At 71.7% G+C, this 94,947-nt stretch carries 70 protein-coding genes and 3 pseudogenes; 44 read left to right on the top strand and 29 right to left on the bottom strand.

Translation table 11 applies throughout. From position 1 onward, the window contains the following. The first annotated feature begins 131 nt into the window (after positions 1-131). Both JL475_RS20175 and pgm read left to right on the top strand, forming a co-directional pair. The gene (locus tag JL475_RS20175) at positions 132-560 is read left to right on the top strand and encodes a hypothetical protein (protein WP_202279188.1); all 429 of its coding nucleotides are present in this window, start codon (positions 132-134) and stop codon (positions 558-560) included. 88 nt (positions 561-648) lie between these two features. After that, a complete protein-coding gene (gene pgm, locus JL475_RS20170) occupies positions 649-2,289 on the top strand; it encodes a phosphoglucomutase (alpha-D-glucose-1,6-bisphosphate-dependent) (RefSeq protein WP_202279187.1) in 1,641 nt (546 codons plus the stop codon). Between the two features lie 46 nt (positions 2,290-2,335). Here the strand turns inward: pgm and JL475_RS20165 are convergent, their stop codons facing one another. Further along, the gene (locus JL475_RS20165) at positions 2,336-2,860 is read right to left on the bottom strand and encodes a hypothetical protein (RefSeq protein WP_202279186.1); all 525 of its coding nucleotides are present in this window, start codon (positions 2,858-2,860) and stop codon (positions 2,336-2,338) included. A gap of 192 nt (positions 2,861-3,052) precedes the next feature. Between JL475_RS20165 and JL475_RS20160 the strand changes: the two genes are divergently transcribed. From JL475_RS20160 to JL475_RS20120, 9 genes and pseudogenes are all read left to right on the top strand, one after another. Continuing rightward, a complete protein-coding gene (locus tag JL475_RS20160; protein WP_202279185.1) occupies positions 3,053-3,220 on the top strand; it encodes a hypothetical protein in 168 nt (55 codons plus the stop codon). Positions 3,221-3,264: 44 nt separating this feature from the next. Continuing rightward, on the top strand, positions 3,265-3,699 hold the full coding sequence (locus tag JL475_RS20155; protein WP_202279184.1) for an AraC family ligand binding domain-containing protein: 435 nt from the start codon (positions 3,265-3,267) through the stop codon (positions 3,697-3,699). A gap of 72 nt (positions 3,700-3,771) precedes the next feature. Continuing rightward, positions 3,772-5,037, top strand: coding sequence for a glycosyltransferase family 4 protein (locus tag JL475_RS20150; RefSeq protein ID WP_202279183.1), 1,266 nt, complete (start codon positions 3,772-3,774; stop codon positions 5,035-5,037). Then, on the top strand, positions 5,034-5,858 hold the full coding sequence (locus JL475_RS20145; RefSeq protein ID WP_202279182.1) for a transferase: 825 nt from the start codon (positions 5,034-5,036) through the stop codon (positions 5,856-5,858). Before JL475_RS20150 ends, JL475_RS20145 begins: the two co-directional genes overlap by 4 nt. Before the next feature lie 341 nt (positions 5,859-6,199). Next, positions 6,200-6,472, top strand: a pseudogene (locus JL475_RS20140) (NAD(P)-dependent oxidoreductase); the annotation flags it as partial. A 23-nt stretch (positions 6,473-6,495) separates the two neighbouring features. Further along, a pseudogene (locus tag JL475_RS20135) lies at positions 6,496-7,272 on the top strand (hypothetical protein); the annotation flags it as partial. A 196-nt stretch (positions 7,273-7,468) separates the two neighbouring features. Next, positions 7,469-9,196, top strand: coding sequence for a cytochrome c oxidase subunit I (ctaD, locus tag JL475_RS20130; protein ID WP_202279181.1), 1,728 nt, complete (start codon positions 7,469-7,471; stop codon positions 9,194-9,196). 28 nt (positions 9,197-9,224) lie between these two features. Beyond that, the gene (locus JL475_RS20125; protein WP_202279180.1) at positions 9,225-9,566 is read left to right on the top strand and encodes a hypothetical protein; all 342 of its coding nucleotides are present in this window, start codon (positions 9,225-9,227) and stop codon (positions 9,564-9,566) included. Between the two features lie 208 nt (positions 9,567-9,774). Continuing rightward, entirely contained in the window at positions 9,775-10,602 is an 828-nt protein-coding gene (locus JL475_RS20120) for a L,D-transpeptidase family protein (protein ID WP_202279179.1), read from the top strand. 254 nt (positions 10,603-10,856) lie between these two features. Here the strand turns inward: JL475_RS20120 and JL475_RS20115 are convergent. After that, positions 10,857-11,245, bottom strand: a pseudogene (locus JL475_RS20115) (MASE1 domain-containing protein); the annotation flags it as partial. 73 nt (positions 11,246-11,318) lie between these two features. Here JL475_RS20115 and JL475_RS20110 point away from each other — a divergent pair. Then, entirely contained in the window at positions 11,319-11,669 is a 351-nt protein-coding gene (locus tag JL475_RS20110; protein ID WP_109381155.1) for a hypothetical protein, read from the top strand. Positions 11,670-11,989: 320 nt separating this feature from the next. Next, positions 11,990-13,978 carry a discoidin domain-containing protein gene (locus JL475_RS20105; RefSeq protein WP_202279192.1) on the top strand — a complete coding sequence of 663 codons (1,989 nt, stop codon included), beginning with the start codon at positions 11,990-11,992 and terminating at the stop codon, positions 13,976-13,978. Positions 13,979-14,005: 27 nt separating this feature from the next. Here the strand turns inward: JL475_RS20105 and JL475_RS20100 are convergent, their stop codons facing one another. Both JL475_RS20100 and JL475_RS20095 read right to left on the bottom strand, forming a co-directional pair. Beyond that, entirely contained in the window at positions 14,006-15,589 is a 1,584-nt protein-coding gene (locus JL475_RS20100; RefSeq protein ID WP_202279178.1) for a glycerol-3-phosphate dehydrogenase/oxidase, read from the bottom strand. Then, positions 15,586-16,185, bottom strand: a complete 600-nt coding sequence (locus JL475_RS20095) for a TetR/AcrR family transcriptional regulator (RefSeq protein WP_109381103.1) — start codon at positions 16,183-16,185, stop codon at positions 15,586-15,588. Before JL475_RS20095 ends, JL475_RS20100 begins: the two co-directional genes overlap by 4 nt. An 84-nt stretch (positions 16,186-16,269) precedes the next feature. Between JL475_RS20095 and JL475_RS20090 the strand changes: the two genes are divergently transcribed. Together JL475_RS20090 and JL475_RS20085 are read left to right on the top strand one after the other, a co-directional pair. Continuing rightward, complete coding sequence (locus JL475_RS20090) at positions 16,270-17,865, top strand: FAD-binding oxidoreductase (protein ID WP_202279177.1); 1,596 nt, start codon at positions 16,270-16,272, stop codon at positions 17,863-17,865. 68 nt (positions 17,866-17,933) lie between these two features. Then, positions 17,934-18,815, top strand: coding sequence for a YegS/Rv2252/BmrU family lipid kinase (locus JL475_RS20085; RefSeq protein ID WP_202279176.1), 882 nt, complete (start codon positions 17,934-17,936; stop codon positions 18,813-18,815). Between the two features lie 2 nt (positions 18,816-18,817). Here the strand turns inward: JL475_RS20085 and JL475_RS20080 are convergent, their stop codons facing one another. Further along, positions 18,818-19,258 carry a hypothetical protein gene (locus tag JL475_RS20080; RefSeq protein ID WP_202279175.1) on the bottom strand — a complete coding sequence of 147 codons (441 nt, stop codon included), beginning with the start codon at positions 19,256-19,258 and terminating at the stop codon, positions 18,818-18,820. A gap of 80 nt (positions 19,259-19,338) precedes the next feature. Between JL475_RS20080 and JL475_RS20075 the strand changes: the two genes are divergently transcribed. Then, a complete protein-coding gene (locus JL475_RS20075; RefSeq protein WP_202279174.1) occupies positions 19,339-20,058 on the top strand; it encodes a metalloregulator ArsR/SmtB family transcription factor in 720 nt (239 codons plus the stop codon). Positions 20,059-20,070: 12 nt separating this feature from the next. On the opposite strand, the gene JL475_RS20070 is transcribed toward JL475_RS20075, so the two are convergent. Then, positions 20,071-20,907 (bottom strand): alpha/beta fold hydrolase, encoded by an 837-nt coding sequence (locus tag JL475_RS20070; RefSeq protein ID WP_202279173.1) that lies wholly within the window; start codon positions 20,905-20,907, stop codon positions 20,071-20,073. Positions 20,908-21,128: 221 nt separating this feature from the next. Here JL475_RS20070 and JL475_RS20065 point away from each other — a divergent pair, with 221 nt between their 5' ends. From JL475_RS20065 to JL475_RS20040, 6 genes are all read left to right on the top strand, one after another. Continuing rightward, positions 21,129-21,449, top strand: coding sequence for a hypothetical protein (locus tag JL475_RS20065; protein ID WP_202279172.1), 321 nt, complete (start codon positions 21,129-21,131; stop codon positions 21,447-21,449). Positions 21,450-21,635: 186 nt separating this feature from the next. Further along, positions 21,636-22,052 (top strand): hypothetical protein, encoded by a 417-nt coding sequence (locus JL475_RS20060; protein WP_237407686.1) that lies wholly within the window; start codon positions 21,636-21,638, stop codon positions 22,050-22,052. A 98-nt stretch (positions 22,053-22,150) separates the two neighbouring features. Then, positions 22,151-22,708: a hypothetical protein gene (locus tag JL475_RS20055; protein ID WP_202279171.1), complete on the top strand. Its 558-nt coding sequence runs from the start codon at positions 22,151-22,153 to the stop codon at positions 22,706-22,708. Between the two features lie 550 nt (positions 22,709-23,258). Beyond that, a complete protein-coding gene (locus tag JL475_RS20050; RefSeq protein WP_202279170.1) occupies positions 23,259-24,500 on the top strand; it encodes a glycoside hydrolase family 16 protein in 1,242 nt (413 codons plus the stop codon). A 65-nt stretch (positions 24,501-24,565) separates the two neighbouring features. Next, complete coding sequence (locus tag JL475_RS20045; protein WP_202279169.1) at positions 24,566-25,027, top strand: hypothetical protein; 462 nt, start codon at positions 24,566-24,568, stop codon at positions 25,025-25,027. Between the two features lie 151 nt (positions 25,028-25,178). Then, entirely contained in the window at positions 25,179-25,757 is a 579-nt protein-coding gene (locus JL475_RS20040) for a tellurite resistance TerB family protein (RefSeq protein WP_202279168.1), read from the top strand. Positions 25,758-25,778: 21 nt separating this feature from the next. On the opposite strand, the gene JL475_RS20035 is transcribed toward JL475_RS20040, so the two are convergent. Continuing rightward, a complete protein-coding gene (locus tag JL475_RS20035; RefSeq protein WP_202279167.1) occupies positions 25,779-38,006 on the bottom strand; it encodes a non-ribosomal peptide synthetase/type I polyketide synthase in 12,228 nt (4,075 codons plus the stop codon). 265 nt (positions 38,007-38,271) lie between these two features. Here JL475_RS20035 and JL475_RS20030 point away from each other — a divergent pair, with 265 nt between their 5' ends. Continuing rightward, the gene (locus JL475_RS20030) at positions 38,272-38,994 is read left to right on the top strand and encodes an FAD binding domain-containing protein (RefSeq protein WP_202279166.1); all 723 of its coding nucleotides are present in this window, start codon (positions 38,272-38,274) and stop codon (positions 38,992-38,994) included. Positions 38,995-39,046: 52 nt separating this feature from the next. Here JL475_RS20030 and JL475_RS20025 read toward each other — a convergent pair whose 3' ends face one another. Then, entirely contained in the window at positions 39,047-40,525 is a 1,479-nt protein-coding gene (locus tag JL475_RS20025; RefSeq protein WP_202279165.1) for a glutamate--cysteine ligase, read from the bottom strand. Between the two features lie 613 nt (positions 40,526-41,138). Here JL475_RS20025 and JL475_RS20020 point away from each other — a divergent pair. Beyond that, complete coding sequence (locus JL475_RS20020) at positions 41,139-42,599, top strand: metallophosphoesterase (RefSeq protein WP_237407682.1); 1,461 nt, start codon at positions 41,139-41,141, stop codon at positions 42,597-42,599. Between the two features lie 322 nt (positions 42,600-42,921). On the opposite strand, the gene JL475_RS20015 is transcribed toward JL475_RS20020, so the two are convergent. Continuing rightward, positions 42,922-44,262 (bottom strand): MFS transporter, encoded by a 1,341-nt coding sequence (locus JL475_RS20015; RefSeq protein ID WP_202279164.1) that lies wholly within the window; start codon positions 44,260-44,262, stop codon positions 42,922-42,924. After that, positions 44,259-44,912, bottom strand: a complete 654-nt coding sequence (locus JL475_RS20010) for a transcriptional regulator (RefSeq protein WP_202279163.1) — start codon at positions 44,910-44,912, stop codon at positions 44,259-44,261. Before JL475_RS20010 ends, JL475_RS20015 begins: the two co-directional genes overlap by 4 nt. A 777-nt stretch (positions 44,913-45,689) precedes the next feature. Here JL475_RS20010 and JL475_RS20005 point away from each other — a divergent pair. Both JL475_RS20005 and JL475_RS20000 read left to right on the top strand, forming a co-directional pair. Then, the gene (locus tag JL475_RS20005) at positions 45,690-46,898 is read left to right on the top strand and encodes a S8 family peptidase (protein WP_202279162.1); all 1,209 of its coding nucleotides are present in this window, start codon (positions 45,690-45,692) and stop codon (positions 46,896-46,898) included. A 198-nt stretch (positions 46,899-47,096) separates the two neighbouring features. After that, on the top strand, positions 47,097-50,471 hold the full coding sequence (locus tag JL475_RS20000; protein ID WP_202279161.1) for a pyruvate carboxylase: 3,375 nt from the start codon (positions 47,097-47,099) through the stop codon (positions 50,469-50,471). Positions 50,472-50,609: 138 nt separating this feature from the next. Here JL475_RS20000 and JL475_RS19995 read toward each other — a convergent pair whose 3' ends face one another. Together JL475_RS19995 and JL475_RS19990 are read right to left on the bottom strand one after the other, a co-directional pair. Next, a complete protein-coding gene (locus JL475_RS19995) occupies positions 50,610-51,107 on the bottom strand; it encodes a carboxymuconolactone decarboxylase family protein (RefSeq protein ID WP_307825109.1) in 498 nt (165 codons plus the stop codon). Positions 51,108-51,176: 69 nt separating this feature from the next. Beyond that, positions 51,177-52,841 (bottom strand): CdaR family transcriptional regulator, encoded by a 1,665-nt coding sequence (locus JL475_RS19990; protein WP_202279159.1) that lies wholly within the window; start codon positions 52,839-52,841, stop codon positions 51,177-51,179. Positions 52,842-53,019: 178 nt separating this feature from the next. Between JL475_RS19990 and JL475_RS19985 the strand changes: the two genes are divergently transcribed. Continuing rightward, positions 53,020-54,288: an FAD-binding oxidoreductase gene (locus JL475_RS19985; protein WP_202279158.1), complete on the top strand. Its 1,269-nt coding sequence runs from the start codon at positions 53,020-53,022 to the stop codon at positions 54,286-54,288. 42 nt (positions 54,289-54,330) lie between these two features. Here the strand turns inward: JL475_RS19985 and JL475_RS19980 are convergent, their stop codons facing one another. Together JL475_RS19980 and JL475_RS19975 are read right to left on the bottom strand one after the other, a co-directional pair. Continuing rightward, a complete protein-coding gene (locus JL475_RS19980; protein WP_202279157.1) occupies positions 54,331-55,245 on the bottom strand; it encodes a YceI family protein in 915 nt (304 codons plus the stop codon). 599 nt (positions 55,246-55,844) lie between these two features. Continuing rightward, positions 55,845-57,341 carry a glucose/sorbosone family PQQ-dependent dehydrogenase gene (locus JL475_RS19975; protein WP_202279156.1) on the bottom strand — a complete coding sequence of 499 codons (1,497 nt, stop codon included), beginning with the start codon at positions 57,339-57,341 and terminating at the stop codon, positions 55,845-55,847. A 423-nt stretch (positions 57,342-57,764) separates the two neighbouring features. Here JL475_RS19975 and JL475_RS19970 point away from each other — a divergent pair, with 423 nt between their 5' ends. After that, positions 57,765-58,349 (top strand): TetR/AcrR family transcriptional regulator, encoded by a 585-nt coding sequence (locus JL475_RS19970; RefSeq protein WP_202279155.1) that lies wholly within the window; start codon positions 57,765-57,767, stop codon positions 58,347-58,349. 113 nt (positions 58,350-58,462) lie between these two features. Here the strand turns inward: JL475_RS19970 and JL475_RS19965 are convergent, their stop codons facing one another. From JL475_RS19965 to JL475_RS19955, 3 genes are read right to left on the bottom strand one after another with little or no spacing between them, the layout of a single operon-like run. Next, a complete protein-coding gene (locus JL475_RS19965; RefSeq protein WP_237407679.1) occupies positions 58,463-60,715 on the bottom strand; it encodes a cytochrome P450 in 2,253 nt (750 codons plus the stop codon). A 19-nt stretch (positions 60,716-60,734) separates the two neighbouring features. Next, positions 60,735-61,949: a serine hydrolase gene (locus tag JL475_RS19960; RefSeq protein ID WP_202279154.1), complete on the bottom strand. Its 1,215-nt coding sequence runs from the start codon at positions 61,947-61,949 to the stop codon at positions 60,735-60,737. 32 nt (positions 61,950-61,981) lie between these two features. Then, on the bottom strand, positions 61,982-62,794 hold the full coding sequence (locus JL475_RS19955) for an SDR family NAD(P)-dependent oxidoreductase (RefSeq protein WP_202279153.1): 813 nt from the start codon (positions 62,792-62,794) through the stop codon (positions 61,982-61,984). Positions 62,795-63,027: 233 nt separating this feature from the next. Here JL475_RS19955 and JL475_RS19950 point away from each other — a divergent pair, with 233 nt between their 5' ends. From JL475_RS19950 to JL475_RS19890, 13 genes are all read left to right on the top strand, one after another. Next, a complete protein-coding gene (locus tag JL475_RS19950; protein ID WP_202279152.1) occupies positions 63,028-64,224 on the top strand; it encodes a 4-hydroxybenzoate 3-monooxygenase in 1,197 nt (398 codons plus the stop codon). 5 nt (positions 64,225-64,229) lie between these two features. Then, on the top strand, positions 64,230-64,925 hold the full coding sequence (locus JL475_RS19945; RefSeq protein WP_237407695.1) for an HD domain-containing protein: 696 nt from the start codon (positions 64,230-64,232) through the stop codon (positions 64,923-64,925). A gap of 172 nt (positions 64,926-65,097) precedes the next feature. Continuing rightward, complete coding sequence (locus tag JL475_RS19940; RefSeq protein ID WP_202279150.1) at positions 65,098-65,883, top strand: IclR family transcriptional regulator; 786 nt, start codon at positions 65,098-65,100, stop codon at positions 65,881-65,883. A gap of 128 nt (positions 65,884-66,011) precedes the next feature. Beyond that, complete coding sequence (locus JL475_RS19935) at positions 66,012-67,271, top strand: cytochrome P450 (RefSeq protein ID WP_202279149.1); 1,260 nt, start codon at positions 66,012-66,014, stop codon at positions 67,269-67,271. Positions 67,272-67,274: 3 nt separating this feature from the next. Beyond that, on the top strand, positions 67,275-68,345 hold the full coding sequence (locus tag JL475_RS19930) for a PEP/pyruvate-binding domain-containing protein (RefSeq protein WP_202279148.1): 1,071 nt from the start codon (positions 67,275-67,277) through the stop codon (positions 68,343-68,345). A gap of 23 nt (positions 68,346-68,368) precedes the next feature. Then, positions 68,369-70,189 carry a PEP-utilizing enzyme gene (locus JL475_RS19925; RefSeq protein WP_202279147.1) on the top strand — a complete coding sequence of 607 codons (1,821 nt, stop codon included), beginning with the start codon at positions 68,369-68,371 and terminating at the stop codon, positions 70,187-70,189. A 6-nt stretch (positions 70,190-70,195) separates the two neighbouring features. Beyond that, on the top strand, positions 70,196-70,960 hold the full coding sequence (locus tag JL475_RS19920) for an SDR family NAD(P)-dependent oxidoreductase (RefSeq protein ID WP_202279146.1): 765 nt from the start codon (positions 70,196-70,198) through the stop codon (positions 70,958-70,960). Positions 70,961-70,981: 21 nt separating this feature from the next. Next, entirely contained in the window at positions 70,982-71,302 is a 321-nt protein-coding gene (locus JL475_RS19915; RefSeq protein WP_202279145.1) for a 2Fe-2S iron-sulfur cluster-binding protein, read from the top strand. Between the two features lie 6 nt (positions 71,303-71,308). After that, complete coding sequence (locus tag JL475_RS19910) at positions 71,309-72,577, top strand: NAD(P)/FAD-dependent oxidoreductase (RefSeq protein ID WP_202279144.1); 1,269 nt, start codon at positions 71,309-71,311, stop codon at positions 72,575-72,577. Between the two features lie 13 nt (positions 72,578-72,590). Further along, positions 72,591-73,262 (top strand): HD domain-containing protein, encoded by a 672-nt coding sequence (locus JL475_RS19905; protein WP_202279143.1) that lies wholly within the window; start codon positions 72,591-72,593, stop codon positions 73,260-73,262. After that, on the top strand, positions 73,259-74,761 hold the full coding sequence (locus tag JL475_RS19900) for an aldehyde dehydrogenase family protein (protein ID WP_202279142.1): 1,503 nt from the start codon (positions 73,259-73,261) through the stop codon (positions 74,759-74,761). Before JL475_RS19905 ends, JL475_RS19900 begins: the two co-directional genes overlap by 4 nt. A gap of 241 nt (positions 74,762-75,002) precedes the next feature. Further along, complete coding sequence (locus JL475_RS19895) at positions 75,003-75,614, top strand: DinB family protein (RefSeq protein WP_202279141.1); 612 nt, start codon at positions 75,003-75,005, stop codon at positions 75,612-75,614. A gap of 396 nt (positions 75,615-76,010) precedes the next feature. Beyond that, on the top strand, positions 76,011-79,286 hold the full coding sequence (locus JL475_RS19890; RefSeq protein WP_202279140.1) for a LamG-like jellyroll fold domain-containing protein: 3,276 nt from the start codon (positions 76,011-76,013) through the stop codon (positions 79,284-79,286). A 44-nt stretch (positions 79,287-79,330) separates the two neighbouring features. Here JL475_RS19890 and JL475_RS19885 read toward each other — a convergent pair whose 3' ends face one another. The 8 genes from JL475_RS19885 to JL475_RS19850 form a co-directional block, all read right to left on the bottom strand. Further along, a complete protein-coding gene (locus JL475_RS19885) occupies positions 79,331-80,365 on the bottom strand; it encodes an ABC transporter permease (RefSeq protein ID WP_202279139.1) in 1,035 nt (344 codons plus the stop codon). Next, the gene (locus tag JL475_RS19880; protein WP_202279138.1) at positions 80,362-81,324 is read right to left on the bottom strand and encodes an ABC transporter permease; all 963 of its coding nucleotides are present in this window, start codon (positions 81,322-81,324) and stop codon (positions 80,362-80,364) included. The genes JL475_RS19885 and JL475_RS19880 overlap by 4 nt, the downstream gene beginning before the upstream one ends. Further along, positions 81,317-82,888, bottom strand: coding sequence for a sugar ABC transporter ATP-binding protein (locus JL475_RS19875; protein ID WP_202279137.1), 1,572 nt, complete (start codon positions 82,886-82,888; stop codon positions 81,317-81,319). The genes JL475_RS19880 and JL475_RS19875 overlap by 8 nt, the downstream gene beginning before the upstream one ends. A 65-nt stretch (positions 82,889-82,953) precedes the next feature. Continuing rightward, complete coding sequence (locus tag JL475_RS19870; protein ID WP_202279136.1) at positions 82,954-84,051, bottom strand: ABC transporter substrate-binding protein; 1,098 nt, start codon at positions 84,049-84,051, stop codon at positions 82,954-82,956. 321 nt (positions 84,052-84,372) lie between these two features. After that, the gene (locus JL475_RS19865) at positions 84,373-85,404 is read right to left on the bottom strand and encodes a LacI family DNA-binding transcriptional regulator (protein WP_202279135.1); all 1,032 of its coding nucleotides are present in this window, start codon (positions 85,402-85,404) and stop codon (positions 84,373-84,375) included. A gap of 205 nt (positions 85,405-85,609) precedes the next feature. Then, positions 85,610-86,425, bottom strand: coding sequence for an ABC transporter ATP-binding protein (locus JL475_RS19860; RefSeq protein ID WP_202279134.1), 816 nt, complete (start codon positions 86,423-86,425; stop codon positions 85,610-85,612). Next, entirely contained in the window at positions 86,422-87,525 is a 1,104-nt protein-coding gene (locus JL475_RS19855) for an iron chelate uptake ABC transporter family permease subunit (RefSeq protein WP_202279133.1), read from the bottom strand. Before JL475_RS19855 ends, JL475_RS19860 begins: the two co-directional genes overlap by 4 nt. Next, the gene (locus tag JL475_RS19850) at positions 87,522-88,520 is read right to left on the bottom strand and encodes an iron ABC transporter permease (protein ID WP_307825108.1); all 999 of its coding nucleotides are present in this window, start codon (positions 88,518-88,520) and stop codon (positions 87,522-87,524) included. Before JL475_RS19850 ends, JL475_RS19855 begins: the two co-directional genes overlap by 4 nt. Before the next feature lie 83 nt (positions 88,521-88,603). Between JL475_RS19850 and JL475_RS19845 the strand changes: the two genes are divergently transcribed. Continuing rightward, positions 88,604-89,563, top strand: coding sequence for an ABC transporter substrate-binding protein (locus JL475_RS19845; protein WP_202279131.1), 960 nt, complete (start codon positions 88,604-88,606; stop codon positions 89,561-89,563). A 60-nt stretch (positions 89,564-89,623) separates the two neighbouring features. Here the strand turns inward: JL475_RS19845 and JL475_RS19840 are convergent, their stop codons facing one another. Beyond that, positions 89,624-90,439 carry an SAM-dependent methyltransferase gene (locus JL475_RS19840; protein ID WP_202279130.1) on the bottom strand — a complete coding sequence of 272 codons (816 nt, stop codon included), beginning with the start codon at positions 90,437-90,439 and terminating at the stop codon, positions 89,624-89,626. A gap of 122 nt (positions 90,440-90,561) precedes the next feature. Here JL475_RS19840 and JL475_RS19835 point away from each other — a divergent pair, with 122 nt between their 5' ends. Then, on the top strand, positions 90,562-91,449 hold the full coding sequence (locus tag JL475_RS19835; RefSeq protein ID WP_202279129.1) for an endonuclease/exonuclease/phosphatase family protein: 888 nt from the start codon (positions 90,562-90,564) through the stop codon (positions 91,447-91,449). A 77-nt stretch (positions 91,450-91,526) separates the two neighbouring features. On the opposite strand, the gene JL475_RS19830 is transcribed toward JL475_RS19835, so the two are convergent. From JL475_RS19830 to JL475_RS19820, 3 genes are all read right to left on the bottom strand, one after another. After that, positions 91,527-91,859 carry a putative quinol monooxygenase gene (locus JL475_RS19830; RefSeq protein ID WP_202279128.1) on the bottom strand — a complete coding sequence of 111 codons (333 nt, stop codon included), beginning with the start codon at positions 91,857-91,859 and terminating at the stop codon, positions 91,527-91,529. Positions 91,860-92,092: 233 nt separating this feature from the next. Further along, a complete protein-coding gene (locus JL475_RS19825) occupies positions 92,093-93,265 on the bottom strand; it encodes an anhydro-N-acetylmuramic acid kinase (protein ID WP_202279189.1) in 1,173 nt (390 codons plus the stop codon). A 37-nt stretch (positions 93,266-93,302) separates the two neighbouring features. Then, positions 93,303-94,691 carry an MFS transporter gene (locus JL475_RS19820; RefSeq protein ID WP_202279127.1) on the bottom strand — a complete coding sequence of 463 codons (1,389 nt, stop codon included), beginning with the start codon at positions 94,689-94,691 and terminating at the stop codon, positions 93,303-93,305. A gap of 50 nt (positions 94,692-94,741) precedes the next feature. Here JL475_RS19820 and JL475_RS40125 point away from each other — a divergent pair. Further along, on the top strand, positions 94,742-94,947 hold a 206-nt coding region (locus tag JL475_RS40125; RefSeq protein WP_237407677.1), incomplete at its 3' end, for a hypothetical protein.

Raw genomic sequence — 94,947 nt, 5'->3', positions numbered from 1 at the left:
CGGCACCCTGGTCAAGGTCCCCGCTGCCGGAGCCTCCCGGCGCTGCTCGGCCTGCGGCCTCACCACACCGCGCAGACCGGTCCGGGCGACCGGGCGGGTTTGCCGCGGGACTCAGCGGCAAGTCGGTTTCCATGAGTGAACAGAACAAGAGCCCGAATCAGAAGACCATCTCCACCCGGACCGCCGCGTCCAAGGCACAGAACGTCACGGAGAAGGCGACCGCCCCCGCCGAGCGGGCGGCCTCCGACGCCGCCGGCAAGGCCGGTGACGCGGCGTCAGCGGCCAAGTCGGGCGCGGAGCGGGCGGCCGAAGCGGCGAACGGCGCCGTGCAGAGCGCGGCCAGGGGAGTCGAGGCGGGCCGCAGGGCGGTCGTCGCCACCTCGGGTCAGGTCGCCGCCACCGCGGCGACCGCCTGGACGGTCCTGTCGAACCGCAAGCTCGTCGCCGCCGGTGTCGGCGCCGGCCTGACCGTACTGAGCGCCGCGTCCTACGCGGTGGGCCGCCGTGCGGGGCGCCACACCCAGGGTCCTCTCACGCGGATGACCGGCGGACGCATCTGACCCGGGGCGGTTCCACTCGCGCGGTGCGGCCCCGAAGGGGAAGGATGTGTCCGCAAGCGCACATTCAACCCTGCCAAGGAGTGGGCACATGCAGCACGAGAGAGCGGGCGGTCCGGCCGGCCCCGAGGATCTCGTCGACGTCGCTCGGCTGGTCACGGCGTACTTCGCCGTGCGTCCGGATCCGGAGGAGGCCGGGCAGCGCGTCGCGTTCGGGACGTCCGGGCACCGCGGCTCGTCCCTGGCGGGCGCGTTCAACGAGGACCACATCGCCGCGACCAGCCAGGCCATCTGCGAATACCGTGCGGGGCAGGGCACCGACGGCCCGCTCTTCCTGGGCGCCGACACCCACGCGCTCTCCGAGCCGGCCAGGGTCACCGCCCTGGAGGTGTTCGCGGCCAACGGCGTCACCGTGCTCATCGACAGCGCCGACGGATACACGCCCACCCCCGCGGTCTCGCACGCGATCCTCACCCACAACCGGGGCCGCACCGCGGGCCTCGCCGACGGCGTCGTCGTCACTCCCTCCCACAACCCGCCGGCCGACGGCGGTTTCAAGTACAACCCGCCCAGCGGCGGTCCCGCCGGCTCCGAGGCGACCACCTGGATCCAGGACCGGGCGAACGCCCTGATCCGCGGCGGTCTGAAGGACGTCCGGCGCATCCCTTACGCCCGTGCCCTGGCCGCCCCCGGCACCGGCCGCCACGACTTCCTGGGGGCGTACGTCGCCGATCTGCCCAGTGTGCTGGACCTGGACGCGATCCGGGCGGCCGGCGTCCGGATCGGCGCCGACCCGCTGGGCGGGGCGTCCGTCGCCTACTGGGGCCGCATCGCCGAACAGCACGGCCTGGACCTCACCGTGGTCAACCCGCTCACCGACCCCACATGGCGGTTCATGACCCTGGACTGGGACGGCAGGATCCGCATGGACTGCTCCTCGCCGCACGCCATGGCCTCCCTCATCGCGCAGCGGGACCGCTTCGACATCGCCACCGGCAACGACGCGGACGCCGATCGGCACGGCATCGTCACCCCGGACGCCGGCCTGATGAACCCCAACCACTACCTCGCCACCGCCATCCACTACCTCTACGCACACCGCGAGCAGTGGCCGTCCGGGGCCGCTGTGGGCAAGACGCTGGTGTCGTCCGCGATGATCGACCGCGTCGCCGCCGACCTGAAGCGCGAACTGGTCGAGGTGCCCGTCGGCTTCAAGTGGTTCGTCGACGGACTGGCGGGCGGCACCCTCGGCTTCGGCGGGGAGGAGTCCGCCGGCGCCTCCTTCCTGCGCCGCGACGGTTCGGTGTGGACCACCGACAAGGACGGCATCCTCCTCGCGCTGCTCGCCTCCGAGATCACGGCGGTCACCGGAAAGACCCCCTCCGAGCACTACGCCGCTCTCACCGCGCGCTTCGGCGAGCCCGCCTACGAGCGGATCGACGCCCCGGCGACCAGGGAGGAGAAGGCCCGTCTGGCGGAGCTCTCCCCGGCGCAGGTCACCGCCGACACCCTTGCCGGGGAGACGGTCACCGCGGTGCTCACCGAGGCCCCCGGGAACGGCGCGTCCATCGGAGGGATCAAGGTGACCACGGCCAACGCCTGGTTCGCGGCCCGCCCTTCGGGCACCGAGGACGTGTACAAGATCTACGCCGAGTCCTTCCAGGGCCCCGACCACCTCCGCCGGGTGCAGGAGGAGGCCAGGACGGTGGTCCTGTCGGCGCTGGGCGGCTGAGCGGTCCCGCGTGGCCGGTCCCTCGTGCCGAGGGGCCGGCCACGCGTCAGCCCGTTTGGACCGCCGACGTGGTCGGGGAAGGAGAGGCCAGTCCGGTCGGCGGCGACGTCGCCGTGGGCAGCTCCGCGGGGATGTCCTCCGACTGCTGCAGCACGGTGTCGCCGGGCCCCTGGCGCGGTGTGCCCGCCCCGGTGGACAGCAGGGACCAGGCGCCCAGGGCCACCGCGATCGCGGCGGCCGCGCCGATCACCCGGCAGACCCGGCGCACTCTGGCCCTGCCGTCCAGACTCCGCCACGAGGGCCCCTCCCACGGGTCCTCGGGGTGCCACAGGTCACCGACGAAGGCCGTGGTGTCGTCCGCCTGCCCCTCCGTGTCGCAGCGGGCGGCGGCGCCGGCCGGCTGCGGCTGCCTCCCCGCCGCCCGCTGCGACGCGGAGGGTTCGACGGGGGCGGAGGCGCGAATGGCACGCTCGTTGTCCGTGAGGAACCGCTGCCAGACCTCGTCCGGCAGGGACGGGGTGCCGTCCCCGCCCTCCGGCGTCTCGCCGTTCTCCGGTCGCTGCGCGGTCACGTCGGTTCGTTCCTCTCCGGTGCGGGAGCCCGCCGACGACACCACAGCCGACTCGCACCAGGACCCCTGCAGGATCATTGCACAGTGCAAAATCCGAAGAACAGGGGCCCGGCGGCCGACGTTTTCGCACTTTCCTTCCTCCTTTCGCCCCACCGGACGCACATGTCGCACCCATGACGCGAGCCGCCTCCGGTGGGCGAGCGAACGTATCTGCTCGAGGAGCCCGACACGCACCGGGCCCTGGAGGCACTGCGCGAGGACCTGGGCCGGCACACCGGCGGGCCGCCCGGCGACGACGCGGCGATGCGCCTGCTGCGCTACCGGCGTCACGGGTCCGGACACGTTAAATGTGCATGCTAGATTCCTATTTGAGAGGTCCCCTGCGCACAGGACGGTGACACCCGATGACGGCAGACGGCGACGACGCCACCGAGCACGACGGCGACCTCCCACTGCCGCGGACGCTGTGCGACACCGCGGCGCTGGCGGCGCTCGAGGACGCGTCGGCCGGCGCCCTGTGGCGGCTCGCGGAGCCGGGACGGCAGCTCGACGCCAATGTCGTACGCATCCCGCCCGGCCGACGGGTCGACACCCACCGCGAGCCCGATCTCGACGTCCTCCTGCTCGTCCTGGCGGGCGAGGGCTCGCTGGCCGCGCCCGACGGCACGCAGTCCCTGCGCGCGGGCACCCTGATCTGGCTGCCGCACGGCTCCACGCGGAGTCTCGCCGCCGGCGACGAGGGACTGACCTATCTGACCGTGCACCGGCGCCGCCCCGGCCTGCGGATCACCTCGCCCGGCGCCGCGAGTCCTTCGGACGGCCCTTCCCGGCAGCGGTGACGAGGCGAAACCGACACCAACAAAGTAATAACAACAGACAACTTCCGAGCGCTTCAGGCGGTCTAGTCCGCCATGAAGATCTCTTTCCTGATCCACAACGCCTACGGGATCGGAGGCACGATCACCACCACGTTCAACCTCGCGGAGGCACTGGCCGAGCGTCACGACGTGGAGATCGTCTCCGTGTTACGGCACCGGGAGCGCCCCCACCTCACCCCGCACCCCGCAGTGAGGCTGCGGGCCCTGGTGGATCTCAGGCGGGAACGGGACGATCCCCGGCACCGCAGACCGGCGAAGGTGTTCCCCTCAGCCGAGTACCGCTACCACCAGTACAGCGAGTTGACCGACCAGCGGATCGCCGAGTGCCTGGAGGGCATCGACGCCGACGTGGTCATCGGGACCCGGCCAGGACTCAACGTGCACCTCGCGCTCCAGGCCCCGCGGCACGTCGTACGCATCGGTCAGGAACACCTGACCCTCGACAACCACCCGCCGAAACTGCGCACCGCCCTGCGCCGCGCCTACCGGCGGCTCGACGTGCTCACCACCGTCACGGAGGCGGACGCCGACGCCTACCGGCGCAAGATGCGGCTGCCCGGGGTACGGGTGGAGGCCCTCCCGAACAGCGTCCCCGACCCCGGGCTGCCCGCCGCGGACGGCACCGCCAAGCTGGTGATCGCGGCCGGTCGGCTGACTCCCGTGAAGCGGTACGACCTGATCATCGAGGCGTTCGCCCGGGTCGCGGCCGAATACCCGGACTGGCAGCTGCGCATCTACGGAAAGGGCGTGGAACAGGCCGGGCTGCGGCGCCTGATCGAGTCGCTCGGCCTGTGGAACAACGTTTTCCTCATGGGCTCGGCGACCCCCATGGAGGCGGAATGGGTCAAGGGCTCGATCGGCGTGGCCGCGTCCGACTTCGAGTCGTTCGGCATGACGATCGTCGAGGCGATGCGGTGCGGACTGCCCGTCGTCAGCACCGACTGCCCCTATGGACCCGGTGAGATCATCAAGGACGGAGTCGACGGCAGACTGGTGCCGGTCGGGGACGCCACCGCTCTCGGCGCGGCCCTGCTGGACCTCGTCCGCGACGACGAACTGCGCCGCCGCATGGGCGGGGCGGCCCTCGACAACGCCCGCCGTTACGCACCCGGCCCCGTCGTGGCGCAGGCGGAACGCCTGGCCCGGGAAGCCGTGACGGCCCGAAGCGCAGGCCGGCGCCTCGCACCGGAGGACGGCCGCACACACCGCGCCCTGGCCGGTCGGGGCCACGCCGCCGCCGACCTCGCCCGTGCCGCCGCGTCCGACGCGCTGCGCACCCTTCGGAAGGGACACCGATGAGCACCCGGCGGGACACGGACGACCTGCGCGCCCACTGCACCGTCGACACCGACGGCCGGATCACCTTCCGCCTCCGGCTCCGATCGCCCGGCCGCCCTCGACTGGCACTGGTACCACGGCCGAAGAAGAACCGGCCGGAGCGGCCGGCGCACTTCCTCGACCTCGAACCCCACGGGGACGACGGAGACGTTCGGGCGGTGCTCGCACCGCGACCGGAACTCACGGAGGGCCGCTGGGACGCGTATCTGCTGAGGGAGCCGGACGCCGGACGGGAGCGGCTGCGCCCCGGCCTGCGGGACCTGCGCGCGCTCGTCGACGGAACACTCCGGGTCGGGCCGTCCCCGGTGGCGGTCCGGGTGCCCTACGCCACGAAGGACGGCTTCCTCGCGGTCCGGGCCTGGCTGCGCACCGCCCACGCGGAGGCCGGCCGGCTCGACCTCACCGACGGTGCGATGACGGTCCGCGCGCGTCTGTACGGCGCCGAACTCACCGACGACGCCGAGGTGGTGCTCCGGCTTCGGGGCGACAGGACCACCGTGCGCGGCTACCGGCCGCGGGCCGAGGGCGACGCGTTCGACTTCTCCGTGCCCTTCGCGGAGCTGGCGGCCGCGGCGGCCGGCAACCAGGTCTGGGACGCCTTCCTGCGGCCCGCCGCCGACGCCCCGTCGGTCCGGATCAGTCGGCTCCTCGACGACATGGCCGACCGCAAGACGGTGTGCGTCTACCCGGCGTCCGCGGTCGGCGGAGCCGTCCTGCGCCCCTACTACACCGTCGACAACGACCTCGCCGTCGAGGTGACCGCGACGGACCGACCGCGGTGACCGAGCGATCGTCATGACGGCCGGCACCGCGCCCCTGTGGCGGGCGCCGAACGGTTTTTGGCGGAGCGAGCCCTCGCGGACGGCGCCGTCGGCCTCCTGGTCGGCCGCGCTGGACGTGCCCACAGCGCTGATGGAGCGGCGGCCGCGGCCGGGCAGCGCCCTGTACGCGAGGGGCTCGGTCTGCTCCGACCACGAGTGCGGCGCCCGCCTCGCCGAGGAGCATCCGCTGGCGGAGGCCGCGACGTGGACGCCGAGCGCCCCGGACACCGGTCCCGGCGGACCGGCCCCACCGACAGGCCCGGGGACCGGGGCGCTCGGCTGCGCGCACCGGCGGCCACGGCCGCGGTGCCGTCGTCGACCAGGACGCACTCACCGACGCCGTGCCGGCCGGCCGCATCCGTGCCGTGCTCGACGTCACCGATCCCGAAGTCCTGCCGTCCGACCACCCGTTGTGGCACTGCGAGCACGTGCTGCTCACCCCCCACCTCGCCGGTTCCCAGGGCAACGAGCTGCGCCGCCTGGCCGATCTTGCGCTCTTGGAGATCGCGCGCTGGGCCGCCGGCGACGGCTTCCTCCACCCCGTACGCCGCGAAAGGGTGTCCTTCCTCGCATGAGCGTCCCCTTCGAACTGCCCCCGGAGGAGCGCGACCGCGTGCTCGCCCTGCCCGCGCCCGGACTGCTCGTCCAGGCGACCCGGGCCGACGGAGTCGTCCGGCTGCACCATCACGGCAGCCACCATGTGAGCCCGCACCAGGAGGAGTCGGCGGCCGAGGACGACCCCCACTACGGGCGCCAGGCCTACTCGACCCGCACCGGTCCGACCGCGATCGGGAACATCGCCGACAACCATCTGTCCGCGGTGGTCGGCGGCCGTCCCAGTGCCCGCCGCCGCGTCCACCCGCTGGGCGCCGGACACGGCGAGGGGTGGGGCTGGGCGGCCTCCTGGCACCAGCCGGTGTTCGGCGACGGCCCGCCGATGGTGCCGGGCCTGCGGATGGAGAGCGTCACGGTGGCCCACGGCCGCCACGAGCCGAGGGTGCACCGGGTGGTGGGGGCGCCGGTGGACTCCCGTGTCACCCACACCGGCTGGGCCACCGGCCCCGACGAGCCGCCGGTCTCGTCCCTGCACGGCCTGTACGGCTGGGACGGTCCCGCCCCGGTCCTGGTCCGCGCTCCCCAGGGCACGGCCTTCACCCGCTGGGCGCGGGTACCACGGCTGACCGGCCGGGCCGGCGGCACGTCCGTCCACGTCAGCCTGGCGAGCCTGACCGCCGCGGCGGACCCCGGGCCCTTGTCGGAGGCGGTCCGGGAGATCCGGGTGGACGGGGCAGCGATCGAGGTGGGGTGGGCCGACGGCGGAGCCCGCACCCGGATCACGTTCGACCCGGTGGAGGTCGGCCACCCACAGCAGTGACGCCCGCTGCGCCGAACGGCCCCGTCACCTGGCGGCTCGTCCCGGAGTCCTGGAGAGTCGTCCCGACCGGCGCGTGGGCCGCCGGCCGGTCGGCACACACCGCGACGCGCCGGGCCGGGTACGGGTCTTACAACTATGGCCGCGATTGCGGAATCCTGCCGGAGGGATTCTGGGCTTATGAGCAAGGAGCGGAACAGTGGCGGTGCACAGTGCGTCGGACTCACTCGAGTCGGACATTTACGAGGACGAACTACCGGTCCGGCGAAGGCGCCCCGGGAAAGTCGTCGTCGCATGGCTGACCACGACTGATCATAAGACCATCGGCACGCTATATCTCACGACAGCATTCGGATTCTTTATTTTCGGTGGCATCCTCGCGTTGGTCCTGCGCGCCGAACTCGCCCGGCCGGGGCTGCAGATCGTATCGAACGAGCAATACAACCAGGCGTTCACGATGCACGGCACGGTCATGCTGCTGATGTTCGCGACGCCGCTGTTCGTCGGATTCGCGAACTGGATCATGCCGCTGCAGATCGGCGCCCCCGACGTCGCCTTCCCGCGGCTGAACATGCTCGCCTACTGGCTCTTCCTGTTCGGCTCGCTGATCGCGATCAGCGGTTTCCTCACCCCGGACGGGGCCGCCAGCTTCGGCTGGACCGGCTACAGTCCGCTGTCGAACGCGGTCCGCTCGCCGGGCCTCGGCTCCGACCTGTGGATCATGGGTCTGGCCTTCCAGGGCTTCGGTACCATCCTGGGCTCGGTCAACTTCATCACCACGATCATCTGCATGCGCGCCCCCGGCATGACCATGTTCCGCATGCCGATCTTCACCTGGAACGTGCTGCTCACCGGTGTCCTGGTCCTGCTCGCCTTCCCGGTGCTGGCCGCCGCGCTCCTGACGCTCGAGTACGACCGGAAGTTCGGCGCAACGGTCTTCGAGGCGGCCAACGGCGGGCCGGTGCTGTGGCAGCACCTGTTCTGGTTCTTCGGTCACCCCGAGGTGTACATCATCGCGCTGCCGTTCTTCGGCATCGTCAGTGAGGTCATTCCGGTCTTCAGCCGCAAGCCGATCTTCGGCTATCTGGGCCTGATCGGCGCGACGATCGCGATCGCGGGTCTGTCGGTGACGGTGTGGGCGCACCACATGTTCGCCACCGGCGCGGTGCTGCTGCCGTTCTTCTCCTTCATGACCTTCCTGATCGCCATCCCCACCGGGGTGAAGTTCTTCAACTGGATCGGCACCATGTGGAAGGGGTCGCTGAGCTTCGAGACCCCGATGCTCTGGTCCGTCGGCTTCCTGGTCACCTTCCTGTTCGGTGGTCTGACCGGGGTCATCCTGGCCTCGCCGCCGCTGGACTTCCACGTCACCGACTCGTACTTCGTGGTGGCGCACTTCCACTACGTGGTGTTCGGCACCGTGGTCTTCGCGATGTTCGCCGGCTTCCACTTCTGGTGGCCGAAGTTCACCGGCAAGATGCTCGACGAGCGGCTCGGCAAGATCACCTTCTGGACGCTGTTCATCGGCTTCCACGGCACCTTCCTGGTCCAGCACTGGCTGGGCGCCGAGGGCATGCCGCGCCGCTATGTCGACTACCTGGCGGCCGACGGGTTCACCGGGCTGAACACGGTCTCCTCGATCGCCTCGTTCCTGCTCGGCCTGTCGCTGCTGCCGTTCTTCTACAACGTCTGGAAGACGGCCAAGTACGGCGAGAAGATCGAGGTCGACGACCCGTGGGGCTACGGCCGCTCCCTGGAGTGGGCCACCTCGTGCCCGCCGCCGCGGCACAACTTCCTCACCCTGCCCCGCGTCCGCAGTGAATCCCCGGCCTTCGACCTGCACCACCCGGCGGTCGCCGCGTACGACCGGGAGGTCAACCGTCCGGAGACCTCCGCCATCCAGCCCCCCGGGGACAGGCAGGAGTGATCTCACAGCCCAGCGTGTGGAGGAGCATGTGAACCCCATCCAGGACAGCGCCCGAGGCCTCAACCAACTCGAGGGGTACCTGCTGTGGGCGGCCGAGGTCGAGGACGCCCAGCGGCAGGCCGGCCGATTCACCGAGCAACTGCCGTGGTTGACGACCGCACAGCGCGAGGACGTGGAGCACCTCTACACCGCCGAGCGGATCGCGGCCTCCCGCGCCTCACTCGTCCGGATCTGCGACCGTGCGGCCGAGCTCCGGGGTGAGTACGAGGACCGCTACCGGCAGCTGCGGGTGCGCTGCGTGGCCGCCGCGGTGGTGGGCGCGGCCAGTGGCGTGGGCGCGGCGATCGTCGCGATCCTCACCGGGTCATGACCGACCGCAGCGACGCAGATGGGGGACGTTGCCCGGACTCGCGCGGGGTGCGAGGCGTTTTGACGAAGTCGAAGTCAGGCTGAGCCCCATGGCTTCATCGATCCCCATGGCTTCATCGATCGAAGGTCCGGAGCACGGGCGGCCCCGAGTTCCGTCCCGGGGCGGTCGACGGTCCGCCGGCCCCGTCCGGGTGCGCGGACGGCTGCCGATGTCGGCCGTCGCGCTCCTGGTGACGGCGGTCCTCACCGGCTGCGGAGCGATCAGCGGCAGCACGGCGCGGGAGTCCCCGACGGCCGCCGCGCCCACGGCCGCCACCTCCCCGGCCGCCACGCCCAAGGTCGGGCCACCGGTGGCCGGGCCGCCGGAGACCGGATCGCCGAAGCACGGAGCCCCCGGCGCCGGGAGCACCACACAGGGCAGGTCCGAGGCCGGCGCGGACACGGGGGCACCCGCCCCGCTCGGCGGTCTCGGCCCACGGACGCTGGCGCTGATCCCCGAGAAAACCCGCCAGGCCGTCGTCGTCACCGGCACGGGCAGGGACGCGAACCGCTCCGAGGCCGTGCTGTACCGGCGTACCGCCTCGGGGTGGAAGGCCGGCACCCCGTGGCCCGCCCGCAACGCCCTCAACGGCTGGACCGACGACCACCGGGTGGGCGACCTCCGCTCGCCGATCGGCGTGTTCACCCTCAGCGACGCGGGAGGCCTGCTGCCCGACCCGGGCACCCTGCTGCCGTACGACGAGTCATCGGGATTCGCCATCGGCGGCACGGGCTTCATGGGGGAGCCGCTCGCCGGCTCCTTCGACTACGTCATCGCGATCGACTACAACCGCGTCCCGGGCACCTCGCCGCTCGACCGGACACGGCCGCTCGGCGCCGACCGGGGCGGTGGCATCTGGCTGCACGTGGACCACCAAGGGCCCACCCAGGGCTGTGTGAGCCTGGAGGAACCGCACATGAGACAACTCCTGCGGGCGCTCGACCCCGCGCAACACCCGGTGATCGTCATGGGGGACGCCGGGTCACTGAGCAGGTGAACGCGAGCCGGGGAGTCGGTGCCGTACACGTCTCGGACTCGGCCGGATCTTCACCGCCTTCATCACCGGCGCCGTGACCGGCACCCTGCTGCCGCGGGGAGCGTGCCCCGCACCCCGCAGCCGGGCCACAGCCCGCTCGACCAGCCGGTGCCGCGCTCTCCCGTGCCGCGTCGCGTGGTCCACTCGCCCGTACTGCGTTCGTCCCGGTCCGGGTCGACCTCGGCCCGCTGTGTTCCGCCCTTGTCCGGGAGCGGCCGGTCAGGGGGGCTCTCGCCCGCGGTGAGGTGCTCCAGCACCTCGACCAGCTCCTGGCACGCGCGTTCCACGGAACGTCTGGTGTCGCGCTGCCCGGTGATCACCGCGGACAGGGGAGGAGCGAGGTCAGGGCCACCGCTCCGTTGAAGACCTGGAGATCGATCATCACCTCCTCGCGCGACAGGCCCTGGAAGGGCCCGGCACGATCGGTGGCCGCGACGGTGGCCATGACGGAGGCGAACAGCGCGCACAGCGAGCTGCCGATCAACTGGAACCGCAGCGCCGCCCAGACCGACAGGGGACAGATGAGGAACAGCATGCTGATGCCGATACGGGTGACCAGGGGCACCAGGCCGACTGTCACGACCACCACACCCGTGGCCTCCTTTTCCGCGGGGCCGGGTACGGACGGGTGGAACGCGAGTACCGGAGCGCGCCGGGAAAGACCCTAGGCTGTGTCCATGGAGCAGCGCGAGATCATGCAGCGGGGCGTCGGCATCCTCACCGAGGCCCTCGAGATGCGGCGGCAACTCCGAGAGAACCCGGACGCCGAGGTGATGAGGAGCGGGGCCGTCTCCAAGCTTCTCGAAGAGATGCTGCCGCACATCCAGTTGCCGGCCGACGCGAACGCCCGCGAGGTGGCTGAGATCGTCACCGAGAAGCTGGGGCCCGCCATCGTGCACATCACCTCCGCACTGACCTTCGCCTTCGTGCAGCTCGCCGAAGTGCACGACGCGGGTCGCACGGACGTGTCCTCCGCGGACGTCCTGCGCTCCATCTCGCTGCGCTACGAATCCGGGACCGAGCGGTAGCAGACGGGGGCGCCCGCCCCACCGGGCACGGGCGATGGGCGGCTGTGGCGTAACGGCGCCCGGGGAAAAGGGACCCCGGGCCCGCTCCACCGCCGTTCGTCCCGGCCTCTTGACGCGCTACGCGCCAGTAGCCATGCTCGGCTCATACTTTGTACCGGTCATGACAATCGGATGAGTCCGGGTCATCGGCCCGGGCCGTCCGGTGGGCCGGCCGTGCCGCTGACGGAGGGACGTGGGCCGTGATCACCGCTCGACGCCGGTACGGCGGTGGACGCCGCCAAGTCGCCCTCGCGGCGCTGCTTCTGCTCGTGCTCACCGTGATGTCCCTCGGCCCCACGCCCAGTTCCGCGGCCGACGGCGACTGGTGGGAGCCGACCACGCGGCCGGCGCCGGACTCCGGGATCGGCGTCACCGGTGAGCCGTTCACCGGTACCGACGCGCACGGAGAGGTCCGCGGGTTCGTCGACGCGCACAACCACATCATGTCCGACGAGGCCTTCGGCGGCCGGCTCATCTGCGGCAAGCCCTTCTCCGAGAAGGGGATCGCCGACGCGCTCAAGGACTGCCCCGAGCACTACCCCGACGGCTCGCTCGCGATCTTCGACTTCATCACCAACGGCGGTGACGGCAGACACGATCCCGTCGGCTGGCCCACCTTCGAGGACTGGCCGGCCCACGACTCGCTGACCCACCAGCAGAACTACTACGCCTGGATCGAGCGGGCCTGGCGCGGCGGGCAGCGGGTCCTGGTGAACGACCTGGTCACCAACGGCGTGATCTGCTCCGTGTACTTCTTCAAGGACCGCGGCTGCGACGAGATGACGTCGATCCGGCTGCAGGCGAAGCTGACCTACGACATGCAGGCCTACATCGACAGGATGTACGGCGGCGCGGGCAAGGGCTGGTTCCGGATCGTCACCGACAGCACCCAGGCCCGTCGGGTCGTCGAGCAGGGCAAGCTCGCGGTCGTCCTGGGCGTGGAGACCTCCGAGCCGTTCGGCTGCAAGCAGGTCCTGGACATCGCCCAGTGCGACAAGGCCGACATCGACGCCGGGCTGGACGAGTTGTACGACCTCGGCGTGCGCAGCATGTTCCTGTGCCACAAGTTCGACAACGCCCTGTGCGGGGTGCGCTTCGACGAGGGCGCGCTCGGCACCGCCATCAACGTCGGGCAGTTCCTGTCGACGGGCACCTTCTGGCGGACCGAGAAGTGCAGGGGCCCCCAGCACGACAACCCCGTCGGCCTGGCCGCCGCGCCCGGAGCCGAGGAGGAACTGCCCGCGGGCGTCGAGGTCCCCGCCTACGACGAGGACGCCCGGTGCAACGTACGAGGCCTCACGGACCTCGGCGAGTACGCGGTGCGCGGCATGATGAAACGCAACATGATGCTCGAGATCGACCACATGAGCGTCAAGGCCACCGGCAGGGTGCTCGACCTCTTCGAGGCCGAGTCGTACCCCGGCGTGCTCTCCTCGCACAGTTGGATGGACCTGAACTGGACCGAGCGCGTCTACGGCCTAGGCGGCTTCGTCGCCCAGTACATGCACGGCTCCGAGGACTTCGTCGAGGAGGCGCGGCGCACGGAGGCGGTGCGCGACGAGTACGGCGCGGGCTACGGCTACGGCACCGACATGAACGGCGTCGGCGGCTGGCCCGCTCCGCGCGGCGCCGACGCGCCCCACCCCGTCACGTATCCCTTCCGCAGCGTGGACGGCGGGTCCGTCATCGACCGGCAGACCACCGGCGAGCGCACCTGGGACCTGAACACCGACGGAGCCGCGCACCACGGACTCGTCCCCGACTGGATCGAGGACATCCGGCGCGTCGGCGGCCAGGACGTGGTGGACGACCTCTTCCGGGGCGCCGAGTCCTACCTCGGCACCTGGGGCGCCTCCGAGCAGCACCGGGCGGACGTCAGTCTCGCCAAGAACGCCCCGGCGACCGCCAGTTCGACCGAGTGGAACCCGTTCACCAGCTACGCTCCCAGCCGGGCGGTGGACGGCGACCGGGGCACCCGCTGGGCCAGCGACTGGAGCGACGACCAGTGGCTCCGGATCGACCTCGGTGCCACCCGGGAGGTCGGACGCGTCACGCTCGACTGGGAGCGTGCGTACGGGACTTCGTACCGCGTCGAGCTCTCCGCCGACGGCTCGCACTGGCGGACCGCCTGGTCCACGGTCTCGGGGGACGGCGGCCTCGACACGGCCCGCTTCGCCCCGGAACCGGCCCGCCACGTCCGCCTCCGGTTCCTGGACCGGGGGACCGACTGGGGCTACTCCCTGCGTGAGGTCGGCGTCCACAGGAGTTGACGGCGGTCCCCGCCCGGGACGGGGCGTTCAACAACTCCATTGCGGCAGAGCGCCGTCCAGGAGTTCGCGTACGGCGGGGAGCGCCGCCGCGCGGTCGGCGGGGACGAGACCGATACGGGTGCGGCGGTCGAGCAGATCGCTCTCGTCGAGCGCTCCCTCGTGCCGCAGGGCCCACAGCAGTTCGGCCCCGGTGACCGGGTGTCCGGGCAGCACGGGCTCGCCCAGCCGGGTGTCCCGCGCGCCGAGGGCGTGGACGGCCGGTGCCTCCGTCCCGTAGCGCCGCACCAGGCGACGGGGTGCGGGCAGGCCGGTGAGGACGTGCGGCGGCGCGGCGCCCACGAGCGGGAGGGACGCGGTGCGGGACGGGCCGGCCGGCAGTCGGCGGACGCGGACGGCGGTGTCGACGGCGTCCTCGGCCATGCGCCGGTACGTGGTGAGCTTGCCGCCGACGACGGTGACGACACCTTCGGACGAGGTCAGGACCGCGTGCCGTCGTGAGACGTCGGCGGTCCTCGTCGTCGTGCCGGCGCCGGCCGCCGTGGTGTCCAGCAGGGGGCGCAGTCCGGCGAAGGCCCCGACGACGTCGTCCCGGTGCAGCGGGACGTCCAGGACGGAGCACAGGACGTCCAGGAGGAAACCGATGTCCGTCTCGGGTGCCTCGGGGACCTCGGGGACGCCGCCGTCCACGGGTTCGTCGGTGAGCCCGACGTAGACCCGGCCGTCGTCCTGGGGCAGCACGAGGACGAAGCGGTTGTTCTCCCCGGGGATCGGGATGTGCAGGCCGGCCGGGAGCGAGCCGAGGCTGTCCGGGCGCAGCACGAGGTGGGTTCCGCGTGAGGGGCGGATCCGGATGCCGTCGACGAGACCGCCGGCCCAGACACCGGACGCGTTGATCACCGCGCGGGCGCGGATCTCGCCCTCCTCGCCGGTGAGTTCGTCGCGGACCCGGGCGCCGGACGCGGTCAGCTCCAGGGCCCGGAGCCGGGTGAGGACGCGCGTCCCGTGTGCGGCGGCGGTGCGGGCGAGGGCGGCCACCAGGCGGGCGTCGTCGGTGAGCCGGCCGTCCCACGACAGCAGGCCGCCCCGCAGCCCGTGGCCCCGTACGGCGGGGGCCAGGTGACGGGTCTCGGTCACCGAGATCCGGCGCGGCGCCGGCAGAGTCGCCCGCGCGGTGCGGGCGGCCAGCCGCAGGGCGTCCCCGGCCCGGAAACCGGCGCGGGCCAGGGCGGCCTGACCGCGGGAGACCAGGGGGGTGAGGGGCAGGACGAACGGCTGGGCGTGCACCAGATGGGGGGCGGTGCGCTGCATCAGCACCCCGCGTTCGACCGCGCTCTCGTGGGCGACGTCCAGTTGGGCGGAGGCGAGGTAGCGCAGCCCGCCGTGGATGAGTTTGCTGCTGAAGCGGGAGGTGCCGAAGGCCAGGTCGTGGGCGTCGAGGGCCACCACGCTCAGACCGCGGGCCGCGGCGTCCAGAGCGGTCCCGGCGCCGGTGGCGCCGAGACCGACGACCAGGACGTCGACGGCCGGGCCGCCCACGGTCTCGGTCAGTTCACGGTCCCGGCGCCCGGCGGACAGGGACGAGGCGGAGGCCGGTCCGGTGAGGGCGTTCATGGTGTGAGGGTCCTCTCCAGGATGTCGCGCAGTTCCGCGAGGAGCGCCTCGGAAGTGAGGTCGGGGTCGTCCTCGTCGGTCATGGTCCGCAGGGACAGGGTGAAGGACTGGACGATCAGGAGTACCGACCGCGCCTGCCGTTCGGGATGACCGGTGCGCACCGATCCGTCCGCGTGCCCCTCGCGCACGTTGTCGGCCAGCAGTTCCAGCAACGCCACCTGGCTCGCTCCGCGACGGTCCAGCACATAGGGCAAGAGCAGTTCGGGATCCACGTCGACGATCTTCCGGAAGAGCGGGTGCCCGCCGAAGGCGCGCACCCCCGCCACCAGTCCGTCGACCATGCGGTCCCGGCTGGTGACGTCCGGACGGCGCTCGGGGACGGCGCCGGTGGCCACGTCGATCCATTCCCGGGTCATGAGGTCCCCGACCAGCGAGCGCACATCGGGCCATCGTCGGTACAGCGTCATCCGGGAGACCCCGGCGCGGCGGGCCACGTCGGTCAGTGTGGTGCGGCGGACCCCGACGGCCAGAACGCAGTCGCGCACCGCGTCGAGCACGGCGTCGTTGTCCGAACGGTTGTGACGAATAGGCGTCATGTGTAACAGTGTAACGACTGGAGAGGCCGTCGGCGACGGCATCGCTCATATCGACGCTCGAACCGACCGGTGAGGACGACAGTCATGGACATGCTGTGGAGCGGCTGGGGCGACCCGGCCAGGGCGACGCCGCTGCCCGACACGGTGATCGGGCTGTTGCGCGATCTGCTCGGCGTCGAGCCGTGCGCGGCCGGACCGGTGACCCTCGAGGAAGTGGCCGTGCCCGAGCCCCGGTTGGCGTCCACCGCGCACCGCGCGCTGGTCGAGGCGCTGGGCGGTGAGGACCATGTGCGTACCGACCCGGAGACGCGGATCCGGCACACGCGCGGCAAGTCCACCCCCGACCTGCTGCGGATCCGGCACGGCGACGTCACCGACATCCCGGCGGCCGTCCTGTACCCCGCCGACCACGACGAGGTGCTCGCCGTCCTGCGCGTCTGCGCCGAACAGCGCCTGTCCGTGGTGCCGTTCGGCGGCGGCACCTCCGTGGTCGGCGGTCTCGCCCCCGGTCGGCGGGGCACCTTCGTCGCCCTGGACCTGCGGCGCATGGGCGCCCTGCTCGCCCTCGACCCGGTCTCCCGCACCGCCACCCTGCAACCCGGCCTGCGCGCCCCGCAGGCCGAGGCGCTGCTCGCCGAGCACGGCTTCACCCTCGGCCACTTCCCCCAGTCCTACGAGTGGGCGACCATCGGCGGCTTCGCCGCGACCCGCTCCAGCGGCCAGGCGTCCGCCGGGTACGGCCGCTTCGACGAGATGGTGCTCTCCCTCACCCTCGCCACCCCCGAAGGCACCCTCGACACCGGCCGGGCCCCGCGCTCGGCGGCCGGGCCCGACCTGCGCCAGCTCGTCCTGGGATCCGAGGGGGCCTTCGGCGTCATCACGTCGGTGACCGTCCGGATCCGTCCTCTCCCGCAGGCCCGTGTCCACGAGGGCTGGCGGTTCGACTCCTTCGAGGAGGGCACCGCCGCGCTGCGCCGCCTCGCCCAGGACGGGCCGCGCCCCACCGTGCTGCGGCTGTCCGACGAGACAGAGACGCTGATCGGCCTCGCCCAACCGGACGCGATCGGCTCCGGCACCCCGCAGTCCGCCGGATGCACGGCCGTCGCCGGCTACGAGGGCACGGAGGAGGACACCGCGTACCGCAGGGAGAAGGCCGCGGCCGTCCTGCGCGCGTGCGGTGGGACACCGCTGGGGGAGGAGCCCGGCCGCCGCTGGGCCCACGGCCGCTACTCGGCCCCCTACCTGCGCGACTCCCTGCTCGACGCCGGGGCCCTGGCCGAGACGCTGGAGACCGCGACGTTCTGGTCCCGGATCCCCGAGCTGTACACCGCGGTCCGCGACGCGCTCACCGCCACGCTCACCGAGGCCGGCACCCCGCCCCTGGTGATGTGCCACATCTCCCACGTCTACGAGAACGGCGCCTCCCTGTACTTCACCGTGGTGTCGGCACAGGGCGACGGCGACCCGGTGGCGCACTGGACGCGCGCCAAGCACGCCGCGAACGAGGCGATCCTCGCCGCCGGCGGCACGATCAGTCACCACCACGGTGTCGGCACCGACCACCGGGACTGGTACGTCCGCGAGGCCGGCCCGCTGGGCGCCGACGCCCTGCGCGCGGTGAAGCGGAGCCTGGACCCCGCCGGAGTGCTCAACCCCGGCGTCCTCCTGCCCGCCGACTGAACCGAAGCGCCGTCATCCGTCAGAGGACCATCCCGCTCCATCCCGTCGGCCCGCCCGGAGGCAACCCGATGCGACAGTTCACCGCCGTCGTCAACCCCACCGCGGGCGGATCCACCGGAGCGGCCGCGCTGCTCGCCCTCGCGCGACAGCTCCGGGAGGCCGGGGCCGAACTGCACACGGAGTACAGCCGCAGTCTGGCCCACGCGCAGGAGTTGGCCCGGGACGCCGGGCAGCGGGGGCGGGTGGTGCTGGCCGTCGGCGGGGACGGCATCGCCGGAGGCGTCGGCGGCGCCCTCAGCGGGACCGGTGCCACGCTCGGCCTGGTGCCGGCCGGCCGGGGCAACGACTTCGCACGGGCCCTGGAACTGCCCACCGAACCGTCGGCCCTGGCCCGGATACTGCTGGAGAGCGAACCGCGGCACGTCGACACCATCGAGGTCGAATCGGCCGTCCACGACCGCACCGTCGTCCTCGGCAGCGTGTACGCCGGAGTGGACGCGCTCGCCAACCGCCACGCCAACCGCAGCAGACTGCTGCGGGGCGCCGCCTCCTACTACGCCGGCGGACTGCGGGCGGCCGCCACCTGGCGGCCGGCCCGCTACCGGGTCACGATCGACGGCGAGGAGCACGCGCACACCGGCTACACCGTGGTGGCCGCCAACTCCGGCTACTACGGCTCCGGCCGGGTCATCGCGCCCGACGCCCGGGTGGACGACGGGCTGCTGGACATCGTGATGATCGAGGACGCGCCCCGGCGCCTGTTCTTCGCCCTGATGAACGACCTGAGGACGGGCGCCCACGTCCACCGGCCCCAGGTACGGGTGGAGCGGGGCCGGGAGATTCATGTCACCGCCGACCGTGAAGTCCCCTACGGTGCGGACGGCGAGGTCGACGCCCTTCTCCCCGTGACGCTCAGAGTCCTGCCCGGAGCGCTGCGCGTGCTGTGCTGACCTCAGGCCCGGGCGCCGTGGTAGCGCTGGGCGAGCCGGGCGAGCGCGACCGCGCCGAGAAGCAGGCCGAAGTCGCGCAGGGCGATGTCGTAGTAGCCGGGGATGGTGAGAAGGCTGACGATGATCCCGGCCAGCCAGCCGGCGACCAGCCAGCCCCCGAAGCGCGGCGCGAGCGCCACCACGACGCCGGCCACGATCTCGATGACGCCCACGGCGTACATGGCCGACTGAGCGCTGCCCGGGACGAGGCCGTTGATCCACGGCGCGAGGTAGGCGGGCCAGTCGACGAGCAGGTTGGCGAACTTGTCCAGACCGAACAGGATCGGGGCCACGGTGAAACCGGTGCGCAGGATCACGAAGGCCTGGTAGCCGGGGTCGGCGAGCGCGGCCCGCCGAGGTGCGGCCGAGGTGCTGCTGGAACTGGAGGTACTGGGGGCGGCCATGGCCCCTCCTTCTGTCGTCCTGTCGAGCTTCTATCGACAACTTCCATTATCGATAGAAGCTCCGTTTCCTTCTTTAGTCAATGCCTGTGGGTTTTACACTGGTGTTCGTGGACGACACGGACGAAGTACGGGACCAGCAGGACGATGCGCGTGACCAGGACGTCTCGGCCATCGCCGCCCTCGACGAGCCCACCCGCCGGAGGCTCTACGACTACGTGGTGCGCGAACCGGAACCGGTGGGCCGGGACGATGCCGCCGCGGCCCTGGGCCTGGCCCGGCAGACCGCCGCCTTCCACCTGGACCGGCTGGCCGACGAGTCCCTGCTCGACGTGGTCCGTGCGCGGCGCAGCGGACGCACCGGCCCGGGCGCGGGCAGACCGGCCAAGCTCTACCGCCGCTCGACGAAGCAGATCGCCGTCAGCCTCCCGGACCGGCGCTACGAACTCGCCGGGCAGCTCCTCGCCCGCGCCGTGGAGGAGTCCGACGCCACCGGCGAGCCGGTGCGTGACGTCCTGCACCGCACCGCACGGGAATGCGGCGCGCAGATGGGCGCCGACGGCCACGAAGAGGTCTTCCCCCTGTTGGAGCGGTACGGCTTCGAGCCGCGGTACGAGGGCGACGCCGTCGTCCTGGGCAACTGCCCCTTCCACGTGCTGGCCCGCACGCACACCCGGACGGTCTGCGGGATGAACCTCCACCTGCTGAGCGGTGTCCTCGACGGCCTCGGCGACACCGGCTTCGAAGCACGTCTGGCTCCGGAACCCGGCCGCTGCTGCGTCCGCCTGGAGCCCGCGGCCTGAAGGGCACTCACCTCACTTGGCGAGGAAGGACAGAAGCGCCCGGTTGACGTCCTCGGCGTGCGTCCACAGCAGGCCGTGCGGAGCGCCCTCGACCTCCACGTACTCCGCGTTCGGCAGCGCCTGATGGAACGGGCGCCCGGTCGAGTCGATGGGCAGGATGTTGTCCGCCGTTCCGTGCAGGATCAGGGCGGGCACGTCGATGGCGGGGATGTCCCCCCGGAAGTCGGTGAACCACGTCATCGGCGCGGCCGCCGCGGCGAAGGATCCACCCGACGCCGCCGTGTGCCAGCTGTTGCGGACGGATTCCGGGCTGATCCGGCTGCCGAGGTTCTCGTCGAGGTTGTAGAAGTCCTTGAAGAACGACGTGTAGTACGCGTACCGGTCGGCCCTCACCGCCGCGGAGATGCCCTCGAAGAACTCGCGGGGCGCCGCGCCGGCCGGGTTGTCGTCGGTCTTCAGCAGGCAGGGCTCCAGCGAGGCGAGGAAGGCCACCTTCGCGACGCGCTCCGTGCCGAACCTGCTGACATAGCGGGCCACTTCACCGGTGCCCATGGAGAACCCGACGAGCACGGTGTCCGAGACGTCGAGGGTCTCCAGGACCGTGTTCAGATCGGAGGCGAAGGTGTCGTAGTCGTATCCCGTCGTGGGCCGGCTCGACTGTCCGAATCCGCGTCGGTCGTAGGTGATCACGCGGTACCCCGCGTCGAGCAGCGCGGCGCACTGCTTCTCCCAGGAACGGCCGTCGAGTGGGTACCCATGGATGAGGATCACGACCTGTCCGGCCCCGTGGTCCTCGTAGTAGAGCTCGATGTCGGTGGAGTTCTCGCGTCCCACGGTGATGTAAGGCATTGCGGTTCTGTCTCTCCTCGGCTCGATGGCGGGCAACCCGGGTCGCACGACCGCGCCGGGGCGGAGCCGGGCGATGTCTCCAGGTTCCCGCGACATGCGCGAACCCGCATCCGGTCGACGGCGCGTGCGAGATCGCCGAGGAGGGCCTGCCGCAGCACCCTTCTTCGCGATCTTGGGCATGCGTGGGCGTTCGACGGCCCCCACAAGGAGTGATCCGCTCGATGAGCGCCACGACGAGGCCGTCCGCCCCGACTCCGACCGCTCCCGGCGGCCTGCCGCTGATCGGTCACGCCCACCGGCTCGCCCGGGCCCCCTTCCGCTCATCACCTCACCAGGAAGCGATCCGGAAGTACGGACCGGCCCGGATGGTCACGTGCACCGCGAGCCGCGACATCTGGACGGAACTCCAGATCGTCCTGGCCACCATCCCTCAGAACCGGCCCCGGATCGGCGTCACCTCCGCCGCACCGAGCGCCCAGGCGGTGGCCACCGTCGAGCCGGACAAGCCGATGACGGCATGCTCGTCCGAGGCTTCCGGCTGAAGCCGGACCGGTCGATCCGGCCGTGAACGGCGAAGAACGGCCAAGTGAGGCTAGAAAACAGCACCTTCAGTCACCGACGACGGGTTAATGTCGGTGTCAGGGAGCAGAATGATCAATGAAAGAGATCAACACCGGCGCCGTGCTGGGTAGACGGTCTCGAGTCCCGGCTCCGGAAAGGCCCCAGCGATGCTCTTCACCATCAACCAGATGCAGGACCGTCCGCGCGCCGGACGGGTGACCACCGGGCTCCGGGCGGCCCCCGCGAGTTCGGTCGCCCCGGCCGGTACCGGCGGCACCGACGCAATGCGCATCATCGCCGACCCGCGTACCCCCACCTTCGTCACGGTGTACGCGAACGGCCGCCGCAGATACAGCTACTGGCGCCCGCTCGACTCCGCCACCGGCCAGGGCGGTTGCTACGCGGCCCTGCCCACCTCGGACTGCGACGAGCTGCACGCGGCCGGGAAGATCGAGCTCGGGGACCCCGTCGAGGACCCGAACCGGACGACATACCGGGTCAGCGCGTCCCCCCGGCTCGCTCCCGCGCCGATACGCTCGGCGAGGGAGCGCCCCCGCGTGGTGCGAACCGCCCGCGTGGCCTGAACCGGCCGCCGGGGTGCGCTCCCGTGCCGCGCGAGATGTGCGAGGCGCGGCACGGGAAGGCCGAACGGCGACGTCGAAAGCCGGGCAGAGTTCCGGGGATGCGCGGGAACAGCATGAGCATGGAGGCGACGGCACACCGGGCGGGAACGACGCGGATGCGAGGGGCGGTCGCGCTCCGGGGGCTCGCCGCGCTGACGGCCGGCGCGCTGGCCGGCTGCGGCGGCCCGGGCGGCGTGGGCGCACAGTCCCCGGACGGCGACCGGGCGTCGGAGCCCCGCTCCGCCTCGGCGCAGCCGTCGGTGTCGGCCGCGGACGGGCACGACACGGGCGCCTGCTCGGACGGAAACTGCGAGATCGCGGTCTTCGAGCCGGTGACCATCCGCTTCGACGGGCCGGCCGGCGCAACGACCCTGTCCGTGACCGAGGTCGGCCCGGACAGGATCGAGTACGCACTGAAGTCCGGCAACGGCCGATCCAAGGGCGGAGCCGAAGGCCCCGGGCAGGTCTGCCTCATCGTGCTGCGTTCCAACGGCTCCAGCACCTCGTGCGGCGGCGAGGGCGACGGGCGGCCGCCCAGTGCCCAGCCCGACGCCGTCGTCATCCGGGCGGCGACGGGGGAGGACGGCACGGCTCTGCTCCACGTCGTGTCGGACTGACGGGCCATCAGGCGATGGAGGCCGAAACGACCGAAATGTAGCGCACCCCTTCGCCGTTCTGGAGCATGCGGGGGTGTGCGACAGCGGCGGGACACCGTCAGGCCTCCTCGCCGAAGTCGTCCGCGCGAGAGACGAATCGGGCGGCTCCGTCGGTGATTCGGCAGAGGAGGGCCCGAGTGAGGCCGGCCAGTACGCCTTCCGGCGGCGGCTCATGACGTCGGACGCAGTCCTTGTCCGGCATGGCTCACTGAGGCCGGATCGCTTTCGTACGGGAGACGTTCGCGGAATCTCGTGCCGAAGCGATCGCGTGGCAACTAGGCCTGAAGTGCGGCCTCTTGATGTTCGACGGCGGTGTGTGGTCGTTCTCTCGTGCAGGCGGTGCGCGGTTCCCGTCCGCACCGCATCGAGGCATGTCGGTGAATCGCTGGTCTGTACCAAAGTATTGACGCCCTCTTGGTTCACTCCTTAAATCAAGGGGCGACGCATTTATCCCCCCACAACCTCGGTCGGCGCACCCGTGTGTACGGGCCGCCGCACGGAAGGGAGAGCCATGTCCTCTCCGCGCACGCTCCGCAGATGGCTGACGGCCGCCCTGTCGGCGGCTCTGGTCGCCTCCGCCGCCGTCGGGACCGCCCGGGCGGAACCGGTGGACGGCACCACCGCCGCGGCCCCCGCGGCCGTGACGTTCTCGGACAACTTCGACGGGCCCGCCGGCGCGGCCGTCGACTCCTCGAAGTGGCACATCGAGACCGGCGACAACGTCAACAACCACGAGCGGCAGTACTACACGTCCGGCAACAAGAACGCCGCCCTGGACGGCCAGGGTCACCTGGTGATCACCGCCCGCAAGGAGAACCCGGCCAACTACCAGTGCTGGTACGGCACGTGCCAGTACACCTCGGCCCGACTGAACACCTCCGGAAAGTTCACCGCGCAGTACGGGCACGTCGAGGCCCGGATGAAGGTTCCACGCGGTCAGGGCATGTGGCCCGCCTTCTGGATGCTGGGCACGCCGGTCAACTGGCCGGACTCGGGCGAGATCGACATCATGGAGAACGTCGGCTTCGAGCCCTCCACCGTCCACGGCACCCTCCACGGTCCCGGTTACTCCGGCTCGGGCGGCATCGGCGCCGGCTACACACTGCCCGGCGGCCAGGCCTTCGCGGACGGCTTCCACACCTTCGCCGTCGACTGGGCCCCGGACTCGATCACCTGGTCCGTGGACGGCAACGTCTACCAGCGGCGCACCCCCGCCGACCTGGGCGGGAAGCAGTGGGTGTTCAACAAACCCTACTTCCTGATCCTCAATCTGGCGGTGGGCGGCTACTGGCCCGGGGACCCGGACGGCTCGACCGTCTTCCCGCAGCAACTCGTGGTCGACCATGTGTCGGTGACGTCGAGTGACGCGCCGACCGGCGGCGCGATCCGCGGCCTGGCGGGCAAGTGCGTCGACGTCGCCGGGGCGAACACGGCCAACGGCACCCCGGTGCAGCTCTACGACTGCAACGGCACCTCCGCCCAGCGGTGGTCGGTGGGCGGTGACGGCACGATCCGGGCGCTCGGCAAGTGCCTGGACGTCACTTTGGGCGGCACGGCGGACGGTACCCCCGTCCATCTGTGGGACTGCAACGGCACCGCGGCCCAGAGGTGGGTCGTCACCGGCGCCCGCGACATCGTCAACCCCCAGGCCGACAAGTGCCTGGACGTGACCGGCAACAACGCGGCCAACGCCACCCGGCTGCAGATCTGGACCTGCACGGGTGCCGCGAACCAGAAGTGGACGGTGGGCTGATTTCCGACCGGCTCCGGCGGGACCGTGACCCCGGTGGCGGTCCCACCGACCACTACGCTCGCCGGATGCGTACTCCCCGCTCAGCCTCGGGCTGGACCATGGCCGTCTTCGGAGCACTCGCCGCCGTTCTGGGTGCGGTGGGCCTGATCGCGCCGGCCGCGCAGTTGTCGCTGCTGGGCCTCGAGGCCCCGGGTGGGCGGGGCGGCGGCGACCTCACGCCGGCCTTCGTGACGGCGTCCTCGATGGCGGCGTTCAACATGGGCGTCTACTACATACTGGCGGCGCTCGCCGACTGGCGGACCTTCTTCCGGTGGACGGTGCCGTTCCGGCTGCTGACGTGCACGGTGTTCACGGTCGCCGTGCTCACCGGGCGGGCACCCGAGGCGTTCATCGGCGTCGCTGTGTGGGAGGGCCTCGGCGCGATCGCGACCGGTGCGGCGCTGCGGTACGAACGGCGCACCGCCGCAGCGGGCGGCCCCGACGAGAGCGCGGTGACCCCCGGGTCCGCGGACCGTGCCGAAGCCTGAACCAGAGGCGTCCGGCCACCATAAATGTTTTTACCTTTCTTTTGTTGTCGGGGAACACGGTCGCCACCGCGTCCGTTGACCGGTCGGACCGCGAGATCCGGGACCGACGACCGGTAGCGGAAAGACAGCAACAGAAACCGAGGTGGAACCAGTGGCGATGTGGGACCGTGTCAAGGACCAGGCCAGGGCGTTGCAGCAGTCCCAGGGCGCGCGGGCGGGAGGCGGGCAGTACGGGAACCCCGGACCGGCACCGGCCGGCGGCCCCACCCGCGGTTCGTCCTCCGGCGGCTCCAAGGCCCAGCTGATGGGCCTGCTGAAGTCCCAGCTCGCCTCGGCGAAGGCGGAGCTCAAGAGCGGCGCCTACCGGGACGCCAGCATGGCGATGTGCGCGCTGGTCGCGGCCGCCGACGGGCGGGTGGACCCGGCGGAGCGGCAGCGCGTGGAGGAGCTGATCGTCTCCAACGACGTCCTGCAGAACTTCCCGCCGGACCAGCTCCGCAAGCGGTTCAACGACCACGTGGACCAGCTCGTGGCCAACTTCGAGGTGGGCAGGGCGCGGGCGTTGCAGGACATCGCCAAGGCGGCGAAGAAGCCCGTCGAGGCACGCGCGGTCGTCCAGACCGGCATGGTCATCGCCGGTGCCGACGGCACCTTCGAGGCGTCCGAGCAGTACGCCATCCGTGAGGCCTGCGCGGCCCTGAACATCTCACCGACGGAATTCGGGGTCTGAGGGCCGCGCAGGCCTCTTCGGTCACACCGCCGGAGCGCCTCCGACGGTGTGACCGAGCAGGTGCAGCGGGGCGGCCGACACCCCGGCCCGTTCCACGGCCTCCCAGTAGGCCAGGGACACCTCGGCGTCCACCAGGCCGTGCACCAGCGGCAGTTCGTGACCGGCCGCGTGCAGCAGGGACTCGGCGCGGCAGGACGCCAGGGTGCCCTCGATCCAGGGTTGGGCGAGATAGCCGGCCGCCGCCACGGCCGGCAGGTCCTCGGCGACCTCCCGGTCGGTGCGGCCGACGTGCAGCAGCCCGCCGCCCAGCACCAGCACGTCGTCGTGTTCCCGCATCCGCACGAGGGCCCGCTCGGTGTCGAAGCAGTGCGGGAAGGAGTCGTCGACCACGACGGCCCCCGGCCGCAACCGGTCGACGTCGAGCACCGCGGTGGCGCCGCTCACCGCCGTCACCAGCAGGTCCGCACCGTGGACCGCGTCCGGCAGCACCCGCTCCGACTCCGCCACCTCGACGCCGCCCGCACCGACCAGCCCGCGTTCCCGCAACCGCCGTCCCAGCGCGGCCAGTCGCGGCCCGCTGCCCCGCACGTCGCACAGCAGCAGACGCCGGGGAGGCCGGGCGGCCAGGGACAGCAGCAGCTCCAGGGAGGAGGCGCCGATCGAACCCAGTCCGGCGAACGCCACGTCGAGATCCGAGAGATCCCGGCCCGTGGCCTCGAGCGCCGCGTGCACCGTCCTGACCACCGCCACCACCGTCGCCGCGTGCCCCGTCGTCACGGCCGCCGGATGACTCCCGGACCGCAGCACGTCGAAGCCGTATCCGGTCAGCGACGGGATCATCCCCGCCAGGGACACACAGCGCGCTCCCCGTGCGGCGGCGAGCGACACGGCACGGGCGGTGTGCCCCACCAGCCCGCTGCCCGCCGCGAGCTCGTCGGCGAAAAGCGGAACGCAGACGAAACCGGACCGGCCCAGCGGCGTACGGACCGTCTCCAGCAGACGCGGGGCGCCGTCGGGGAACAGCAGGTCGCGCAGCTCGGCCCGCGGCAGTGCCGACCCGGGCAGACCCGCCAGGCGCGCCAGATGGCCGGGGGCGGGCAAGTAGCCGACCAGAGCCGCGTCCATCGTGTCCCGCGTCCCGGGCCCATGATGGCCACCCGAACCGGAGGGGCGCGGCGCGGGCCGGTGTGTTCCGGGCTGGTCCGGCACTCCACCGCCACCCGAAGCGGCCCGGATGAGACGCCGGCGCACCGAGTCGGCGAAACGGTCGAGCGTGCCCGGTGCGAACACCGCCGCCGAGCCCCGGACCGTGACCCGCACCCCGTCCGCGTCGGGCCGTACCGCCATGAACACGTCCGTCGTGGCAGCGGGCGGCAGGAACGTACTGTCGCCCGACTCCCACGACAACCGCAGCGTCCCGCCGGCCGCGGGGGCCAGCGCGGAGAAGTCGAGGAAGGTGAAGAAGAACTGCGAGGTCAGGGGAAACCCGTCGGTGCTCCGGGGGACCACGTCCTCATGGGTGCGTGCCTCCTCCGCCTCCGCCGCGATGCGGCGCAGCGCACCGCCGAAGCCCCCTTCACAGAGGGGCCCGTCGGAGGCCGGCCGTACGGGTACGGCCGTGGCGAACGGGCCGAAGACCCGGTGTGCGTCGGGCAGCGTTCCGTCCCGGCCGCTCACCGCCAGCCCCACGATCAGGTCCGGCCGGCCGGTCAGCGCCGCCAGCTCCTGATAGTAGGCGGTCAGCAACGGCGCGTAGAGGGTGGTCCGCGCGCGTGCGGCGAGCGCGCGCAACGCCGCCGTCGGGGAGGCTCCGAGGGCGAACTCCGCGGAGCGGAACACGACGTCGCCGCGGTCCCCGGTTCGCTCCTCCTCGCCGTTGCCGCTGACGGTGGTCCGCAGCACCGGCGGCCGGTACGGGGCGCACACCCGGGCCCGGCGCCGCTCCCTGGCCCGCCCGGCGACACCGGCCTGGTGCCCGGCCTGCGTCAAGGACCGGACGTGGCCACGGAAGTCACCGCGCAGCGCCGGGAGGTGAGGGGTGGAGCCGCCGCCGGCCAGCCGGTCGTACACCTCGGTCAGTTCCTGCATCAGCAGCGCCGCACTGTATCCGTCACCGATGACATGATGCGCGTGCACCAGCAGGACGTGCTCCTGTGGGGCCAGGCTCAGCACCTGAAGCCGCACCAGCGGCCAGGCCCAGGGTTCGAGACGCCGTGCCGCCTCGGCCGCGGCCCGTTCGTCCACTTCGGCCGGGGTCGCGACCGTCGCGAAGGCGACCGGCAGACGCAGCGACGGCGGCAGTTCCTGCTGCACGGGCGGACGGGCACCGGCCGGGAAGACGGTGCGCAGCATGCCGTGACGTTCCACCAGCAGATCGACCGCGGCCTGGAAGACATCGGGGTCCAGCGGTCCGGACAGCCGAAGCCGCGCCAGCCAGGTACCGCCGCCCGGCGAGAGAGCCTCCGCGAGGAGGAAGCCGCGCTGACCGGGGGTGACGGGGAACGGGGCCGTGCGGTCGTCAGGGGCAGGGGCAGGGGAGGGGGAGGGGGAAGCAGAACGCGGCTTCACCGCGTCGGCGTCGACGGCGTCGACGGCCGCGGAGAGTGCCGCGAGGGTGCGGTGACGGTAGATCACGGTCGGCCGGGGCAGCGGCGCTTCGAGCTCCGCGAGCCGGGAGAACACCCTCAGGACGAGCAGCGAGTCACCGCCCAGGTCGAAGAAGTCGTCCTCCCGGCGTACCGAGGCCACCTGAAGCACGTCGGACCAGATCTCCGCCATGCGTCGTTCGGTCACTGTGGCCGGGGAAGTCCCGTCCCCGTCCGGCAACGCCGAACCGGCGGGGACAGCGTCCTGGACCGCCGTCGCGCCGGAGCCGGGGGCCGGGCCGACCAGTGCGAGGCGGTCGACCTTGCCGGTGCCGGTGAGGGGCAGCTCGTCGAGGCAGGTGACCCGGGTCGGAAGCATGTACGACGGCAGGAGACCGGCCAGACACCGGCGCACCTCCCGGGTGTCCGGCCGGTCCGCCGCGGACCGGGGGGTGACGAAGGCGAGCAACCGCCCCTCATGTGCGATCACCGCCGCCCGTGCGACGCCGGGACAGCCCTGGAGCGCCGCCTCGACCTCTCCCGGCTCCACCCGGTTCCCACGGATCTTCACCTGGTCGTCGATCCGGCCCAGGAACTCCACGGTGCCGTCGGCCGACCGGCGGACCCGGTCTCCGCTGCGGTACCAGCGCCGCCCCGCCCGCAGGGCGAACGCCCGCCCGGTCAGCTCCGGTTCACCCAGGTAACCGGGGGTCAGACCGGTGCCCGCGATGAGCAGTTCCCCCGGCTCGCCCGGCTCGCAGGGGGTGCCGTCGGCGCGGACCACCTCCAGGTCGGTGCCGGCCACGGGGCGTCCGATCGGCAGCTGCCGCACCTCGTCGCCGGGGCGGGAGTCGATGACGTGGCAGGTGGCGTTGATGGTCGACTCGGTGGGCCCGTACAGATTGGCGATGCGCGCGCCGTTCCCGAACAGGTCGAACCAGCGGCGCACGTGATCCACGGGCAGTGCTTCCCCGCCGACGTGGACCCACCGCAGCGCGGTCAGGTCCGGCAGACCCGCCCCGCTTCGCGCCCTCGCCTCGGCGGCGGACAGCAACTGCTCCCACAGCGTCGGCACGGAACTCCACACGGTCACCCGCGCCCGCTCCACGTGCGTGAGCAGCAGTTCGGGATCCCGCAGCAGGGCCCGCGGCACCGTCACCACGGTGCCGCCGACCAGGAGAGGGGCGAGCAACTGGCGCACCGAGGCGTCGAAGCAGGGCGACGCGGTCTGTGCGAGGCGGTCGTCGGCACCGTACCCGAAGGCGGCGACGGCCCAGTCGAGGTAGTTCTCCATCGCCCGGTGAGTGATCGGCACCGCCTTGGGCCGTCCCGTGGAACCGGAGGTGAAGATGACATACGCGATCGCCTCGGCACCGGGCGGCGCGGCAGGAGCGGCAGGGGCTTCCGGTGCGGTCACCGGAACGCCGCCGTCCACCGGTGCGTCCCCGAGGACGGGAACCGCCCGTACGGCCGTGAGAGCGTCGGCGGTCTGCCGGGTGGCGGCGTGGCACACCACGGTGGTGGCGCCCGTGCGGACCAGTTGGTCGGTCAGGCGCGCGACGGGATGCTCCGGGTCGAGCGGGACCCAGCCGGCCCCGGCGCGCAGGATGCCCACCACACCGACGACGGTGTCGGCACCCGGCTCGGTGAGCAGGCCCACCAGATCACCCGGGCGTACGCCGAGGGCGCGCAGGCGCGCGGCGAGCAGAGCGGAGGCGCGATCGAGCGCCCCGTAGCTGAGCGACGCACCCGCGGCGTCCACGGCGTCCGCGGTGCCCCCGGTGGCGTCCACGGCGTCCGCGTCGGGCCGGTCCCGGAACCGGTCGAGCAGCCGCGCGACCAGCGGGGACGGCACGGGGGACGGCACCGAGCGAACGGCGTCGGCATCCGGTGGCGGTGCCGGCGAGCCGGGCGACGGCGGTGTGCCCAGCACCGCGGTCAGTTCGGCGCGGAACTCCCGGTCCAGTCGTGCCACGGTGGCCCGCCGGAACAGCGGCTCCGGGAAGTTCCACGACCAGCGCAGGAGCGGGCCGTCCGCCCAGCACAGCAGACTCAGCCGGGTCGCGGCCGACCCGGTGCCGGCCGCCGTCGCCCGCACCTCCACCGGGCAGTCCGCGGCCGCGTTCACCGGGAAACGGGCGAAGCTGAAGCCCGCCGGACTCACCGTCCGGGGGCCGGCTCCGGCACCGGGCGCGGCCCCGGGAAGCAGCGCGGCCAGGTCCAGACTGCCCAGCCCCGCGTGCCGTTCACTCTGCAGCCAGATCCGGCGCAACCGCTCCGCCAGGGGCAGAACCCCCTCGTCGCCGACCGTCCGGCACAGCAGAGGAAGGGTGTCGGCGAGCGGGCCGACCAGCCGGTCCACACCCTCGAAGCGGTCCTCGCGACGGGCCCTGGCCACGTTCACGGCGACGTCCCGGCCCTTTGACCACCGGGCCAGGCAGCGCACATACGTGGCGAGCAGCAGGTGGAACAGGGAGATGTCCTGCGCGGCGGCCAACTTCTCCAGGCCGGCGGTGAGTTCCGCGTCGAGCTCGCCGTAGTGCTGCACGATCGGGCCGGACGGACCGGACACGGACGCGTCGGGATCACTGTCGTACGGCAGCCGCAGCGGTTCGCCACGTGCGGCGAGGCGCTCGGACCAGTAGCGCCGGTCGGCACGCCGCTCAGCGGAGTCGGACGGCGGCAGACTCGACGCGTACCGTGCGAAGTCCGGTGCCGTGAGCGTCTGTTGCGGACGGTCTTCGTGGCACAGAGCGGTGTACGTGTTCCACAGTTCCTCGGCGAGGAGGTTCAGGCTGTAGCCGTCCGCCGCCACGTGGTGCACCACCAGCAGCAGATGGGCGAGCGCCGGCTCCCGGCGGAGCAGTACGGCCCGGACCGGCGGCAGCGCCGCCAGGTCGAACGGCTGGTTGCACACGGCCGTTTCGGCAGCGTCCACCTCGTCGGCGGCGCAGTCGCGCACCTCGTACCAGTCCGACAGCGGCACCGGCGGCGCCGTGCGCTGTGTCGGCAGCCCGCCCGGTTCACGTACGTCGTCCACCCGCAGCCGCAGCATGCCGTGCCGTTCGGCCAGCGCCGCCAGCGCCCGGCCGAGCAGACCGGTGTCGAGCGGGCCGCGGACCGTCAGCCGCAGATGACCCCGTGCCGGGACGTCCGGGTGCAGCCTGCTGCTGGTGTGCAGCGCGAGTTGCACCGGCGTCAGGGCGAAGGACGGCTTGTTCCCGGCACCGGTCCTGTCACCCGGCCCGGGCTCGTTCGTGGTCGGTACGGAGGGCTCGCCGATGTGATCCTTCAGGTGGGCGGCGAGTTCACGCACCGTCCGGTGCTCGAAGAAGAGCGTGGTGGGCAGTTGCCGCCCCAGCCTCCGCTCCAGCCGCTTGACCAGGTCGACGGCGCCCAGCGAGTCCAGGCCGAGCCGCAGGAACGGCGTGTCGTCGTCGACGGCGGACGCCGGGACACCGAGCGACTGCGCCAGCAGTTCCCGCAGCACGACAGCGGTGTCCGCCGGCACCGCGGGCCGGCGTCCGCCGGCGTCGTCCGTGTCGCCGGACCTCTCGACGGCCGTGGGCCGCGCGGGACGCGGCGGCACGGCGGCAGGCCGTGGCGCCGGCGCCAGGTCGGCGAGGACCAGCTGAGCGGCGTCGGTGCCGCACGCCGTGCGCAACGCCGTGAGCGCGGGCGCGGTGGCCAGGGGCCGGCCTCCGCCGACCGCGCGGCTCCCGACGCCGTCGAGTGCTCCGAGGCCCGCGGCGACGGCGAGGCCCGTCTCGGCGAACGGGCCCAGGTTCACCGACAGCCAGGGCCGGCCCGCCAGGCGCTCTGCTCCGGCGAAGGAGTCGAGGAAGGCGTTGGCCGCCGCGTAGCCGCCCAGCGCGCCGGCCAGGCCGGGCAGCACCGACGAGACCGACGAGAACGCGACACACACCCCCGGAAGCTGCCCGTGCCGCTGCAACGCACCGGCCAGCAGGACCGTGCCCAGGGTCTTCGCCCCCAGCGCGTCCACCGTCTCCCGCACGTCCGTCCCGCGCAGGCTGCCGGGCCGTACCACGCCCGCCGCGTGGAACACGGCATCCAGCGGAGGCAGCCCGCGCACGAGCCGCTCCACGTCGTCGGGCGCCGTGAGGTCGGCCATGACATAGCGTGCGTCGGCACCGAGGTCGGTGAGCTCCTTCAGCAGACCCGAGGGCGGGTTCGGGGACCGTCCCGCCAGCACCAGGACCGGCCGGCCCCGGCCCGCCAGGTCCCGGGCCAGTGCGGACCCGATGCCTCCGGCACCCCCCGTGACGAGGTACGCACCGTCGACCGGCAGCCGGTCCTCGCAGACCGGCTTGCCCGCCGCTCCCGCCGCTCCCGCCGTTCCCGTCGCTCCCGCCGTTCCCGGAGCGACGGTGCGTACGAGGCGCCGTCCTCCCCTCCAGGCCACGGCTCCCGCCGCCTGCGGCGCCGTCAGCTCGGAGGCCAGAGCCCGCAGCCACCGCTCGCCGGCGGGGGAGTCGGGGGAGCCGGGGAGGCCGGGGGCGTCGTGGGACGAGAGGTCGACCCAGTTCGCGACCACCCCGGCCGACTCCTCCGGTACGGCGAGTGCCAGACCGCCCGGGACCGCCCGCCCCGGCACCGCGCGCTCCACGCCGTGCCCGGTGACGTGCGCGTCCTCGGTCACGACCAGCAGCCGGCGGGCTCCGGACCGGTCGAGCAGGGTGAGGGCGTCCTGGAACGCCGCGACGGCCTGCCGCAGGTCCCCTTCGAGGTCCTCCGCCGGGTCCGGCCGGTCCGGACCGCCGAGGAGGACCACCGTCTGCGGACGGACCTCACCGTCGTCGGCCGTGACGGCCCGCACGCCGACGGCGGCGAAGCCGTCCGTCAGGCGGCGCACCGCCACCGGGTCCGCTCCGGTCACCAGCACGGGGCCGGGAAGACCGTCGCCGGGCAGGGGCGCGGGCCGCCAGCCGACGCGGTGCAGCAGTCCGCGCGCATCGGGTTCGGGCCAGTACCTGCGCCGCCGGTACGGGTACGGCGGCAGCTGCACCCTGCGGTGGCCCGCGTCGAGAGCCCTACGGTCCAGCGGCACCCCGCGCACCCACAGCCGTGCCACCGTCTCCATCAACTCCCGCGCCCCGCCCGGCGCGGCCCCGGTGCCGGACGGCCGCACGGGGGCGGACACCACGAGGGCGCCGTCATGAGTGCCGTCACGGGCACCGTCGAGGTGCCTGCGGCGGGCGGCCGCCGCACGGATGGGACCCGCGAGGTTCTCCCCCGGGCCGAGTTCCACGAACGTGTCGTAGCCCTCGTCCAGCAGACGGTCCACGGCCCGGCCGAACAGGACCGGCCGCAGCGCGTGTTCGCGCAGGTGGTCCGGGTCCAGGCGCGGCTGCCACTCGGCGGTGAGCGTACTCATCACCGCGAGCGCGGGCACCGAGGGGTTCAGCAGCCTGCGCGCCGCATCGCTCACCCCGGGTGCGACCGGTGCCATCAGCGGCGAGTGGAAGGCGCGCGACACCCGCAGCGCACGGACCGTCGCGCCCTGTGCGGTGAGCAGCTCCGACGCCTGCCGCACCGCGCCGGGGGTGCCGGAGATCACCAGCCGGCCGGGACCGTTGTACGCCGCCACCGCGAGGTCGCCGGGGGAGGCCGCCACCAGGTCCTCCACCGCCCGTTCGTCGGCGCCCCGTACCGCAGCCATGGCACCCGGCGCGGTCGATCCGCCCATCAGCCGCCCTCGTTCCGCGGCGAACAGCACCGCCTCGGACAACGACAGCATGCCGCCGACGCAGGCGGCCGCCAGTTCACCGACGCTGTGCCCGACCACCGCGTCGGGCCGCACCCCCCAGGCCGTCAACTGCCGGGCGAGCGCGACGCCGTGCGCCACCAGCAGCGGCTGCGCCACCTCGGTCGCGGCCGGCGAGGAGGCGTCGACTCCGCCGTCGACGCACCAGGCCGTCAGCTCCCGCCCGTGTACGGCTCCCACCAGCGCCGAGGCCTCGTCGAGCGTCGTGCGGTACACGGGTGCCGTGTCGTACAACTCCCGCCCCTGCCCCGGTCGCAGGCCGCCCTGACCGGGCAGGACGAAGACGGTCCGGGGCCGGTGCGTCACCGTTCCGGCGACCGCGCCCGGCACGGGTGCCCCGTCGGCGGCGCGCACCGAGGCGAGCCGCTCACGCAGCTCGCCGTCGGCCACGACGGCGAGCCGGTGCGGCCGTTCGTCGCGTGCGGCGCCCGCGGTCAGACAGACGTCACCCTCCGTGAACTCCGGGTGGTCGCGCAACTGCTCCGAGACCCGCGCCGTCCACGCGTCGAGCCCGGCGGCGCTGCCCGCCGACAGGGTGAGCAGGTTCGGGCCGCGGGCGTCCCCGGCCGGCGGCAGGGCACGGGAGGGCGGCGCCTGCTCCAGTACGGCGTGCGCGTTGGTGCCGCCGAAGCCGAAGGCGTTGATCCCCGCCCTGCGCGGCCCGGACGACTCCCAGGCCGTCACCTCGGTGACCAGGGCGAACCCGGACCGCTCGACCGCGGGGGAGACCGGTGCATGATGCAGGGAGGCCGGCAGCCGCCCGTGCCCGAGGGCCAGGACCACCTTCACCAGGGAGGGCAGTGCCGCCGCGTTCAGCAGGTGCCCGACGTTGGTCTTCACCGAGCCGAGCAGCCGGGGCCGGCCGTCCGGGCGGGCCGGGAAGGCATGGGCGAGGGACCGCAGTTCGATCGGATCCCCCACGGCGGTACCCGTCCCGTGGGCCTCGACGTACGTGACCGACGCCGGGTCGACACCGCAGTACGCGTAGGCCCGGCCGATCACCTCGCGTTGCCGCAGCGGGTTGGGAGCCAGCAGACTCAGCGACGTACCGTCGTTGTTCACCGCGGTACCGCGTACGACGGCCAGGACCACGTCGTCGTCCCGCCGGGCCTCCTCGAGGCGCCGCAGGACGAGGACCGCGCCGCCCTCACCCGGTACGAACCCGTCGGCCGCGGTGCTGAAGGCACGACTGCGCCCGGTCGGTGACAGGGCCCTGGCCGCCTCCAGGGCCTGGTGCGCGGAGGGGGTGAGGTGCAGGTTGACCCCGCCGACGACCGCGACGTCGCACTCGCCGTCCGCGAGACTGCGCCGGGCCAGGTGCAGCGCCACCAGGCCCGAGGAGCACGCGGTGTCCACGGCCAGCGCCGGGCCGTCCAGGTCGAGGCAGTGTGCCACACGCGCGGCGACCAGGTTGGGGAGATTGCCGGTCAGGGCCGTCGCGTCCGCAGAAGCGCCCGCGGGGCCCGCCTCGGCGAGGAGTTGCCGGTAGCCGCTGTCGCCGACGGCGGCGAAGACCCCGGTCCGCAGGCCCCGCCGCCGGGACCCCGCGTAACCGGCGCGCTCCAGTGCCTCATGGGCGAGTTCGAGGAAGACACGCGCCTGCGGATCCAGCGTGCGCGCCTCCTCGTCACCGATGCCGAAGTGGCCGGCGTCGAAGGCGGCGGGGTCGTCGAGGAAGGCTCCCCAACGTGCCGGCTGCCCCGGTCCCGTGCGGCCGTCCGCTCTCCAGCGGCCCAAAGGCACCGCGGAGACGGCGTCTCGCCCGTCGATGAGCAGGTCCCAGAACTCCTCCGGCGTGTCGGCCCCGGGAAACCGGCAGGCCAGCCCCACCACGGCGGTCGCGGACGCTCCGTCCGCACGGCCCGCGGCGGACGCACCCTCCTGTCCGTACGCCGCCGAGGCGGCCTCCTCCTCCTGGGTGGCCGTGCCCTCCGCGGCATCCGTCCCGACGACGCCCATGAGGTGGTCGGTGAGCGTGGCGACCGTGTCGTTGCGCATCACCGCCGGTCCCAGAGCGACACCGAGGGACCGTTCCAGCCCGGCGAGCGCCTCCATGGCCCTGATCGAGGTACCGCCCAGCTCGGCGAACCGCTCCCGGTCCCCGAACGACGCTTGCGGCAGCCCCAGAACCCCGGCCCACGCCTCACGCACCGCACGCCGGACCTCCCCGCGGGAACGGGGAGCCGACCCCGGCCCCGCGGACGACGGCCGCGGCCGTTCCACCGGATCGCCGGGCACCGCAGCGGAACGCGCCGACGGCCGGTACGTCCCCGCCTCGAACCGGGAACGCATGAGCTGCCGCCGCACCTTTCCGCTCGTCGTCCGGGGGAAGGCGGACGGCGGCAGCGCGAGCACCCGTACGTCGTCGTGGCCCAGCGCGGCACGGACCCGACGCGCGACCCGGTCCAGCACCTCGGACGCGGTGCGCGGCGGTCGCGCCCAGGCGACGAACACCACCACGCGCTCCCCGCCGCTCACCGGGTCGGTCGAGCCGACCACCACCGTCGTACCGGCCGGCACCCCCGCCGTACCGGCCGCCACCTCCTCCAGGTCCGGGGCGTGGAACGTACGGCCGTTGACGAACAGGACGTCCTTGTGCCGGCCGCTGACGCACAGCCGGCCGTCCCGGAGGAAGCCCAGGTCGCCGGTGCGCAGCCAGCTGTCCGCGAAGGCCCGCTCCGTCGCGTCCGGCAGACCGTGGTAGCCGCGTGCGATCTGCGGACCGCTCACCTCGATGTGCCCCACCCGCCGGTCGCCCAGCACCCGGCCACCGCCGTCGGTGATACGCACCGAGCAGCCCGGCACCGGTACGCCGACATCCATCAACTCCACGGCGTCACCGCCGGGTTCCCGTTCCACCACGCGGCCCCGGCTGAGCGCGGCGCGCTCCACGGCCACCGGCACGGCCACCTCGCCCAGCGGAGGGAACGCCACGGCCAACGTCGCCTCGGCCAGCCCGTACACCGGCGTCGCCGCTCGCGGATCCAGCCCCGACGCCCGGGTCCTGGCGGTGAAGTCCCGCCACACCGTCGCCGATATCGGTTCGGCCCCCACCAGGACCAGCCGCACCGCGCTCAGGTCCAGCCCGGCGAACACCTCGGCGGGAACCCGGCGGAGGGTCAGGGCCAGTGCGAAGTTGGCCGCCGACAGGACCGTGGCGCGATGCGCGGCGGCCACGTCGAACCACAGCCGGGGATTCTTCGCGAACGACAGAGGACCGATCTTCACCTGCTTGGCCCGCGCGGCCAGCGGTGCCAGATGAGTGCCGATCAGACCCATGTCGTGGAAGTACGGCATCCAGCTGACCACCACGTCGTGTTCCGTGAGGGCGGAGGCCTCGGTCAGCTGCCGCAGGTTCGCCAGGACGGCCGTGTGGGTCAGCTCCACGCCCTTGGGCGTACCCGTGCTGCCCGACGAGAACTGCAGGAAGGCCAGTTCGTCCGGGGCCACTTCGGCGGGAGCGGCCAAGGGCGGGCACGCCCGCAGTGCGTCCAGCCGCAGGACCTCGGCGCCGTCGGGGAGTTCGGCGGCCATTGGCGCGCAGGCCGCGTCCACGACGACCGGGGGCCGGCCGAGGTGCTCCCACACCGGCCGGACCCGTCGTACGTCCGGCGCCAGCGGCACCGGTACCGCACCGGCCGCGAGCACGCCCCAGAACAGGGGCTGGAAGTCCGCACTGTCCTCCGCGAGCACCGGAAGGCAGGTGCCCGGTGCGACACCTGCCGCCCGCAGACCGCCCGCGACGCGCAGCGCCTGCTCCACCAGTTCCCGGAAGGTGACGGCCACCTCGCCGCCGTCCCCCCGGACATGGACGATCACCTGGCCGGGGGACCGGTGGGCGGCATCGAGCAGGACGTCCAGCAGCGTCGCGGCGTTCATCTGTCCGTTCGTTCTTCGGTGAGGCAAGCGGTGAGGCAAGCGGTGAGGCAAGCGGTGTGGTGAGGCATGCGTTGTGTGGGACGGTCCGGAACCGGGACAGGTTGCTTCTGCCGTGCTGTCTTTCGCGGGGCGTACCTCCGGTGCGCACGGTGCATGCGTGAGCCCTGTACGCGCCCCCGTGGCCGTACGGAGAATGCAGTGTCCGTGATCATGTGCGGAGTACCCGGTTCCTTCCGCCGAAGCAGAGGAAAGCAGGTCGACTGCCGTGCTGTTGCGTCTGCCCACATCCCTGTCCGAAGCACAGAACTGTATGGCCGAGGGAGCGGTGCCCATCGGCGGAGCCACCCTCGTGTGGGCACTCTGGCAGCGGGACGGCTTCCCCGAGCAGGCGATGTCCCTGCGCAGCCTCCCGGAGGCCAATGTGCTCGAGCGCGGGGCCCTGGGCGCGGCCGTTCTGCTGCACCGGATCGACGACCGGGTGCCGGAGGTCCTGCGCGGCGCGGCCGCCACCGTGGGCACCGGCGCCGTGCGCCGGACGGCCACGGTCGGCGGCAACATCGTGGGCAGCACCCTGCGCTGCCTGCTGCCGGCGGCGCTCGTCCTGGACGCGCGCGCCACCGTGCTGGACCGGGACGGAACCTACGAGACCGATCTGGCCGAGGTGGTGGCCAAGCGCCACCTGCTGCTCAGCCTGCGCTGGCGCGACCCCGTGACGAGCGGATACCACAAGGCGCCCGGCGAGGCGGGCGGAGCACCGCCGCTCGTCGTCGCCACCGCCGTGCACGCCGAGGGCGACGGACAGCGCCGTGTCCGCGTCGCCGTCCGTGACGGCTACGAGGTGGTCGGCGGGAGCGCGCAGTGCGCGGCCGGCCCGGACGAGACGCTGGACGCCCTGGCCCGCACGGATCTCGGCTCGCTCCCTCCGGCGGCCCGGGACGTGGTGCGCCGGGAGGTGTCCGGGGTCCTCGTCCGTGCCACCGGCGGCTGACGGCACCGACGGCTCACCGCTTCAGCCGGCCATGAGGGGTGCCGGGCCCGCGTCAGTCGACGGGCCAGGTGTGCACCGGGGCGTTGAGGTGCATGTAGTCGATGTACACCTGCGTCATCCGCCGCAGGGCCTCATGGCGGCCGTATCGGGCCGAGGCGTCGATGTGGTGGAACATCTCCTTCTGCCACACCGCCCCGTTGCGCCCGGTGACGCACCGCTGCTCGATGATGCCGAGCAGCGGCTCCCGCCAGACCTCGTCCATGCCGGAGAGCTCCAGCCCGCGGTGTGCCAGCGGCAGCAGCCGCCGCAGCACGAGTTCGGGCACCGGCACCTCGCCCATCCCGGGCCAGTACAGCCGTGCCTCGATGCCGTGCCGTGCCGCCGTGTGCAGGTTCTCCTCGGCGGCCGAGAACGACATCCGTGACCACACGGGCCGTTCCTCCTCCACCAGGGCACGGGTGAGCCCGTAGTAGAAGGCGCCGTTGGCCAGCGTGTCGGCCACGGTGGGGCCGGCCGGCAGCACCCGGTTCTCCACCCGGACGTGCGGCTTGTCGTGCGCGATGGCGTAGACCGGGCGGTTCCAGCGGTAGATGGTGCCGTTGTGCAGGGTCAGCTCGCCCAGTTCGGGGGTGTCGCCGCGGTCCAGCGTCTCGGCGGGGTCCTGCTCGTCGCACAGGGGGAGCAGCGCCGGGAAGTACCGCAGGTTCTCCTCGAAGAGGTCGAAGACGCTGTTGATCCACCGCTCCCCGAACCAGACCCGGGGACGCACCCCCTGCACCTTGATCTCCTGCGGGCGGGTGTCGGTGGCCTGCTCGAACAACGGGATACGGGTCTCGTGCCACAGCTCCTTGCCGAAGAGGAAGGGCGAGTTGGCCGCCAGGGCGATCTGGACCCCCGCGATCGACTGCGCCGCGTTCCAGTAGTCGGCGAACTGCTCCGGATACACCTGGAGGTGGAACTGGGTGCTGGTGCACGCGGCCTCGGGAGTGATCGTGTCCGCGTAGGTCCGCAGCCGGTCGACGCCGTCCACCTCGATGCGCAGGTCCTCGCCCCGGGCCGCGAAGATCTGGTCGTTGAGCAGTCGGTAGCGCGGGTTCTCCGACAGCGCCGGCTCACCCACGTCCTCCTGCCGCAGCGTCGGCAGAATACCGGTCATGATCAGATGGGTGCCGACCGACTTCGCGCGTCGCTCCGCGTGATTCAGCGCGGCGCGGATCTCGGACTCCCAGGAGTCCGGACCGCCCGCCGTCAGCTGTCGGGGCGGCACGTTGATCTCCAGGTTGAACCGGCCCAGCTCCGTGGACCAGGCGGGGTCCGCGATCACTTCGAGCGCGTCGATGTTGCGCATCACCGGCTCCGCCCGGTCGTCGACCAGGTTCAGCTCGATCTCCAGCCCCACCTGGGGCCGCTCGGCCTCGAACCGTTCCTCGCGCAGCATCTGCGCGAACGTGTCGAGGCACTCCTGCATCTTGATCCGGTACCGGCGGCGGTCCTCACGGGTGAACACCAACGCCGGGACGTCGCGTCCCATCGCTCTGCCTCCCGGCTTCCCGTCCTCGGACACCTCTCCACCCCAGCGTCGCACCACCGGGCGACTCCGACCAGACGGGACGGGACTCACCGTGAAACCCAGGTACCGGGTACCTGTACGGGGTACCCATGACGCCCGACCTCCGACTCCTCGCCCTCCGCGTCCCGGCGTGTCTGCCGTCCCCGGTCGCCGTGCGGCCCCGCGCTCGTCGCGGGGCAGCCGGGCAGCCGGGCAGCGGAACGGCAGGGTGGCGCAGATCTCTCCGGTGCGTACGGCCGTGGTGGACAGCAGGCCCGTGACGAGGACCTCGCGGTGGCCCGTCGGCGGAACTCCACCGTCACCTCGGTGCCGCCCCGGCGCGTGACGACTCCGCGGATGCGCGAGACGTTCATCATCCGAAGTCGCTGCCGACCCCGCACCTTCCTCGGCGCCGCGCTCCGCGCTTGATCGTGCTGCCGAGGATCCAGCACTGCCGAGGATCCGGCAGCACCATGCGTACGCCGTTCGCTCCGGTCGCCGTGCACTGGTCGAAGGCCTCGGTGAGCATCTCCGGTATGACCCTCGGCAAGGGGACGGGCCGACGTCCAGGGTTCTCGAACGGAGAAACGCGAACATGATGCACCGGATGGTCGTCCTCGCCCTGATGAGCGTGCTGGCCGTGGCGCTCTCGGCCGGGGCAGCTCCCGCAGGGACCGCACCTCATGGTGGAGGGCCGAAGCCGCCCCCTCAACCAGGGGCCGGGCCCAGTGGCGAGGCATGGGCATGGACCCAACTGACCAGTCGCGGCACCCAGATCCGCTACGTGACCACCGACACCACCCTCACGTGCCCCACCGTGCGGTACACCGTGGGCACGACCAGGGGTTCCTTCCCGATGCACCGGGTGAGCACCCCGGTGTTGCCGCAGTTCCTCACCACCGTGTGCGAGTTGGGCGTGCCCCTCGGAGCCTCCGACGCGGTGCTCCAGCAATCGACGGTCCGGGCGGCCGTGGTGCACCCCGCGAACCGCCGGCTCCCCTTGCCGAACTGGACCGACACCACACGCCCCGGCACCATCGGCGTCATCGGCGACACCGGCTGCCGGGTCACGACGGCGGGTCCCGAACAGGACTGCGCGAACCACCAAACCGGGTGGCCGTTCCCGCAGATCGCGACCAGCGCCGCCACGGCGACGCGACCGGACCTCGTGATCCATGTCGGCGACTACCTCTACCGTGAGGACCCGAGCCAGGCGAACGACACGGCGGCCAATCCGGGCTGCACGACGAGGGCGGACAGATTCAGCTGGCCGTGCGTCGTCGCCGACTTCTTCAGACCGGCGGAAACGCTGCTGGCCGCGGCGCCGGTCGCACTGACCCGAGGCAACCACGAGGACTGCAACCCCGCGCAGCAGGGCGGCGCGGGCGGCGCGTGGTTCCGCTACCTCGCCGACGACCTCCGCGCCGACGGATCGTGCAGTCCCCACACCGCGCCCGTGGAGATCCGCGCGGGCACTCTGAACCTCGTCTCCGTGGACTCCTCGTTCGCCGACCCGGCCGACGACGGAAGCACGACGCAGCGGGCGCTCTACGCCGCGCAGTTCGAAACCGTGAACCAGGCCGCACGGCAGCATCCCACCCACGATTACTTCGTGTTCACCCACAAACCGCTGTGGATGGTGAGATCGGCCGGTCCTCCGGCTCGATGGGTGACCCGTGTCCTCGACGAAGCCGTCGCCGACACGACCCTGGGCCGGCTGGAGGACAACATCCGCATGGTGCTGTCGGGCCATGTCCACCTCTACCAGATGATCGATTTCGACACCGCCCGCCCGCCCCAGGTGACCGTGGGCTTCTCGGGCGGAGCACCACTGGACCAGGGCCCGAACGACGCAGGCGTCGTCGGACAACCGGTCGGTACGCCGCCGCAGCCCGTCCACCAGTCGATCACCCAGGGAGGGGTCTTCGGGTACGGGGTCCTGCGCGACAACGGCGCGACCTGGGACCTCACCTCTCATGACACGACCGGTGCCGTCCGCGGTCGGACCTGCACGCTGAGCGCGAGCACCGCCAACAAGTCATTCACCTGCCACTGAAGGGCGCGTCAGAAGGCCAACGACCCTGTGGGAACGATGGCGGAGACGCCTCACGGCGTCTCCGCCATCGGATACGACTCGGCTCAAGCGCCCTGGTTCCCCGCACATCCGTCCACCATCCCGCTGTCGGCCCCGCCGCCAAGATGACCCCATCGGTGTATTTCGGTCGTGCACCGCCATGCGGACCGGGCCGGCGTGCATCGTGAAGACGCTGTCGCAGCACGTCCGGCGTATCCATGCGGTGGTGGTCCAAGGCAAGCCGCTCCACTTCCCGTGGGGGAGACGCAGGTGCAAGGCCTGCCCGACGCTCCACCCGTCTCGATCAGCAGTCCCTTCTTGTCGGAGGACGAGCGGGGGAACGGGATTTCCCGGACCGCGGCTCCCCGGCGCCGCGCTCACCCGCACGGTCCATCTGACGCCATTCCGGTCTCAGCCCGGCCAGGTTCGTGGTGAGGAAGTACACGACCCCTCCACCGAGCAGCACCGGCACGAGCCCGACCGAAGCCACCGCAGCCCCGGCGATCAGCCCGCCCAGTGGCATGCCGGCCCAGGCCAGTGACGTGGTGAGCGCTTTGACCCTGCCCAGCATCCGACGGGGGATCCGTTCGAAGAGCACGGCTCCCAGCACCGGGTTGAGGAAGCCGGCGCCGAAACCGCTGAGAGCGAACACGGCCAGTACCGCCCCCATCGGCGCGTCGTGGGCGAGGATCAGGAATCTCGGCGCCCCGGCGAGCAGGAACCCGGTGAAGAACACCAGCCGGCGCCGCAGCCGGTGCGCGTACGCCGCGGCGATCAGGCTGCCGGCGACCGCCGCGATCCCCTGCACGCTCCCCAACAGGCCGATCGCACCGGGCCCGTTGCCGGACTCGTCGGCCCAGACCGGCACGAGCACCGAGTTGAACGCCGCGTCCAGCAGGTTGGTGACGGCGACCATGAAAGCGATCGTCAGCAGCAACAGGTCACCGCGGAGGAACGTGAAGCCCGCCGCGAACCGTCGCCAGTAGCTCGGTTCCGGCGCACCGGCCTGCGACGGAGACGCGGTGGCGCGCCCCATGCCGCGAGGCAGCGACAGCCCGATGATCACCGAACCGAGGGCGAAGCAGCCGGCGTTGGCGGTCAGCGCTGTCAGGGGACCGAGCAGCGCCACCAGGGCGCCGCCGGCCGCCAGGCCGACGGTGGAGGCCAGGCGTTCGGTCACCCCTGACAGACCGGTGGCCCGTTCCAGCGGTACCCGGCCGCGCTCGGCCGCCTCCGGCACCATGACCTCCTTGGCCAGGTCACCGGGGCCCCGGGCCGCGCCGATCAGTGCGACCAGGGCCAGCAGAAGGGGGAAGGAGAGCAGGTCCAGGGCGTGGAGGAGGGGAACCGCGGCGGCCGCGGCCGCGCTCGCCAGGTCGGCGGTCCAGGAAACGGTCCGTGGGCCGATCCGGTCCACCAGGGGGCCGGTGAGCGCCTTGACCACCACGTAGGGGGTCATCTCGCAGAAGGCGACCAGCCCGGTCCGGGTGGCGCTGCCCGTCGTGACGAGGACGAACCAGGGCAGTGCCACGACGGAGATCCTGGTGCCGGTCTGCGAGACGGCGACGGCCGTCAGGACCCCTCCCAGGGGCCGTAAGGACCGTGTGCCGGATGGGCCGGCGGCGCCCGGGAAACCGTCGGTCATGACGGCTCCGTGCCTGTTGTCCCCGCGCCCGCCGTGTCTCCGGACGCGTCGAGTTCGGGCAGCAGGTACGTGATCACGGCGACCCGTTCGGCTCCCTCGGGGGCGTTTGCCGCCGACTCCGGCCCGTCCCGCCGGTAGCGGGTGATGACAGCCTTCAACTCCTGCTGCAGGGCACCGGTTTCCTCGGGCGTGAGCCGCAGGGCCCAGTCGCTCATGTCCAGGGTGTCGCGCCATGCGTGGGGCATCGTCTGGAGTTCGTTCAGCGTCTGCTGGGTCCGCAGGGAGTAGAGGGCGGCGACGGACTGCAGGTAGGTCAGCGTGGCCTCGGGCTCCCGCTCGGCCAGGTCCGTGGTGTTGAACCATGTCGTCCGGTGCACCGAACGCCACCAGCGCTCGCGCGCGTTGCCGCGTTCCGTGTCCTCCTCGACGAAGCCGGCCGCGCCGAGCCGGCGCAGGTGGTAGCTCGCCGTACCGGAGTTCACGCCCAGCCGCTCCGCGAGACGGGTCGCCGTCGACGGGCCGTACTTCCGCAGCAGCCCGACCACCTGCACGCGCACCGGATGGGCCAGAGCGCGGAGCCCCTTGGCATCCAGAACCACCGCGTCCGCTGCGACGTGCGAGCCCTCGGGGCTCGCGCTCGTGTCAGTCATGTCACTCAACCTAGACCGCGAACAGTTCTTCGCGAAGACATCTTCGCGAAGAACTGTTCGCGGTTTTCCGGAGCACCCTTCGAGGGGGCGTGTGGTGAGGCCTCTTATGCCTACTGGGCGTCGGGGGTCGGTTCCCACGAGGCCGAGCCGGTAGCCGGTCGGCACGGGCGCCCTGGCGGCGGTGGGCACGGCGAGGCCCTACTCGATCTCGGTGCGCCGAGTCGTCGGGGGCGGGCCGGTCCAGGCGGTTCGCCGTGCGGATCGCCTCGGTCGGCCCACGTAGGTCCTGGTCCTCGGTGCGGTCCGCCAAGTCACTGGTGGAATCGGACAGTTCGCTGGTCCGGGCGCGCCGGGCAGGGCGCTGCGGCGGTGGTCGGCGGGGTGCAGGGCGTCGGCGAGATGTCCTCGATCTGGCTCGTCAGGCCCAGTGACTCCATGGTGCGCACGTCGACTCGGACGACAGCCGCTCCGGGCGTTCCTTCGGTGGTGGTCGTGATTTCAGGCGTATGACGTCCGGCCCGGTGAGGGTTGGGTGAGGGGATGGTCACACATTTTGTGCAGTCGTTGATTGGCTGTTCAATCAATGCGCTCAGCTCGGCTCTTGAGCGGCGGTTGCCCCGGATATGGGCGGATCCTGTGGAGAAGTGCCGTGACATCAGGCCCGCCGTCGAACGCCAGTATTGAACTGGCCGTGACAAGTAGTCAGTCTTCTCGTCATCTTCGGTGCAACGCCGCGCCGGAGAGCAATCCCCCCACCTGGCGAGGAGACCCCTCTTCATGACGCACCAGATGCGCGTCGGCGCACTGAAGGTCACCGCTGCGACGTTCGCTGTGACGGCCGCGACCACGACAGCCCTGCTCATGGCGCCGTCCGCCCACGCCAACGCGCCTGTCCAAGGCACCGTCCACGGCCTGAACGCCGAAGGAGCCGTCGCCGGCAGTTACATCGTCCTGCTGGGAGAGCAGACTTCTTCCGCAGGCCAGAAGGACCTGGCCCGGCAATACGGCGGCACGCTCAGCCGGTCCTACACAGCGGCCGTCGACGGCTTCGCCGCGACCGGCCTGACCGAGTCCGAGGCCAGGAGCCTCGCGGCCGACCCCGCGGTCGGCGCCGTGGTGGCCAACCGCGTGCTCCACACCACCGCCACCCAGGACAACCCGCCCTCCTGGGGCCTTGACCGGGTCGACCAGGAGGACACCGCCGGCGACAGCAAGTACACCTACCCCGACAGCGCCGGAGAGGGCGTCACCGCCTACGTCATCGACACCGGTGTGCGCATCACGCACGAGGACTTCCAGGGCCGGGCCGTCCACGGCTTCGACGCCGTCGACAACGACAACACCGCGGACGACGGCAACGGCCACGGCACGCACGTCGCCGCCACCATCGCCGGCGCCGAGCACGGTGTGGCCAAGAAGGCCGACATCGTGGCCGTCAGAGTCCTGGACGACAACGGCTCCGGAACCACCGAGCAGGTCATCGCCGGCATCGACTGGGTCACGGAGAACCACCGAGGGCCCTCCGTGGCCAACATGAGCCTGGGTGGCAGCGCCGACCCCGCCCTGGACGCGGCGGTCAGCAAGGCCATCGCCTCCGGAGTCACCTTCGCCGTCGCGGCCGGCAACGAGTCCACCGACGCCGGACAGGGCTCACCTGCCCGCGTACCGGAGGCCCTCACCGTCGCCTCCAGCACCGAGGCCGACGCCCAGTCCGACTTCTCCAACCACGGCTCGGTCGTCGACCTCTACGCGCCGGGCTCCGACATCACCTCGGCCTGGAACGACAGTGACCAGGGCACCAGGACGATATCCGGCACCTCGATGGCCGCCCCCCACGTCACCGGCGCGGCCGCCGTGTACTTGACCGGCCACCCCGACGCCGCCCCCGCGGCCGTGGCGTCGGCGCTGACCGGCGCGGCCACCACTGACAAGATCAGCAATCCCGGCTCCGGCACACCGAACAAGCTGCTGAAGATCACGGAGTAGCACGCCCCCGGCGTGCGGCCACCGGCATCCGCGGGCGGCCCGAGGGGTCACGGAGGACACGATCCTCTGTGGCCCCTTCGCCGGTGCCCGTATGCTCCCCGCCGAACACCTTTTGGTGAGTGGCCCGGCTCACATGGCGTAGTGGGCGCGGCACCGACACCATGGTCTTCGTCACCCGGCAGGCTGAAGGGATCGAGAATGTTCCGCAAGGTGCTGGTAGCCAACCGTGGTGAGATCGCGATTCGGGCGTTTCGTGCGGGCTACGAGCTGGGCGCCCGAACCGTCGCGGTCTTTCCGCACGAGGACCGCAACTCGCTGCACCGGCTCAAGGCGGACGAGGCGTACGAGATCGGGCAGCCGGGGCATCCGGTGCGCGCCTACCTCTCCGTCGAGGAGATCGTCGGCGCGGCGCGCCGGGCGGGGGCCGACGCCGTCTACCCGGGGTACGGATTCCTGTCCGAGAATCCCGAGCTGGCTCTCGCCTGCGAGGACGCGGGCATCACGTTCGTCGGACCGGACGCACGGATCCTGGAACTGACCGGGAACAAGGCCCGCGCGGTGGCCGCGGCCCGTGAGGCGGGCGTGCCGGTGCTCGGGTCCTCGGCGCCCTCCACCGACGTGGACGAACTCGTCCGTGCCGCCGACGACATCGGCTTCCCCGTGTTCGTCAAGGCGGTCGCCGGCGGCGGCGGGCGCGGAATGCGCCGCGTGGAGGGCCCCGCCCAGCTGCGGGAGGCCGTCGAGGCCGCCTCCCGGGAGGCCGAGTCCGCGTTCGGCGACCCCACGGTCTTCCTGGAGAAGGCCGTCGTCGAACCCCGCCACATCGAGGTGCAGATCCTCGCCGACGGCGAGGGCAACGTCATTCACCTGTTCGAGCGCGACTGCTCGCTGCAGCGCCGCCACCAGAAGGTGATCGAACTCGCGCCCGCGCCGAACCTCGACCCGGAGCTGCGGGACCGGATCTGTGCCGACGCCGTGCGCTTCGCCCGCCGGATCGGCTACCGCAACGCCGGGACCGTGGAATTCCTCGTCGACCGCGACGGGAACCACGTCTTCATCGAGATGAACCCGCGCATCCAGGTCGAACACACCGTGACCGAAGAGGTCACCGACGTCGACCTCGTGCAGGCGCAACTGCGCATCGCCGCCGGTGAGACGCTGGCCGACCTCGGCCTCGCCCAGGAGAACATCACCCTGCGGGGCGCCGCGCTGCAGTGCCGCATCACCACCGAGGACCCGGCCAACGGCTTCCGCCCCGACACCGGGCGGATCAGCGCCTACCGCTCACCCGGCGGCTCCGGCATCCGCCTGGACGGCGGCACCACCCACGCCGGTACGGAGATCAGCGCCCACTTCGACTCGATGCTGGTGAAACTGACCTGCCGGGGCCGGGACTTCACCACCGCGGCCAACCGGGCCCGGCGTGCCGTGGCCGAGTTCCGCATCCGCGGCGTCGCCACGAACATCCCCTTCCTGCAGGCCGTGCTGGACGACCCGGTCTTCCAGGCCGGACAGGTCACCACGTCGTTCATCGAGCAGCGTCCGCACCTGCTCACCGCACGCCACTCCGCCGACCGCGGCACGAAGTTGCTGACCTACCTCGCCGACGTCACGGTCAACAAGCCGCACGGCGAGCGGCCCGAACTGATCGATCCGATGAGCAAGCTGCCCCGGCTGCTTCCCGGCGAGCCGGCGGCCGGGTCCCGGCAGCGGCTCGCCGAACTCGGTCCCGAGGGCTTCGCCCGCTGGCTGCGCGCGTCACCGACCGTCGGCGTCACCGACACCACCTTCCGCGACGCCCACCAGTCGCTGCTCGCCACCCGGGTCCGCACCAAGGACCTGCTCGCCGTCGCCCCGGTGGTGGCGCGCACCCTGCCCGAACTGCTCTCCCTGGAGTGCTGGGGCGGTGCCACCTACGACGTCGCCCTGCGTTTCCTCGCCGAGGACCCGTGGGAGCGCCTGGCCGCCCTGCGGGAAGCCGTACCGAACATCTGCCTGCAGATGCTGCTGCGCGGCCGCAACACCGTGGGCTACACGCCGTACCCGACCGAGGTGACCGACGCCTTCGTCCAGGAGGCAGCGGCCACCGGCATCGACGTCTTCCGCATCTTCGACGCGCTGAACGACGTCGCCCAGATGCGGCCCGCCATCGACGCCGTACGCGAGACCGGGACGGCGGTCGCGGAGGTCGCCCTGTGCTACACCGCCGACCTGTCCGACCCGTCCGAGCGGCTCTACACCCTGGACTACTACCTGCGCCTGGCCGAGCAGATCGTCGACGCGGGCGCGCACGTCCTGGCCGTCAAGGACATGGCCGGCCTGCTCCGGGCACCCGCCGCGGCGACCCTGGTGTCGGCCCTGCGCCGGGAGTTCGACCTGCCGGTCCACCTGCACACCCATGACACCTCCGGCGGTCAGCTCGCCACCTACCTCGCCGCGATCCAGGCCGGAGCGGACGCGGTCGACGGGGCGGTGGCGTCCATGGCGGGCACCACCTCGCAGCCGTCCCTGTCGGCGATCGTCGCGGCGACCGACCACTCGGAGCGGCCCACCGGCCTCGACCTCCAGGCCGTCGGCGACCTGGAGCCGTACTGGGAGAGCGTCCGCAAGGTCTACGCCCCCTTCGAGGCGGGCCTGGCCTCACCCACCGGCCGTGTCTACCACCACGAGATCCCCGGCGGGCAGCTCTCCAACCTGCGCACCCAGGCCATCGCCCTGGGCCTGGGCGACCGCTTCGAGGACATCGAGGCGATGTACGCCGCCGCCGACCGGATGCTCGGCCGCCTGGTGAAGGTCACCCCCTCCTCGAAGGTGGTCGGTGACCTGGCACTGCACCTGGTGGGCGCCGGGGTGTCCCCGCAGGACTTCGAGCAGGATCCGGACCGGTTCGACATCCCCGACTCCGTCATCGGCTTCCTGCGCGGCGAACTGGGCACCCCGCCCGGCGGTTGGCCGGAGCCCTTCCGGACCAAGGCCCTGCGGGGCCGCGCCGACGCCAAGCCCGTGCGGGAACTGACCGCCGACGACCGTGCCGGACTGGCGAAGGACCGTCGGGCCACGCTCAACCGGCTGCTGTTCGCCGGTCCGGCCCGCGAGTTCGAGACCCACCGCCAGACCTTCGGCGACACCAGCGTCCTGGACAGCAAGGACTTCTTCTACGGGCTGCGCCCCGGCAAGGAGTACACCGTCGACCTCGACCCCGGGGTGCGGCTGCTCATCGAGCTCCAGGCCGTGGGCGACGCCGACGAGCGCGGCATGCGCACGGTGATGTCCACCCTGAACGGTCAGCTGCGGCCGATCCAGGTCCGCGACCGGGCGGCGGCCTCCGACGTCCCGGCCACCGAGAAGGCCGACCGGACCGACCCCGGCCATGTCGCGGCGCCGTTCGCCGGAGTGGTGACCCTCGCGGTCGCCGAGGGCGACGAGGTGGACGCGGGGGCCACGGTGGCCACCATCGAGGCGATGAAGATGGAAGCCGCGATCACCGCCCCGAAGTCCGGCACGGTGAGCCGGCTGGCCATCAACCGCATCCAGCAGGTGGAGGGCGGCGACCTCCTCGTGGAACTCGCCTGACCCGACCGCAGGCCGTGGACGTCCCCGCTCGGCCGAGGAATTCGCTCAGCGGCGGCGGGAGCGGGGACGTCCGCCGCTCCGGAACCGGCCCCGCTCCCGCGAGGCCGGGGTGACGGCGCCGGCGGGTTCCCGGGGCGTTCAGTCGGTCGGTGGCGCGGTGCGGCTGCGCACCGGGTGCTTGCTCAGGACGGAGACCCGGTTGAAGGCGTTCATGGTGATCGCCACCCAGATCACGGCGGAGATCTCGTCCTCCGACAGCACGGAGCGCGCGAGCGCGTACGCGGTGCTCTGCGCGTCGGCGTCCGTGGGCAGGGTGGTGGCCTCGGCGAGTGCCAGCGCGGCGCGCTCGCGCGGATGGAACAGTTCGGTGTCGCGCCAGGCGGCCAGCACGCCCAGGCGCTGTGTGGTCTCGCCGGCGCGCAGCGCCCGCGTGGTGTGCAGGCTGAGGCAGAACGCGCAGGCGTTGAGCTGGGAGACCCGGATGTTGATCAGCTCGACGAGGACGCGGTCCAGACCGGCGTCGGCCGCGACCTCGCGCACCGCCTCGGCCGTGGCCGCCAGCGCGCGATAGGCGGCCGGGCTCTGCTTGTCGACGGACACCCGCTGGTCCGTGGTCTCCGCTGCCGCCTGGGTCACGTGAACTCCTTCATCGCGCGGTGGCTGAACCTCCGTTCCTATCATCCATGATTGTTGAAAAATGTAGTTTCATCGGCCGGCCGGACGCGGTCCCTCGCCCATCGCCGTGAGCTGCAGCCGCAGTGCCAGCCGCACCCGGGGCGAGGACAGGTCCACCGGGGCCACCTCGTCGAGCTTGCGCAGCCGGTAGCGCAGCGTGTTGGGATGGATCCGCAACAGCCGCGCGGCGCTCTGCGGGTCACCGAAGTGGTCCAGCCAGGCCGCGAGCGTCGTCCGATACGGCGTGCCGTGCTCCTCGTCGTGCGCACGCAGCGCGGCGAGCGGCCCGCCGAGCAGGCCCGTGTCGATCCCGACGGCCGCCGTGGCACGCTCCACGACGACGGTGTCCCAGGCGTCCTCCATCAGGACGATCCCCGTCCGGTCGGGGAGCGGGAGCCGGCCGGTGCCGATCAGCCGGTGGAGTTCGCCGGCCTCCGCGGTGGCACGGGGCAACTGGTCGGGGGAGCGGGCGGGGCAGCCCGCCGCGGCATACAGACCCGGGTCATGGGTGTGGACCTCACGCAGCACATGCCGAAGCCAGTCCAGGGTGCCCGCACCGGCATCGGCCATACCCCCGGCGGTGACGGGGCGCCTGCCCCGCGGCCGCTCGACGACCAGGCCGAACAGCAGCCCGTCGAGGTCGGTCAGCAGGGGCTGGTGCCAGCCGAAGCGGAGTGCGACCGATTCCCACAGATCCAGTTGCCTGCGTATGTCGGTCCCGTCGGGTGATCCGAAGGCCACCACCCGCCAGGGACCCGCCGGCAGCGCGTGCGCCGCGCCCGGACCAGGCGCCCCCGGACCGGGCGCGGCGCCCGAACCGTTGCCGGAGGCGGCCCCCTCGCGCAGGGTCACCCGCAGCTGACCCGTCGAGACCCGCCGTGCGATACCGGCCTCGGCCCGCAGCCGCAGCAGGTGCAGGGCGAGGACCGAGGCCACGTCGCTGAGCTCCCGGATGCGTTCCGGGGGGACCGGGGAGCGGACCACCGCCCAGATCGAGCCGAGCCACTCGCCGCCGGCCCGTACCGGGATGATCAGCCGGGGCAGGGTGCCGTCGGGGCCGGCCGGGGTCCAGATGGGGTCGCTGGAGCGGGCGAGCCTGCGGAAGACACCGCCGGCCCGGAAATGGGTGAGGGTCTCCGGGGGCACACGCCGACCCACGATGGTGGAGACGCGCGCCGGATCCGTCGTGTCCTGCCGCGCGGAGTAGGCGAGAACCCGGGACTGCGCGTCCTCCACCGTCACCGGCGCGTCGATGATCTCGGCCGCCGCGTCGGCCAGCGCGAACAGGTCGACGTGCGGCCCGGGACTGCCGAGGCGACTGGTGTCGGGCGCGGAGGCCCGGTCGATGACACCCCGCAGCAGCCAGACGACATGCGCCCACGACGTGTGCGGCTGCAGCTCGACCAGCGCGGGGCCCGCCAGCTCGCGGGCGGCACGGGCCACCTGAGGATCACCGGCGAAGGGGCTCTTGAGCACGACGCCCCCGGCCGCCGCCCGGGCGGCCCGTTCCAGCAGGGCGACGGCCCCGGTCCGGTCGGCCACGCCCACCCCCAGGACGAGCTCTCCCGGCTGCCCCACCGCATCCCCGGGCTCGGCCAGGGCGACGTCGTGCACTTCGGCGTTCCCGGCCGCCACGACGGTACGGAGAAACCCGGCACCCAGGGAATCCACCAGATCGGTGACCGTGATCATCATCGGCCCCCAGCGGCACGACGGCAGCAGCTCATGAACAGGGTCATGCCCCCATTGTGACCCGGAGGCATGGTTCCCGGCGCACCACGTGTGAGGCCCCCATTGGCCGTACAGCACAAAGACAACGGCACGGCCCGGGCTCACCATCGAAGACACCACCGCCTTGGAGAAGAGGTCTTGCATGAACCGCCCCGCCTCGCCCGCGCACTCCGGCCCCCGCTCCGTCGCCGTCGTCGGTGCCGGCATGGTCGGACTGTCCACCGCCTGGTTCCTTCAGGAGCGAGGCGTCGACGTCACCGTGTACGACCGCGACGGGGTGGCCGCCGGCTCCTCCTGGGGCAACGCCGGATGGCTGACCCCCGGCCTGGCGACGCCGCTGCCCGAGCCCGCGGTCCTCAGCTACGGCGTACGCGCGGTCCTCAGCCCGTCCTCCCCGGTCTACGTCCCGCCCAGCGCGAACCCCGCCCTGCTCAGGTTCCTCGCGGGATTCGCCCGGAACAGCACCGCGACACGGTGGCTGCGGGCGATGCGCGCGCTCGTCCCCATCAACAGCCTGTCGCTGTCCAGCTTCGACACGCTGGCCGAAGGCGGCGTCGAGGCGCGGACCCTCGACGCCAAGTCCTTCCTCGCGGCCTACCGCACGGCAGGGGAACGCCGGGTCCTGCTGGAGGAACTCGAACAGATCCACGCCGCCGGCCAGCGCATGGAGTTCGACGTCCTCGACGGCGACGAGGCCCGCGGGGTCGAGCCGTCCCTCTCGGACGAGATCGGCGCGGCGATCCGTCTGCACGGCCAGCGCTACATCGACCCCGGACACTTCGTGCACGCCCTGGGCGACGCGGTCCGCGCCCGGGGCGGCGAGATCCGGGAGCGGACGGAGGTCACCGACGTGCGGGACGCGGCCACCGGTGCCGTCGTCCGGACCGGTGACGGCCAGGACCGGCGCTTCGACGCGGTGGTCCTGGCCACCGGAGCCTGGCTCGGCCGCCACGCCAGGAAGTTCGGGGTCCGCTCCGTCGTGCAGGCCGGGCGGGGGTACAGCTTCAGCGTCCCGATCGAGCACGTGCCGGCCGGCCCCGTGTACTTCCCCGGCCAGCGCGTCGCCTGCACCCCGCTCGGCGACCGGCTGCGCGTCGCCGGAATGATGGAGTTCCGCAAGCCGGAAGCGCCCCTGGACGCGCGCCGGATCAACGCCATCGCCGAGGCGGCCCGCCCGCTGCTGCGCGGCGCCGACCTGGACGCCCGCAAGGACGAGTGGGTCGGCTCGCGTCCCTGCACGACCGACGGACTGCCCCTGATCGGGGCCACCCGCTCACCCCGGGTCTTCGCCGCAGGCGGACACGGCATGTGGGGCATCACCCTCGGCCCGGCCACCGGACAGCTGCTCGCCGAGACGATGGTCACCGGCGCACGCCCCGCGGAGCTCGCGCCGTTCGACCCGCTGCGCTGACCGGCCACCGACGGTGGGGCGGGGACACCCGCCCCACCGTTCCTAGTTGGGCGGGGTCGGTGTGTCGTGGGTCCGGTACATGGCCTGTACGTCGAGCGCCAGCTGGACCGTCGGCCCGACGACGGCGATGCCGCGGGCGAGCATGGAACGCCAGTTGAGGGTGAAGTCCTCGCGATGCAGTTCGGTCTTCGCGAGGGCGGCGCAGCGCAGTTCCTGCTCGTAGCCGCCGTTCACGGCGCCGAGGTACTCGGTGTCGAGGCCCACCGAGCGACTGGTGCCGTGCATCGTGAGGGTGCCGTGCACGGTCCACTTGGAGCCGCCGTGGTAGGCGAACCGCGTGCTGGTGAAGTCGATGTACGGGTAGTTCTCGACGTCGAGGAAGTCCGCCGACCGCAGGTGGTTGTCGCGGGTCTGGTTGCCAGTGGTGATGCTGGAGGCGTCGATGCGCACCGAGACCTGGGAGTCGCCCATGTTCTCCGCGACCCGGATGCCGCCCTCGAACCGGGTGAAGCGGCCGTGGACATGAGCCATGCCCACGTGCTTGGCGATGAACCGGATCGCGGTGTGCGGAGGGTCGAACACCCAGGTGCCGGCGGGCGGCAGCTCCAGCTGGCGTCCGGGCTGCAGCACGACGCGTGCGGGGGCGAGAGCCACCCCGGCGACTATGTCGACGGTCTCGCGGACGGGTGACAGGCCATCCGATGCCAGCATCACGCTGTACCTGCCGGGGGGCAGGACCGCCATGTAGTAGCCGTACGGGTCGGTGGTGCCGCGGGCCGCGACGCGGTGGCTGTCCAGCGCGGTCACCGTGACCTCGGCCGCGCCCAGCGGCTGCCCCAGGGCATCGACGGCCTCGCAGCCGAACGCCCCCGCGCCCGCCGGCAGGGGGACCGAGAGGCCCGACGCGGCGCCGGAGGCGCCCTGCGGGCGCAGGCGCCGCAGCAGTCCGAGGACCATGGTGTTCACCTTTCTTCACGCATGTTTCCGCTTGGCCCGTACGGCACACCGCGTTCGCGGCTGCCAAGAGCCAGGGGATCAGGACATCAGTACGAGGGGGGCGGCCTGTCATCGATCCTAAAGCCGTCGGAAGGGGAGAGTGACTGCTCCCGACGTCGGCGCGGGCGCCGTGCGGTGCCGGGTGAGCCGTCGAGGGCGTGGTGTTATCAAGGGTAATGTGGCGATTTGCAGGGATGCTTCTTTGCAGTGCCGCTCCGGCAAATGGTGGGAACGTGTCGGAGTGTCCATGCATCACTCGCGATTTCGGTGAACATTGCACACGATCCGCACACTCCACCGAGGTCGCCCGGAGCGATGAGTTCTCGCGCGTTCCGCGGTCCAAGTCCGCCACGAGGCGACACCGCGCGGGCCGGCGGTCCACGTCTGCGAATCGACCGGACAGCCCGAGTACGGAACCTGCGGAGCCGGCGCACAGGGGACCACCGGGCGCACGGCACGGCGAAGGTCCTCGCCCCGGGCCCGGTCTGTGAGGGGTGTGACCGGGCGGGGCGAGGACGGCTGCGTGCCGCAGGGCGTACCGGGCAGGCCGGGGCGCCGGTTCAGCCCCGCAGGCGGTACTCGATGATCGCGCCCGGGTTCTCCAGGGGGTCGGAGACCGGACTGCCCTGGGCGTCACGGACGGGGCCCGCGGAGTCGGTCGCGACGAAGAGGGACCTGCCGTCGGCGCTGAACTCCGTGTCACGGAAGCGGTTGTGCTCCATGAAGAGCTCGGTGACCTTGCCGACGCCCTGGCCTCCCGGCGTGAGGTCGACGCGGTAGACGGTGCCGTCCTTGAGGGTGGTCATCACCAGGGAGTTGTTCCAGCCCGGGATGCCCTTACCGGTGGCTTCGGCGGACTTCCTGGACGTCCCGTAGTGCTCGAAGCTGGAGGGCGCGATGGTGGGCCAGCACAGGGACCACTCCTCGCCCCGCGCGCACCTGGGGTTCTGGAAGTTGAAGTCCGAGCCCACGGTGCCGAAGGTGTGGACCGGCTGGACGAAGGGCTGCTTGAAGTCGGTCTCCTGTTGGACGGGGACCGTCTTGGGGATCTCGAAGTTGCTGAAGGTCAGCTCGTCGCACGGCGTCGGCCACGAGGCGGACCAGTTGGCGTAGACGTACGCCTTGTCGTCGCGGTAGCCCGCGACGTTCGGCCAGCCGTAGTTGCCGCCCTTCTTCAGGATGTTGATCTCGTCGTCGGTCTTCGGGCCCTGCTCGTTCGAGTAGAGCGTGCTGTCGGGGCCGAAGGCCAGGCCCTGCGCGTTGCGGTGCCCGTAGGTGTAGACGTGGCTGCGCACGCCGCCCAGGACCGGGTTGTCCGAGGGGACCGAGCCGTCGGTGTTCAGCCGCAGGGTCTTCCCCTGGTAGGCGATCCAGTCCCTGCCCTGGACTTCGTGGGCGGTGGGCAGCCGCATGGCGTAGCTGGGCTTGCAGGTGTTCCCGAACTGGTTCACCCCCTGGTCACCGATGGTGTAGTACAGCTTGCCGTCGGGACCCAGGCGCAGCCGCGCCGACTGGTGGTCGTTGCCGGCCGGCATGCCGGCGATGACGGCCTTCGGGCTGTGCAGCCGCTTCCGGACGGGGTCGTAGGTGTAGCGCTCGATCTTGGTGCGGGCCTGCACGACCGGGGTGGGGTCGATGTCGTTGGTGTAGGAGAGGTACGCGTACACCTTGCCCGTCCTGCGCCGTTCCTCGATGGCGAGGCCGAGCACACCGTCCTGCCCGCCCTCGCTGTGGACGGCCTGCGGCAGGCTGAGCAAGGTGGTCTTGGCGCCGGTCTTCGGGTCGACCCGGGTGACCTTCTTGCCGGTCTTCTCGGTGACCCACAGGGATCCGTCGGGAGCCCGCACGACCTCGTAGGGGTCTTTCAGCCCGGTGGCCACGACGCGCTTGGCGAACATGCCCGAGGCGGGCGGTGTGCTGGTGCGGGCGGGAGGGGAGACGGCGTCGGAGTCCGAGTTGCCCAAAGGGTCTCCACCGGTGACGGCGGCGCCGGTGAGGGAGGTGCCGAGGGCCAGGGCGAGTGCGGTCGCCACCGGCCCGCGCAGTATGTGGTGCATGTGGTTCCTTTCCAGTGAGGTTGCCCCTGTCCGAGCATCGCTTGGAGTAATCGATTCAGCACTCCGGGTGTCGCGACGTTCTGCCGTTCAGGTGACGGGGCGCCGTGGCCGGGAGGCGGGACATGTGCGAGAACCCGCCCGGTCGCCGTCCGGGCAGGCATGAAGAGCCGCTCCAACTCGACGAGTTGAGGGCCGGAGTGCCGGGGTGCCGCTGTACGCGGCGGCCGGCCCGGCGGTAAACCCAGGCTTCGGCGGTGCCCCAGGGGCGCGCCACCGGTGTTCACCCGATCGGAGTGCGAGGAGCACCCCCGCATCGTGGTTCGCCCGGATGGCTAGACTGCACCGGCAGTGCCGTACCGCCGCGCCGACCGCCCAGGAGTGTCCCGTGACCCGTCGCTTCTCCTCGTGAGCCAGGTACTCCGCATGGCAACGAACCGTACGGCCAAGAGCATCGCCACCCGTCAGCGATTCGTCGACGAGGCCCTGCGCCTCTTCAAGGAACAGGGCTACGAACGCACGTCCATGGCCCAGATCGCGGCCGCGGCCGGCAGCAGCCGGGCCAATCTGTACCTGTACTTCAACAGCAAGTCCCAGATCATCAGGGCCCGCATGGCCGAGATCGAGGCCGAGGTGGCCGAGCTCTACGCCGTACTGGACGGGATGCCGGGGTACACACCCGAGGCCATGCGGGAGTGGCTGGGCACCGCCCGTGAGATGTGGCTGCGCTACGCCACCGAGTTCGAGGCCGTCAACCAGGCCATGGCCATCGACCCGGACGTACTCGAGGAATGGCTGGGCCTGATCCGGCGCGTCTCGTCGGCCCACGCGTCGCTCCACCTGGACGGTGCGACGGAGGGCGAGCGGGCGGAGCGCGAAGTGCACATGGCCACGCTGATGATGAGCCTGGAACGCAACTTCTACTTCCTGTACATCCGCGGCCACAAGGAGCGGGAGGAGCTGATCCTCACCTCACTGGCACGGCAGTGGGCCCAGTTGTTCGACGACTGACCGGACGACTGACCGGACGACCGACCGGACGACCGACCGGACACAGGACTCCGTCGGGAAACCCGGCGAACGGGCTTCCCGACGGAGTGGGGGAGTGGGGGAACGGCCCGGCGTCAGCCGCCCAGCACCAGTCGCGGACAGTCGGCCGCGGCCCGGGACACACAGATCAGCATGGTCCTGTCGGCCTCCTGCTCCGACGGGGTGAGGATCGAGTCCCGGTGGTCGGCCCGGCCGGAGACGATGGGCGTCTCGCAGGTGCCGCACGTACCGGTCTTGCACGAGGAGACCACCGGGAGCCCGGCCTTCTGGGCGGCCTCCAGGATCGTCTCGTCCGCGCCGACCTCGACGACCGTCCCGGACTCGGCGAACTCCACCTGGAACGGCGTGTCCGGCATGGTCCGCACCACGGGCTTCGGGGCGAACCGCTCCAGGCGCAGCGAGTTCTTCGGCCAGTGGGCGGTGTTCTCCTCCACGGCCCGCAGCAGCGGCTCGGGGCCGCACGCGTAGACGAGCGTTCCCTCGCGCACCTCACCGAGCAGGCCGGGCAGGTCGATCAGCCCGAGCTCGTCCTGGGGGACCACCGTGACGCGGTCACCGTGGAGGGCCAGCTCGTCGCGGAAGGCCATCGACGCGTGCGTGCGCCCGCCGTAGACGAGGTCCCACTCGGCGCCGGCCCGCTCGGCCTCCCGGATCATGGGCAGGATCGGGGTGACGCCGATGCCGCCCGCGATGAACAGGTAGCGGGGCGAGGGCAGGAGCCGGAAGTTGTTGCGCGGCCAGGACACGGTGACCCGGGACCCGACCGGCAGCGCGTCGTGCACCGCCGCCGACCCGCCCCGGCCGGCCTGCTCCCGCAGCACGCCGATGCGGTAGGAGGTGCGGTCCTCGGGGTCGGAGGACAGCGAGTACTGACGTACCCACGGCTCACCGTCCCCGCCCGGCACATGGACGTCGACATGGGCCCCGGCCTTCCACGGCGGCAGCTCCCCGCCGTCCGGATGGCTCAGGGTCAGGGCGACGACTCCCTCCGACGCCTCGGTGCGCTCCGTCACCTCCAGGGTGAGTGTGCGCACGGTCCGCGTCCGGGAACGCTCGACGTCCGCGACATCCCAGCGCACCTGCAGCGAACGGCGCACCGGGAGCAGGGCCATGCGCAGGAAGTCGATTTCGTCCGTGTCGTCCGGGCGCAGCGACGGCAGCCGCTCGAAGAGCACCCGCAGCCCCGTGGCGCCCTGGACACGGGCCAGGGGGTTGCCCAGGCAGGTGTGCCGTCCGGCCGTGAAGGCCAGGTGATCGGTGGGATCGGGGCGGTGGATGTCGAACTCGAAGGGCCGCTCGACGTGCTCGGGATCGGTGTTGGCCGAGGCCAGCGCGACCCACACCATGTCACCGGCGGAGATGTGAACACCGGACAGTTCCACGTCCCGCGTCACCCGGCGCGAGGTGAACGTCGAGGACGGGCGCCGCCGCAGCGTCTCCTCGAAGACCCGGGGCCAGAGCTCCGGTTCGGCGAGCGCGTCCTCGAGCGCCTGCGGGTTCTGGGACAGGAAGAGCACCGCGTTGGTCATGGCCTGGGCCGTGGTGTCCGTGCCGGCCGCGGCGAACTCGGAGACGTGCAGGGCGATCTGGGGCGTGGGCAGCGCGTACGAGCCGTCCTTCGCCCGGGCCGACGCCATCACGGAGATGATGTCGTCGGCATCGGAGTCGCGCCGCTCCTCGACGATGGCACGCAGCTTCAGGTTGGCCTCGACGAAGCGGTCCCACACCTGAGAGCGCGCCGGCTCGGGCAGCGGCTCGTGCGCGGACGACAGGACGGCGAACAGGTCGTCGCGCAACTGCCGCAGCATCGCCTCGTGTTCGTAGCCGAGACCCAGCAGCGCCATGATGGTCTGGGTGGTCAGCTCCAGCGAGTACTCCTCGAGCAGGTTCGCGCAGCCGTTGTTCTCGAACCGGTCGATGATGCGGTGCGCCCTGGCCTCGATCTCGGGCTGCAGCCGGTCCATGCGCTCCTTGACGAAGCCCCGCTGCGCCACGGACCGCGTCTCGGTGTGCCCGGGCGGGTCCTGCCCCACGATCATCTTCGACACGAGATCCGGCGGGTAGACCTCCCGGTGCTTCGCCGGCACGTCCGCGGCCGAGTTGGCGGCCGAGGAGTAGGTCTGCCAGTCCGACAGGACGGCGAGGCAGTCCTCCCGCCGCGTGACGATCCACGCGTTCAGGTGCGGGTACCAGAACACCGGCGAGGTGTCCCGGACCGCGGCCAGATGACCGGCCGGGTCCCGGTAGTAGTCGTCCCCCATCGCGTCGAAACCGTGGGCGACGGGGCAGCGGCCCACGGGCCGGGCCTCTTCCTGCAGTGACGTCATGGCCTGGTCCTTTCGCGGGTCAGACGCTGGTTGCCGCGGAGGCGGCGATCGAGGAGAGCTTCTGGAAGCGGGCGACGTTGTCGCCCTCGTCCATCACCCCGGAGGAGAGGAAGCAGAAGGACATGCCCGAGACGGGGTCCACCCACAGCAGGGACGAACCGGCGCCGTAGGAGCCGAAGGTGCGCGGCGAGACGAACGGGCCGAAGAAACGGGCGTGCGTCCCCGTGCCGGCGAGGGCCATGCCCAGGCCCATGTTGCCCGGCGGGAGGTCCCACTTGCGGGCGGCGGCGACCATGCCGTAGAGGTCGTTGATCTGGTCGCCGGTCTGGTTGGTCGTGGCGAAGTCCAGCACCGACTCACCGATGAGCTGCTCCCCGGAGCCGGTGCGCCCCTTGTTCCGCAGCATCTCGGTGAACGCGAAGACGTCGTCGATGGTGGACACCGCGCCGACCCAGGGCATCTCCGCGTCCTCGCGGTCGATGACCCCGTCGAGGCACTCGATGTCCTCGGGCTTGAGCCAGGAGTCGTTGGCGACGATGACCTTCAGCGGAACACCCAGGTCACGCCATTCGGCGGGCATCCCGAACCTGGTGTGCGTCATGCCGATCGGGCCGAAGACCTTCTCCCGCATGAGCTCCCGGAACGAGTCGGCACCGTAGGCGCGGCGGGCCATCTCGCCCATCAGCGCGTGGTTGATGGCCGCCGAGTAGTTCAGGTTCGTGCCCGGTTCGTGCACGACGTCGACGCCGCCCAGTGCCTCGATGACATCGGCGAGTACGGCGAAACCCTCCGGGCCCAGCCCCGGGTTGGGCGTCGCGGGCATGCCGGCCCGATGCGTGAGCAGGTGGGCGAGGTTGATCCGGTCCTTGCGCGCCGCGCGGAACGGCTCGATGCCGAAGAACTCGGGAATGAGGTCGACGACGCGGGTCGACAGCATCAGCCTGCCCTCGCTGAGGGCCCGGAAGACCAGGGCGTTGGTGAAGCCCTTGGACATGGACAGGATGCGGTAGACGTCCTCGCGCCGGGTCGGGCGGCCGGTCCGGGCGTCGGCCAGTCCGTAGCTGCCGCGCAGGGCGACCTCGCCGTGGCGGGCCACGATGACGTTCGCCCCGTGGTAGGCGCCGCTCTCGATGTCCGCGCGGATGGTGTCGTCCAGGACCTCGAGGAAGCGGCGCTCGACGCCGGGTGTCTCGGTGAGGGCGACCGTGGGCTCCGGGGCTTCGGTGTGCTGCACTGGATCTTCTCCGTCCGGTTGTCGATGGGGGGTCAGAGCATGAGGGCGCCGCCGGAGGGCGACAGCGTCTGACCGGTGTAGTGGCCCGCCGCGTCGGAGGCGAGGAAGAGGACCGTCCGGCCGATCTCGTCGGGCTCGGCCAGACGCTTCAGCGGCTGGAGAGCCAGCAGGGCCTGGACGTGGTCGTCGCCGGACGCCGTGAGCATGGCCGTCCTGATGCCGGCCGGGGCCAGCGCGTTGACCCGGATGTCGAAGGGGGCGAGCTCCGCCGCCACCGCCTTGGTGAGGCCCACGACCGCTGCCTTGGACGCCGGGTAGTAGGCGGGCATCGGCAGGCCGATGAGCCCCGCGACGGAGGCGAAGTTGATGATCGAGCCGCTGCCGCTCTCCTTCATCAGCGGCACGGCGGCACGGATCGTGTAGAAGGTGCCGTTGAGGTTGATCGCGACGACGCGGTCGAAGTCCTCGTCGGAGATGCCGTCCAGGAACTCGGGGTGGTAGGGCTCGCCGCTCTTGAAGGACTCGGTCATCCTCTGGTTGATCCCGTCCACCCACGCCTGCTTGGCCTTGTTCGGCGTGGCGACACCGGCGGCGTTCACGAGGATGTGCAGGCGGCCGTGGTCCTCCCGGACCCGGTCGAAGACGCGGTTCACGGCGGCGGAGTCGGAGACGTCCGCGGCATGACCCCGGACCCGCTCCAGACCGGCGAACTCGCGGTCGAGGTCCTCCTGTCGCAGATCCATGCCGTAGACCGTGGCACCGGCTTCCGCCAGGGCCTTCACGGCGGCCAGGCCCATGCCCGAAGCCGCACCGGTGACGACCGCGATCCTGCCGTCGAGTTCCATAGTCGATCCCCTCGTCGTTGAGGTGTGACCTGCCGCTTCAGGGCAAGTCCTGCCTGCCTGCGGTGAAGTCCGGTCAACCTAACCAAGAATTTGACACCTGTCTAGGTTTGGTTTCCGTGGATGTCCGGGCGCCGGAATCCGGAAGCTCGCACCGGGGGAGGTGCTCCGGCTCGATTCCACTGGACGGAAGAGAGCCCTGGCCGGGCGGCTCGGGCGGACGCAGAATGTCGCCCATGTCCTCCTCGCGCATTCACAGCCGTACGCAGATCGGCATCGTCGGGGCCGGCCCCGCCGGCCTGATGCTCTCCCACCTGCTCGCCCGGGCCGGGATCGATTCCGTCGCGATCGATCTGCGCAGCCGCCGGGAGATCGAGGAGACCCACCGCGCCGGGATCCTCGAGCAGGACTCGGTCGACCTGCTGGTCGGCACCGGCGTCTCCGACCGGGTGCACCGCGACGGTTACCGCCACGACGGCATCGAGCTGGCGTTCGGCGGGGGCGGCCACCGCGTCGACTTCCAGGGGCTGGTCGGAGCCTCGACCCAGCTCTACCCCCAGACCGACGTCTTCATCGATCTCGCCGACGCCCGCGAGCGCGACGGCGGCGACGTCCGGTTCGGCGTCACCGACGTCGCGGTCGACGGCCTCACCTCCGACTCCCCGGTCATGCGGTTCACCGACGCCGACGGCACCCTCCACGAGGTGCGCGCCGACTTCCTCGTGGGCGCCGACGGATCACGCAGCCTGTGCCGCCGCGAGGTGCCGGAGGCACGGCGCACGCAGTACTTCCGCGAGTATCCCTTCGCCTGGTTCGGCATCCTGACCGAGGCGGCGCCCAGCGCGCCGGAGCTGATCTACAACCACTCGCCGCGGGGTTTCGCGCTGATCAGCCAGCGCACCGAGACCCTCCAGCGGATGTACTTCCAGTGCGACCCCGCGGAGGACGCCGCCACCTGGTCCGACGACCGGATCTGGGAGGAACTCCAGTCACGCGTCGGGGCCAACGGCCACACGCTCAAGGAGGGGCCCATCACCTCCAAAACCGTGCTGCCGTTCCGCAGCTTCGTCCAGGAGCCGATGCACCACGGTCGGCTGGTGCTCGCCGGCGACGCCGCGCACACCGTGCCGCCGACCGGCGCCAAGGGCCTCAACCTGGCCCTGGCCGACGTACGGGTACTGGCCGAGGAGCTCGAGCGGGCGGTCGCGAGCGGTGACACCGCCCCGCTGGCGACCTACAGCGAGCGGGCCCTCGGCCGGGTCTGGAAGGCCCAGCACTTCTCCTACTGGATGACCACGATGCTGCACACGCTGCCGGGGGCCGACCCGTTCGACGTCCGGCGCCAGGAGGGCGAACTGTCCGCGGTGACCGGCTCGACCGCGGGCTCGACCTACCTCGCCGAGGCCTACACCGGCTGGCCGGAAGGGCGGTGAACACGATGAACACGGCACTGCCCCGTCAGAGCCCGACCGCCAACCAGCTCGGCACGGACGTCACGGGCCACCTGCCCGACCGCACCGAAGTGCCCGGCACCGCGGGCTTCCGGCCCGAGGACGACGCCGTGTGGCGCCTGGCCGTCGACCACCTCCACGTGCGGAGCAACGACGGCCACACCGCCTACTCCTACGGCCTCGCCGCAGCCCTGTGCGACCTGCATCCCGAGGCCGACCGCGATGTCGTGCTGCCCGCGATCATCCTCCACGACACCGGCTGGTCGAGGGTGCCCGAGGACGAGGTGCTCGAGGCCATCCGCCCCGGCGGGGGCCGCCGCGACCTCGTTCTGCGCCATGAGAAGGAGGGCGCCGCGATCGCCGCGGACATCCTCGCCCGGCTCGGCCACGATCCCGCGCGGGCGGCCGAGATCGTCGAGATCATCGACGGTCACGACACCCGGCTCACCGCGCTCTCCCTCAACGACTCGCTGGTCAAGGACGCCGACAAGCTCTGGCGGCTCACCCCGCACGGCGTGGACACCGTCATGGACTGGTTCGGGCTGACCCGCGAGCAGGCGCACACGCTGATCGGCAGCCGGGTCCACGACCACCTGTTCACCGACGCCGCCCGCACCATGGCCCGCGCCCTCGCCGCGGTCGCGACGATCGACAGCACGCCCCAGCGGATCGCGCTCGGCTGAGACGGGCAGGCGCCTTCGGCCGGGCCGGGGCACACTTCTTCGGCCGACGGGCGGCGCCCCGCACGGGGCGCCGCCCGCACGAGCCGCGCCCCGTGCGGGCGGCACGTCCTACGCGCTCGACGGGCCGCCCACCGTGCGCGACGATGGCACCCCGACGATCTCTGGAGGCCCCGTGCGCGGTGACGGCCGCACAGTGACCTCGAAGGCGTTCGCGCTGCTCAGCGCCTTCGAGAGTGGGCCCAACGCGCAGTCCCTGAGCGACCTCGCCGAGCACGCCGACCTGCCCCTGCCCACCGCGCACCGCCTCGTGAAGGAGCTCGTCGAGTGGGGCGCGCTGGAACGTGACGAACAGGGCCGCTACACCGTGGGCCTGAGGCTGTGGGAGGTCGCCCAGAACGCCGGCCGCCACCTGCGCGACACCGCGAGGCCCTACCTCCAGGACCTGTTCTCCCTCACCCACGAGACCGCGCACATCGCGATCAGGGACGGCGACGAGGCCCTCTACATCGACCGGATCTACGGCTCCACCCGGGTCCCCCGCGCCTCCCGCGTCGGCGGACGTCTGCCACTGCACGCCACCGCGGTCGGCAAGGTGCTGCTGGCCTACGAGGAGGAGTGGGTGCGCGACGCGTACCTCTCCCACCGGCTCGAGGCGGCCACCCGGCACACCCATGTCAACCCCGGACGGCTGGCCGCGGAACTGCGCAGGGTCCGCGACGAGGGCTACGCGACCACCCAGGAGGAGGTGCGCGCCGGATCGTGCTCGATCGCCGTCCCGGTCCGCATCGAACCCCACCCGGCCGCCATCGGCCTGGTCATGCTGTCGAGCGACGGGACCACGATGACCCGCCACCTGCCGGCCCTGCGGGGGATCGCGCGCCGCATCGAGACGGCCGCCGTCCGCCCCCAGCCCAGCCTCGCCCGCATCCCGCGGCGGTCGGGCCGCGGACGCTCCTGACCCCGCACGAGCCGCCTCCCGGAGCGCGAACCACTTCCGTCCAACGGAAGTCACGCGTGGACCTTCCCAGGTGCCCGGGGTCACGATGAGGTCGTCGTCACACGGCGACGTGATGAACAGGAGGCGGGATGACGTCGACCCAGACCCCGGCCGGCACGGCTCCGGGCTGTCCGATCCATCACGGCTACGAGCCGTTCGCCCAGGACGACCCGTTCCCGTCGTACGCCGCCCTCCGCGCGGAGGAGCCAGTGATGTACGACGAGCGGATCGGCTGCTGGGTGGTGAGCCGCTACGACGACATCAAGGCCGTCTTCGAGGACTGGGAGACCTTCTCCTCCGAGAACGCCCAGGCGCCGGTGCGCGAGCGCGGTCCGCAGGCGAAGCAGATCATGGAGGAGGGCGGCTTCACCGCCTACTCCGGCCTCTCCGCCCGGGTCCCCCCGGAACACACCCGGATCCGCAAGGTAGCCGCCAAAGCGTTCACCCCGCGCCGGTTCAAGGTGCTCGAACCCGACATCCGCGCCAACGTCGTACGGTTGCTCGAAGCGATGCTGGCCCGCCCCGAGCGCCACGGCGACCTGGTCCGGGACCTGGCCTACGACGTACCGACGATCACGATCCTCACCCTGATCGGCGCCGACGTCTCGCAGATCGACACCTTCAAGCGCTGGTCGGACTCCCGCTCGGCCATGACGTGGGGAGACCTCTCCGACGAGGAGCAGGTGCCGCACGCCCGCAACCTCGTCGAGTACTGGGCGGAATGCCGCCGGCTGGTCGCCGAGGCCCACGAGACCGAGCGGGACAGCCTGGTCGGCGACATGGTCCGGATGCAGGCCGAGGGCGACCCGATCAGCGACCACGAGATCGCCTCGGTCTGCTACTCACTGCTCTTCGCCGGACACGAGACCACCACCACACTGATCTCCAACGCCCTGCGGGTGCTGCTCTCCCACCCCGACCAGTGGCGTCAGGTCGTCGAGGACCCCCGTCGCATCCCCGGCGCGGTCGACGAGGTGCTGCGCTACAGCCCCTCCATCGTCGGCTGGCGCCGAAAGGCCCTGCGCGACGCCGAGATCGGCGGTGTGGCGGTCCCGAAGGGCGCCGACATCCTGCTGCTGATGGGTTCGGCCAACCGCGACGCGTCCCGCTTCGAGGGCGGCGAGTCCTTCGACATCGGCCGGGCCAACGCCCGTGAGCACCTGTCCTTCGGGTTCGGCATCCACTACTGCCTCGGCAACATGCTGGCCAAGCTCCAGGCGAAGATCACCCTCGAGGAGACCGCCCGCCTCGCGCCCGGCCTCCGCCTCGCCGACGACTCCGACATCCACTTCGGTGACAACCTTTCCTTCCGCGCGCCCGCCGCGGTCAGGGTGACTTGGGAGGACTGACCCGTGAACGACTCCATCGTCTTCTTCGACAGCGGCCACGCGCCGGCACTCGAACTGCTCGGCGGCAAGTGCGCCTCGCTGGTCTCCATGACCACCGCCGGCATGCCCGTACCGCCCGGGTTCGCCGTGACCACGGCCGCCTTCGACCGCTTCGTCGACGGCAGCGGCCTGCGCGAGGAGATCCAGGCCGCCCTCGCCGAGATCGACCCCGACGACGTAGCGTGCGTCGACCGGGTGTCGGCGAGGATCCGGGCCGCGATCGAGTCCCGGGACGTCCCCGACGACATGCACGGCATGCTGCGGGGCGCCTACGACACCCTGATGTCGCGGTTCCCCGACGAGGTGCCGGTCGCGGTCCGTTCGTCCGCGACCGCCGAGGACCTCCCCGACGCCAGCTTCGCCGGCCAGCAGGACACCTACCTCTGGCTCACCGGCTACCCCGCCGTGAGTGAGCACGTACGACGGTGCTGGGCCTCGCTCTACACCAGCAGGGCGATCACCTACCGGCTGCGCAACAACATCCCCGAGCAGGACCTGTCGATGGCCGTCGCGGTGCAGAAGATGGTCAACGCCCGTTCCTCGGGCGTCGCGATGACCCTCGACCCCGCCAACGGCGACCGCTCCAAGATCGTGATCGACGCCTCGTGGGGGGTCGGCGAGATGGTGGTCTCCGGACAGGTCACACCCGACAACATCCTGCTCGACAAGGTCATGCTCACCGTGGTCGGCGAGCACCTCGGCGACAAGCACGCCGAACTCGTCCCCGACCCGCGGACCGGCTCGCTCGTCGAACGCGAGGTCGAGGCGGACCGCCGCGCGGTGCGCTGCCTGACCGACGACGAACTGCTCGCCGTCGCCACCCTGGCCAAGCGGGCCGAGAAGCACTACGGCTGCCCGCAGGACGTCGAGTGGGCACTCGACGCCGACCTGCCCGGCGGCGAGAACCTCCTGCTCCTGCAGTCCCGCCCGGAGACGGTGCACTCCGCCGCTCCGGCCGCCCCGTCCGCCCCCAGGGCCTCGGGCCCGGCCGGCTTCTCCATGACTGGTCTCACCTCCTCCCTCATTGGCCGCTGAGCCCGAACCGCAGAGGAACCCGCATGACCATCGAACAGACCATGAAGTCCTTCCCGAAGCCCTCGGAGATCGAGGTGCCCGCCGGCGCCGAGGGGTGGGAGAAGCTCTACCCCTACCACCTCGTCTTCGACAACGCCCCCGGCGGCGACGAGAAGTTCTGGTTCTGCGACAGCCAGCACTGGCCCACGGTGTTCAAGCCGTTCGAGACCATCGGCGGCGAGTTCGCGGTCAAGTGCCTCGGCCAGTACAACACCCGGCACCTGCTGATCCCGCCGGCGAACGGCATCGAGTTCAAGATCCATCTCGGCTATCTGTACATGAGCCCGGTACCGGTGCCGGAGAGCGAGATCGCCGCCCGAGTACCGGAGTTCGAACGCCGCGCCGGCCACTACTTCCAGAACTGGGACAGCCTGCTGGAGGCCTGGCACTCCAAGGTCCGCGCCACGATCGACGAGATGGAGGAACTCGAGTTCACCGCGCTGCCCGCCGCCGTGCCGTTCGACGACATCGTCTCCGGCAAGGCCATGGACGGCTCCCAGGTGCTGATGGAGAACTACGACCGCCTGATCGCCCTGCTCTACCGCAACTGGCAGTACCACTTCGAGTTCCTCAACCTCGGATACCTCGCCTACCTCGACTTCTTCGGCTACTGCAAGGAGGTGTTCCCGGGCATCCCCGACCAGGCCATCGCGAAGATGGTGCAGGGCGTCGACATGGAACTGTTCCGGCCCGACGACGAGTTGAAGAAGCTCGCCGTCAAGGCCGTGGAGATGAAGCTCCAGGCGGCGTTCGCCGACCCCGACGACGTCCAGGGCACCCTGCGGGCGGTCCGCGACGCGGGTGGCGAGGAGTGGCTCGCGGCGTACGAGGCCGCGCAGGACCCGTGGTTCAACTTCACCGTCGGCAACGGCTTCTACGGCCACGACAAGTACTGGATGGAGCACCAGGAGATCCCGCTCGGCTACATCAAGGACTACATCCGGCGCGTCGACGAGGGGCAGGACATCATGCGGCCCGTCGGCGAACTGATCGCCGAGAAGGAGCGGATCGTCGGAGAGTACCGCGACCTGCTCCAGGGCGACGCACAGGAGCAGTTCGACGCCAAGCGCGGTCTGGCCGCCACCGCCTACCCCTACGTCGAGAACCACAACTTCTACATCGAGCACTGGACCATGGGCGTCTTCTGGCGCAAGGTCCGCGAACTCGCCCGTGTGCTCACCGACGCCGGCTTCTGGGCCGACCCCGCCGACATGCTCTACCTCAACCGCAACGAGGTGCGCGACGCGATCTTCGACCTCGTCACCGGCTGGGCGGTCGGCGCCGAGCCGACCGGACCGCACTACTGGCCGGCCGAGATCGAGCGGCGCCGCGGCATCATCGACGCGCTCTCGACCCGCCGTCCGCAGCCGGCGCTCAACACCCCGCCCGCCCAGATCACCGAGCCCTTCACGATGATGCTCTACGGCATCACCACCGACCAGGTCCAGCAGTGGCTGGCCGGGGACGAGGGCGGCGACGACGGTGCCATCACCGGCATGGCCGCATCGCCGGGCGTGGTCGAGGGCGTGGCCCGCCTGATCACCTCCGCCGACCAGCTCGGCGAGGTCCAGGACGGCGAGATCCTCGTGGCCACGATCACCGCGCCGTCCTGGGGCCCGATCTTCGGCAAGATCAAGGCGACCGTCACCGACATCGGCGGCATGATGAGCCACGCCGCCATCGTCTGCCGCGAGTACGGCCTGCCCGCCGTGACCGGCACCGGCTCGGCCTCGACCACCATCCGCACCGGCCAGCGCATCCGTGTCGACGGCACCGCCGGCCGCGTCGAGATCCTGGAGAGCTGAGCCACCATGTCGCTCCCCAACCCCCCGGCGCCCGCCCGCACCGTCCTCGTGACCGGTGCCGCGGGCGGCCTGGGCCGGGCCTTCGCCCTCGGCTTCGCAGGCCGCGGCTACCGCGTCGCCGTCGCCGACCTCGACATCGACGGCGTCAAGGAGACGGCCCGGCAGGTCCAGAACGCCGGGGCCGACGCCTGGCACGGGCGCGTCGACGTCACGGACACCGACTCCACCGAGGAACTCGCCACGCGGGTCGCGGACTTCGGTGAGGGCCGGATCGACGTCCTCGTCAACAACGCGGCCGTGTACGGCACCGTCACCCGCTCGCCGCTCGAGGACATCGACCCCGCGGAATGGGACCTCGTGATGGCGGTCAACCTCAAGGGGCCGTGGCTGATGACCCGCGCCGTCAGCCCGTACCTGCCCGAAGGCGGCCGGGTCGTCAACCTCTCCTCGGCCACCGTCTACAGCGGCTCGGAGAACTGGGCGCACTACGTCGCCTCCAAGGGCGGCGTCATCGCGCTCACCCGGGTGATGGCCAAGGAACTCGGCCGCCGCTCGATCACGGTCAACGCGATCGCGCCGGGTTTCACCCTCACCGAGGCGAGCCGAGGCCTGCTCGAGGACGCCGAGTCCTACGGCGTCGACCGCGGCTCCCTGCGGCGGGCCAGCCGACCCGAGGACATCGTCGGCGCCGCGCTCTACCTCGCCGGCCCCGACAGCGACTTCGTCACCGGCCAGACCCTGGTCGTCGACGGCGGCCGTCAGTTCATCTGACCTCGAACCAGGAGGAAAGTCATGCCCCAGGTCACCTATACCGACCACACCGGCGCGTCCCGCACGGTGACGGCCAACGTCGGCGACTCGGTCATGGAGACCGCGGTCCGCAACGGCGTACCCGGCATCGTCGCCGAGTGCGGCGGCTCCCTGTCCTGCGCCACCTGCCACGTGTACGTCGACCAGGACGCCCTCGACTCGCTCCCGCCGATGGAGGAGATGGAGGACGAGATGCTCTGGGGCGCCGCCGAGGACCGACAGGACAACTCCCGCCTCTCCTGCCAGCTCAAGGTCACCGACGGCTGCGACCTGCACGTGACCACTCCGACCACCCAGGTGTGAACGATCATGGCTGACGGACTGCTGATCATCGGCTCCTCGCAGGCCGGTGTATCGCTCGCCACCTCCCTGCGCGCGCTCGGGTACGACGACCCGATCACCCTGCTCGGCGACGAGAACCACCGCCCCTACCAGCGGCCCGCCCTGTCGAAGGAATGGCTGCAGGGGGAGATCACCAACGAGTCGCTGATGTTCCGCACCCAGGAGTACTGGGTCGAACACCGCATCGACGTGGTGAAGAACGAACGCATCATCCGCATCGACAAGAACGACGACGGCTCGGGCGTCGCCCACTCCATGTCGGGCACCGACTTCCCCTTCGACCGGCTGGCGCTGGCCGTCGGCGCGCGGGCCCGGCGGCTGCTGCTCGACGGCGTCGACCTGCCCGGCGTCCTCTACCTCCGCAACGCCGACGACGCCCTCGAACTCAAGGCCCGGGTGCCCGACGTGCACGACGTGGTCGTGATCGGCGGCGGCTTCATCGGCATCGAGGCGGCCGCGTCCCTGACCAGGATGGGCCGCTCGGTCACCCTGATCGAGGCGGCGCCCCGGCTGGTCCCGCGGGCCGTCGGCGAGGAGACCTCGGCCTACCTCCTCGACCACCACCGGGCCGCCGGCATGGACATCGTGCTCGGTGCCTCGGTCCGCCGCATCGTGCCCCGCGGTGACCGGGTCGGCGGCGTCGAACTCGCCGACGGCCGGACGGTCCCCGCCGACCTAGTGCTGGTCGGCGTCGGCGTCATCCCCAACACCGAACTGGCCGAATCGATCGGCCTGGTGTGCGACAACGGTGTGCGGGTCGACGAGTCCGCCCTGGCCTCCGACGGGGTCACCGTCGCCGTCGGCGACTGCGCGAACCTGCCCAACCCCGTCCCCGGCGCCCCCGCCGGCGACCGGGTGCGCTTCGAGAGCGTCAACAACGCCGTCGAACAGGCCAAGGTGGCGGCCTACGCCATCACCGGCCGTCGCGAGGAGTACGCGGGCATCCCGTGGTTCTGGTCCAACCAGGGCGACATCAAACTCCAGATCGCGGGGCTGTCCACCGGGCACGACCGCACGCTGGTCCGCGCCGACCCGGAGCGGGGAAAACACTCGGTCCTCTACTACCGCGGTGATCGCATCCTGGCCGCCGACTGCGTCAACCACCCGCTGGACTTCATGGCGGTCCGCAACGCGCTGGCCAAGGGTCTGTCCATCCCCCACGACGCCGCCACAGACCCGTCCGTCCAGCTCAAGTCCGTGACCGTCGACCCGGCCGCCCTGGTCGCGGCCGACTGAGAAGGGGAACCCCATGCCCACCGCGCTGCCCACCGAGCGCCCCGTACCGGCGCCCGGACCGGTCGACACCTCACCCATCTCGTTGACCCCGGCCCCCGGTGACGATCTCGACCCCATATGGAAGGCGGTCGTACCCGAGACCCGCACGCGCGGCAACGACATCCACCTGCCGATCTCGCTGGCCTACGCCGAGCGGCTGTGCGACTCCTTCCCCCACGCCGACCGGCTGCTGGTGCGCGTGGCGATCCAGCTGCACGACACCGGGTGGGGGAGGGTCGACGAGGAACGCATCCTCTCCGAGGGCTTCTCCGGTGACTGGCGCAGGGCCGAGATCCGGTTCGAGCACGAGAGGCAGGGCTGCGCGATCGCCCGTGAGGTGCTGCCCCCTCTCGGCTACGACGACACGTTCGTCCGGCAGGTCTGCGACATCGTCGACGGGCACGACACCCGGAAGGAGGCGTACTCGCTGGAGGACGCTCTGGTCCGCGACGCCGACCGGCTGTGGCGCTTCGACCACGCCGGGATAGCGCTGGCGTCCGGCTGGTTCCGCATGGACCCCGCGGCCTACAGCGACCGGCTCGAGACGGAGATCATTCCCGAACTGCTCACCGCCCCGGCCGTCGCCATGGCCACCGCCACCCTCAACCGCTCGCGCGCCCTGCTCAAGACGGCCGTGATCCGATGAGCGCCACCGATGCCCGGCCGGCGACCGGACGGGTGGTGTCCACCCGGCCGGAGCCCCGCTGGACCCATGTGGACGATCTCTACGCCGACGGCGCCTGGACCCGCTCGACCGCCGCCGCCCGGCTGCCGCTGGTCGACCCGGCCACCGGCCAGGAGTGGGGATCGGTCCCGGACTGCTCGGCCGACGACGTCGACGCCGCGCTGTCCGCCGCCGACCGGGCCTTTCGCACCGGCCCGTGGCCGCGGACCACACCGTCGCAGCGGGCCGCACTGCTGCTGCGGATCGCCGACGAGGTCGAGGCCCGCGCCGCCGACACGGCGCTGACCAACACCCTGGAGAACGGCTCACCGATCAGCGAGACCCACGGCGCCGCCGCGAACGCGGCGGGCATCCTGCGGCACGTCGCCGGGCTGGCGTCCTGGCTCGAGGACGAGGACGTACGGCCGTTCCCGGCGGGGGGCGCCGAGACCGTCGTGCGCAGGGACCCGGTGGGCCCGTGCGTGCTGATCGCACCCTGGAACTTCCCGATCAACCTCATGGTGGTCAAGCTGGCGCCGGCCCTGCTCGCAGGCTGCACGGTCGTCATGAAACCCGCGCCCGGCACATCGCTGTCGATCCGGTTCGTGGTCGAGGCGTGCGAGGCCGCCGGCGTCCCGCCCGGGGTGGTCAACCTGGTCACCGGCGGCGGTGAGGTCGGCGACCGGTTGGTGCGCCACCCGCTCACGGCCAAGGTCGCCTTCACCGGGTCGACCCCGGTCGGCCGCCGGATCGCGGCCGCGTGCGGCGAACTGCTGCGACCGGTCACCCTCGAACTCGGCGGGAAGTCCTCGGCGATCGTGCTCCCCGACGCGGACCTCGAGCAGATGTCCGCGGCGCTGATCCGCACCTGCCTGCGCAACACCGGGCAGACCTGCTACATCTCCACCCGCATCCTGGCCCCCTCGGAGCGCTACGAGGAGGTGGTCGACATGGTCACCCGCACGGTCGAGGCCGCCCCGCAGGGCGACCCCTTCGACGAGCGCACCGTGTTCGGTCCCATGGCCTCGCGGGCGCAGTACGAGGTGGTGCGCGACTACCTGGACTCGGCCCACGAGGAAGGGGCGCGAGCGACCGTCGGCGGACGCCCCGCCGACACGGAGCGGGGCTGGTTCATCGAGCCGACGGTTTTCGCCGACGTCACCCCCGACATGCGGATCGCGCGCGAGGAGATCTTCGGGCCGGTGGTGAGCGTCCTGCGTTACGACGACATCGACGAGGCCGTCGCCCTCACCAACGACACGTCGTTCGGGCTCGGCGGCGTGGTGTTCTCCGCCGACCGCGAGGCCGCGCAGGCGGTCGCCGAACGCATGGACACCGGATCCGTCGGCGTGAACTTCTTCGGCTCCAACCACAACGCCCCCTTCGGCGGGCGGCACGACTCGGGGCTGGGCGTCGAGTACGGAATCGAGGGCCTGTCCCAGTACGTCACCTTCAAGTCGATCCACCGCCGTACCGGCTGACCCGCCCGCCGACACGGCCCACGACGCTCGGCGGCCGCGAGGGCCTTTTGCCGGAGAGGAGACGGTAAAGCAGGTGATCGAAGCAACTGGCTTTTTTGAAAAGCTAGTTGCTGACTGTTCAGCCGAAGTCCGACATCCGCGACGCGTTCTCCTCCGTCCTCGGACGATGACCCCCGGGCGCCCTTGACGCCGGCCGTCGTGCGGCGCCCGGCTGTCAGTGCCGAGTGGGAGACTGCGGGACATGACGAAACCGGATCCGAAAGCGGACCTGACCCGATATCTGCAGGACGCCAGGGAAGCCCTGGTGTGGAAGCTCGAAGGGCTCTCGGAGTACGACGTCCGCCGCCCGCTGACACCCACCGGCACCAATCTGCTGGGCCTGGTCAAGCACGCCGCCGGAGTGGAACTGGGATACTTCGGCGACGTGTTCGGCCGGCCCTTCTTCCGGCAGGATCCGCCGTCCTGGTGGTACACGCAGGACGCCGAACCCAACGCGGACATGTGGGCCACCGCGGACGAGTCGCGCGAGGAGATCGTCGGGCTCTACCACCGGGCCTGGGAGCACGCGGACCGTACGTTCGCCGCGCTCCCGCTCGACACCGTCGGTCATGTGCCGTGGTGGCGGGAGGGGCGGAGGGAGACCACGCTGCACCACCTCCTGGTGCGGGTGATCGCCGACACCCACCGGCACGCCGGCCATGCGGACATCGTGCGGGAGCTCATCGACGGGGCCGTCGGCTGGGAGAAGGGGGCGAGCAATCTGCCGTCCGGTGACGCGGCCTGGTGGGAGGCCCACCGAGCCCGGCTGGAGCACGCGGCGAAGGAGGCCGACAGCCGTCGGCCGGAGGCGTAGGGAGACCCTCGACAGCCCGGCGTCCGGAGCCCGGCCCTCGGGGAGCAGCACAGCCGCAGTGGGTAGATCCCGTTGTACGCCGGGATCGCCCGCATTCCCCGAGGCCTGCACCGCCGCGGCGCGCCGCGGTTCTCCGCAACCCGTCGCGGCGGCACGGTTCCTGACGGGCCGTCGGCTGTGCGTAAGGTCTGGACAGCCGTCGGCCGACGTGTTGTCATTCCGCTGCACAGCGAATTTCCAACGTTGAAAGGGTTTCTGGTCATCGCAGCGCCGGTGCCGTGCCGTACCGGTGAGTCCGCGTGGGCCGCCGGTGAACACCCCCTGTCGGCCCGGACGTTGACCTGATGCAGTCCCGTTTCGTCCTGTCCCCATGCCCCCTGCGCGAGGAAAGGTTCGATGACAAGACAACACACCCGCCCGAGAGCCCGGTGGTGGGCTCTGCTGACCGCCGCGGCTCTGCTCCTGCCCACGGGCGCGGCAGTTCCCGCCGTTGCGGCCGCGGAGCCCGTGAGCAGCAGCACGTCCGCGCGTACCGCCGGTGCGGCAGCCGATGCCGCCGTCGAGCAGCACGGCCTGAAGGGCGAGTACTTCAGCATGTCGGCGCCGGGAGCGCGGGATTTCGCCGTGCTCGGCGGCACCCTCCTGGAGCCGCAGATCAACTTCTCCGGCCTGACGGGCACGTTCGAGGAACTGACCGGGAAGACGGAGCACACGACCGCCCGCTGGACGGGGCAGATCGAGGCGCCGAGGACCGACGACTACACGTTCCACGCCATCGGGGACAACGGATTCCGCCTCTTCATCGACGACAGGCCGGTCATCGACCACTGGGAACCGGACTGGGACAGGGAACAGACCAGCGAGCCGATCAGGCTCACCGCCGGTGAACGGCTCACCTTCCGGCTGGAGATGTTCCAGGACTTCGGCGGGGCGAACATGTTCCTGCGCTGGTCGAGCCCGACGACACCCAAGCAACTCGTCCCCGAATCGGCGTTCACACCGCCCGCCGGCTTCGAGGTCTTCCCGGTGGACCTCTCGGTCGCCGCGGACGGGAAGCGGCTGCGCGCCCGGTTCGAAGGCCGGATCGGCGACCTCGACGAGGTCGCGGAGCACCTGAGGATCGAGGCCGACACCACCGCCATGCCGGTCACGTCGGTGAAGGCGGTGCCCGGCGACCGCAGCGCCCTCCTCGTCACGCTCGCGAAGCCGGTCCAGAAGAACCAGCAGGTCCGGTTCACCTACGACGGCGAGGGCGGCCTGACGGCCGGCGGCAAGACCGTGCCCCGGATCGTCCGCTACGCGACGAACGCCTCCGACCACCGTCTCACCACGAAGTGGGGCGACGAACTGGACAGGAAGAACCCGCTGCCGGAGCACCCCCGTCCGCAGCAGGTGCGGCCCCAGTGGAAGAACCTCAACGGGACCTGGCAGTTCAGCGGTGCCGAGGCGGGCGAGCAGCCGGTCTTCGGCAAGAACCTGGACGAGAAGATCACCGTGCCGTTCCCCGTCGAGTCCCAGCTGTCCGGGCTCGAGCGGCACGAGGACCACATGTTCTACCGCAAGCTCGTCGAGGTGCCGAAGAGCTGGAAGGTCGGTGAGGGAAAGCGGCTGAAGCTCCACTTCGGCGCCGTGGACTACCAGGCCCGCGTCTGGGTCAACGGCCGGAAGGTCGCCGAACACACCGGCGGCTACACCGCGTTCAGCGCCGACATCACCGACGCGCTCAAGGGCAGGGGCGCACAGGAGGTCGTGGTCGCGGTCACGGACACCGGCGGCGCCGACCAGCCGACGGGCAAGCAGCACACCCGTCCCAGCGGCATCTTCTACACCCAGTCGTCCGGCATCTGGCAGACGGTCTGGATGGAACCCGTCGCCGAGGCGGCCGTTGACAACGTCGTCACCACACCGGACATCGACACCGGCAGCCTGGCGGTGACCGTCGAGTCCGAGAGCGCTTCCTCGAAGGCGCGCGTGGAGGCCGTCGCCCGTGATGCCCGCGGCAAGGTCGTCGGCAGGGTCAGCGGTCCGGCCAACCGCGAGCTCCGGCTCCCCGTGGCGAAGCAGCACCTGTGGAGCCCCGACGACCCCTACCTCTACGACCTCGACGTCAAGCTGGCCGACGGCCGGTCCACCGACAAGGTCAGCAGTTACTTCGGCATGCGCGAGATCGGGATCGAGGAGGTCGGCGGCTACCGGAAGCTGGTGCTCAACGGAGAGCCCGTCTTCTCCCTCGCCACCCTCGACCAAGGCTTCTGGCCCGACGGCCTCCACACCGCCCCCAGCGACGAGGCACTGGCCTTCGACCTCGAGGCGCACAAGAAGCTCGGCTTCAACGCCGTCCGCAAGCACATCAAGGTGGAGCCGGCACGCTGGTTCCACCACGCGGACAGGCTCGGCCTGCTGGTCTGGCAGGACTTCGTCTCCGGGAACATCACCGATGAGACCGGGCAGAAGGCCTTCGTCGACCAGGGTCGCGAGATGATGCGCCAGCACCACAACTCGCCCTCGGTCATCGGCTGGATCGTCTTCAACGAGGGCTGGGGCGAGTGGGACCGCGAGGAGAGCGGTCGCATCGCCGAGTCGGTCAAGGCCGCCGATCCCTCCCGCGTCGTCAATGCCCACAGCGGCGTCAACTGCTGCAACTCCAAGGGCGACTCGGGCAAGGGCGACATCATCGACCACCACGACTACAACAACGAGGACCCGCCGTTCCCCGACCACCGGGCGGCCATGGACGGGGAGCACGGCGGCTTCACCCTGCGCACCCCGGGCCACATGTGGCCGGGCACGCCGACAGTGATCTACAGCGGAGTCGCCGACAAGGAGGCACTGACCCGCAAGTACGTGGAGAACACCGAGCGGTTCTACCTCGACCAGGCCGCCGCCGAACTCTCCGGTTCGGTGTACACACAGATCACCGACCTGGAGAACGAACTGAACGGCCTCTACACCTACGACCGCCGGGAGATCAAGGTCGACCCGGTCAGGGTGCGCGAGGTCAACCGCAAGGTCATCGCGGCCGGCGCCGCCGCGGGTGAGCGGGAGCAGCTGAAGGGCGGCGGCCACTGGAACCTCGACGAGGGCACCGGCACGACCGCGAAGGACGACGGCCCGAACGGCAGGCCCCTGACCCTCATCGACGGCACCACCTGGACCTCTGGTGTCAGCGGCAGCGCGCTGAAGTTCGACGGGCAGGGGCAGCACGCGCGAACCGACGGCCCCGTGCTCGACACGACCGGCAGCTACTCGGTCTCCGCCTGGGTCAGGCTCGACTCGCTGCCCGGCAACTACGCCACCGCGGTGAGCCAGGACGGGCGGCGCCAGGCGAGTCCCTTCTACCTGCAGTACGGGCAGGGCGCCTTCGCCTTCAGCACACCCGACGGGAAGCGCGCACGGCTGGAGACGAAGCCGGACACGGGCCGCTGGTACCACCTCGTCGGTGTGCGTGACGAGGCGCGGGGCGAGATCGACCTCTACGTCGACGGCGTTCTGGCGGCGACCGCCACCGCCGGCCCCGCCTACGTCGGCTCGGGACCGCTCGCCGTGGGCCGTGCCCAGTGGAACGGCGCCGACACGGACTTCTGGGACGGCGCGGTGGACGAGGTCCACGCGTTCGACAGGGCCCTCACCGCCGAGGAGGTGAGGGCCCTGCACAACCGGGAGAAGCCGTGACCGGGCGGCCGGTGGGCACGATCCGTGCCCACCGGCCTTCGGCTTCACAGCAGTTGGCGTCTGCGGCCCAGCCAGGTCTGGGCGACGACCACGACGGCCAGGAAGGCACCGCTGACGACCTGCTGGTAGGAGGAGTCCAGGGAGCCGATCTGGTTGATGACGTTCTGGATCACCTTGAGCAGAAGGACACCTACCAGCGAACCGCTGACATGACCGAGGCCGCCGGTGAGCAGCGTGCCGCCGATCACCACGGCGGAAATGGCCTCCAGCTCCATGCCGTTGCCGAGGATGGTCACACCGGACGCGAGCCAGGCCGCGTTGAGCGCGCCGGCCAGTCCGGCCAGCACCCCGGACGACGTGTAGACGAGGATCTTGGTCCGGGCCACCGGAACACCCATCAGGGCCGCCGCGTCCTCGTTGCCGCCGACCGCGTACACATGCTGTCCGAAGCGGGTGCGGCGCAGGGCGACTGCTCCGGCGACGAACAGCGCCAGGGTGACCCACACGGGGTTGCCGACGCCGAGAGTGGTGCCCTGGCCGAGTTCGGAGAGGAAGGAGCCCTTGCCGATCAGGTAGGTCTCGGCACCCTCGTCGGTGAGGGCCAGCATCAGACCGCGCGCCCCCAGCATGGCCGCCAGGGTGACGATGAACGGCGCCAGCCGGGAACGCGCCACCAGCAGGCCGTTGACGACACCGATCGCGCCGCACACCACGAGGGGCAACAGCAGTGCCACCAGGGTCCCGTGCCGAGAGCCCCAGGCCGCCAGGACACCGCCCAGGGCGAACAGGGAACCGACCGACAGATCGATGCCCCCGGTGATGATGACGAAGGTCATCCCGAGGGCGACGATCGCCAGGAACGCCGAACTCGTCGCCATGTTGCCGACGTTGTCCCCGGTGGCGAAGGAGTCGAAGCTGAACGACGCCACCAGCGAGACGATCACCAGCACGGCCAGCGCCCCGTGCTGCTGGACCAGGGCACTGAGGCGCTCCGAGCGCACGGAGCCCTCGGGGCCCGCGGCCTTCGGCGGTCGCCCGTCCGCGGTGGTCACGGGCACGTCCGTCTTCGTGGCGGTCATCGCTTCCCCCGTCCCCGTGCCGCGTAGACCGCGCACACGATCACTATGGCCTGCGCGATCTGGGTCCACGACGGCGGCAGATCGTGCTTGATGAGGGTGGCGGTGAGCAACTGGATGAGGACCGCCCCCGCCACGGTGCCGGCGATGTTGACGCGGCCGCCGGTCAACGGGGTCCCGCCGACCACGACGGCGGTGATGGCGGACAGCTCCATCAGATTGCCCAGCGAGGTCGGGTCGCTGGCCTGGAGCCGGGCGGTGGCCAGCACGCCCGCCACGGCCGCCAGCAGCGCGCACAGCACGTACACGATGATCAGTACGCGCCGCACCGGCAGGCCCGCCAGCTGCGCCGCGGGGCGGCTGTCCCCGATGGCCAGCAGCCGGCGCCCGAACGTGGTGCGGCGGACCACGAACGCGGCCAGCAGCGCCAGGACGGCGGCGATGAGGATCAGATACGGGACGCCCAGGACGTCGCCGGATCCCAGGGAGGCGAGCGCGGGGTTGCGCAGGTCCTCCAGCTGCGGCAGCAGGACCAGAGCGAGGCCCCGGCCGCCGACCATGAGCGCCAGGGTGGCCACGATCGGCTGCACTCCGACGAAGGCGACCAGCGCGCCGCCCGCCAGCCCGACCGCGGCGGCGAACACCGCCACCACCAGCAGCGCCGGCAGCAGACCGTAGCCGAGGTACAGGGCGGTCACGGAGGCCGCCAGGGCCATCACGGCGCCGACCGACAGATCGATGCCCTCGGTGCCGATGACCAGGGCCATGCCGAGCGCGACGATGATGACGGGGGCCACCTGCACGGCCTGGGTGCGGAAGTTCTCCGCGGACAGGAAGTGCGGGGTGATGCCGATGTTGACGACCAGCAGCAGTGCCACGCCGGCGTAGACGCCGTACGTCTGCAGCCACTGCAGGACGCGGGTCCGGTCCAGCGGTGCGGTGCGCAGAGCGGCTTCAGCCATCGCCGGCCTCCTCCGCGGCCGTGACGTCGGCCGTGTTCTTGGCCGGGGCGTGCCCGGCGATGGTCCGCATCAGTGTGTCCTCGGTGACTTCCTCGCCGGCCAGTTCGCCGACGACCGCACCGTCCTTCAGCACGACCACGCGGTCGGACCCTTCGACGAGTTCCTCCAGATCGGAGGAGATGAGCAGAACGGCCAGGCCGTCCGCGGCCAGTTCGTCCACGAGCCTTTGCACCTCGGCCTTGGCCCCGACATCGATGCCCCGGGTGGGCTCGTCCAGCAGCAGCACCTTGGGATTCATCGCCAGCCAGCGGGCGAGCAGCACCTTCTGCTGGTTGCCGCCGGACAGTTCACCGACCTTCTGGTGCGGCGAGGACGCCTTGATGCGCAGCCGTTCGACGAAGGTGTCCACGACACTGTCGACGCGTGCCTCGGAGACCAGCCCGAAACGGGAGAGCCGGGGCAGCACGGCCAGCGAGATGTTCTCGCGGACCGAGAGACCGGGAACGATGCCCTCGCTCTTGCGGTCCTCGGGCAGCAGACTGACGCCCGCCCGGATGGCGGCGGGGGTGGAGCCGCCGCGCAACGGGACACCGGCCACCAGGACCTGCCCGGAACTCGTCGCCAGCGCACCGGAGATGGCTTTGGCCGTCTCGGTCCGCCCGGACCCGAGGAGCCCGCCGAGTCCCACGACCTCGCCGGGCCGGATCGCCACGGACACGTCGTGCAGCTTGTGCGGGGCCGTCAGTCCCCGTGCCTCCAGCACGGGTCGGGCGCTGACGGCATGGTGGTCGCCGGTGAACCGGGTCAGGCCCTCCGTACGGACCTCGCCCAGCTCCCGGCCCAGCATGGTCGACACCAGGGACAGACGATCGAGGTCGGCGAGGCGGCCGTGATGGACGCGCCGTCCGTCGCGAAGCACGGTGACCGTGTCGCACACGGCGTACAACTCGTCCAGTCGGTGACTGACGTAGACGACCGCGATGCCCTCGTCACGCAGCCGCCGGATCACCGAGAACAGTGTCTCGACCTCCCGCGGCTCGAGCGAGGAGGTCGGTTCGTCCATGATGACGACGCGCGCCTCGGTCGCCACCGCGCGGGCCAGGGCGACCATCTGCTGAGCGCCGACGCCGAGGGCGCGCAGCGGCAGACGGACGTCCACCCGGACGCCGTAGGCGCGCAGGGTCTCCTCGGCCTCCTTGTGCATACGGGCGAAGTCCAGCAGGCCGAAACGGGTGTGCGGCTCGCGGCCCAGGAAGAGATTGCGGGCCACGCTCAGCAGCGGGATGAGGTTGACCTCTTGGTAGATGGTCGAGATCCCGGCCTTCTGCGCCTCCAGCGGTGTGTCGAAGGAGACGTCACGGCCCTGGAAAACGATGTCACCCGCGTCGGGCCGGTGGACACCTGTGAGGAGCTTGATGAGGGTCGACTTGCCGGCGCCGTTCTCGCCGATCAGGGCGTGGACCTCGCCCGGATGCAGGGTCAGGTCCACGTCGTCCAGGGCCCGGACGCCCGGGAAGGTCTTGCTCAGTCCGCGGACGGCGAGGACTTCGGCGGGGGGAGCCACCTGTGCCTCCAGGAAGTGAGTGGTGACGGGACGGTGGGGCCCGGAGGGAGCGGACCCCGCGGGGATCAGTAGGCCTTGCCGAGGTCCTGCTCGGCGTTGTCGGTGTCGTATGCGCTGTCCTGGATGACGATGTCCTGGGGCACTTCCTTGCCCTGGGTGAAGGCGTCCAGCGTCTCGAACGCCAGCGGACCGAACCGCGGGTTGGACTCGATGACGCCGGTGATCCAGCCGTCGACGATGCCCTGTACGGCGTTGCGCGTGCCGTCGACCGTGACGATCTCGACGTCGCCGGCCTTCTTGCCCGCGCCCTTGAGCGCGGCCACCGCGCCCAGGCCCATCTCGTCGTTCTCCGCGTAGATGCCCTTGATGCCCGGCTTGGACTGGATGAGCTGCTCGGTGACCTGCTGCCCCTTCTCACGGGTGAAGTCACCGGTCTGCTCGAAGACGACCTTCAGGCCAGGGGCCTTCTCCGCGACCCGCTCCTTGAATCCCTTGGTGCGTTCGGTGGTGACGTTGTTCCCGGCCGCGCCCAGCAGGATCGCGACCTCGCCCTTGCCGCCCGTGGCCTCGATCATCTGGTCGGCGGCCCGCCTGCCCTGCTCGACGAAGTCCGAGGCGATGAAGGAGACGTAGTCCTTGCAGGCGGTGGCGTTGATCTTGCGGTCGATCGTGACGATCGGGACCTTCTTGGCGGCGGCGGCCTGCAGCACCGGGTCCCAGCCGTCGGAGTTGAGCGGCGCGATGACCAGCAGGTCGGCGCCCTTGGCGAGCAGGTCCTGGACGTCGCTGATCTGCTTGGAGAACTGTGACTGGGCGTTGGCCGTCAGCAGTTTGACGCCCCGCTTCGCAGCCTCGTCCTTGATGGACCGCGTTTCGGCGATGCGGAACGGGTTGGCCTCCTTCTCCGACTGCGAGAAGCCGACGGTGGCGCCCTTGAGGTCGAGCTCCTTGCCGCCGTACGCGTCGATGGTGCAGGTCTTGCTGCCTGGCTTCGGCGTGACGACCTTCTGGCCGGCGTCGGCCGCGGCTGCCGAGGATTTCTTTCCGTCCGACGCGTCGTCCTCCGACTTCGCGCAGGAGGTGGCGGTCAGGGCCACTGCGGCGGCCAAGGCAACGAGCACGGGACGGGCGAGGAGGTGCGGGCGATGAGTGGTGCGCTGCATGGTGACCCCGATCCGGGTGACGCTGAAAGGGAACTGGGGAGCTGGAGAGCGCGGAACCGGTGCTGCTCCCGGTGTGCGATACGGCGTCCGGTTCGCCGCCAACAGGTTTTTACATCGTTGGAAGAACGCTGTAAACCCCCTGTGCGCAAGGTGCGAGCGGAGCACGGTGGGGGAGGGGACGAGTGGGGTGAGCAAGCTCCGCCCTCGGCGGTGACGGCACGCGGACGCGGGGCGGGTCCGGCAAGCGCTTGCCGGACGGGGCCGGTTCAGGGCCCGGGGAGGTGTCCGCGCGGCCGGTGAGCCGGGAGTCGAAACCCTTGGTCAGGTGTTCGCGGCACCGGTGCCGGCGGGCCGGCCCAGGGTGCTCTCCCGTTCGACCAGGCGGTAGTCGGCCCGGATGCGACGCGGCTCAGGAGCCGCGTCGTGCAGCCGGGCCAGCACCGACTCCACCGCGAGCCTGCCGATGGCGGCCTTGTCCGGTGACACGGAGGTGAGGGTCACCGCGCCGAACCGTCCTTCGAGCACGTCGTCGAATCCGACGACGGCGATGTCGTCGGGGATCCGCAGGCCACGCTCGTGCAGGACCCGCATCGCCCCGATGGCCATCGGGTCGTTGTAGGCGAACACCGCGTCGGGCCGCTGCCCGCTGTCCAGGATGTGGGCCATCGCTGCCGCACCGTCCGCGTGGCCCCATCCGTCGGTGGCGGCGACGAGGCCCTCGTCGGCGGGGAGTCCGACGGCGGTGAGCTCCTCACGCCAGCCCCGTACGCGCAGTTGGGCGGGTTCGCTGCGGGCGCGTCGGGCCCCGATGAACGCCACCGTGCGGCGTCCCAGCGAGACCAGGTGCCGGACGGCGGTGCGGGCCGCGGCGACGTTGTCGATGGCGATGTGGTCGTACGGCAGGTCGTACTCCCGCTCACCGAGCAGCACCAGCGGCACCTGCTCCGTGCGCTCGCGGAAGTCCTTGGCCTCCAGCTCGATGGGGCTGAGGATGAGTCCGTCGATGACCCTGGCCCGGAATCCCTGGCTGACGAGGATCTCCTGCTCGCGACGGCCCCCGGTGTGGTCCAGCAGCACGATGTAGTCGTGCTCGGCCGCGGTGTCGATGACGGCGGCGGCGAGTTCGGCGAAGTAGGGGTTGCCGAGTTCGGGCAGGGCGAGCGCGATGATGCCGGTGCGCCCTTTGCGCAGGTGCCGGGCGGTCAGGTTGGGCCGGTAACCGAGAGCGTCGATGGATCTCTGGACGCGCTCGCGCATGGCGGGGGTGACGTGCTGATAGTTGTTCACCACGTTGGAGACGGTCTTGATGGAGACCCCCGCGTGCGCGGCGACGTCCTTGAGGCTGACCCGCACGGCAATCCCTTCGTGGACGGCCCGGCCGGGGACCGGCGCCGAGACGGGTGCCGTCACCGCGAGCCGGGCGCCGAGCCGCCGGATGAGAGTTTTACAACGTTATACATGCGCTTCCGCGACACTGGCAAGGCCAGGAGCAGGACGAGGGAGGCGGACCCGGACCGGACCCCCGCCGCCCCGCCCGGACCGGGCCGTCGCCCCGGGTTCAGGTGCCCGCCGTGGAGGTCGCGATGTGCAGGGGGCAGATCACCGGGGTGCCGTGGACGGGGTCGGTGAGGATGGCGCTCTCGACGCCGTAGAGCTCTCGGACGAGGTCGGGGGAGACGATGGCGGACGGGGCGCCCTGGGCGACGACCGCTCCGTCCTTGAGGGCGATCATGTGGTCGGCGTAGCGGCACGCGGTGGTCAGGTCGTGGAGGACCAGGACCGGGGTGCGGCCCTGTGCGGCCAGTGAGCGGACCAGTTCGAGCACTTCGAGGGCGTGGCCCATGTCGAGGGCCGAGGTGGGTTCGTCGAGAAGGAGGATCTCGGTCTCCTGGGCGACGGCCATGGCGATCCAGGCACGCTGGCGCTGACCGCCGGAGAGCGTCTCGAGCGGACGGTCGGCGAGGCCGTGCAGGTCGGCGGCGGTGAGCGCCTCCTCGACCGCGTGGGCGTCGGCGGCGGACCACTGGCGCAGCAGGCCCTGGTGGGGCTGGCGGCCGTAGCGGACGAGGTCGCGGACGGTGAGGCCGTCGGGGGCGATCGCGGACTGGGGGAGCATGCCGATGGTGCGGGCGATCTCCCGGGTGGGGATCTTGGTGAGCTCCCGGCCGTCGAGGAGGACGGCGCCGCCGCGTGCGCGCAGTGTGCGGGCCAGCCCGCCGAGGAGGGTGGACTTGCCGCACCCGTTGGGGCCGACGATGACAGTGACCCGGCGCTGCGGCAGAGCGAGGTCCAGACCGTCGATGACGAGGTCGGAGCCGTGCCCCAGAGACAGGGACCGGGTGCGCAGGCGGCTGTCGGTGTCGACCGGGTTCACAGGGACCTCCTGGTACGGGTGGTGAGCAGCAGCCAGATCAGGTACGGACCGCCGACGACGGCGGTGACGAGGCCGACGGGGACCTCCAGCGGAGCGAGCACGGTGCGGCCCACCAGGTCGGCGAGGAGGGTGAAGAGCGCGCCGGTGAGGGCGGAGAGCAGGACGGGGACGGCGCGGGGCCCGGCGATGCGGCGGGCGGCCTCGGGGGCGGCGAGCGCGATCATGCCCAGCGGTCCGGCGACGGCGACGGCGAGGCCGCCGAGGACGACCGCGACGGCGATGACGGCCAGACGCAGGGCCTTGACACGGACGCCGAGCCCGGAGGCGACGGAGTCGGACAGGCGCAGCAGGAGCAGTCGGCGGCCGAGGAGCATGGCGAGCGGCAGGGCGAGGATCAGGGCCACGGCGAGCAGGGACACGGCTTCCTGGTCGCGGCCGTTGAGGGTGCCGACGGTCCAGCCGTAGGCGGCGTTGGCCGCGTCGGCGGCCGAGCGGGCCAGGACGAGACTGGTGATCGCGCCGAAGACCGCGCCGACGCCGAGGCCCACGACGAGGAACCGGTAGCCCCCGCGTCCGGCGCCGCCGCTGAGGGCGAGGGTGAGGGCGGCGGCGGTGGCGGCACCGGTGAGGGCGGCGGCGCTGGGCAGCAGGCTGGTGCTGATTCCGGTGACCGAGGCGACGGCGAAGGCCGCGGCGCCGTCGTTGAGGCCGACGGTGTCGGGGGTGGCCAGCCGGTTCTGGGCGAGGGTCTGCATCAGGCAGCCGGCCGCGCCGAGGGCGGCGCCGACGGCCAGGCCAGCCTGCAGGCGCGGCAGCCGCAGGCGTTCGACGACCAGGAGGTCGCGGGGGGTGCCCTCACCCGCCAGAGCGCGCAGCGCGTCCAGCGGGTGGACGAAGATCTCGCCGACGGCGAGGTGCACCCCGCTCGCGGCGATCAGCACGACCAGGACGGCGACGGTGCCCAGCAGCGGCTTGCGCGGGATCAGGACGGCGTAGGGGCCGGCGGCCAGGCGCCAGGCGCCGGGGACACCGTGCGGTGCGCGGCGGGCCTGCGCCGCGGTCCCGGTCGCCGGTCCGGACGGGGCGGGGAGAGTTTTCACAGCGAGGGCAACCTGTGGGATCGGACGACGGCGACCAGGACGGGCGCGCCGAGGAGCGCGGTCATGACGCCGAGGGGCATCTCGTAGGGGCGGGCGACGATCCGGGAGACGACGTCGGCGGTGAGCACGGTGGCCGGGCCGATGAGGACGGAGACGGCCAGCAGCCGGCGCAGGTCCGGGCCGACCAGGGCGCGGGCGGCGAACGGCACGACGAGTCCGACGAAGGCCACGGGGCCCGCCAGGGCGGTGGCCCCGCCGACCAGCAGGGCCACGGCCGTCACCGCGAGGGCCCGGACCCGGCCGGGCCGGTGGCCGAGGCCGGTGGCCACGTCGTCACCGAGACTCAGCGCGGTCAGGGAGGGAGCCACGAGGACGGCGAGGAGAAGTCCGAGACCGACGACGGGGACGACGGCCCACAGATCCGCCAGTTCCCGTCCGGCGACCGACCCGATGGTCCAGAAGCGGATCTCGTCGGCGGCGCGGGCGTCGACGAGCAGCAGCACCGAGGAGCCCGCGGCCATCAGCCCGCTGAAGGCCGCACCGGCGAGCACGAGGCGTACGGGATCGTCCCCGGCCCCGCGCAACCGGGCCGCGGCCAGCGCCAGCAGACACCCCGCGCCCGCCCCCAGGACCGCCACATACGGGCCGAGGGTGGCTGCCGAAGTGCCGAGGACCAGGGCGACGACCACTGCGAAGGAGGCCCCCGCGCTCACACCCAGCAGGCCCGGTTCGGCCAGGGGGTTGCGGGCTGCCGCCTGGAGCAGGGCTCCCGCGACGCCCAGGGCCAAGCCGACGGCGACCGCGACCAGGGTGCGCGGCAGCCGCAGTTCCAGCACGGTGAAACGGGCGTCGCCGTCGGTCCCGCCGAGCAGGACGGAGAGGGCGCGCCCCGGTCCGACATCCCCCGCTCCCAGGAGCAGGCTCGCGATCACGGCCGCCAGCAGCAGTCCGGCGCCGGGCAGCAAGCCACGCAGGACGAGTGAACGCAGCGTCACAACCGCCCCTCCTTCCACATTCAACAAAGGTGAGGTTAACCTAATTTTGCATGCGCCATACATCCGCCTTTCCTGGAGACCCCATGCCCAGAAGCCGCTCCCCGCTGCGCTCCGCCGCTCTCGCTCTGGCGGCAGCCCCGCTGGTCATGACCCTCGCCGCCTGCTCGGGCTCCGACTCCGGCACCCCGGGTGACGGCACGGAGAAGGCAGCGGACGCCGGGACCGGGCGGACCGTGCAGACGGCCTTCGGCGAAGTGAGGATCGACGGCACGCCGAAGAAGGTCGTCACCCTCAATGACGCCTCTTTGGACACCGCCCTCTCCCTCGGCATCACCCCGGTGGGCACCAGCGCCGCCAGGGGCGCCGAAGGCGCTCCCGTCTATCTGGGCGAACAGGCCGAGGACATCCCGCTGGTCGCCACGGTCAGGGAACCCAACACCGAGGCGATCCTCAAGGCCGAGCCGGACATCATCCTCACCGGCGCCGATCTCGAGAAGTCGCAGTACGAGACGCTCTCCGCCATCGCACCGACCATCGTCCCGGCCGCCGGTGACTGGCGCTCCGGCCTCGACACCTACGGCGAGGCGCTCGGCAAGGCCGACGAACTCGACCAGAAGATCGACGCCCTGCTCGACCGCGCGCGGAAGGCGGGCGACGGCGCCGAGGGCACGGGTGTCGTGATGCGGTGGATGCCGGGCGGCCCGATCGTGATGAACGCCGCCAACATGCCCACCGCGATGCTGCGGGAGGCCGGTCTGGCGCCGATGCCCATCGCCGAGGACCTCGGCGCGCAGCCCCACTCGGACCCGCTGTCCCTGGAGAACCTCACCAAGGCGGACGCCGACCACGTCTTCATCGCCACGCTCAACGCCGAAGGCGACAAGGCGTTGGAGGCCGCCCGCTCGGAGAAGGCATTCACCCGGATGAGCGCCGTCCGGGCAGGACGGGACCACGGGGTCGACGGCCAGGTCTGGAGCAGCAGCAACGGCCCGAACGCCATGGCGCAGGTCATCACCGACATCGAAAAGGCACTCACCGAGTGACCTGAGCCGCCTCCGCCCGCCCGGGCCCCGGGCCGGCTCGGACCGGCCCGGGGCCCGGGGTCATCGCTTGCGTGCCACCCCGCCGTACATGGCGACCTCCTCGCCGAGGGCCACGTCGCCGGGTGCGGGGTGCCAGTGGTTGCAGGACACCACACCGGGTCCGAGGAGCTGGAGCCCGTCGAAGAACCCGGCGACCGCTTCGGGGGACCGCTGGGTCAGCTTCGGAGTGCCGTGTTCGTTCCAGAAGGCGACGGCCGCGTCGACATCGGGCATGTCCGGCCGCGTGACGGTGTGCGACAGAACCAGGTGACTGCCCGTCGGCAGGGCCGCCATGAGACGCCGCACGATTCCGAGGGCCTCCGTGTCGTCCTCGATGAAGATGACGACACCCAGCAGGATCAGAGCCACGGGCCGGTCGAAGTCCAGCAGCTGCCCGGCCCGCGCCAGGATGGTGTCGGTGTTGCGCAGGTCCTCGTCGAGGTAGGACGTGCGGCCCTCGGGCGTACTGGTCAGCAGGGCCGCGGCATGGGCCAGAACGATCGGGTCGTTGTCGACGTAGACGACGCGGGACTCGGGGGCGATCCGCTGGGCGACCTCGTGGGTGTTGTCGGCGGTGGGCAGTCCGGTGCCGATGTCGAGGAACTGCCGTATGCCGCACTCGGCCACCAGATACCGCACCGCTCGCTGGAGGAACTGCCGGTCCGCGCGGGCGTACTCGCCGATGCCGGGGTGGAGCCCGCGGATCTGCTCTCCCACCTCCTGATCGACCGTGTAGTTGTCCTTGCCGCCCAGCCAGTAGTTCCAGATCCGTGCCGTGTGCGGTTGATCGGTCCTGATCCTGTTGCCCGGCGCACCGACGGCGGGGGTCTCGGACATGCGTACGCTCCAGTTCCAACGGTCGGCCAAGAAGCAGCAACCTACCCACAGAAGTCGGGCCGAGCGAGAGAGAATGACGCGGTTGTGACAGGTTCCTGACGTCTGCTCAGTTCGGAGAAGGCATGCAGCACAGCTCCCGACGCCCCGTCCGCGGTGCCCGTACGGCCGCCCTGCTGACCGCCGTCGTAGCCGTCGTACTCGCCACGGCGACACCGGCGACAGCCGCGGCGGCGGAACCCTCCGGGGCCCGGGCTCCGGCCGTACCGCTGAGGGTGGCGACCTACAACATCCATGCCGGAGCCGGTCAGGACGGGGTCTTCGACCTCGATCGCACCGCGGAGGCCATACGTGATCTGGACGCCGACGTGATCGGTCTCCAGGAGGTCGACGTGCACTGGGGCGCCCGGAGCGACTTCGTCGACGAGGCCCGCGCGCTCGCCGACACGCTGGACATGCGGGTGTTCTTCGCACCGATCTACGATCTGGACCCGGCCACCGCGGACGGGCAGCGCCGGCAGTACGGTGTCGCCGTGCTGAGCCGCTACCCGGTGATCGAGGCCGAGAACCACGAGATCACCCGGCTCTCCACCCAGACGTCCGATCCGGTGCCCGCCCCGGCGCCCGGCTTCGCCGAGGTGACGGTCGACGTCAAGGGTGCGTTCGTACACGTCTACAGCACGCACCTGGACTACCGGGCCGACCCGTCGATCCGTGCGGCCCAGGTGGCGGACATGCTCGAGGTGCTGGCCGCCGACCGTGGGCCGAAGATCCTGGTCGGCGACTTCAACGCCGAGGCGACGGCTCCGGAGCTGGCGCCGCTGTGGCAGCACTTGAGGGACGCCGCCCCGGACGGCGGTGGGACGTACCCGGCGGTCGACCCCGTCAAGCGCATCGACCTGGTGACGGTTTCCCCCGGCATCACCGTGACCGGCGCCCACGAGGTCGCGACGGACGCGTCGGACCACCGCCCCGTGGTCACGGACCTGAAGCTGCACCGGCGCGGCCGCTGAGCAGGCCAGGACCGGGGACGGCACCTCACAGGTGCCGTCCCCGGTCCTGGCCTCGAAGCAGTGAGGGTGACGGAGTGTCAGTCCTGTCCGGGAACGCTCATCTCACCCAGCAGCGACCAGTCCTCCTGCGGCACCGTCGCGTTCACGATCCGCGGGGTCTCGGCGAGGTGCGGCGGCAGGGTCCGCTGCGCGGCCCTGAAGTGCTCGGACTGCACGTGTGCCGCCCCCGCCGCGTCGTCACGGAAGGCCTCGACCAGGACGTACTCCGTCGGGTCGTCGATGCTGCGGGACCAGTCGAACCACAGGCAGCCCGGCTCGTCGCGGGTCGCCGCGGTGAAGTCGGCGGCAATGTCCGGCCACTGGTCCGCGTACTCGGGGCGGATACGGAATTTGGCGGTGATGAAGATCATCGGTCGGTCTCCCTCATCGGTTCTCTGTGCGCCGTCGCACCACCCGGAGCGTCGTCCGACGGGCGAACACCGGCCCGGGGAGTGCCCGCTCCGCCAGTCGGGACGGTCACCGGCTCGATGGATCCGGCAGTGCACGGTCGTGGCCGTGACACAGGTCGAACACGGCCGACTGCAAAGATCGTAGCCGACACGGGGCGGGCGGGCCTCGGCGGTGAGCTCCCCGCACAGGGACGTCAGACCGGTACCGTGCGCAGGCGCAAGGGGACGGCCGCGGCGGATTCCGGCAGGCGCAGCCCCCGGCTCCCGGGCGTGATCGAGCCGAGGACGCTGGGACGGCGAGCACCGGTGCAGGCCGGGACCGTGCCGGCCAGTCCGTGCGCGGTCAGGTATCCGAGGACGGCGAAGGCGTAGGCCTCCTTGGCCGCCGAGGGCAGTCCGAGGTCGTCGGAGGTCCGCAGCGGGATGCCGTGCAGTGCGGTGCGCAGCATGGACATCAGGGTGGGGTTGCGGGTTCCGCCGCCCGAGGCGATGACCTCGCTCGCCCCGGCCGCGCGGACCGCGTCGGCGACCGTGCGGGCGGTGAGGTGGGTGACGGTGGCGACCACGTCCTCGGTCGGGAGCCGGCCGAGACCGGTCAGGGCGGCTTGCAGGTAGGGCCAGTGGAACAGCTCCTTGCCGGTCGTCTTGGGCGGCGGTTTCGCGTAGTACGGATCGTCGAGGAGGCGCTGCAGCAGAACGGTGTCGATCCTGCCCCGGGAGGCCAGCGTTCCGTTCCGGTCGTATCCCAGCCGGCCGTCGGTGAGGACGTGCACCGCCGCGTCGACGAGGGCGTTGGCGGGGCCGGTGTCGAAGGCGACCGGCTCACCGGCCCCGCCGACCACCGTGAGATTGGCGATCCCCCCGAGGTTCAGGGCGGCGGGCACACCGGGCCGCCCGCGCAGCCACATCACGTCGACGATGCTCACCAGGGGCGCGCCCTGGCCGCCGGCGGCGACGTCGCGAGTACGCAGGTCGGAGACCACCGGGCGGCCGGTGGCCTCGGCGATCCAGGAGGGCGAGCCGATCTGCAGTGTGCCGTGCACCCGGCCCTGCTCGACCCAGTGGTAGACGGTCTGGCCGTGGGAGACGACGAGGTCGGCGCGACCGTCGCACAGTTCCCGGTCGGCCCGAGCGGCCACGGCGGCGAACGCCTGACCGATCCGGGTGTCGAGCCGGCACACGTCCCTCATCGTGGTCGACGCCGGCGGCAGAGCGGCCGTCAGGGCGGCCCGCAACTCCTCCGGATAGGGGTCGCTCACCATGCCCAGGGGCGTCAGCAGCAGACTGTCCCCTTCAAGGGCCAGGTCGGCCGCCGCGGCGTCGACCGCGTCGTGGGACGTCCCCGACATCAGCCCGATGACCCGCATCCTCATCCTCACGCCTCTTTCCCGGCCCGTACGGTGGTCAGTCGCGCAACGCGCGACGGTGGTCGTCGCCGCGCAGGGTGAGCAGGGCGAGCGTGCTGACGGCACAGGTCACGACCACGTAGTGGGCGGGGATGTCGATGTTGCCGGTCCGTTTGATGGCTTCGGTGATGATCAGGCCGGCGCATCCGGAGAAGACGGCGTTGGACAGTGAGTACGCCAGACCGAGGCCGGTGTAGCGGACGCTGGTGGGGAACATCTCCGAGAGCATCGCGGGCCCGGGGCCCGCCATCAGCCCGACGGCGGCACCGGCGACGAACACCGCGAGGCTCTTGACGGCCGTCGAGGTGCCGGAATCCTGCAACAGATGCATCAGGGGGAACGCGAGGACGGCCACGAGCACCGCTCCGGTCACCATCACCGCGCGTCGGCCGATCCGGTCGCTCAGCGCGCCCGCCGGGATGATGGAGGCCGCGAAGCCCAGGTTGGCGAGGACCGTGGCGACCAGGGCCTGCTGGAACGAGGCGTTGAGCGTGCTCTGGAGGTAGGACGGCATGACGACGAGGAAGGTGTAGCCGGCCGCCGACCACCCCATGAGCCGCCCGGCACCGAGCGCGATGGCCTTGGCCACCTCACGTGCGGGAGCAGGTGTCGGCGTCACCACCTGCGGGCGGCCCTCCGTGTCCGGGGACTGCGCCTGCGGCTGTGCCTGCGGCTGTGCCTGTGGCTGAATCGGTGTCTGCGTTCGCGTTCGCTGGAAGGACGGCGTCTCCTCCAGCTTCAGCCGCAGCCACAGGGCGGCGAGCCCCAGAGGCAGTGTCAGCAGGAACGGCAGCCGCCAGCCCCACTCGTTGAGTTCCGGCTCGGTCAGTACGGTGGCCAGCAGCGCGGCCATGCCCGCTCCGGCGAGCAGGCCGAGCGCCACCGTGAAGGACTGCCAGGCCCCGTACAGCCCGCGCCGCCCGGGCGGGGCGAACTCCGTCATGATCGAGACGGCACCGCCGAACTCCCCTCCCGCGGACAGACCCTGGACGATGCGCAGCAGCGTGAGCAGCCAGGGGGCCGCGGCACCCAGCGTGGCGTACGTCGGAAGCAGACCGATCAGGGTGGTGGCACCGGTCATCAGCAGGATGACGAGGATCAGCGTGGGGCGGCGCCCCATCCGGTCGCCCAAGCGGCCGAAGACGGCCGCGCCGACCGGGCGGAAGAAGAAGGCGAGTGCGAAGGACGCATACGTCTTGACCAGCGCCTCGACGTCGCTTCCGCCGTCGGGTGTGAAGAAGTTGGCGGCGATGATGGTGGCGAAATACCCGTAGACACCGAACTCGTACCATTCGATGAAGTTGCCCACCGATCCGGCCACCAGAGCCCTGCGCGATCGGGGTGGTGTGGCGGTTCCCTCGACCGGCTCGTGCACGGGGGTGGTCATACGGCGCCCTCTCGACGTCATGGATGCCAAGCGGACGGAAGCTTTCCTTGATGGGAAGTTGGTTTCAATGGTCCGGCCATGACCTGCCGATAACTTTCACCAACGGTGCCGGCCGCGCCGGCCGGCCCGAGACGAAGCCTCCGCCGCTGCGGACCAGCGCACGGCGGAGGCTGAGGACCCGTCAGTCCTTGATCTCGCAGATCACCGCGCCGGAGGTGACCGACGCGCCGACCTCGGCGCTCAGCCCCTTGACGGT

Source organism: Streptomyces sp. M2CJ-2 (assembly GCF_016757295.1).
Taxonomy (GTDB): domain Bacteria; phylum Actinomycetota; class Actinomycetes; order Streptomycetales; family Streptomycetaceae; genus Streptomyces.
The sequence above is the reverse complement of the archived record's forward strand: the minus strand, read 5'-3'. Positions and strand labels throughout refer to the sequence as shown.

What these genes read in the sequence shown, in the direction of transcription:
- JL475_RS20025 (WP_202279165.1), bottom strand. Translation starts at nt 40,525, where the DNA reads ATGGGACGCGACGTCCCGGCGTTGGTGTTCACCCGTGAGGACCGCCGC.
- JL475_RS19905 (WP_202279143.1), top strand. Translation starts at nt 72,591, where the DNA reads ATGCCCACCGCGCTGCCCACCGAGCGCCCCGTACCGGCGCCCGGACCG.
- JL475_RS20045 (WP_202279169.1), top strand. Translation starts at nt 24,566, where the DNA reads ATGCGTACTCCCCGCTCAGCCTCGGGCTGGACCATGGCCGTCTTCGGA.
- JL475_RS20080 (WP_202279175.1), bottom strand. Translation starts at nt 19,258, where the DNA reads ATGGCCGCCCCCAGTACCTCCAGTTCCAGCAGCACCTCGGCCGCACCT.
- JL475_RS20110 (WP_109381155.1), top strand. Translation starts at nt 11,319, where the DNA reads ATGGAGCAGCGCGAGATCATGCAGCGGGGCGTCGGCATCCTCACCGAG.
- JL475_RS20035 (WP_202279167.1), bottom strand. Translation starts at nt 38,006, where the DNA reads ATGAACGCCGCGACGCTGCTGGACGTCCTGCTCGATGCCGCCCACCGG.
- JL475_RS20105 (WP_202279192.1), top strand. Translation starts at nt 11,990, where the DNA reads ATGTCCCTCGGCCCCACGCCCAGTTCCGCGGCCGACGGCGACTGGTGG.
- JL475_RS19820 (WP_202279127.1), bottom strand. Translation starts at nt 94,691, where the DNA reads ATGACCACCCCCGTGCACGAGCCGGTCGAGGGAACCGCCACACCACCC.
- JL475_RS19945 (WP_237407695.1), top strand. Translation starts at nt 64,230, where the DNA reads ATGAACACGGCACTGCCCCGTCAGAGCCCGACCGCCAACCAGCTCGGC.
- JL475_RS19965 (WP_237407679.1), bottom strand. Translation starts at nt 60,715, where the DNA reads ATGACGTCACTGCAGGAAGAGGCCCGGCCCGTGGGCCGCTGCCCCGTC.
- JL475_RS20050 (WP_202279170.1), top strand. Translation starts at nt 23,259, where the DNA reads ATGTCCTCTCCGCGCACGCTCCGCAGATGGCTGACGGCCGCCCTGTCG.
- JL475_RS19990 (WP_202279159.1), bottom strand. Translation starts at nt 52,841, where the DNA reads ATGATGATCACGGTCACCGATCTGGTGGATTCCCTGGGTGCCGGGTTT.
- JL475_RS20175 (WP_202279188.1), top strand. Translation starts at nt 132, where the DNA reads ATGAGTGAACAGAACAAGAGCCCGAATCAGAAGACCATCTCCACCCGG.
- JL475_RS20120 (WP_202279179.1), top strand. Translation starts at nt 9,775, where the DNA reads ATGTCGGCCGTCGCGCTCCTGGTGACGGCGGTCCTCACCGGCTGCGGA.
- JL475_RS20015 (WP_202279164.1), bottom strand. Translation starts at nt 44,262, where the DNA reads ATGACCGACGGTTTCCCGGGCGCCGCCGGCCCATCCGGCACACGGTCC.
- JL475_RS19980 (WP_202279157.1), bottom strand. Translation starts at nt 55,245, where the DNA reads ATGGTCCTCGGACTGCTGCGGCGCCTGCGCCCGCAGGGCGCCTCCGGC.
- JL475_RS20155 (WP_202279184.1), top strand. Translation starts at nt 3,265, where the DNA reads ATGACGGCAGACGGCGACGACGCCACCGAGCACGACGGCGACCTCCCA.
- JL475_RS20020 (WP_237407682.1), top strand. Translation starts at nt 41,139, where the DNA reads ATGATGCACCGGATGGTCGTCCTCGCCCTGATGAGCGTGCTGGCCGTG.
- JL475_RS19950 (WP_202279152.1), top strand. Translation starts at nt 63,028, where the DNA reads ATGTCCTCCTCGCGCATTCACAGCCGTACGCAGATCGGCATCGTCGGG.
- JL475_RS19825 (WP_202279189.1), bottom strand. Translation starts at nt 93,265, where the DNA reads ATGCGGGTCATCGGGCTGATGTCGGGGACGTCCCACGACGCGGTCGAC.
- JL475_RS20145 (WP_202279182.1), top strand. Translation starts at nt 5,034, where the DNA reads ATGAGCACCCGGCGGGACACGGACGACCTGCGCGCCCACTGCACCGTC.
- JL475_RS20070 (WP_202279173.1), bottom strand. Translation starts at nt 20,907, where the DNA reads ATGCCTTACATCACCGTGGGACGCGAGAACTCCACCGACATCGAGCTC.
- JL475_RS19925 (WP_202279147.1), top strand. Translation starts at nt 68,369, where the DNA reads ATGACCATCGAACAGACCATGAAGTCCTTCCCGAAGCCCTCGGAGATC.
- JL475_RS19935 (WP_202279149.1), top strand. Translation starts at nt 66,012, where the DNA reads ATGACGTCGACCCAGACCCCGGCCGGCACGGCTCCGGGCTGTCCGATC.
- JL475_RS20005 (WP_202279162.1), top strand. Translation starts at nt 45,690, where the DNA reads ATGACGCACCAGATGCGCGTCGGCGCACTGAAGGTCACCGCTGCGACG.
- JL475_RS20055 (WP_202279171.1), top strand. Translation starts at nt 22,151, where the DNA reads ATGCGCGGGAACAGCATGAGCATGGAGGCGACGGCACACCGGGCGGGA.
- JL475_RS20075 (WP_202279174.1), top strand. Translation starts at nt 19,339, where the DNA reads ATGCCTGTGGGTTTTACACTGGTGTTCGTGGACGACACGGACGAAGTA.
- JL475_RS19910 (WP_202279144.1), top strand. Translation starts at nt 71,309, where the DNA reads ATGGCTGACGGACTGCTGATCATCGGCTCCTCGCAGGCCGGTGTATCG.
- JL475_RS20085 (WP_202279176.1), top strand. Translation starts at nt 17,934, where the DNA reads ATGCGACAGTTCACCGCCGTCGTCAACCCCACCGCGGGCGGATCCACC.
- JL475_RS19885 (WP_202279139.1), bottom strand. Translation starts at nt 80,365, where the DNA reads ATGACCGCCACGAAGACGGACGTGCCCGTGACCACCGCGGACGGGCGA.
- JL475_RS19880 (WP_202279138.1), bottom strand. Translation starts at nt 81,324, where the DNA reads ATGGCTGAAGCCGCTCTGCGCACCGCACCGCTGGACCGGACCCGCGTC.
- JL475_RS20100 (WP_202279178.1), bottom strand. Translation starts at nt 15,589, where the DNA reads ATGAACGCCCTCACCGGACCGGCCTCCGCCTCGTCCCTGTCCGCCGGG.
- JL475_RS19845 (WP_202279131.1), top strand. Translation starts at nt 88,604, where the DNA reads ATGCCCAGAAGCCGCTCCCCGCTGCGCTCCGCCGCTCTCGCTCTGGCG.
- pgm (WP_202279187.1), top strand. Translation starts at nt 649, where the DNA reads ATGCAGCACGAGAGAGCGGGCGGTCCGGCCGGCCCCGAGGATCTCGTC.
- JL475_RS19870 (WP_202279136.1), bottom strand. Translation starts at nt 84,051, where the DNA reads ATGCAGCGCACCACTCATCGCCCGCACCTCCTCGCCCGTCCCGTGCTC.
- JL475_RS19890 (WP_202279140.1), top strand. Translation starts at nt 76,011, where the DNA reads ATGACAAGACAACACACCCGCCCGAGAGCCCGGTGGTGGGCTCTGCTG.
- JL475_RS19920 (WP_202279146.1), top strand. Translation starts at nt 70,196, where the DNA reads ATGTCGCTCCCCAACCCCCCGGCGCCCGCCCGCACCGTCCTCGTGACC.
- JL475_RS20000 (WP_202279161.1), top strand. Translation starts at nt 47,097, where the DNA reads ATGTTCCGCAAGGTGCTGGTAGCCAACCGTGGTGAGATCGCGATTCGG.
- JL475_RS20090 (WP_202279177.1), top strand. Translation starts at nt 16,270, where the DNA reads ATGGACATGCTGTGGAGCGGCTGGGGCGACCCGGCCAGGGCGACGCCG.
- JL475_RS19895 (WP_202279141.1), top strand. Translation starts at nt 75,003, where the DNA reads ATGACGAAACCGGATCCGAAAGCGGACCTGACCCGATATCTGCAGGAC.
- JL475_RS20150 (WP_202279183.1), top strand. Translation starts at nt 3,772, where the DNA reads ATGAAGATCTCTTTCCTGATCCACAACGCCTACGGGATCGGAGGCACG.
- JL475_RS19975 (WP_202279156.1), bottom strand. Translation starts at nt 57,341, where the DNA reads ATGCACCACATACTGCGCGGGCCGGTGGCGACCGCACTCGCCCTGGCC.
- JL475_RS19970 (WP_202279155.1), top strand. Translation starts at nt 57,765, where the DNA reads ATGGCAACGAACCGTACGGCCAAGAGCATCGCCACCCGTCAGCGATTC.
- JL475_RS19830 (WP_202279128.1), bottom strand. Translation starts at nt 91,859, where the DNA reads ATGATCTTCATCACCGCCAAATTCCGTATCCGCCCCGAGTACGCGGAC.
- JL475_RS19835 (WP_202279129.1), top strand. Translation starts at nt 90,562, where the DNA reads ATGCAGCACAGCTCCCGACGCCCCGTCCGCGGTGCCCGTACGGCCGCC.
- JL475_RS20060 (WP_237407686.1), top strand. Translation starts at nt 21,636, where the DNA reads ATGCTCTTCACCATCAACCAGATGCAGGACCGTCCGCGCGCCGGACGG.
- JL475_RS19915 (WP_202279145.1), top strand. Translation starts at nt 70,982, where the DNA reads ATGCCCCAGGTCACCTATACCGACCACACCGGCGCGTCCCGCACGGTG.
- JL475_RS19955 (WP_202279153.1), bottom strand. Translation starts at nt 62,794, where the DNA reads ATGGAACTCGACGGCAGGATCGCGGTCGTCACCGGTGCGGCTTCGGGC.
- JL475_RS20065 (WP_202279172.1), top strand. Translation starts at nt 21,129, where the DNA reads ATGAGCGCCACGACGAGGCCGTCCGCCCCGACTCCGACCGCTCCCGGC.
- JL475_RS20095 (WP_109381103.1), bottom strand. Translation starts at nt 16,185, where the DNA reads ATGACGCCTATTCGTCACAACCGTTCGGACAACGACGCCGTGCTCGAC.
- JL475_RS20010 (WP_202279163.1), bottom strand. Translation starts at nt 44,912, where the DNA reads ATGACTGACACGAGCGCGAGCCCCGAGGGCTCGCACGTCGCAGCGGAC.
- JL475_RS19900 (WP_202279142.1), top strand. Translation starts at nt 73,259, where the DNA reads ATGAGCGCCACCGATGCCCGGCCGGCGACCGGACGGGTGGTGTCCACC.
- JL475_RS19985 (WP_202279158.1), top strand. Translation starts at nt 53,020, where the DNA reads ATGAACCGCCCCGCCTCGCCCGCGCACTCCGGCCCCCGCTCCGTCGCC.
- JL475_RS19840 (WP_202279130.1), bottom strand. Translation starts at nt 90,439, where the DNA reads ATGTCCGAGACCCCCGCCGTCGGTGCGCCGGGCAACAGGATCAGGACC.